The 112,982-nt window shown below is 71.7% G+C and carries 102 protein-coding genes and 2 pseudogenes (2 of these 104 running past the window's edge); 53 read left to right on the forward strand and 51 right to left on the reverse strand.

Annotated features, from left to right (window positions below):
- A protein-coding gene (locus ACTWP9_RS16175; protein ID WP_443246849.1) for a TetR/AcrR family transcriptional regulator crosses the window boundary here: on the forward strand, positions 1-169 show its final stretch. 482 nt of this gene lie to the left of the window's left edge; the window shows 169 of its 651 coding nt (coding positions 483-651); its start codon lies off the left edge, out of view; the stop codon is at positions 167-169.
- 94 nt (positions 170-263) lie between these two features.
- Here ACTWP9_RS16175 and ACTWP9_RS16180 read toward each other — a convergent pair whose 3' ends face one another.
- The 3 genes from ACTWP9_RS16180 to ACTWP9_RS16190 all read right to left on the reverse strand — a co-directional run bounded on the left by ACTWP9_RS16180 (position 264) and on the right by ACTWP9_RS16190 (position 2,995).
- Positions 264-788, reverse strand: a complete 525-nt coding sequence (locus tag ACTWP9_RS16180; protein WP_443246850.1) for a MarR family winged helix-turn-helix transcriptional regulator — start codon at positions 786-788, stop codon at positions 264-266.
- 137 nt (positions 789-925) lie between these two features.
- On the reverse strand, positions 926-1,660 hold the full coding sequence (locus tag ACTWP9_RS16185; protein ID WP_443246851.1) for a GNAT family N-acetyltransferase: 735 nt from the start codon (positions 1,658-1,660) through the stop codon (positions 926-928).
- A 330-nt stretch (positions 1,661-1,990) separates the two neighbouring features.
- Positions 1,991-2,995, reverse strand: a complete 1,005-nt coding sequence (locus ACTWP9_RS16190) for a LacI family DNA-binding transcriptional regulator (protein ID WP_443247011.1) — start codon at positions 2,993-2,995, stop codon at positions 1,991-1,993.
- A gap of 331 nt (positions 2,996-3,326) precedes the next feature.
- Between ACTWP9_RS16190 and ACTWP9_RS16195 the strand changes: the two genes are divergently transcribed.
- Positions 3,327-4,271, forward strand: coding sequence for an ROK family protein (locus ACTWP9_RS16195; protein ID WP_443246852.1), 945 nt, complete (start codon positions 3,327-3,329; stop codon positions 4,269-4,271).
- An 80-nt stretch (positions 4,272-4,351) separates the two neighbouring features.
- On the opposite strand, the gene ACTWP9_RS16200 is transcribed toward ACTWP9_RS16195, so the two are convergent.
- Positions 4,352-4,678: a hypothetical protein gene (locus ACTWP9_RS16200; RefSeq protein WP_443246853.1), complete on the reverse strand. Its 327-nt coding sequence runs from the start codon at positions 4,676-4,678 to the stop codon at positions 4,352-4,354.
- A gap of 164 nt (positions 4,679-4,842) precedes the next feature.
- On the reverse strand, positions 4,843-5,751 hold the full coding sequence (locus ACTWP9_RS16205; RefSeq protein ID WP_443246854.1) for an AraC family transcriptional regulator: 909 nt from the start codon (positions 5,749-5,751) through the stop codon (positions 4,843-4,845).
- Between the two features lie 86 nt (positions 5,752-5,837).
- Between ACTWP9_RS16205 and ACTWP9_RS16210 the strand changes: the two genes are divergently transcribed.
- Together ACTWP9_RS16210 and ACTWP9_RS16215 are read left to right on the forward strand one after the other, a co-directional pair.
- The gene (locus ACTWP9_RS16210) at positions 5,838-6,407 is read left to right on the forward strand and encodes a TIGR03086 family metal-binding protein (RefSeq protein WP_443246855.1); all 570 of its coding nucleotides are present in this window, start codon (positions 5,838-5,840) and stop codon (positions 6,405-6,407) included.
- A 300-nt stretch (positions 6,408-6,707) separates the two neighbouring features.
- Complete coding sequence (locus ACTWP9_RS16215) at positions 6,708-7,754, forward strand: NUDIX domain-containing protein (RefSeq protein WP_443246856.1); 1,047 nt, start codon at positions 6,708-6,710, stop codon at positions 7,752-7,754.
- 48 nt (positions 7,755-7,802) lie between these two features.
- Here the strand turns inward: ACTWP9_RS16215 and ACTWP9_RS16220 are convergent, their stop codons facing one another.
- Positions 7,803-9,257 (reverse strand): dipeptidase, encoded by a 1,455-nt coding sequence (locus ACTWP9_RS16220; protein ID WP_443246857.1) that lies wholly within the window; start codon positions 9,255-9,257, stop codon positions 7,803-7,805.
- A gap of 82 nt (positions 9,258-9,339) precedes the next feature.
- Here ACTWP9_RS16220 and ACTWP9_RS16225 point away from each other — a divergent pair, with 82 nt between their 5' ends.
- Positions 9,340-10,941 carry a geranylgeranyl reductase family protein gene (locus tag ACTWP9_RS16225; RefSeq protein ID WP_443246858.1) on the forward strand — a complete coding sequence of 534 codons (1,602 nt, stop codon included), beginning with the start codon at positions 9,340-9,342 and terminating at the stop codon, positions 10,939-10,941.
- A gap of 51 nt (positions 10,942-10,992) precedes the next feature.
- On the opposite strand, the gene ACTWP9_RS16230 is transcribed toward ACTWP9_RS16225, so the two are convergent.
- The gene (locus ACTWP9_RS16230) at positions 10,993-11,448 is read right to left on the reverse strand and encodes a nitroreductase family deazaflavin-dependent oxidoreductase (RefSeq protein ID WP_443246859.1); all 456 of its coding nucleotides are present in this window, start codon (positions 11,446-11,448) and stop codon (positions 10,993-10,995) included.
- Positions 11,449-11,715: 267 nt separating this feature from the next.
- On the opposite strand from ACTWP9_RS16230, the gene ACTWP9_RS16235 reads away from it, so the two are divergent.
- From ACTWP9_RS16235 to ACTWP9_RS16245, 3 genes are all read left to right on the forward strand, one after another.
- The gene (locus tag ACTWP9_RS16235; protein ID WP_443246860.1) at positions 11,716-12,426 is read left to right on the forward strand and encodes a TetR/AcrR family transcriptional regulator; all 711 of its coding nucleotides are present in this window, start codon (positions 11,716-11,718) and stop codon (positions 12,424-12,426) included.
- A 364-nt stretch (positions 12,427-12,790) separates the two neighbouring features.
- Complete coding sequence (locus tag ACTWP9_RS16240; protein ID WP_443247012.1) at positions 12,791-13,987, forward strand: sensor histidine kinase; 1,197 nt, start codon at positions 12,791-12,793, stop codon at positions 13,985-13,987.
- A 39-nt stretch (positions 13,988-14,026) separates the two neighbouring features.
- Positions 14,027-14,692, forward strand: a complete 666-nt coding sequence (locus ACTWP9_RS16245) for a response regulator (protein ID WP_443246861.1) — start codon at positions 14,027-14,029, stop codon at positions 14,690-14,692.
- A 49-nt stretch (positions 14,693-14,741) separates the two neighbouring features.
- Here ACTWP9_RS16245 and ACTWP9_RS16250 read toward each other — a convergent pair whose 3' ends face one another.
- From ACTWP9_RS16250 to ACTWP9_RS16260, 3 genes are all read right to left on the reverse strand, one after another.
- Entirely contained in the window at positions 14,742-15,206 is a 465-nt protein-coding gene (locus ACTWP9_RS16250; protein ID WP_443246862.1) for a DUF4442 domain-containing protein, read from the reverse strand.
- Positions 15,207-15,243: 37 nt separating this feature from the next.
- A complete protein-coding gene (locus ACTWP9_RS16255) occupies positions 15,244-16,080 on the reverse strand; it encodes an alpha/beta fold hydrolase (RefSeq protein WP_443246863.1) in 837 nt (278 codons plus the stop codon).
- 74 nt (positions 16,081-16,154) lie between these two features.
- A complete protein-coding gene (locus ACTWP9_RS16260) occupies positions 16,155-17,405 on the reverse strand; it encodes an MFS transporter (RefSeq protein WP_443246864.1) in 1,251 nt (416 codons plus the stop codon).
- Positions 17,406-17,422: 17 nt separating this feature from the next.
- On the opposite strand from ACTWP9_RS16260, the gene ACTWP9_RS16265 reads away from it, so the two are divergent.
- The 5 genes from ACTWP9_RS16265 (at position 17,423) to ACTWP9_RS16285 (ending at position 23,081) form a co-directional block, all read left to right on the forward strand.
- Entirely contained in the window at positions 17,423-18,655 is a 1,233-nt protein-coding gene (locus ACTWP9_RS16265) for an ROK family protein (protein WP_443246865.1), read from the forward strand.
- 4 nt (positions 18,656-18,659) lie between these two features.
- Positions 18,660-19,208: a GNAT family N-acetyltransferase gene (locus tag ACTWP9_RS16270; RefSeq protein ID WP_443246866.1), complete on the forward strand. Its 549-nt coding sequence runs from the start codon at positions 18,660-18,662 to the stop codon at positions 19,206-19,208.
- 188 nt (positions 19,209-19,396) lie between these two features.
- Complete coding sequence (locus ACTWP9_RS16275; protein ID WP_443246867.1) at positions 19,397-19,714, forward strand: SHOCT domain-containing protein; 318 nt, start codon at positions 19,397-19,399, stop codon at positions 19,712-19,714.
- Entirely contained in the window at positions 19,711-20,457 is a 747-nt protein-coding gene (locus ACTWP9_RS16280) for an ABC transporter ATP-binding protein (RefSeq protein WP_443246868.1), read from the forward strand. The genes ACTWP9_RS16275 and ACTWP9_RS16280 overlap by 4 nt, the downstream gene beginning before the upstream one ends.
- The gene (locus ACTWP9_RS16285) at positions 20,454-23,081 is read left to right on the forward strand and encodes an ABC transporter permease (protein ID WP_443246869.1); all 2,628 of its coding nucleotides are present in this window, start codon (positions 20,454-20,456) and stop codon (positions 23,079-23,081) included. Before ACTWP9_RS16280 ends, ACTWP9_RS16285 begins: the two co-directional genes overlap by 4 nt.
- Before the next feature lie 33 nt (positions 23,082-23,114).
- On the opposite strand, the gene ACTWP9_RS16290 is transcribed toward ACTWP9_RS16285, so the two are convergent.
- Together ACTWP9_RS16290 and ACTWP9_RS16295 are read right to left on the reverse strand one after the other, a co-directional pair.
- Entirely contained in the window at positions 23,115-23,717 is a 603-nt protein-coding gene (locus ACTWP9_RS16290; RefSeq protein WP_443246870.1) for an ATP-binding protein, read from the reverse strand.
- 142 nt (positions 23,718-23,859) lie between these two features.
- Positions 23,860-24,171 carry a hypothetical protein gene (locus tag ACTWP9_RS16295; protein ID WP_443246871.1) on the reverse strand — a complete coding sequence of 104 codons (312 nt, stop codon included), beginning with the start codon at positions 24,169-24,171 and terminating at the stop codon, positions 23,860-23,862.
- A 137-nt stretch (positions 24,172-24,308) separates the two neighbouring features.
- Here ACTWP9_RS16295 and ACTWP9_RS16300 point away from each other — a divergent pair, with 137 nt between their 5' ends.
- Positions 24,309-25,439 (forward strand): PLP-dependent cysteine synthase family protein, encoded by a 1,131-nt coding sequence (locus ACTWP9_RS16300; RefSeq protein WP_443246872.1) that lies wholly within the window; start codon positions 24,309-24,311, stop codon positions 25,437-25,439.
- A 28-nt stretch (positions 25,440-25,467) separates the two neighbouring features.
- On the opposite strand, the gene ACTWP9_RS16305 is transcribed toward ACTWP9_RS16300, so the two are convergent.
- The gene (locus ACTWP9_RS16305; RefSeq protein ID WP_443246873.1) at positions 25,468-25,956 is read right to left on the reverse strand and encodes an SRPBCC family protein; all 489 of its coding nucleotides are present in this window, start codon (positions 25,954-25,956) and stop codon (positions 25,468-25,470) included.
- 12 nt (positions 25,957-25,968) lie between these two features.
- Complete coding sequence (locus ACTWP9_RS16310; protein WP_443246874.1) at positions 25,969-26,808, reverse strand: DeoR/GlpR family DNA-binding transcription regulator; 840 nt, start codon at positions 26,806-26,808, stop codon at positions 25,969-25,971.
- Positions 26,809-27,038: 230 nt separating this feature from the next.
- Here ACTWP9_RS16310 and ACTWP9_RS16315 point away from each other — a divergent pair, with 230 nt between their 5' ends.
- Entirely contained in the window at positions 27,039-29,501 is a 2,463-nt protein-coding gene (locus tag ACTWP9_RS16315; RefSeq protein ID WP_443246875.1) for a hypothetical protein, read from the forward strand.
- Here ACTWP9_RS16315 and ACTWP9_RS16320 read toward each other — a convergent pair.
- Both ACTWP9_RS16320 and ACTWP9_RS16325 read right to left on the reverse strand, forming a co-directional pair.
- On the reverse strand, positions 29,471-31,975 hold the full coding sequence (locus tag ACTWP9_RS16320; RefSeq protein ID WP_443246876.1) for a right-handed parallel beta-helix repeat-containing protein: 2,505 nt from the start codon (positions 31,973-31,975) through the stop codon (positions 29,471-29,473). The two genes, ACTWP9_RS16315 and ACTWP9_RS16320, sit on opposite strands and share 31 nt — an antisense overlap.
- Positions 31,976-32,225: 250 nt before the next feature.
- Positions 32,226-32,828, reverse strand: a complete 603-nt coding sequence (locus tag ACTWP9_RS16325) for an Rv1733c family protein (protein WP_443246877.1) — start codon at positions 32,826-32,828, stop codon at positions 32,226-32,228.
- Positions 32,829-33,409: 581 nt separating this feature from the next.
- Between ACTWP9_RS16325 and ACTWP9_RS16330 the strand changes: the two genes are divergently transcribed.
- Together ACTWP9_RS16330 and ACTWP9_RS16335 are read left to right on the forward strand one after the other, a co-directional pair.
- Positions 33,410-34,834 (forward strand): family 2B encapsulin nanocompartment shell protein, encoded by a 1,425-nt coding sequence (locus ACTWP9_RS16330; protein WP_443246878.1) that lies wholly within the window; start codon positions 33,410-33,412, stop codon positions 34,832-34,834.
- 59 nt (positions 34,835-34,893) lie between these two features.
- Positions 34,894-36,279 (forward strand): family 2B encapsulin nanocompartment shell protein, encoded by a 1,386-nt coding sequence (locus ACTWP9_RS16335; RefSeq protein ID WP_443246879.1) that lies wholly within the window; start codon positions 34,894-34,896, stop codon positions 36,277-36,279.
- A 55-nt stretch (positions 36,280-36,334) separates the two neighbouring features.
- On the opposite strand, the gene ACTWP9_RS16340 is transcribed toward ACTWP9_RS16335, so the two are convergent.
- Entirely contained in the window at positions 36,335-38,719 is a 2,385-nt protein-coding gene (locus ACTWP9_RS16340; protein WP_443246880.1) for a phosphoketolase family protein, read from the reverse strand.
- A gap of 150 nt (positions 38,720-38,869) precedes the next feature.
- On the opposite strand from ACTWP9_RS16340, the gene ACTWP9_RS16345 reads away from it, so the two are divergent.
- The 3 genes from ACTWP9_RS16345 (at position 38,870) to ACTWP9_RS16355 (ending at position 42,198) form a co-directional block, all read left to right on the forward strand.
- Complete coding sequence (locus ACTWP9_RS16345; protein WP_443246881.1) at positions 38,870-40,216, forward strand: GAF domain-containing protein; 1,347 nt, start codon at positions 38,870-38,872, stop codon at positions 40,214-40,216.
- A 96-nt stretch (positions 40,217-40,312) separates the two neighbouring features.
- Positions 40,313-41,836, forward strand: coding sequence for an acetaldehyde dehydrogenase ExaC (gene exaC / locus ACTWP9_RS16350; protein WP_443246882.1), 1,524 nt, complete (start codon positions 40,313-40,315; stop codon positions 41,834-41,836).
- A complete protein-coding gene (locus ACTWP9_RS16355) occupies positions 41,836-42,198 on the forward strand; it encodes a DUF779 domain-containing protein (RefSeq protein ID WP_443246883.1) in 363 nt (120 codons plus the stop codon). The genes exaC and ACTWP9_RS16355 overlap by 1 nt, the downstream gene beginning before the upstream one ends.
- 97 nt (positions 42,199-42,295) lie before the next feature.
- On the opposite strand, the gene ACTWP9_RS16360 is transcribed toward ACTWP9_RS16355, so the two are convergent.
- Entirely contained in the window at positions 42,296-42,994 is a 699-nt protein-coding gene (locus tag ACTWP9_RS16360; RefSeq protein WP_443246884.1) for a DUF6643 family protein, read from the reverse strand.
- 402 nt (positions 42,995-43,396) lie between these two features.
- Between ACTWP9_RS16360 and ACTWP9_RS16365 the strand changes: the two genes are divergently transcribed.
- On the forward strand, positions 43,397-44,809 hold the full coding sequence (locus ACTWP9_RS16365) for a TerD family protein (RefSeq protein ID WP_443246885.1): 1,413 nt from the start codon (positions 43,397-43,399) through the stop codon (positions 44,807-44,809).
- Between the two features lie 42 nt (positions 44,810-44,851).
- On the opposite strand, the gene ACTWP9_RS16370 is transcribed toward ACTWP9_RS16365, so the two are convergent.
- Positions 44,852-46,003: a glycosyltransferase gene (locus tag ACTWP9_RS16370; RefSeq protein WP_443246886.1), complete on the reverse strand. Its 1,152-nt coding sequence runs from the start codon at positions 46,001-46,003 to the stop codon at positions 44,852-44,854.
- A 164-nt stretch (positions 46,004-46,167) separates the two neighbouring features.
- On the opposite strand from ACTWP9_RS16370, the gene ACTWP9_RS16375 reads away from it, so the two are divergent.
- Both ACTWP9_RS16375 and ACTWP9_RS16380 read left to right on the forward strand, forming a co-directional pair.
- Positions 46,168-46,980, forward strand: coding sequence for a glutamate racemase (locus ACTWP9_RS16375; protein ID WP_443246887.1), 813 nt, complete (start codon positions 46,168-46,170; stop codon positions 46,978-46,980).
- A 162-nt stretch (positions 46,981-47,142) separates the two neighbouring features.
- Positions 47,143-47,760, forward strand: coding sequence for a hypothetical protein (locus ACTWP9_RS16380; RefSeq protein WP_443246888.1), 618 nt, complete (start codon positions 47,143-47,145; stop codon positions 47,758-47,760).
- A 128-nt stretch (positions 47,761-47,888) separates the two neighbouring features.
- Here the strand turns inward: ACTWP9_RS16380 and ACTWP9_RS16385 are convergent, their stop codons facing one another.
- The gene (locus tag ACTWP9_RS16385) at positions 47,889-48,863 is read right to left on the reverse strand and encodes a sensor domain-containing protein (RefSeq protein ID WP_443246889.1); all 975 of its coding nucleotides are present in this window, start codon (positions 48,861-48,863) and stop codon (positions 47,889-47,891) included.
- A 213-nt stretch (positions 48,864-49,076) separates the two neighbouring features.
- On the opposite strand from ACTWP9_RS16385, the gene ACTWP9_RS16390 reads away from it, so the two are divergent.
- Positions 49,077-49,247 (forward strand): hypothetical protein, encoded by a 171-nt coding sequence (locus ACTWP9_RS16390; protein WP_443246890.1) that lies wholly within the window; start codon positions 49,077-49,079, stop codon positions 49,245-49,247.
- A gap of 50 nt (positions 49,248-49,297) precedes the next feature.
- The gene (locus ACTWP9_RS16395) at positions 49,298-49,795 is read left to right on the forward strand and encodes an NUDIX hydrolase (protein WP_443246891.1); all 498 of its coding nucleotides are present in this window, start codon (positions 49,298-49,300) and stop codon (positions 49,793-49,795) included.
- An 83-nt stretch (positions 49,796-49,878) separates the two neighbouring features.
- Here ACTWP9_RS16395 and ACTWP9_RS16400 read toward each other — a convergent pair whose 3' ends face one another.
- A complete protein-coding gene (locus ACTWP9_RS16400; RefSeq protein ID WP_443246892.1) occupies positions 49,879-51,081 on the reverse strand; it encodes a cytochrome P450 in 1,203 nt (400 codons plus the stop codon).
- Between the two features lie 718 nt (positions 51,082-51,799).
- Between ACTWP9_RS16400 and ACTWP9_RS16405 the strand changes: the two genes are divergently transcribed.
- Positions 51,800-52,663 (forward strand): hypothetical protein, encoded by an 864-nt coding sequence (locus ACTWP9_RS16405; RefSeq protein WP_443246893.1) that lies wholly within the window; start codon positions 51,800-51,802, stop codon positions 52,661-52,663.
- Here the strand turns inward: ACTWP9_RS16405 and ACTWP9_RS16410 are convergent.
- The 3 genes from ACTWP9_RS16410 to dhaK all read right to left on the reverse strand — a co-directional run bounded on the left by ACTWP9_RS16410 (position 52,648) and on the right by dhaK (position 55,081).
- Complete coding sequence (locus tag ACTWP9_RS16410; protein WP_443246894.1) at positions 52,648-53,064, reverse strand: PTS-dependent dihydroxyacetone kinase phosphotransferase subunit DhaM; 417 nt, start codon at positions 53,062-53,064, stop codon at positions 52,648-52,650. The genes ACTWP9_RS16405 and ACTWP9_RS16410 overlap by 16 nt on opposite strands.
- A gap of 2 nt (positions 53,065-53,066) precedes the next feature.
- Positions 53,067-53,810: a dihydroxyacetone kinase subunit DhaL gene (gene dhaL / locus ACTWP9_RS16415; protein ID WP_443246895.1), complete on the reverse strand. Its 744-nt coding sequence runs from the start codon at positions 53,808-53,810 to the stop codon at positions 53,067-53,069.
- Between the two features lie 278 nt (positions 53,811-54,088).
- A complete protein-coding gene (gene dhaK, locus ACTWP9_RS16420) occupies positions 54,089-55,081 on the reverse strand; it encodes a dihydroxyacetone kinase subunit DhaK (RefSeq protein ID WP_443246896.1) in 993 nt (330 codons plus the stop codon).
- 377 nt (positions 55,082-55,458) lie between these two features.
- Here dhaK and ACTWP9_RS16425 point away from each other — a divergent pair, with 377 nt between their 5' ends.
- From ACTWP9_RS16425 to ACTWP9_RS16435, 3 genes are all read left to right on the forward strand, one after another.
- Positions 55,459-55,899 carry a hypothetical protein gene (locus tag ACTWP9_RS16425; RefSeq protein ID WP_443246897.1) on the forward strand — a complete coding sequence of 147 codons (441 nt, stop codon included), beginning with the start codon at positions 55,459-55,461 and terminating at the stop codon, positions 55,897-55,899.
- 621 nt (positions 55,900-56,520) lie between these two features.
- Positions 56,521-57,663 carry a PLP-dependent cysteine synthase family protein gene (locus ACTWP9_RS16430; protein WP_443246898.1) on the forward strand — a complete coding sequence of 381 codons (1,143 nt, stop codon included), beginning with the start codon at positions 56,521-56,523 and terminating at the stop codon, positions 57,661-57,663.
- Complete coding sequence (locus ACTWP9_RS16435) at positions 57,663-58,973, forward strand: MFS transporter (RefSeq protein WP_443246899.1); 1,311 nt, start codon at positions 57,663-57,665, stop codon at positions 58,971-58,973. Before ACTWP9_RS16430 ends, ACTWP9_RS16435 begins: the two co-directional genes overlap by 1 nt.
- 89 nt (positions 58,974-59,062) lie before the next feature.
- Here ACTWP9_RS16435 and ACTWP9_RS16440 read toward each other — a convergent pair whose 3' ends face one another.
- Entirely contained in the window at positions 59,063-59,950 is an 888-nt protein-coding gene (locus tag ACTWP9_RS16440) for an iron-sulfur protein (RefSeq protein ID WP_443246900.1), read from the reverse strand.
- 438 nt (positions 59,951-60,388) lie between these two features.
- Between ACTWP9_RS16440 and ACTWP9_RS16445 the strand changes: the two genes are divergently transcribed.
- The 4 genes from ACTWP9_RS16445 (at position 60,389) to ACTWP9_RS16460 (ending at position 66,934) form a co-directional block, all read left to right on the forward strand.
- On the forward strand, positions 60,389-61,603 hold the full coding sequence (locus ACTWP9_RS16445) for an ATP-grasp domain-containing protein (RefSeq protein ID WP_443246901.1): 1,215 nt from the start codon (positions 60,389-60,391) through the stop codon (positions 61,601-61,603).
- Complete coding sequence (locus ACTWP9_RS16450; protein WP_443246902.1) at positions 61,600-63,438, forward strand: IucA/IucC family protein; 1,839 nt, start codon at positions 61,600-61,602, stop codon at positions 63,436-63,438. The genes ACTWP9_RS16445 and ACTWP9_RS16450 overlap by 4 nt, the downstream gene beginning before the upstream one ends.
- 503 nt (positions 63,439-63,941) lie before the next feature.
- Positions 63,942-65,657, forward strand: coding sequence for an IucA/IucC family protein (locus ACTWP9_RS16455; protein ID WP_443247013.1), 1,716 nt, complete (start codon positions 63,942-63,944; stop codon positions 65,655-65,657).
- Positions 65,654-66,934 carry a type III PLP-dependent enzyme gene (locus tag ACTWP9_RS16460; protein ID WP_443246903.1) on the forward strand — a complete coding sequence of 427 codons (1,281 nt, stop codon included), beginning with the start codon at positions 65,654-65,656 and terminating at the stop codon, positions 66,932-66,934. Before ACTWP9_RS16455 ends, ACTWP9_RS16460 begins: the two co-directional genes overlap by 4 nt.
- 150 nt (positions 66,935-67,084) lie before the next feature.
- Here the strand turns inward: ACTWP9_RS16460 and ACTWP9_RS16465 are convergent, their stop codons facing one another.
- The gene (locus tag ACTWP9_RS16465; protein WP_443247014.1) at positions 67,085-67,840 is read right to left on the reverse strand and encodes a YqjF family protein; all 756 of its coding nucleotides are present in this window, start codon (positions 67,838-67,840) and stop codon (positions 67,085-67,087) included.
- Positions 67,841-68,050: 210 nt separating this feature from the next.
- Here ACTWP9_RS16465 and ACTWP9_RS16470 point away from each other — a divergent pair, with 210 nt between their 5' ends.
- Positions 68,051-68,287: a DUF5132 domain-containing protein gene (locus ACTWP9_RS16470; protein ID WP_443246904.1), complete on the forward strand. Its 237-nt coding sequence runs from the start codon at positions 68,051-68,053 to the stop codon at positions 68,285-68,287.
- 231 nt (positions 68,288-68,518) lie between these two features.
- On the opposite strand, the gene ACTWP9_RS16475 is transcribed toward ACTWP9_RS16470, so the two are convergent.
- A complete protein-coding gene (locus ACTWP9_RS16475; RefSeq protein ID WP_443246905.1) occupies positions 68,519-68,728 on the reverse strand; it encodes a hypothetical protein in 210 nt (69 codons plus the stop codon).
- 263 nt (positions 68,729-68,991) lie between these two features.
- Between ACTWP9_RS16475 and ACTWP9_RS16480 the strand changes: the two genes are divergently transcribed.
- Positions 68,992-69,255 carry a DUF5132 domain-containing protein gene (locus ACTWP9_RS16480; protein WP_443247015.1) on the forward strand — a complete coding sequence of 88 codons (264 nt, stop codon included), beginning with the start codon at positions 68,992-68,994 and terminating at the stop codon, positions 69,253-69,255.
- Positions 69,256-69,593: 338 nt separating this feature from the next.
- Here the strand turns inward: ACTWP9_RS16480 and ACTWP9_RS16485 are convergent, their stop codons facing one another.
- A complete protein-coding gene (locus ACTWP9_RS16485) occupies positions 69,594-69,809 on the reverse strand; it encodes an EF-hand domain-containing protein (protein ID WP_443246906.1) in 216 nt (71 codons plus the stop codon).
- Between the two features lie 205 nt (positions 69,810-70,014).
- Between ACTWP9_RS16485 and ACTWP9_RS16490 the strand changes: the two genes are divergently transcribed.
- On the forward strand, positions 70,015-70,461 hold the full coding sequence (locus ACTWP9_RS16490) for a nitroreductase family deazaflavin-dependent oxidoreductase (RefSeq protein WP_443246907.1): 447 nt from the start codon (positions 70,015-70,017) through the stop codon (positions 70,459-70,461).
- Positions 70,461-71,105, forward strand: a pseudogene (locus ACTWP9_RS16495) (HD domain-containing protein). Before ACTWP9_RS16490 ends, ACTWP9_RS16495 begins: the two are co-directional and overlap by 1 nt.
- Positions 71,106-71,117: 12 nt before the next feature.
- Here the strand turns inward: ACTWP9_RS16495 and ACTWP9_RS16500 are convergent.
- From ACTWP9_RS16500 to ACTWP9_RS16530, 7 genes are all read right to left on the reverse strand, one after another.
- The gene (locus ACTWP9_RS16500; RefSeq protein ID WP_443246908.1) at positions 71,118-72,257 is read right to left on the reverse strand and encodes a pyridoxal-phosphate-dependent aminotransferase family protein; all 1,140 of its coding nucleotides are present in this window, start codon (positions 72,255-72,257) and stop codon (positions 71,118-71,120) included.
- A 118-nt stretch (positions 72,258-72,375) separates the two neighbouring features.
- Complete coding sequence (locus tag ACTWP9_RS16505) at positions 72,376-74,460, reverse strand: SpoIIE family protein phosphatase (protein ID WP_443246909.1); 2,085 nt, start codon at positions 74,458-74,460, stop codon at positions 72,376-72,378.
- Between the two features lie 50 nt (positions 74,461-74,510).
- Complete coding sequence (locus tag ACTWP9_RS16510) at positions 74,511-75,578, reverse strand: N-acetylglucosamine kinase (RefSeq protein WP_443247016.1); 1,068 nt, start codon at positions 75,576-75,578, stop codon at positions 74,511-74,513.
- 95 nt (positions 75,579-75,673) lie between these two features.
- Positions 75,674-76,939 carry a 6-phospho-beta-glucosidase gene (locus tag ACTWP9_RS16515; protein ID WP_443246910.1) on the reverse strand — a complete coding sequence of 422 codons (1,266 nt, stop codon included), beginning with the start codon at positions 76,937-76,939 and terminating at the stop codon, positions 75,674-75,676.
- A 106-nt stretch (positions 76,940-77,045) separates the two neighbouring features.
- The gene (locus ACTWP9_RS16520; protein WP_443246911.1) at positions 77,046-78,230 is read right to left on the reverse strand and encodes an ROK family transcriptional regulator; all 1,185 of its coding nucleotides are present in this window, start codon (positions 78,228-78,230) and stop codon (positions 77,046-77,048) included.
- 234 nt (positions 78,231-78,464) lie between these two features.
- The gene (locus ACTWP9_RS16525; protein WP_443246912.1) at positions 78,465-80,567 is read right to left on the reverse strand and encodes a glycosyltransferase family 39 protein; all 2,103 of its coding nucleotides are present in this window, start codon (positions 80,565-80,567) and stop codon (positions 78,465-78,467) included.
- A gap of 101 nt (positions 80,568-80,668) precedes the next feature.
- Positions 80,669-81,853: a PP2C family protein-serine/threonine phosphatase gene (locus ACTWP9_RS16530; protein WP_443246913.1), complete on the reverse strand. Its 1,185-nt coding sequence runs from the start codon at positions 81,851-81,853 to the stop codon at positions 80,669-80,671.
- A gap of 311 nt (positions 81,854-82,164) precedes the next feature.
- On the opposite strand from ACTWP9_RS16530, the gene ACTWP9_RS16535 reads away from it, so the two are divergent.
- The 4 genes from ACTWP9_RS16535 to ACTWP9_RS16550 all read left to right on the forward strand — a co-directional run bounded on the left by ACTWP9_RS16535 (position 82,165) and on the right by ACTWP9_RS16550 (position 87,472).
- Entirely contained in the window at positions 82,165-82,689 is a 525-nt protein-coding gene (locus tag ACTWP9_RS16535; protein WP_443246914.1) for a MarR family winged helix-turn-helix transcriptional regulator, read from the forward strand.
- A gap of 91 nt (positions 82,690-82,780) precedes the next feature.
- Positions 82,781-85,477, forward strand: coding sequence for a SpoIIE family protein phosphatase (locus ACTWP9_RS16540; RefSeq protein WP_443246915.1), 2,697 nt, complete (start codon positions 82,781-82,783; stop codon positions 85,475-85,477).
- A 446-nt stretch (positions 85,478-85,923) separates the two neighbouring features.
- The gene (locus ACTWP9_RS16545) at positions 85,924-87,099 is read left to right on the forward strand and encodes a glycoside hydrolase family 64 protein (protein WP_443246916.1); all 1,176 of its coding nucleotides are present in this window, start codon (positions 85,924-85,926) and stop codon (positions 87,097-87,099) included.
- Between the two features lie 37 nt (positions 87,100-87,136).
- Positions 87,137-87,472, forward strand: coding sequence for a hypothetical protein (locus tag ACTWP9_RS16550; RefSeq protein WP_443246917.1), 336 nt, complete (start codon positions 87,137-87,139; stop codon positions 87,470-87,472).
- Between the two features lie 42 nt (positions 87,473-87,514).
- Here ACTWP9_RS16550 and ACTWP9_RS16555 read toward each other — a convergent pair whose 3' ends face one another.
- Positions 87,515-89,464, reverse strand: coding sequence for a serine hydrolase (locus ACTWP9_RS16555; protein ID WP_443246918.1), 1,950 nt, complete (start codon positions 89,462-89,464; stop codon positions 87,515-87,517).
- A gap of 254 nt (positions 89,465-89,718) precedes the next feature.
- Here ACTWP9_RS16555 and ACTWP9_RS16560 point away from each other — a divergent pair, with 254 nt between their 5' ends.
- A complete protein-coding gene (locus ACTWP9_RS16560) occupies positions 89,719-89,853 on the forward strand; it encodes a hypothetical protein (protein WP_443246919.1) in 135 nt (44 codons plus the stop codon).
- Positions 89,850-90,368 (forward strand): hypothetical protein, encoded by a 519-nt coding sequence (locus ACTWP9_RS16565; protein WP_443246920.1) that lies wholly within the window; start codon positions 89,850-89,852, stop codon positions 90,366-90,368. Before ACTWP9_RS16560 ends, ACTWP9_RS16565 begins: the two co-directional genes overlap by 4 nt.
- A 171-nt stretch (positions 90,369-90,539) precedes the next feature.
- On the opposite strand, the gene ACTWP9_RS16570 is transcribed toward ACTWP9_RS16565, so the two are convergent.
- Entirely contained in the window at positions 90,540-92,117 is a 1,578-nt protein-coding gene (locus ACTWP9_RS16570; RefSeq protein ID WP_443246921.1) for a DHA2 family efflux MFS transporter permease subunit, read from the reverse strand.
- 277 nt (positions 92,118-92,394) lie between these two features.
- On the opposite strand from ACTWP9_RS16570, the gene ACTWP9_RS16575 reads away from it, so the two are divergent.
- Positions 92,395-93,306 carry a phosphatidylinositol-specific phospholipase C gene (locus ACTWP9_RS16575; protein ID WP_443246922.1) on the forward strand — a complete coding sequence of 304 codons (912 nt, stop codon included), beginning with the start codon at positions 92,395-92,397 and terminating at the stop codon, positions 93,304-93,306.
- Between the two features lie 117 nt (positions 93,307-93,423).
- Here the strand turns inward: ACTWP9_RS16575 and ACTWP9_RS16580 are convergent, their stop codons facing one another.
- Positions 93,424-93,957 carry a hypothetical protein gene (locus tag ACTWP9_RS16580; protein ID WP_443246923.1) on the reverse strand — a complete coding sequence of 178 codons (534 nt, stop codon included), beginning with the start codon at positions 93,955-93,957 and terminating at the stop codon, positions 93,424-93,426.
- Between the two features lie 148 nt (positions 93,958-94,105).
- Complete coding sequence (locus ACTWP9_RS16585) at positions 94,106-94,699, reverse strand: helix-turn-helix domain-containing protein (RefSeq protein WP_443246924.1); 594 nt, start codon at positions 94,697-94,699, stop codon at positions 94,106-94,108.
- Between the two features lie 77 nt (positions 94,700-94,776).
- Here ACTWP9_RS16585 and ACTWP9_RS16590 point away from each other — a divergent pair, with 77 nt between their 5' ends.
- On the forward strand, positions 94,777-95,847 hold the full coding sequence (locus ACTWP9_RS16590; protein ID WP_443246925.1) for an NAD(P)/FAD-dependent oxidoreductase: 1,071 nt from the start codon (positions 94,777-94,779) through the stop codon (positions 95,845-95,847).
- A gap of 46 nt (positions 95,848-95,893) precedes the next feature.
- A complete protein-coding gene (locus tag ACTWP9_RS16595; RefSeq protein ID WP_443246926.1) occupies positions 95,894-96,430 on the forward strand; it encodes a DUF488 domain-containing protein in 537 nt (178 codons plus the stop codon).
- A 52-nt stretch (positions 96,431-96,482) separates the two neighbouring features.
- On the opposite strand, the gene ACTWP9_RS16600 is transcribed toward ACTWP9_RS16595, so the two are convergent.
- The 4 genes from ACTWP9_RS16600 to ACTWP9_RS16615 form a co-directional block, all read right to left on the reverse strand.
- Positions 96,483-97,925 carry a GH1 family beta-glucosidase gene (locus tag ACTWP9_RS16600; RefSeq protein WP_443246927.1) on the reverse strand — a complete coding sequence of 481 codons (1,443 nt, stop codon included), beginning with the start codon at positions 97,923-97,925 and terminating at the stop codon, positions 96,483-96,485.
- A gap of 174 nt (positions 97,926-98,099) precedes the next feature.
- On the reverse strand, positions 98,100-99,053 hold the full coding sequence (locus ACTWP9_RS16605) for a carbohydrate ABC transporter permease (RefSeq protein WP_443246928.1): 954 nt from the start codon (positions 99,051-99,053) through the stop codon (positions 98,100-98,102).
- 12 nt (positions 99,054-99,065) lie between these two features.
- Positions 99,066-100,079: a carbohydrate ABC transporter permease gene (locus ACTWP9_RS16610; protein ID WP_443246929.1), complete on the reverse strand. Its 1,014-nt coding sequence runs from the start codon at positions 100,077-100,079 to the stop codon at positions 99,066-99,068.
- On the reverse strand, positions 100,060-101,388 hold the full coding sequence (locus ACTWP9_RS16615) for an ABC transporter substrate-binding protein (RefSeq protein WP_443246930.1): 1,329 nt from the start codon (positions 101,386-101,388) through the stop codon (positions 100,060-100,062). Before ACTWP9_RS16615 ends, ACTWP9_RS16610 begins: the two co-directional genes overlap by 20 nt.
- 263 nt (positions 101,389-101,651) lie before the next feature.
- Here ACTWP9_RS16615 and ACTWP9_RS16620 point away from each other — a divergent pair, with 263 nt between their 5' ends.
- Together ACTWP9_RS16620 and ACTWP9_RS16625 are read left to right on the forward strand one after the other, a co-directional pair.
- Positions 101,652-102,770 carry a LacI family DNA-binding transcriptional regulator gene (locus ACTWP9_RS16620; RefSeq protein WP_443246931.1) on the forward strand — a complete coding sequence of 373 codons (1,119 nt, stop codon included), beginning with the start codon at positions 101,652-101,654 and terminating at the stop codon, positions 102,768-102,770.
- A 190-nt stretch (positions 102,771-102,960) separates the two neighbouring features.
- Complete coding sequence (locus tag ACTWP9_RS16625; protein ID WP_443247017.1) at positions 102,961-103,926, forward strand: DUF5996 family protein; 966 nt, start codon at positions 102,961-102,963, stop codon at positions 103,924-103,926.
- A 17-nt stretch (positions 103,927-103,943) separates the two neighbouring features.
- Here ACTWP9_RS16625 and ACTWP9_RS16630 read toward each other — a convergent pair whose 3' ends face one another.
- Positions 103,944-104,159, reverse strand: coding sequence for a hypothetical protein (locus ACTWP9_RS16630; RefSeq protein WP_443246932.1), 216 nt, complete (start codon positions 104,157-104,159; stop codon positions 103,944-103,946).
- A gap of 314 nt (positions 104,160-104,473) precedes the next feature.
- A pseudogene (locus tag ACTWP9_RS16635) lies at positions 104,474-104,983 on the reverse strand (DinB family protein); the annotation flags it as partial.
- Positions 104,984-105,177: 194 nt separating this feature from the next.
- On the opposite strand from ACTWP9_RS16635, the gene ACTWP9_RS16640 reads away from it, so the two are divergent.
- Positions 105,178-105,513 carry a YnfA family protein gene (locus tag ACTWP9_RS16640; RefSeq protein ID WP_443246933.1) on the forward strand — a complete coding sequence of 112 codons (336 nt, stop codon included), beginning with the start codon at positions 105,178-105,180 and terminating at the stop codon, positions 105,511-105,513.
- 197 nt (positions 105,514-105,710) lie between these two features.
- Here the strand turns inward: ACTWP9_RS16640 and ACTWP9_RS16645 are convergent, their stop codons facing one another.
- The gene (locus ACTWP9_RS16645; RefSeq protein WP_443246934.1) at positions 105,711-106,022 is read right to left on the reverse strand and encodes a hypothetical protein; all 312 of its coding nucleotides are present in this window, start codon (positions 106,020-106,022) and stop codon (positions 105,711-105,713) included.
- Positions 106,023-106,273: 251 nt separating this feature from the next.
- On the opposite strand from ACTWP9_RS16645, the gene ACTWP9_RS16650 reads away from it, so the two are divergent.
- The gene (locus ACTWP9_RS16650) at positions 106,274-107,344 is read left to right on the forward strand and encodes a helix-turn-helix domain-containing protein (RefSeq protein ID WP_443246935.1); all 1,071 of its coding nucleotides are present in this window, start codon (positions 106,274-106,276) and stop codon (positions 107,342-107,344) included.
- Positions 107,345-107,774: 430 nt separating this feature from the next.
- Positions 107,775-108,230 carry a GNAT family N-acetyltransferase gene (locus tag ACTWP9_RS16655; RefSeq protein WP_443247018.1) on the forward strand — a complete coding sequence of 152 codons (456 nt, stop codon included), beginning with the start codon at positions 107,775-107,777 and terminating at the stop codon, positions 108,228-108,230.
- A gap of 60 nt (positions 108,231-108,290) precedes the next feature.
- On the opposite strand, the gene ACTWP9_RS16660 is transcribed toward ACTWP9_RS16655, so the two are convergent.
- Positions 108,291-108,485: a DUF1059 domain-containing protein gene (locus ACTWP9_RS16660; RefSeq protein WP_433103538.1), complete on the reverse strand. Its 195-nt coding sequence runs from the start codon at positions 108,483-108,485 to the stop codon at positions 108,291-108,293.
- Between the two features lie 191 nt (positions 108,486-108,676).
- A complete protein-coding gene (locus ACTWP9_RS16665) occupies positions 108,677-108,949 on the reverse strand; it encodes a hypothetical protein (protein WP_443246936.1) in 273 nt (90 codons plus the stop codon).
- 124 nt (positions 108,950-109,073) lie between these two features.
- On the opposite strand from ACTWP9_RS16665, the gene ACTWP9_RS16670 reads away from it, so the two are divergent.
- On the forward strand, positions 109,074-109,688 hold the full coding sequence (locus tag ACTWP9_RS16670) for a TetR/AcrR family transcriptional regulator (protein ID WP_443246937.1): 615 nt from the start codon (positions 109,074-109,076) through the stop codon (positions 109,686-109,688).
- A gap of 41 nt (positions 109,689-109,729) precedes the next feature.
- On the opposite strand, the gene ACTWP9_RS16675 is transcribed toward ACTWP9_RS16670, so the two are convergent.
- Positions 109,730-110,452: a spermidine synthase gene (locus ACTWP9_RS16675; RefSeq protein WP_443246938.1), complete on the reverse strand. Its 723-nt coding sequence runs from the start codon at positions 110,450-110,452 to the stop codon at positions 109,730-109,732.
- Between the two features lie 112 nt (positions 110,453-110,564).
- Here ACTWP9_RS16675 and ACTWP9_RS16680 point away from each other — a divergent pair, with 112 nt between their 5' ends.
- Positions 110,565-111,374: an SGNH/GDSL hydrolase family protein gene (locus ACTWP9_RS16680; protein ID WP_443246939.1), complete on the forward strand. Its 810-nt coding sequence runs from the start codon at positions 110,565-110,567 to the stop codon at positions 111,372-111,374.
- A gap of 34 nt (positions 111,375-111,408) precedes the next feature.
- Here the strand turns inward: ACTWP9_RS16680 and ACTWP9_RS16685 are convergent, their stop codons facing one another.
- Both ACTWP9_RS16685 and ACTWP9_RS16690 read right to left on the reverse strand, forming a co-directional pair.
- Positions 111,409-112,128, reverse strand: a complete 720-nt coding sequence (locus ACTWP9_RS16685) for an ArsR/SmtB family transcription factor (RefSeq protein WP_443246940.1) — start codon at positions 112,126-112,128, stop codon at positions 111,409-111,411.
- A gap of 119 nt (positions 112,129-112,247) precedes the next feature.
- On the reverse strand, positions 112,248-112,982 hold the 3' portion of the coding sequence (locus ACTWP9_RS16690; RefSeq protein ID WP_443246941.1) for a GMC family oxidoreductase. 738 nt of this gene lie beyond the right edge of the window; 735 of the gene's 1,473 nt are visible here — the last part of the coding sequence; the start codon falls outside the window, past its right edge; it ends in the stop codon at positions 112,248-112,250.

The raw sequence follows: 112,982 nt of genomic DNA on the forward strand, positions 1-112,982 counted from the left end.
CCAGCTCGCCTTCGAGATCATCGCGCTGCTGGAAGCCAGCAACGCCGAGTCCGTACTGCACGGCGACGCCTCGGTCGACGCGAAGCCGTACCAGCGGGCCCGGCGCGGCATCCGCGACCGGCTGGCGGCTGCCGCCACCGATCCCGCGGCCCTGCCCACCGGCGACTGACGCCGGCACACCAGCCTGCCGCCGGCACAGGTGCGGGCCTCCCCGGACCTCGCCCCGCCCCCTCTCGTCTCTCTTCCGCGCCCGCCCTGTCCGGTCAGGAGCCGACGCCCAACTGCTCCCAGTCGTCGGCAAGGGCGGTGAGCTCGCGCAGCAGCCGTTCGCGGTTCCCGGAGTCGTACCGTGCGAGCAGCCGCTCGTTCAACTCCCGTGCCCGGCCGTCGGCCTCACGCAGGGCGCGCTCGCCCTCCGGTGTGGGGTGCAGCAGTTTCCGGCGGCCGTCCGAGGCCGCGGTCCTACGCTCCAGCAGCCCGCGGTTCTCCAGCCGCCGCACCAGGTCCGCCATGGTGGAGGTGTCCAGCGCGACGGCGGAGGCGAGCGAACTCTGGTCGCTGCCCGGATGGGCCCGCACCGTCGTCAGAACGGCGAACTGCGGTCCGGTCAGCGTCTGGCCGACACCGCGCAGCCACACCGCGAGATACGCCTGATACAGGCGTCGCACCTGATATCCGGGTGCGGTGGTGAGCACGTCAGGAGCGGTGGGGGCGGTGGGCGTGCCGGGGGAGGGGCCCGCTGCCGCAGGGTCCGACGTGGGGGTTTTCTCCGGGGTTTTGTCAGCCATGCACCCACTTAAGCACGGGAGTTGGACGCTCCCCCGGCCGCGGTTGACCGGGCGGCTCCCTCCGGGTAGTCGGCCACAACCACCGCAGCGGAGGCCCTTCCGGGTGTCGTCCGGGCAGTACTTCTGGCGAAGACTGCTCAGTAGAGGATCGAGGGCAGGTACGCCCCGGCGGGCTCGTTGTAGAGGCCGATGGTCATCAGGCTCATCAACTGCACCACCCTGAGGCCGTTCGCGAGCCCCCATTGCACCAGCGGACTGTTGCGCGCCGGCACGAGGATGCCGGGGCCGCCGAAGGCGGGAGCCGAGGCGATCAGGGCCTGGAGCCCCGTGGTCGTCTCGGCCACAGCGTGCGCGAAGAACGCGAGGTCCGTGGCGTAACCGGTGATGCGCCCCTCGTGCTCGACGACACGGGCCGTGCCGTGTCCGAGCGCATCGGCGACCTCGCCGCCACGGTCGAAGCCGTGGACTCTTCGGCACAGTTCGTTGCACGGTGCCAGATCCGCTTCCGTGGCCTCCCGGACGGTGTGCCCGGTCACCGCGCGCGAAATCGCAGGCCCTTGCATGCACGCCACCGTCTCCCGGAACGCGAACCCGAGGCTCGCGTACAGCGAGAACGATCTGGTGTGATACCCGCTCTGCAAGAGACGGATTCCGGGCGCTCCCTGCTCGGCGGCCCGGTCCATCACGTCCTGCATCAGCCGACGGCCCGCGCCTCGGTTCTGCACGGCAGGATCGATGGTGAGGGGCCCGACCCCGACGACGGACGAGCGCTCGTCGAGAAAGTTACTGCCCACGATCCGGCCGTCGAGCTCGGCGACGACGCTGTAGAACCCGGGGTGGGTCAGCCCCGCATGGATCAGCTCGACACCCACCTCGGGACTGGGCACGTCGGGCGGAAAGGCATGCTCACGAGCAATCCCGGCAAAGGCTTCGAAACAGATCCTGCCGCACTCCGCGGCATCGTCCCCGGTACCCGGGCGCAACACAAGCTCCACGACCGCCGATCCCTTCCTCGCACCATTCCAGCCGCATGTTCCTTCCCTCGTCCGATCCTCCGCCCCCGGACGACGGCGCCCACGTTCCGACGCGCCACGTCGGATGCGGAAGTGACGCCACGCAGTTCGGTCGGCTCGACCTGACCGAGCGGGTTGCCGTCGCCGAAGTCGAAGGCGCGCGCGGACCGGCAACGGCGGATGAGCTTGTCAGTCGTACGGGGGGAGCTCACCGGAGCCGCGGGCGATCAGCCTCGTCGGGCGCGAGACCGTACGGGGCTCGTCATCGGCGCCGTCCAGCCGCCTGAACAGCAGCTCGGCAGCGCTGCGACCGAGGTCCGCCGGGTCCTGGGCGACGACCGTGACCGGGGGCGAGAGCAGATCGGCCAGCTCGAAGTCGTCGAACCCGACCAGCGCCACGGGCCGGTCCCGCCGCTCCGGCGCGGCCAGCACCCGCACCAGGGTGACCGTCACCCGGTTGTTGCCGGCGAAGAACGCGGTCACGGGCTCAGTGGCGTCGGTGCTGCCAAGCATTCGGGCCGCGTCGGCCCGTACCCGGTCGGAGTCCGTGCTTCCCGGAGCCACCCAGGAGTCGGTCACCGGCAGACCGGCGTCCTCCATCGCGGCGCGGTAGCCGCGGAGCCGTTCCTGGGCGGTGTGGATCTCCGGCCGGTCACCGATGAATCCGATACGCCGGTGCCCGTGCGCGATCAAGTGGGCGACACCGGTGCGCGCCCCCTCGAAGTTGTCGGAGAGCACCAGGTCGGCCGCTATCCGCCCGGGCGGCCGGTCGACGAACACGGTGGCCACGCCCGCGGCGATCTCCGGGGCCAGATAGCGGTGGTCGTCACTGGCCGGGATGATCACCAGTCCGTCGACGCGGCGGGCACACAGCGCCAGCGCCAACTCCTGCTCCCGCTCCGGATCCTCCGCGCTCGACCCGTTGATCAGCAGCGCACCATGTGCCCGCGCGACCTCCTCGACCGCGCGGCTGAGCGGCGAGTAGAACGGGTCGGCCAGGTCCTCCAGCACCAGGCCGATGCTGGCCGTGGTGCCCTTGCGCAGTACGCGGGCGCTGTCGTTGCGCCGGAAGCCGAGCGAGGTGATGGCCTCCTGTACCCGTCGCTCGGTGTCGCTGGAGACCCCGGCCTCGCCGTTGACGACGCGGGAGACGGTCTTGAGGCCGACGCCCGCCCGTGCCGCCACGTCCTTCATCGTCGGGCGGCCGGCATGGCGGCGGTCCCCGCGGCGCGGACCCGCGGCGCGCGGTCCTGCGGCGCGCGGTCCTGCGGAGGCTGAGGGGAGTGCAGTGTCGGAGGCGTCGGCTGCCACGGGTCCTGTTCCTTGTCGGAGGGGTCGGGCGGTTGGGGCGGGGCGGTCGGTGCTGTCGTTGATCGTGGTGCGGAGCAGCAGCATAGCCGCGGGGACGGGTCAGGTCCGCGGTCCGGACAACGTTGTCAAGAAGGGTCGGCTCTTGCAAGACTTGGCCGGTCCACCCCGCGCACCGTGCGGGTCCGTACACCGCACGCGCAGGAGTCGACTGCCCATGCACAACGACCTCGTCGCCGCGCTCGACATCGGCGGCACCAAGATCGCGGGTGCCCTGGTGGACCGCGGCGGCAGACTCCTCGCCCGCACCCAGCGGCCGACCCCCGCGCAGGAGAGCGCCGGCCAGCTGCGCGCGACCGTCGACGAGGTACTCGGCGAACTGACCGCCGCCCGCGAATGGCACCGCGTCGGCGCCGTCGGCATCGGCAGCGCGGGCCCCGTCGACGCCAAGGCCGGCACCGTCAGCCCGGTCAACATCCCCGCCTGGCGCGACCATCCGCTCGTCGCCGACGTACGCGAACGGGCCGGCGGCCTCCCCGTCACGCTGATCGGCGACGGCCCGGCCATCGCCGCGGCCGAGCACTGGCAGGGCGCCGCCAAGGGCCGCGCCGACGCCCTGTGCATGGTCGTCTCCACGGGCGTCGGCGGGGGCCTCATCCTGAACGGCGCTCTCCACTCCGGGCCCACCGGGAACGCGGGGCACATCGGGCACATCAGCGTCGACATGGACGGCGACCTGTGCCCCTGCGGATCGCGCGGCTGCGTCGAGACCCTCGCCAGCGGTACCAACATCGCCCGCCGCGCCCTGGAGTCCGGCTGGCGCCCCGGCCCGGATCAGGACACCACCGCGGCAGGCGTCGCCGCCGCCGCCCGCGCAGGCGACCCACTGGCCCGCGCCGCCTTCGCCCGGGCGGCCCGCGCCCTGGCCGCCGCCATCGCCGCCACCGCCGCCCTCGTGGAGCTCGACATCGCCGTCATCGGCGGCGGGGTCGCCCGCGCGGGCGACGTCCTCTTCGCCCCCCTCCGCACCGAACTGAAGCGCTACGCCACCCTCCCTTACATCCGGGGGCTCGAACTGGCCCCCGCCGCCACCGGTACCGACGCCGGCCTCATCGGCGCCGCCTCAGCGGGCTGGCAGCTGCTGGCCGCCGGGGAGATGTGAGAGGGCGCCCCTCCCTCAGTTTCGGCAAGGGTGGTGCCCCTGCCCGGTGCTTACGGGGTGCGGGGCGAGATCCGTGCGGGTTACCTGTCGTGCTTGCCGTGGCGCAGCGGTTCTTCCGGTTCGGCTGCGCTCGCCGGGGAGACGGGGGAGGAGCCGGGGGTGTCGGGCGGAATGTCGGGGCCTGCGGCGCGGGGATCGCCCTCGGAAGGCTCGGCGCCGGATGCGAGCTGGTCCAAGCGTGCGGTCAGGATCTGCCTCACCTGCGGCCGGTCCGCGTGTGCCTGCTCGTACTCCAGGAGCCGCCGCACCTCGTCGCTCCCCAGCGACCTGATCCGGTGCTCCACACTCCCGGCCGGCAGCTGGTCGTAGTCGGGCAGCGGCAGAGCGTTGGACTGCTGTGCTGACATGGGCTTCCGGCCTCCTCGGTGGCAGGGATTCCGGTTGTCCGGCGCGCGCCGACGCGCGCCGGTTCGCCGTCTGCTCCGGTCGTTCCCGGACGGCGCCGCAGTCCGGCGGGTAACCAGGTCGGGCGGTCCGCACACGTCCCCGCTGCGCCCCCGCCTCCGCCCGGTCAGCTCGGCGGAGGCAGGGGCTCTGCCGCCGCGCGGGCGTACGCGGAGGGGGTGACGCCCACCGCCGCGGTGAAGTCGCGGACCAGGTGGGCCTGGTCGCTGTAGCCGAGCTCGGCGGCGAGGCGGGACCAGTCCGTCTCGGGGTGGGCGGTGGCGCGCGCCATGGCTTCGTGGACGCGGTACCGCAGGATCGCCCATTTTGGGGTGACTCCGACATACGTGGCGAACAGCCGCTGGAGCGTGCGTACGGTCAGGCCCGCGTCTTCCGCGAGCCGTTCGACGCGCAGTACGGAGCGGTCCGTACGCACCCGGTGCGCCAGCGCCATGGCCCGCTCGGCGGCGGGGTCCGGGGTGGGGGAGAGGGAGAGCAGGAAGGAGTCGAGGGCCGCCACGCGCTCGTCCTCCCGGTTCGGGTCCAGGACCCTGGACGTGGCCGCGCCGTCGGTGCCGAATGCCTCTTCGAGTGACAGCTGTCGGCCGGTGAGCGTGGAGATCCGGCGGGGCGGCGTGAGGAAGGGGCGGAAGCCGCCTGGGCGGAACTGCACCCCGCACACGCGTCCGACCCCCTCCAGCTTGGTGGAGAACACACCGGTACCCACCCCCGCGACCAGCCCCGTCCTGGGCGCGAGGTCCGCAGGGCCACGCCGCTCGAAGACGACGTTGACGCACGGGTGCGGTACCACCTGTGAGACGTACGGCTCTGCCAGGTCCCAGTCGATCAGCCAGTAGTGCTCGACCCAGCGGCGCAGCGGCTCGGCCGGAAGTCTGCGGCGGAAGTCGACCCGTGCCAGCAGCCCGGGCGCCTGCACGATGCCCCGGGTGTCCCGGCGAGGGCCTACACGCCCGCCGTTGCCGGGACCGGCTCTCCCGGCTGCCCGCTCCCCGTCGCGATCGCTCTGACCTGCCATGACAGCAATCCTATGCGGCGATCGCGGCGCCGCCCGGTGTCGCGTTTCTTCAAGTCACGGCGTGCGGCCCGGCATAGCGTGACGGCATGGCAAACGCACTCGCTCCCCTCATCGACAGCGCCGCCCGCGCGACCGACCCCGTGGTCCGCAGCATCAAGGATGAGCAGCTGACCTGGCCCACACCCTGCGCCGAGTACGACGTGCGGGCACTGCTCAATCACCTCTTCCATGTCGTCGTCAGCTTCCAGGCGCTGGCCGCCAGGGGAACCGCCGACTTCAGCACCACCCCCGACTACCTCGAAGGGGACTGGCGTTCCCGCTTCGGCGACGAGACGGTCAAGCTGGCCGAGGCATGGTCGGCGCCGGACGCGCTGGAGGGCGTTTCCCAGGGCATGGGCCTGCCGCAGCGCACTGTCGCGCACATGGTGATGGGCGATCTGGTCGTGCACGGCTGGGACCTCGCCCGCGCCACCGGCCAGGACTACCGGCCCGATCCGGCCGCGCTCGGCGAAGCCGGACCGGCCCTGGAGGAGATGGCGCCCATGGCCCGGAAGGCAGGCGCCTTCGGCGAGGAGATCGCCGCGCCGCCCGAGGCCACCCCCTTCGAGCGGGTGCTCATGCGCACCGGTCGTGACCCGGGCTGGTCGCCGTCGTGACCAGGGCTGGTCTCGCCGGTGACCCGGGCCGGCCACCGTCGTGACCCGGGCTGGTGGCCATCCTGTCCCCGGGCTCGTGGCCGTCCTGACCCCGGCCGGTCGCCCAACTGACGGTGGCGGGCCACTCCGTCCGTTCCGTCCGTCGATTCCCCGTCTCTCCTGGGGGTCGCACGCGCCTGCGGTACGCGCCGGGGCGCGGGCGCCGTGCCTCGTTCAGCGCCGGGAGAGCCGACCCGGCGCGTTTCCCGCACCGGGTGATGCGGGCAACTGAACGGGGACGACGGATGAGGGGGGAACACCGTGATCGTCTGGCTGAACGGCGCCTTCGGCGCGGGCAAGACCACTGCGGCGTACGAACTCCTGGACCTGCTCCCAGGCAGCACGCTCTACGATCCCGAAGTCATCGGCGCGGAGCTGCGCTGGATGCTGCCGAAGGAACGACTGGCGCAGATAGCCGACTTCCAGGATCTGCGCTCGTGGCGGCGGCTCGTGGTGGACACGGCCGCCGCTCTGCTTACCGAGGTCCCGGGCCCGCTGATCACCCCGATGACGCTGCTGCGACGCGAGTACCGGGACGAGATGTTCGGCGCCTTCGCCGCCCGCCGGATACCCGTACGCCACCTTCTGCTGCACGTCGAGGAGCCCGTACTGCGCGAGCGTATCGACACCCGCGCCGCCGCGGACGGCGGCGCCACCCGGGCCTGGTGCCTGAGCCAGCTGCGCCCCTATCGGGAGGCGCTGCCGTGGATCACCGCTGAAGCGCACACCGTCGACACCACCTTTCTCGCCCCGCGCCGCACCGCCGAACGCCTCGCCGAGGCGATCAGCGCCGGGGCGGGGGACGTGGACATCGTGCAGACGCCCGAACCCACGGCCGAGACGGTCGCCGCCGGGATCCTGCTCTTCGACGACCGCGACCGGGTGCTGCTCGTCGACCCCACCTACAAGCCCGGCTGGGAGTTCCCGGGCGGTGTGGTGGAACAGGGGGAGGCGCCGAGCGCCGCCGGCGTGCGGGAGGTGTTCGAGGAGCTGGGGCTGCGGCTGGACGGTGAGCTCGCGCTGCTCGTCGTGGACTGGGAGCCGCCGCATCCGCCGGGTTACGGCGGGATGCGGCTGCTCTTCGACGGCGGACGGCTCCCGGCCGAGGCTGCCGCGGCGCTGCTGCTGCCCAGCGCCGAACTCCGCGGCTGGCGGTTCGTCACGGAGGAGGAAGCAGCTGAACTGCTGCCTCCGGTACGGCTGGAGCGGCTGCGCTGTGCCCTCCGGGCCCGCCGGGCGGGACACCCGCTCTATCTGGAGGGCGGCGTTCCGACCGGTGCCGCCGACTCGGGCAACCTGCTGCGCTGATCTCTACGAGTGGCTCCGGCCCTGGTGCGGCTCCCAGCGGGTCCGCGCTCAGGCTCCGCCGGCCTGCTCCGCGTAACCGCGCAGGAACAGCGCCTCGGCCACCGCCATCCGCTGCAGCTCGCGCGGGTCCACGCTCTCGTTCACCGCGTGGATCTGCGCCTCGGGCTCGCTCAGCCCGATGAGCAGGATCTCGGCTTCCGGATAGAGCGCGTCCAGCGCGTTGCACAGCGGGATCGAGCCGCCCATCCCGGCGATCTGCATCTCCTGTCCGTCGTACGCCGCGCTCAGCGCCGCGGCCATCGCGGTGTACGCGGGGCTGGAGGTGTCCGCCCTGAAGGGCTGGCCCTTGCCGATCACTTCGGTCGACACCCGCGCCTGCCACGGCACGTGCGACTCCACATGCGCGATCAGCAGTTCGATGGCCTTCTCCACGTCGGTGCCCGGCGGGATCCGCAGCGAGATCAGCGCGCGTGCCGACGCGTGCACCGAGGGCGTAGCGCCGACCACGGGCGGGCAGTCGATGCCCAGCACGGTCACGGCGGGGCGTGCCCACAACCGGTCGGCGACGGCCCCGTCACCGATCAGGCCGACCCCGTCCAGCACCTTGGCGTCGCGCCGGAAGTTCTCCTCCGGATACGGCATGCCCTCCCACCGCGCGTCCGAGTCCAGCCCGTCGATGACAGTGTTGCCCTCGGCGTCCCGCAGCGAGTCGAGGGTGCGCAGCAGTGCCGCCAGCGCGTCGGGTGCCGTGCCGCCGAACAGGCCCGAATGCAGGTTCCCTTCAAGCGTGTCCACCTGAACGCGGAGCAGCGTCATACCGCGCAGGGTGGCGGTGACGGTCGGCAGCCCGCAGCGGAAGTTGCCCGCGTCCCCGATCACGATGGTGTCCGCGGTCAGCAACTCGGGATGCTGCCGTGCGTACTGTTCGAGACCGCCGGTGCCCTGCTCCTCCGAGCCCTCCACGATCATCTTCACCGAGACGGGCAGCCCGCCGTTCTCCTTGACGGCACGCAGGGCGAGCAGATGCATGATGAACCCGCCCTTGCAGTCGGCCGCGCCACGTCCGTACCAGCGCCCGTCCGCACCGTCGGTCAGCTCGAACGGCGGGGTGCGCCAGGCCGCTTCGTCCAGCGGCGGCTGTACGTCGTAATGCGCGTACAGCAGCACCGTGGGCGCTCCCGCCGGGCCCGGCAGATATCCGTAGACGGACCGGGTGCCGTCCGGGGTGTCGAGCGCCGCCACATCCTGGAAGCCCTCCGCACGCAGCGCCTCCGCGACCCAGGCGGCCGCACCCTCGCACTCGCTCCGCGGGAACTGCTCCGGGTCCGCGACCGACCGGAACGCCACCAGCTCGGCGAGCTCGGTCCTCGCCCGCGGCATCAGCGAGGCGACCGTCGCGGCGACAGCCGACACGTCCGAAGCGGGTGATACGGATGACGCGGAAGAAGTGGACGAAGCGGGCGAGGAAGGCATAGCCGTCGGGTCGGACGAAGGCTGCTGCATGGGGAACGCTCCTTGTGGGCGCGACGTTGGCACACGTGTACGGAGACATGTGTATCGCACATGGGCGGGCCCGTAGGATGCGATGGGCCATTCCGTAAGCCGAGGTCAAGCGGGAGCACAACACATCGTGAGCAGCGAGCACGCAGCCGGGAACGAGGACGTCGAGCCTGCGGAGAACGCCGGTACGGGCCGGGCGGGCGGGCCGGGTGAGCCCGGCGAACCGCCCGTCGAGAGCCCCGCCGAGGAAGCCGCGGCGGACGGGGGAGCGGACCGCCCCGTCTGGGACGTCGTCGTGGTCGGCGCCGGACCCGCCGGAGCCTCGGCCGCGTACGCTGCGGCTGTCGCGGGCCGCAGCGTACTGCTCCTGGAGAAGGCCGAACTCCCCCGCTACAAGACGTGCGGTGGCGGCATCATCGGTCCGTCCCGCGACGCCCTGCCTCCCGGCTTCGATCTGCCACTGCGGGAGCGCGTGCACGCCGTGACCTTCTCCCTCAACGGCAAGCTCACGCGCACCCGCCGCTCCCGCAACATGCTCTTCGGCCTCGTCAACCGGGACGAGTTCGACAACAGCCTGGTCGAGTCAGCGCTCAAGGCCGGTGCCGAGGTGCGCACCGGTGTCACGGTCTCCCGCGTCGAACAGCACGGCCCTGCCGTGCCCGACCGCCGCACGGTGGCCGTCGTGCCGGCAGGCGAGGAACAGCCCGTTCTCGCCCGGGCAGTCGTCGGCGCCGACGGCAGCGCCAGCCGGATAGGGGCACACGTCGGCGTCAAGATGGGCCAGGTCGACCTCGGCCTGGAGGCCGAGATCCCGGTCCCCGAGAGCGTCGCCGAGGACTGGGCCGGGCGGGTGCTCGTGGACTGGGGCCCGCTGCCGGGCAGTTACGGCTGGGTCTTCCCCAAGGGCGACACCCTCACCGTCGGCGTCATCTCGGCCCGCGGCGAAGGCGCGGCCACCAAGCGCTATTTGGACGACTTCATCGGCCGCCTCGGCCTCGCCGGATTCGAACCCGCCGTCTCCTCCGGTCATCTGACCCGCTGCCGTACGGATGACTCGCCGCTCTCCCGCGGCCGGGTGCTGGTCTGCGGTGACGCGGCCGGACTGCTGGAGCCCTGGACCCGCGAGGGCATCTCCTTCGCCCTGCGCTCGGGGCGGCTGGCCGGCGAGTGGGCCGTACGGATCGCCGAGGCGCACGACGCGGTGGACGCGCGGCGGCAGGCCCTCAACTACGCGTTCGCCGTCAAGGCCGGACTCGGCGTCGAGATGGGTGTGGGTCGGCGGCTGCTGCGGATCTTCTCCCGCCGCCCCGGCCTCTTCCATGCGGCGCTCACCGGATTCCGTCCCGCCTGGAACGTCTTCGCCCGCTTCGCCCGCGGCGCCACCTCCCTCGCCGAGGTCGTCCGCGTCCACCCACTCGCCCGCCGGGCCCTGGACACCCTCGACCGCCGGGAGGCCGGACGGGGCGAGGGCGCCGACGGCGCGGTCGGCCCCGGCAGCGACTCCGGGGCCGACGACGGAAGTGCGGGTGACGGCACCGGCGGGACTGGCGGAGCCGGTGGGACCGGTGGGACCGGTGGAGGCCGCGACGGTGGCGGAGGCCGCGACGGCGGTGAGGGCGGCGGCGGTGAGGGCCGTGGCGGTGGTGAGGGCAGCGCTGACGGGACGACGTCCGGGCGGTCCGCGTAGCCGCCTTTCGCGCGGGGCGGGGCACTCGCCCCGCGCAGCCTGCGCGGGCGTTCAGTTGGTGTAGGTGAGCCGGAAGACGGGGTGACGCTCCGCCACCGAGCGGAGCTCCTCGTCGGAGGAGTCCGGGCCCACGCCCTCGAAGAACGCCCCGACCTCCCACTTCCACTTGCGCAGATAGGCTCGCAGAATCTCCGGCTTCTCCGCGTCGGGTACCTCGGCCGCGGTGAAGCGCCGACCGCGCTTGCCGTGGAACATCTCGCCCCCTCCCGCGGCGCGCATGTTGTGCGTCCACTGGACGTGTCCGCGGGCGGCCACCAGATAGACCTCGCCCTCGTGGGTGAGCGGGTTGACCGGGGTGCGGCGCCACTCGCCGCTCTTGCGTCCCTTGACCGCGAGCACGCTCGACCCCGCAAGGCTGATACCCCGCCGGGAGAGCCAGGAGACGGCGCGGTTCAGCACCTTGTTGGTGAACCAGCCGGGGCGCTTGACGAACGGCTTGGACGACATCTGTTCCTCCGACGAGGGGCGGGTGGAGCGGGGCGGCGATGGGGAGCGGCGATGGGAAGCGGTGGGCGAAGCGGCGATCCGAAACGAGAGCACTGCTCTCGATGTAGAGCAGTGTTGCACCGACCGCGCTCCGAAACAAGAGCACTGCTCTCGAATCGCGGCGCCGCCCTCGCTGGCGAGCGCCGCCCTCGTTGACGAGCGGCGTCCTCGAAGAGGAGCAGTGCTCTCGTTATTGAGCGCCGCTCTCCTACCTGGCACACTGCTCTCATGAGCAGCAAGATCCAGGGCGCCCGGCAGCGCGCCCGAGGCGAGATCACCAGCGCGATCAAGGACGAGGCACGTCGCCATCTCGCGAACGAGGGCGCCTCCCGGCTCTCCCTCCGCGCCGTCGCCCGCGAGCTCGGCATGGTCTCGTCCGCCCTCTACCGCTACTTCCCCAGCCGCGACGACCTCCTGACGGCGCTGATCACCGACGCCTACGACGCGGTGGGGGCAGCGGCCGAAGCGGCGCTCGCCGAGGCCGAGTCGGTGGGGGACTCGCATCTCGTCCGCTGGCGGGCCGTCTGCCGGGCCGTGCGGGCGTGGGGGCTGGAGCATCCGCACGAGTACGCGTTGATCTACGGTTCGCCCGTCCCCGGGTACGCGGCTCCGCCCACCACCACGCAGCCCGCGTCCCGGGTCGGTCTCGCCCTGCTGACGGTTCTCCGTGACGCGCACGCCAGTGGCGCACTGCGGGAGCCCGGCCGGTCCGCCGCAGCGCCGGACGTGGTGCTCAAGGACACCGAGCGCCTGGTCGGGGAGCTCGGGGTGCGGCTGCCCGCGGCTGTGGCGGCGGAGGCGGTCGCGGCGTGGTCGCAGCTCTTCGGGCTGGTCAGCTTCGAGCTGTTCGGGCAGTTCACCAATGTCGTCGCAGCGCGGGACGCGTTCTTCGACCACGCCGTCGAGCGCCTCGCCGACCAGGTGGGCCTGCGGCGCTGACGCGAGCGGCACCCCGCCCACGCGGGCACCGCGCCACGTGGGCACCCCGCCCACGCGGGCACGCTGCTCGTCCGCGTACTCCGCAAGGAGTAGCCGTCCCCACCGCGCTCGGCTGACGCCGCGAGCGCGCGCCAGGTCTAGCGTGAGGGGCGTGACCAGCAAGCTCCCGTTCCGCCGCCCGTCCTGTGCCTTCGCGCACCGGTTCTTCGGCGCGCCCCCGCCCGCCGCCGGGGACGCGCCTCCAGACGGCAACTCTTCCACCGGCGGCAACGCGCGCCTTGGCGGCAACGCGCGCCTCGGCGGCCACCTGTCCCTCGGCGGCAACCCGTTCTCCCTCGGCGGCAACCCGCCCGCCGACTGGCCGCTGTTTCCCCCGTGGCTCCGCCGCCCCGGGCACGGGCCGGGGGTGCGGCGTATCCCGTGGCCGTCCTCGCTCGCCGTCCTGGTCGTGCAGCAGGTCGGCACCACCTTCGCCGCGTACAACCAGCGGGCGGACACCGTGGGCCTGGACGGTGCGGCCCGGGCGCTGCTGGTGCTCGGGCCGCTGTTGTTGCTGCTGCGGCATCGGTTTCCCTGTACTGCGGTGTTCGGTGCGTCGGCGGTCACGCTGGTGTATCTGGCGGCCGGTTATCCCTACGGCCCGGTGCTGTTCAGCGTCGTGGTGGCCGGGTTCGCCGCGCTCGTCGCCGGGTACCGGTACGCGGCCTGGGGGGCGCTCGGGACGCTGTGGGTGGGCAATCTGCTGGCGGCCCATACGTTCTACGGCCGGCTGCCGCCGGCGGGGAACGGGCCGGGGCCGTGGGGGACCGACCTGTTCATGGCCGTATGGATGGTCGCGCTGTGCACGGCGGGCGACCTGGCCCGGGTGCGCCGCGCCGAGCGGGTGCGCTGGGTACGCGAGGAAGAGGAGGCCGCGAAGCGGCGGGCCGACGAGGAACGGCTACGGATCGCGCGCGAGCTGCACGACGTACTGGCGCACAGCATCTCCGTCATCAACGTGCAGGCGGGCGTGGGGCTCGCACTGCTGGACTCCGATCCGGCGCAGGCCCGTACGGCACTCACCACCATCAAGTCGGCCAGCAAGGAGGCGCTCGGCGAAGTGCGCCAGGTGCTGGCTACGCTGCGGGCGCCGGGGGACGCGCCCCGCGCGCCGGCGCCGGGTCTGGACCGGCTCGGCGAACTGACCGAGCAGGCCGCGAGCGCCGGGCTCCGGGTCAGCACCGAGACCCAAGGGACGCCGGTACCGCTGCCGCCGGGGGCGGATCTCGCGGCGTTCCGCGTCGTCCAGGAGGCGCTCACCAACACCGTGCGGCACTCCGGCTCCCGCACGGCCGGTATCCGTATCCGCTACGGCACCGACGTGCTGGAGCTGCTCGTCGACGACGAAGGGCCCGCGACCGGCACCGGGCCGACGGGGGGCGGCAACGGGCTGGTGGGGATGCGCGAGCGCGCCGCGGCGTTCGGCGGCACCGTCGAGGCGGGCCGGCGACCGGACGGCGGCTTCCGCGTCCGCGCGACGATCCCGCTGCACTCCGGGGAGAACAGGCCGCCGCTACAGTGAGCGCCCGGCCGCAGAGCCGCCGAGACGAGGAGAGAGACCGTGATCCGTGTGCTGCTGGCCGACGACCAGCTCCTGGTGCGCGCCGGCTTCCGTGCGCTGCTGGACGCGCAGCCCGACATCGAGGTGGCGGGCGAGGCGGCAGACGGCGAGGAGGCGGTCGCGCTGGTACGGGAACTCGGCCCGGACCTGGTCCTGATGGACATCCGGATGCCCCTCGTGGACGGCCTGGCCGCCACTCGTCGTATCACCTCCGACCCGGAGCTGAGCGAGGTGAAGGTGGTCATGCTGACCACCTTCGAGCTGGACGAGTACGTCTTCGAGGCGCTGCGTTCGGGAGCTTCGGGGTTCCTCGTCAAGGACACCGAGCCGGACGAACTGGTGCGGGCGGTGCGCGCCGTGGTCGACGGGGACGCACTGCTGTCGCCGGGCGTCACCCGGCGGCTCATCGAGGAGTTTGCGGCCCGTTCCAAGGAGCCCGCCGGGACCGAGGGGCTGGCCGAACTCACCGAGCGGGAACGGGAGGTGATGGCGCTGGTGGGAATCGGGCTCTCCAACGAGGAGATCGCCCGCCGCCTGGTCGTCTCGCCGCTGACCGCCAAGACCCATGTGAGCCGCACGATGGTCAAGCTGGGTGCCCGTGACCGCGCCCAACTGGTCGTCCTCGCCTACGAGTCGGGCCTGGTGCGCCCGGGCTGGCTCGGCTGACAGCCGCGGAACGGCGGAGCCGCGGAGCCGGCCGGTAGGACGTCTGCTGTCACCCGTCCCGTTTGCGGCGTACGTAGAGCTGTTTGCGCACGCGGGCGACGATGGTGCCGTCCGCCGTGGTGACCGTCGACTCGAACCAGGGCAGCGCCTTGGAGCCGTCGGCGGTGGCGGCGCGGATCTCCTCCAGCCGGTCCTCGGTCAGCTTGAACTCGGTGTAGACATCGCCGCGTCCGGGGGAGACGAACTCGATCTCGGCCGCCTTGTCCCACACCACGTACTCCCGGCCCAGCCGGTTGACCGCCAGCAGGCACCAGAAGGGATCACTCATCGAGTAGAGCGAGCCGCCGAACTGCGTGCCGAAGTAGTTGCGGTTCAGCCGGCCGAGCTTCAGCCGTACCCGGGCGCTGCTCCAGTCGTCGGCGATGTCCAGGACCCGGATGCCTGCAAAGCGGTACGGCGGGTACCAGCTCAGGGCTCGCCGCAGTCCCTTCGGGGTGCGCAGCACGTTAGCCATGAGCGGGACGTTAGCACCGGTCGTTACTGCCCGGTAATCACTTGTTGCCCAGGAACTTCACCAGTGCTGCGGTCAGTTCTGCCGGAGCATCTTCCTGTACGAGGTGGCCCGCGCCCTCGATCAGCTGGAGCCGGGCTCCGGGGATGCGGTCGGCGATCTGGTGTGCGTTGTCGGACCGGATCCAGGCGTCATCGCTGCCCCAGCAGACGAGTACCGGCACCGTTGTCTCGCCGTACCGCTCTTCCGCTTCGTGGGTCCAGCGCTGGTCGTTCTGGGCGATCTGACGGAAGAACGCGGGCTGTCCCGCCTCGTCCAGCCAGGGCCGGGCCAGTTGGTCGAGGACATCGGGGTGCAGGCCCGGCGCGCTGGCTGAGGAGATGTACTCGCGGACCATGGCGCGATGGAGCGCGGGCGGCAGTTGAGCGAAGATCTCGGGGTGCGTGCCCATCAGCTTGTACGTGGGTGAGCCCCAGGAGTCGAAGGCCACCACGACGTTCACCAGCGCGAGCCGCTCGAACGGTACTCCATGCAGCAGGTGCGCGCGCATGGCCACCGTGCCGCCGAAGTCATGCGCCACCACGGCGGGCCGCTCCAGCCCCCAGTGCTCCAGGAGTTCGGTGAACACCCGGGCCTGCGCACCGAGGGAGACGTCCTGCCCCTCGTACTTCGCCGAAGCGCCGTAGCCCGGCATGTCCCACACGTACACCTGGTGGTCGGCCGAGAGCGCGCGGGCGACGCTCCGCCAGGTGTAGGAGGACCAGGGGGTTCCGTGCAGCAGCACCACGGGCGGCAGCGCGGGGTCGCCGAGGGTGGCCCAGCGCACCGTTCCGGTCGTGCTCTCGAAGGTGCGGTCCAGCGTCCATGTGTCGTTCATGGGTACCACTCTGCGGGCTGCTGGGCCGTCGAAAAACTGGCCTGAGTGACGACAAGCGCAAGATTCTGGCCACCTCAGTGGTCCGGCAGCACCGCCCGTCGCGTCGCCGCCGCCGTCACCGAGGCGAGCGCCGCCAGCAGCGCGACCGTCAACAGCGCTGTCCGGAGCGAGAACCAGTCCGCCAGGAAGCCGATGGCCACCGGGCCGAACAGGATTCCGCCGTAGCCGAAGGTGGAGGCGGCGGCGACACCGCCGGGCCCCGCGAGATCGCCGGCCCGCCCGATGGCGATGGGAAAGACGTTGGCCAGCCCGAGACCGGTGAGGACGAAGCCGGCCAGAGCCGGCCACACCGACGGCGCGAGCGAGCCCAGCAGCATGCCGCAGCAGCCGAGCGCGCCACCGCCGACCAGCACCCGGCCGGGGCCGAGCCGTTCGACGAGGGTCGTGCCGGAGAGCCGTCCCAGCGTCATGGCCCCGGCGAACACCGAGTAGCCGGAGGCGGCGAGGCCCGCGCTCGCCCCCAGGTCGTCCGTCAGATGCAGCGCGCTCCAGTCGGCCAACGCGCCCTCGCCGTACGCCGTACAGAGTGCGATCAGCCCCAGTACGGCGACCAGCCGGCGCGCCCGCCCGGTCATCCGCGTGGCCCGAGCGGGACCGGCACCCTGCTCGTGCTCCGCGCGTGGTGCAACCGGCAGTTGGAAGCGCAGCAGGGGCCGGGCGGCCAGTGCGGCGACGATCAGTCCCGCGACCGTGAGGAGCAGCAGATGCCGGGTCGGGCTCAACTCCCCGGCGAGCAGCCCGCCGAGGCCCGCGCCGACCATGCCACCGAGGCTGAAGGCGGCGTGGAAGCCCGGCATCACCGGGCGGCGCAGAGCGGCGATCAGATCGACGGCGGTGCTGTTGAGGGCGACGTTGATCCCTCCGTAGGCGGCGCCGAAGACCAGTAGCACCAGACCCAGGGCGAGTACCGAGCGGGTGAGCGGCGGCAGTGCGACGCTGAGGGGCAGCAGAAAACCGCAGGCGAGCAGAACAGGCTGGTTGCCGAAGCGGGAGCACAATCGTCCGGTCACCATCATGGTGGCCACGGCTCCCGCCGACACGCCGAGCAGCGCGAGGCCGAGAGCGCTGGCAGAGGCGCCCGTCTGGGCCTTGACGGCGGGGATGCGGACAACCCAACCGGCGAAGAGGAAGCCATCGAGAGCGAAGAAGGCGGTCAGTGCGTAACGGAAGCGGCGCAGGTCCGGGCGGTGGGAGGCGGCGGTGGACCGGCCGCCGTGCCCCTTCGCACCGGCGAGCGCCGACCGTATTTTGTTTAGTGTCGGCACAAAGAGAGAATAGAGGCGTGACCCCTACGCGTACAACAAGGTTGGAGAGAGGGCGTTCGGCGCTCGGGCCCGCACTGGAGCTGGTCCACACCGGGCAGGCGCCCACCCGCGCCGTGCTCACCGCCGAACTGGGCGTGACCCGCGCGACCGCCGGGGCCGTGGCCGCCGAGCTGGAAGCCCTCGGGCTGATCACCGTCGACGCCCATCCCACCGCTCCCGTCGGCAGCCAAGGCCGCCCCTCCCACCGGCTCGCCGTCGACCCCGCGGGGCCCGTGGCGCTGGCCGCGCAGATCCACGCGGACGGCTACCGCGCTGCCCTGGTCGGCCTCGGCGGGCGCATCGTCGCCACCGCGCCCGGCTGCGGCACCGTGGACGCCGACCCGGCACAGGTGATCAGCGAAGTAGTCGAGGTGGGCGCCGAGTTGCTGCGCAGCACGGGACGGCGCTGCGTCGGCGCGGGGCTCGCCGTGCCCTCGGCCGTCGCCGAACCGGAAGGCACCGCGCTCAACCCGCTGCACCTCACCTGGGAGGCGGGCGCTCCGGTGCGTGACACCTTCCGCACCTGCCTCGCCGATTCCGATGTCACCGGCTTGGCCGGTGATGCCCCGGTCACCGGGTTCGCCGCCAACGACCTCAACGTCGCGGCACTGGCCGAGCACCGGCACGGCGCCGGACGCGGAGCCCGCCATCTGCTCGTCGTCGGCACCGGACACCACGGCGTCGGCGGGGCGCTCGTGCTCGACGGGCGGCTGCACACCGGGAGTTCGGGCCTCGCCCTGGAGGTCGGCCATCTGACCGTGGACCCCGAGGGCCGCCCCTGCCACTGCGGCAGCCGCGGCTGCCTCGACGTGGAGACCGACCCGGTGGCCCTCTTCGACGCCGCCGAGCGCGAGGCCGACCCCGGCACCTCGCTGCTGACCCAGGCCGCCGAACTCGTCCGTACGGAGTACGACACCGGTCCCGGGGTCCGTGAGGCGGCCGGCCGGCTCATCGACCGGCTCGGGCTCGGCCTCGCCGGGCTCGTCAACATCCTCAACCCCGACCGCATCGTGCTCGCCGGACTGCACCGCGCCCTGGTGGAGGCCGACGGGGACCGGCTGCGCGGCGTCGTCGCGGACCGCAGCCTGTGGGGGCGCAGCGGCAGCGTGCCCGTACTGCCCAGCGAACTGGAGCACAACTCCCTGGTAGGCGCCGCCGAACTGGCCTGGCAGCCCGTGCTCGATGACCCGATCGGAGCGCTGGGAGGATAGGCCCATGCTTATCCGAGCGGGTACCGCCCGCGAACTCGGCAGGCTTCAGGAGATAGAACGGGCTGCGGGCCGGTGGTTCCGCGACCTCGGCATGGACGAGATCGCCGACGACGAGCCGCCCTCGACGGAGTGCCTGCGCGAGTTCGCGGAAGCGGGCGGGCTGTGGGTCGCCACGGACGCCACGGACGGCCCACCCGTCGCCTATGTACTCACCGAACCGGTCGACGGCTGCCTGCACATCGAGCAGCTCTCCGTCCACCCGGACCGGGCCCGGCGCGGCATCGGACGCGCACTCCTCGACCACCTGACGGCCCGCGCAGCCGCCGACCGGATGCCCGCGCTCACCCTCACCACCTTCACCGACGTCCCCTGGAACGCGCCCTACTACGCCCGCCTCGGCTTCCGCACCCTCGCCGCACACGAACTCGGCCCAGAACTACGGGAGATCCGCGTCCGGGAGACCAAGGCAGGGCTGGACCGCTGGCCGCGGGTGTGCATGCGCCGGGAGGTGGACGAGAAACAGGATGCCGCTCGTCGTCGCCGGGGTCCGTAGCCATCGCCGGATGAAGCCCGGTCGCCCACGTCGTTGAGTGACGCGCCTCGCGAGGGAGCAGCCGGAAACCCCCTCCGTACTCCCCGGGAGGTATCCGCACTGCCGCTGGCCGTACGACGACCGGGCCCCTGCTCAACGCGCACTCTCGGTAGCGCGCACCACCGACCGCTACCGAGGAGCTGAGAACCATGCAGACCCTGGCGCAATGGCACAACGGCGGAGGCCCAGGACCCTGGATCCTCTTCTTCCCCCTCGTCTGGGCCGCCGTCATCGCAGGCGGGATCGTCCTGCTGCGCCGCACCGTCCGGCGCGGCGGTCGCGGTCCGCGCGGCCCCTGGCAGCCGCAGCCGCGCATGGCAGAGGGCACCGAGAGCCCGCTCGACATGCTCGACCGGCGCTTCGCGCAGGGCGAGATGGACGAGGACGAGTACTGGCGCCGCGTCTCCGTGCTGAACGAGAGCACCCGTGAGCGCCGCCGCGGCGAGTCCAAGGGCGGCAAGCGATGAGCGGCACCGCCGCAGCCCGTGTCACCGCTGCCGTGAAGGTCTACGGCGGCGGTGACACGGAGGTCCGCGCACTCGACGGCGTGACGCTCGGCTTCGGAACGGGCCGCTTCACCGCCATCATGGGCCCCTCCGGATCGGGCAAGTCCACCCTGATGCACTGCGCCGCCGGGCTGGACACGCTCACCTCGGGGCAGGCGTACATCGGCGGCACCGAACTGGGCTCTCTCGGTGACAAGAAGCTCACCCTGCTGCGCCGGGAGCGGGTCGGCTTCGTCTTCCAGGCGTTCAATCTGCTGCCGACCCTGAACGTCGCCGAGAACATCACCCTCCCGCAGGATCTGGCCGGCTCGCGTCCGGACCCGGAGTGGACCGCAGCTCTCATCGACGTCGTCGGGCTCGGCGACCGGCTGCACCACCGGCCCGGTGAACTCTCCGGCGGTCAGCAGCAGCGCGTCGCCGTCGCCCGGGCGCTCGCCTCCCGGCCCGAGGTGGTCTTCGCCGACGAGCCCACCGGCAATCTCGACTCCCAATCGAGTGAGGAGGTGCTAGGGCTGCTGGGCCGCGCGGTGCACGAGATGGGCCGCACCGTCGTCATGGTCACCCACGACCCGGTGGCCGCCGCACACGCCGACGAGGTCGTCTTCCTCGCCGACGGCCGGCTCGCCGGGCGGATGCAACAGCCCACGGCGGAACGGGTGCTGGACCAGCTCAAGTCGTACGACCGTACGGGGGCGGCCCGATGAGCACCGACAGCAGAGCCCGCGCAGGCGCCGACAACGGCGCCCGAACGGGCACCGACGGCAGCGCCCGTGCCGCGTTGCGGATCAGCTTCGCGTCGCTGCGGACCCACAAACGCCGTTTCGCCGGGACCTTCTCCGCAGTGCTGCTGGGTGTCGCCTTCCTCACCGGCACCCTAGTCATGGGCGACACGCTGCGGGCCAGTTTCGACACGCTGTTCGGCAACGCCACCAGCGGCACCGACGCGGTGGTGCGCAGCGACAGCGTCATCACCACTTCGGACGATGCGATGGGCACCCGCAGCCCGCTGCGCACCGGCGAGAGCCTCAAGGCCGTACGCGGCACGCCTGGCGTCGCCGCGGCCGAACCCGGCATCGAGGGCGCCGGGCAACTCGTCGGCGCCGACGGCAAACCCGTCGGCGGCCAGGGCCCGCCCACCACAGCGGGCAACTGGATCCACGACAAGGAGCTCAACCCCTATGAGCTCTCCCGGGGCCGTGCGCCCCGGTCCTCCGGCGAGGTCGTCGTCAACGAGGGCGCAGCCGAGTCCGGCAAGCTCCGGATCGGCGATGTGACGACCCTGCGTACCCCCGACCCCGTCCGGGTGAGGATCGTCGGCCTGGCCACCTTCGGCGGCGAAAGCGGCATGGGGCAGTCCACCTTCGCCGGGCTGACCCGCGCGGACGCCGAGAAGTACCTGATGCCCGAGCCCGGCATGGCCGCCTCCATCCGGGTACGGGCCGAGGACGGCACCGGCCAGCGGCAGCTCGCCGAGCGGCTGGAGTCCGCGCTGCCCAAGGGCGTCGAGGCCGTCACGGGGGAGGAGGCGGCCGAGGAGAACTCCGAGAACATCTCCGGTCAGTTCCTGACCCTCTTCACCAGCCTGCTGCTCGTCTTCTCCGGCATCGCACTGCTGGTCGCCGTCTTCTCCATCCACAACACCTTCGCGATCGTCGTCGCCCAGCGCACCCGGGAGAACGCCCTGTTGCGCGCCCTGGGCGCCTCCCGCCGCCAAGTGCTGGGCACCACGCTGAGCGAGGCCGCGGTCGTCGGTGCCGTCGCCTCGGCCGTGGGGCTCGCCGCGGGGATCGGGATCGCCGCCGGGCTCCAAGTGCTCTTCCCGGTGGTCGGGTTCCCCTTCCCCGAGGGCTCGTTGGTCATCAGCGCCCTGTCCCTGCTGTTGCCGCTGGGTGTCGGGGTCGCGGTGTGCCTCGCCTCCGCGCTGCTGCCTGCTGTACGGGCGGGTCGCACCGCGCCGCTGGCGGCACTGCGGGAGACCGTCGCGGAAGACACCCGCGTCTCCCGCGCCCGCGCCGCTTTCGGAGTCGTGCTCGGCGCTGCCGGGATCGCGCTCGCCGCGCTGGGGGCCGCCTCCGGCAGCAGGTCGGTGACGATGACCGCGTCCGGCGCCGTCGCCGTCCTTGCCGCGTTCATCGTCCTCGGGCCACTGGCGGCAGCACTCGCCGTACGGGCATTGGGCGGGCCGGTGGCCAGGCTGCGCGGTACGACAGGGGCGCTTGCCCAGCGCAACGCACTGCGCAGCCCCAAGCGCACCGCCGCGACCGCCGGAGCGCTGATGATCGGCGTAGCCGTCGTCACCCTCTTCACCGTCTTCGCCTCCTCGCTGAAGGCGATGATGGACGAGACGGTCAGCCGCAACTTCGCCGGGGACGTCGCCGTCGGCACTCCCGGCTTCGGCGCCGGCGGCAGCGATCTGAGCCCCGAACTGGCCCCAGCCCTGCAGCGGCTGCCCGAGGTGGACACCGCGCTCGGCCTGGGCCGTGGTGTCGCCCGCGTCGACGGCGCTGGCCAGGAACTGACCGTGACCGATCCGGCCGCGCTGCCGCGTGTCATGAACCTGGGCGAGGTGGACGGCTCCCTCACCGATCTGGGCACCCGCGGCATCGCCGTCTCGCGGAGCGAGGCCGCCGACCATGGCTGGCGGCCCGGCTCGGCCGCGAAGCTCACCTTCACCGACGGCACCGAGCAGCGCTTCACCGTCCGCGCCGTCTACGAGACGAGCGGGCTGACCGGCGACTACGTCATCACCGACCAGGCGTGGGCACCGCACCGCACCCAGGACGCCGACAGTTTGCTGGCCGTCGGCTTCAAGGACGGCGTCTCCCAGGAAGCGGGCCAGGCCGCCGTCGAGCGGGTCGCGGACCGCTACGGCAAACCGGATGTGCAGACCCGCGAGGAGTACGCGCAGTCCGCGGCCGGCGGCATCGACATGATGCTGACCCTCGTCTACGCGCTGCTGGGCCTCGCCGTGCTCATCGCCCTGCTGGGCATCGCCAACACCCTCACCCTCACCGTGCACGAGCGTACGAGGGAGCTGGGGCTGCTGCGTTCGGTCGGCCAGACCCGCGGCCAACTGCGGGCCATGGTGCGGTGGGAGTCGGTGCTGGTCGCCACCTTCGGCACGCTCGGCGGACTCGGCCTCGGCGGGTTCCTGGGCTGGGCGCTGGTGCGGGCCACCGACAGCCGGGGGCTGAGCGTCTTCAGCCTGCCGCCGCCGCAGTTGACTGTGATCGCCCTGGTCGGCGTTGCCGCCGGACTGTTGGCGGGCTGGCGCCCCGCGCGCAGAGCAGCCCGCCTGGATGTGCTCCGCGCCATCGCCACCGAGTAGCCCGGGCGGGGCAGCCGGACTGCCGCGGGGCCCTCAGCCCGCTGCTGCGGGTTCCACCTCGGCGGGGGGCGGCACGGGCGCCGGGGCGGGGGCCGAGCGGTCCGGCGGGGCGGCGTCGCGTGCGGCGCCGCCCGTACGGCCCCGGGGCTGGGCGGCCGGATCGGGTGAGGGGGCGGGGAGGGAGAACCATACGGTCTTCCCGGAGCCGTCGGACCGCGTGCGCATCCCCCAGCTCTCACTGATGGACGCCACCAGCGCCAGCCCCCGCCCGCTGGTGGACAGCGGCTCCCGCTCGCCCGAGCCGCGAACCCGGGGCAGCCGGGGGTCGTGGTCGTGTACCGAGACCGTGAGCCGGTTCCACACGAAGGAGAGCTCCACGGTGCAGTGCTTGTCGGCGAGCGCTGCGCCGTCGCCGGCGCTGCGCCCCTCGGGGTCCGCGTGCCGGTGGACGTTGGCCAGCAGCTCGGTCAGGCCGAGCGCGGTGGCGTCTATGAGAGCGTCCAGACGCCAGTACCGCAGCTGGGCGGAGACGATCCTGCGCACCTGGCCTATGCGCGAGGGCAACGCCTGGAACTCCACGGCACAGTGTCGCGCTGGGCTGATCTGTTTGCTCGTGCTGCTCGGTGGACTGATCACGACTGTGACTCCCTCACGAGGGGCCGCCCGGAGGGCGGGGACGGATCACATGTGACGTGCGCTACAGAGCCAGGATGAGAGCGGACGAGCGGAGGTGCAAACGCTCAGCGACGATTCGGTCACACAGGGAGCTGGCGTCTGCTCATCTGCCGAGCACACCGCGCTCGGCGGCGGCCTTCGCCCGCGCCATACGCACGGCCGACAGCAGCCCCTCCCGATGCCTCAGCCCCAGCCGCAGCAGATAGCTTCTGCCCCGCAACGTCGCCAGTGCCTGATCGCGCAGCCCATAGCCGCTGATCCGCACCTCGTCGACCGGCGCGCTGTCGATCTCACTGCCGTAGCTGGTCATCAGTACCAGCTCGCCGTCCCGCACCAGCACATGGCCGGCCCGGGTGAGTGAGCGAAGCATCCTGCTTATCCCGACCCCAGTCGCGTCGAACTCCGGCTCCGCCACTACACACCGCCTCCCACCGGATCCTGCCGAGCAGGGGTACCCCCGAGCGGTGCCCGTACACCCCGGAGAAACTCCACCCCTCGCCGGGAGCATGCCCATGTCCGGGCCTGTCTACCTGCCCCCTCTATGATCGGCCCGTGAGCGCCACGGAACCCGCCCCTCCTGTCCCGGATCTCCCCACCCAGGACGTGGACCGCAGCGACCCGGACCACCGCGGCTGGCTGAAGGAGGCGGTACGCAAGGTGCGGGCCGAGAGCGGCCGCAGCGCCGACACCCATCTGCTGGCCTTCCCGCTCCCCGAGGAGTGGGGCATCGACCTGTACCTCAAGGACGAGTCGACCCACCCCACCGGCAGCCTCAAACACCGCCTGGCGCGCTCGCTGTTCCTCTATGCGCTGTGCAACGGCTGGATCCGCCCCGGCCGCCCCGTCATCGAGGCGTCCAGCGGTTCCACGGCGCTGAGCGAGGCGTACTTCGCCAAGCTGATCGGGGTGCCGTTCATCGCGGTGATGCCGCGCACGACGAGCCACGAGAAGACCCGTCTGATCGAGTTCCAGGGCGGTACCTGCCATCTGGTGGACGACCCCCGGACCGTCTACGAGGTCTCCGCACGGCTCGCCGCAGAGAGCGGCGGACACTTCATGGACCAGTTCACCTACGCCGAACGGGCCACCGACTGGCGCGGCAACAACAACATCGCCGAGTCCGTCTACCAGCAGCTCTGCCGGGAGCGGTACCCGGAACCCGCCTGGATCGTCGCCACCGCGGGCACCGGCGGCACCTCGGCGACCTTCGCGCGCTACATCCGCTACATGCAGTACGACACCCGGGTCTGCGTCCCCGACCCGGAGAACTCCTGCTTCTTCGAAGGCTGGACACGCGGCGACCCGGACGCCACCAGCGAGACCGGCTCCCGCATCGAGGGCATCGGACGGCCCCGGATGGAACCCAGCTTCGTGCCGCGCGCCATCGACCGCATGATGAAGGTCCCGGACGCCGCCAGCGTGGCCGCCGTACGCACTCTCGACCGGGTACTGGGGCGCAAGGCGGGCGGTTCCACAGGCACCGGACTGTGGAGCAGTCTGCGGATCGTCGCCGAGATGCTGGCCGCCGGCGAGCAGGGCAGCGTCGTCACCCTGCTCTGCGACCCGGGCGAGAGATATCTGGACAAGTACTACTCGGACGCCTGGCTCGCCGGACAGGGCCTGGACATCGGCCCGTACACCCGCACGCTGGAGCGCTTCCTCGCCACCGGCGAGTGGTCGTAGCCACCCCGCCCCGCGCAGGCCCCGGATTTCAGGGGCGCAGTCTGCGCTCCAGCTTCCGCATCGCATCCCGGAACGAGGCGCCGATCCCCGGTTTGCCCAGCCGCAGAACGGCACGCAGCGCCGGCGTGCCGTCCACGGCCATCGTCCAGCCCACCCGGGTCCCGCCGGCTGTGGAGTGCGCCAGATTCCAGTCCTCCAGCATGGCGCGTACGCCAGGCGCGTTGGTGCGGTCGATCCGGTAGGCGTACCGCTCGGCGGGGTGCGCCGCCAGGACCGTCTCCTGGAAGAAGCCCCCGCCCTTCAGCCTGACGTCCCGGCCCTGGCCGCCACCGGTGGGCCGCAGCTCGGTGACCGCCGTGAACCAGCACGGCCACGTCTCCAACTCTTCGGCCAGCGCCGCGTAGACCCGCTCGACCGGCACCCCGAGATCCGCCGCGAAGACGAGCCGCAGCGGCGCGGTGTCGGCAAAGTCCAGTCCGACAGGGTGCAGTTGACGTGCCGAAAGGTGACGTGCCATACGAACGACCCCCTAGCTCCCGTCCGGCTCCTGCTCCCCGGCAATCACCAGCTCCGGCAGCCGGTCCCGGATCTCCTCCCGCGCCTCGGGCGGCATCCCGCTGTCCGTCACCAGCGCGTCCACCTGATCCAGCGAGGCGAACGAACTCAGCCCCACCGTCCCCCACTTGGTGTGGTCCGCGACCACGATCACCCGGCGCGCCGAACCCACGAAGTGCCGGTTCGTCTCGGCCTCCGCCAGGTTGGGCGTGGACAGCCCGGCCTCCACCGATATGCCGTGCACACCCAGGAACAGCGCGTCGAAGTGCAGCGACCGGATCGCCGCGTCCGCGACCGAACCCACCAGCGAGTCCGAGGGCGTACGCACCCCGCCCGTCAGCACCACCGTCGCCGCACCCGGACGGCTCCCCGTGGCCCCGGCGCCCGCCCGCTGCGCGGCGTGGAAGACGTCGGCGACCCGCACCGAGTTGGTGACCACCGTCAGGTTCGGCACGTCCAGCAGATGCTGCGCCAGCGCGAACGTCGTCGTACCGCCCGACAGCGCGATCGCGGTGCCCGGCTGCGCCATGGTGGCCGCCGCACGCGCGATGTCCTCCTTCGCGCTCAGCTCCAGGGAGGACTTCGCCTCGAACCCGGGCTCGTGCGTGCTCGCCTCGGCGACCGGTACGGCACCGCCGTGCACCTTCTCCAAGGCACCTTGCCGGGCCAGTGCGTCCAGGTCGCGCCGCACCGTCATGTCCGAGACCGACAGTTTCCGGGTCAGCTCGTTGACCCGCGCCCCGCCCCTGCGCCGCACCTCCTCCAGGATCAGCGCGCGCCGCTGCTCGGCGAGGAGGTTCTGGTTGTCGCTCACTTCCGCTGTCTCCGTTCCTTTCGTGACCGACTTCTCGAGGGCTGTGGGGGAGGCCGCCGGTGGGCCCATCCTCGCACGCGCACAACGGGTGCGCTGCTGAGACGATCGAGCACTCCGCACCCCACCTTCACCCTTGAAGGGCTGGCACAGCGGCGGGCCCGGCAGTGATGCTGTCTCTACGTAGCTGACACCTAGCTGACAGACCGTTCGGGGGACTCGGGGGAAGCACAGTGCAGTCAGACCACGCACCTGATGGCGCGCCCGGAAAAGGGCCGGGACTCGCGCTCGAACTGCTCGTCCACGGAGTGGGGGGAACCACTCCCGCCGAGATGCTCGGCGACGCGCGTACCGTGCGCGTCACGGGGGACAGCACGGCGGCGGTCCACCGCCGCGCCGACGACAAGGACGCCGAGCGGCACCCCGCGGACCATGCGGGCAGGCCGGTCCCGGAGGCGTACTGCTGGTCGAACCTCACCTCGGGCAACGGGGCCCGCGCCCTGTGGCTGATCCTGCTGCCGTTCATGGTGGCCAACCTCGCGCACTGGACCCGGCCCGCCTCCCACGGCCGTTGCCGCACCGTGCGGCTGCACGGCCTCCTGGTCCGGCTGATCGCGCTCTCCTTGACGGTGCTGCTGGTGGCCGCCGTCTGCGAGGTCGCGCTGGACCTGATCGCCTGGCAGTGCGCCGGAGCCGCGCGCTGTGGACAGGACCGGTCCTGGCTCGCCTTCATGACAGCACCGCAGGACCCCGGCGACCCCGGCGGCTGGTGGAGCCAGCCGGGCCGGAGGCTGGCACTGGCCGCCGTACTGCCCACTGCTGTGACGGCGCTGCTGTGGTTGCTCTCGCACCGCACCTGGAGCGCGTACGAGTCCCAGCCGCCGCTGGAGCGCGCCGTCCCGGAGGACGCCCCGGCAGCCGACGGGCGACCGCCACTGTCGCTGCCCGGCTTCTGGTACGGCAAGCGCCTCGTCGCCCGGCTGCGGGCCGCGCACACCGCCGTCGGGTTCCTGACCGTCGCCGCCGCACTCACCGCCGCCACCACCCGCCACGACCGCGGCTCCGGCGGCAACGCCGTGCTCGACGTCTGCGGCCGGCTGCTGGAGGGGCTGGTGCTCGCCGGTGCCGCCTGGGTGCTGTTCGTCGTCTGCCGCAGGGGCCGCAAGGAGAGCGAGCCGGACCAGGGCGCCGACACCCTCGCCGTACGCGCGCTGCCCGGCGCCTCCCTCGCCCTGTTGCTGCTCGCTGTCGTGCACAGCGGCTGGAGCCGTCCCGGCTGGACCTCCAGCGGCACGCTCCCGGGCGACGAGACGTTCAGCGTCATCGCGGTGCTCCAGGGCACGCTCGTGGTCGTGCTCGGCGTTCTCGGACTGCGGCTGCACCGCATCACGCGCCTGTCCCGTACCGCGCTGGGCGGGCTGGCCTCCGCCGCCGTCGGCATGCTCGCCTGCGCACTGGGCGGCCTGCTCTCCGGCGGCGTCTCGCAGCGGGTCGGCGACTGGCTGGACGGGCCCGGCACACCGGGCCGGGGCGGCGGCGACATCGACGGTCCGCCCACCGTGCTCACCTGGCAGGCGTCCATCATTCCCGTACTTCTCGCCCTGGTGCTGCTCCTGGCCTGCTGGTTCGCCTTCCGCGTCTGGCGTGACGCACGGCGGCTCACCGACGACGTGGAGGCCGGCTATCCCGGCGTCGTGCCCGACGAGTCCCGGTCCCGCCGGATCGCCTCCGCGATCGCCCGGGCCGGACTCACCGACCGGGCGCCCTGGCTGGTCGCGACCGTGGCCGCCGCCACGCTCGTCCTGGGCGGCGTGGCCGTGGTCGGCACCATGGGAACCGGAAAGGTGCCCGGGGAGGCGACCGAGGGCGCCCCCGACATCGTCGCCGGGTTCGCCGACACCGTGCAGGCCCTCGGCTCCTGGCTGGTCGGCTTCGCCTTCGTCCTGCTGCTCGCCTGGAGCCGCCGCGCCTACGAGGACGCTTCGGCCCGCCGCACCATCGGCATCCTGTGGGACGTGGGCACCTTCTGGCCGCGCTGCGCCCACCCGTTCGCGCCGCCCTGCTACGCCGAGCGCGCCGTGCCCGACCTGGCCTGGCGGATGGCGATGTGGACCGACGGGCAGCCGGAGCGGCGACTGGTGATCTCCGGCCACTCGCAGGGCAGCGTCCTGGCCGCGGCGGCCGTCTGGCAGCTGGACCCCGACACCCGCCGCCAGATCGCGCTGCTCACCTACGGCTCACCGCTGGAGCGGCTCTACGGGCGCTGGTTCCCCGCCTACTTCGGGCCGCACCGGCTCGCGGCGCTCCACGACGGCCTGGAGTGCTGGCGCAACCTGTGGCGGCTGACCGATCCGATCGGCGGCCCTGTCCGGCCCGAGACCGCCGACACCCCCGAGCCCGGCCCGCCAGAGGAGTGCCGTGGCGTGGACCGTGGACCGCTCCACGACCCCCTCGTCTACGGCCGCACCTGCGAACTGCCCCTTCCGGAGCCGATCCTGGCGCACGGCGACTACCAGGCCGACCCGGCCTTCGCCGAGGAACGCACCGGACTGCTTGCCCGCCTCAAGGCCCGCTCCCGGCGGCCCCACAAGCACCCGGGGGGTGTACCGCGGCAGCCCGAGCCCCGGCCGACCCGGTCGGACAACAGGGCGCGGGTCCGGGCCGCTCAGTCGGAGCCGGGCAGATCCGACGGGTAGAGCAGGGTGAGGTCCTCGGTGCTCGGGTCGGGCAGCTGCGCGACCCGGCCCGCGTGCCGCTCGACCATCGACTCGAACGTCTGCCGTGCCGTACGGCCGTTGCCGAACGAGGGGCCCTTCGGCAGCCGCGTGAAGTAGCCGAGCAGTGCCTGCCGTGCTCCTTCGCCCAGCTGGTACTCATGCTCGTCGGCCTGCTGCTCGACGATGCGCAGCAGCTCCTCCGGCGCGTAGTCGCCGAAGGTGATGGTGCGGGAGAAGCGGGAGGCCACGCCCGGGTTGGCGGCCAGGAAGTGCTCCATCTCGGTCGTGTAGCCCGCCACGATGACCACCACGTCGTCGCGGTGGTCCTCCATCAGCTTCACCAGCGTGTCGATGGCCTCCCGGCCGAAGTCGCGGCCCGAGTCGTGCGGGGCGAGCGCGTACGCCTCGTCGATGAACAGCACCCCGCCCTTGGCCCGCTCGAACGCCTCCTGGGTGCGGATCGCCGTCGAACCGATGTGTTCGCCCACCAGATCGACGCGGGAGACCTCGACCAGATGGCCGCGCCGCAGCACACCGAGGGAGTGCAGGATCTCGCCGTAGAGGCGGGCCACGGTGGTCTTGCCGGTGCCCGGCGAGCCGGTGAAGACCAGGTGCCGCCGCGCGGACGCCGCCTTGAGCCCCGCGCGCTGCCGCCTGCGGCCGACCTCGATCATGTCGGTGAGCGCCCTGACCTCGCGCTTGACGCCCTCCAGCCCGACCAGCGCGTCGAGTTCGCCCAGCACCTCCTTGGCCGGGCGCGGTGCCTCCTCGCCGGCCTCCGCGCCGGAGGTGCCGTCGCCCGGCGCAGTGGTGCCGCCCGTCGGTGCGGCGAGTGCAGGCGCCGTCGATGAGCTGCCCGAACGCTGCCGGGGGAGTGCGGCCTGCGCGGTCAGCAGCCCGGTCGAGCCGTCTCCGGACCCGCCGGCCGCGGACCCGGGTGAGGGGGTCGCGGTACCGGCGGCGGACAGCGCGGTCACGGCCGTCGCGCTCTCGTCGCTGGTGCAGTCCTCGACTGTGGGACCCTCTTCGGCGAACTCGTAGCCGCCGCGGGTGCACCGCTCGGTACGGCAGCGGCGCAGCGTGGTGCGGCAGCCGTCGATGACGTGGAACCCGTAGCCGCGCGAGCCGGTCACCCGGCAGTTGTGGAACGTCCCGCGCCCCTCGGCGGACACATAGAACCCCGCCTCGGCGGCGCCGCTCACCGTGCAGCGCTCGATGGTGGGGTCCGCGCCCTTGGTGACGATGACACCGGTCGACGCCTGGTCGATGGTGCAGCCGTTGAGCACCCCGCCGCTGCCGTGGTCGCGGAACCAGGCACCGGTGGCCGCCTTGCTGATCCGGCAGTCGTCCAGCTGAACGACGGCTCCGTCGCTCACCGAGACGGCCGTACCGCGCACCTGGGAGAGATCGCTGTCGAGCACGTCGGCGCGCGAACCCCGGTCGAGGACGAACAGCGCGTCCGGCACCGAGTGCACCCGGCAGCTGTCCAGCACGGCGGTGGCACCGTCGCTGACCCACACCGCCGGATAGTCGCCCGTACTCTCGTGTATCTCGCAGCCGTTGGCGTCCGCACGGGTGCCCGGGTCCCATACCGACAGACCGTTGCGGCCGAAGCGGCGCACTTTGGAGCGGGTCAGCGTCAGCACGGAACGGGACCGCAGATCGACCGCGTTCTCCGGGATGTCATGGATGTCGCAGTCGGCGAGGGTGAGCACGGCGTCGGCCTCCAGGGTGACGCCGTCGGCCGAGGTGCGGTGCACCCGGCAGTCGGTGAAGTGACCGCTGGCGCGCGCCGCGACGCGCAGCCCGCTGCCCTTGATCTCGTACACCTCGCAGTCGAGCGCCTCCAGCGTGCTGCCCTCGCCCTGCAGCGCGATACCTGCCCCCGAGGCGAGGTGCACCCGGCAGTGCGCGAGGCGCGGACGTGCGCCGTCCCGCACCAGGACTCCGGACTGACCGGCGGCCACCACCTCGCACTCCTCGTAGACACCGCTCGCCCCACCGGTGATGCTCAGCCCGATTCCGGCCGGGTTGTCCACGGTGCAGCGCCGCACCGTGGGCCGGGCGCCGCCGCGTACCTCGATCCCCGAAGCCGAGCGGGTCATCACGCGCAGCCCGGCCAGCTCCGGAGCCGCGTCCTCCACCAGTACGGCGGGCACGGCCGAGTCCTGGCCCTCGACCTGGAGGTCCTGGACGAGGGCGGCGGCCCGTACGGTCAGCGCCACCCCGTCGGCGGGCGCGATACGCACAGGTCCGGAGTTGCCCCGCTCCGGGCCGCGCACGGTGACCATGCGTTCGATGACGAGGTTCTCCCGGTAGGTGCCCGGAGCCACGGTGAGGACGTCACCGTCGCCTGCCGCCTCCAGCGCGGCGGACAACGACGCGTATTCGCCCGTGCGTCGCCGCCACCGCGACGTGCCGCTGTGCGTCACCTGGACCGAGCCCTGTGCCATGGAGTGCTGTGCCCCAACCTCGTGCGTGCCAAGATGCGTTACGCCTGTCGCACGGAACGCCGAAGTGCGCCGTTCGTGCCGGCCGCACCACCGTAGCGTGCGCTGGTGGTCGGCGTTGACGGGTCCAACCGAGTGACCGGCACGGACACCGCTGCGGCACCCCTTCGGCATCCGTTCGGGAACCCCCTCGGAGTCGCTTCGGAATCCTTCCGGGAGACCGGTTCGGAACCTGCCGAACCGCGAGCGCCCGTCAGCTGCTGGTGCCGGTGCGGCCCCAGTCGGGACCGATACGCCCCCACTCCTCGTCCCAGCGCGCATAACGGCGCCGCAGCAGCAGCCGTACGGCCGTCCGGCGCCCGGCCTCCAGCACTCCCGCAGTGCAGGCGGCGCCGGCCAGCCCTGCCAGCAGCGAGTACGAGTCGGCGCTGCGCACACTCATCGGACGGGACGTCAGACGGCCGTGCATATCGGCCCACACAGGGAAGCGGCTGCCGGCCTCCACGGGATGGCGCAGCACGAGGACACCCGTGTGCCTGCTGCCGTCGGGCCCCGTCCAGTGCGCCGTGACCCGGTTGCGGTTCGGGGCGCCGGCGGCGGCCTCCCTCTCGGAGTCCAGCGGCGGGAGAACAGTCACGTGCTCGACCGTCGCCCAGATCCGCTGTCTTTGGTCCCGCTGCTCCTGGGCCGTGTGAAGCAGCGCCTCATGGGCGGCCTCCGCCGCGCCCCAGCCCACCAGCGGGGTGCCCAGGACGATCAGCAGCGCAGCCCAGAAGGTCAGCCATGCCTCACGGCGGTCGGTACGGCGGCACAGCGGATTTCCGCGCCAGCGCCACAGGCCGACAACAGAGCGCACCGCTGCTCACCCCCTTCTCGCCGTCCCTTACGTACCTCATCGGGCTCGGTGCATGCACGAGAAGGGCCGAAGGGCCCAAAAGTCACCGATTTGTGATCGGTGTGCCGGACATCGGGCCTGCTCCGGATGGCCTGCCCGCACCTGGTCGAGGGGCGGGGCATGGTGGTTCGGGCGCACTCTTTCGTGGTCCGTGGGCTCGTCCGTGGGTCCCTTTCCGCTCCGCAGGCTCGCTTCGTTCCACCTCGTGATCCGCCGAGTTTACCGAGTGGGCTTCCGGTGTCGGACAGCGGGCGCAGACCTGGAGCCTGTGCGCCCCCGGCGCGCCCACGCAGGGCGGTGGTGGTTCCGGAGGGGGCGGTGGCGCGCACCGCACGGAAACGTCGCACACGGTGAGGGCGGCCGGAATTTCGTCACCGTCGGTAAATCGAACGGGAGTCGGCGGCGGGCTTTACCCCGGGAATCGCGCGGGCATTCGGACAGCGGCGTCATCTTTTGAGCGATTGCCGCCGGTCACGGACCTCACCTAGCTTCGAGCCGCGGCATGTGAATTGACGGATGATCACGAGGATAGGCGGTGTCGGATGACGACTGCGGCGGAGCGGAATTCCGGTAACGAGAGCGCGGAGCAGGCATCCGAGCAGACGCAGCAGAGCCTCGCCACAGCAGCGGCACGGAATCTCGCGACCACCACGAAGACGCCCCCGCAGATGCAGGGGATCACCTCGCGGTGGCTGCTGCGGGTCCTGCCGTGGGTGCAGGTGACCGGTGGCACCTTCCGGGTGAACCGGCGGCTGAGCCACACCCTCGGTGACGGCCGCGTCGAGTTCGTCTCCACCGGTTCCGAGGTCCGGGTGATCCCGCTGGAGCTGACGGAACTGCCGACGCTGCGTGGTTACGAGGACCGCGAGGCCCTGGAGGCGCTCGCTGCGCGGTGCGAGCAGCGCGACTTCCGCCCCGGTGAAGTGATCGTCGAGGAGGGGCAGCCCGCGGACCGGCTGGTGCTGATCGCGCACGGCAAGCTGCGCCGGTCCATCCGCGGCAGGTACGACGAGGACATCACCCAGGGCGTGCTCGCGGACGGCGACTTCGTCGGCGACGACCGGCTGACGGGGCAGTCCGGCACCTGGGACCACACCCTCACCTCGCTCACCAGCGGCACCGTCCTCACCCTGGAGCGGCGCGCCTTCGATGCCGTCCTGGCCGACTCGGACTCGCTGCGCACCCATGTTGCCGCCACCCGCTCCCTGATCCCGTCCCAGCGCACGGAGAACGGCGAGTCCGCGATCGAGCTGGCCTCCGGGCATGTGGGCGAGCCGGCGCTGCCCGGCACGTTCGTCGACTACGAACTGAGCCCGCGCGAGTACGAACTGGAAGTCGCCCAGACCGTGCTGCGGGTCCACACCAGGGTCGCCGACCTCTACAACCACCCGATGAACCAGCTCGAGGAGCAGCTGCGGCTCACCATCGAGGCGCTGCGCGAGCGCCAGGAGAACGAGCTGGTCAACAACCGGCAGATCGGACTGCTGCACAACGCCGATATGAAGCAGCGCATCCACACCCGTTCCGGCCCGCCCACCCCGGACGACCTGGACGAGCTGCTGGCCACCGTATGGAAGGACCCCAGCGTCATCCTGGCCCACCCCAAGGCGATCGCCGCGATCGGCCGTGAGTTCAGCAGGCGCGGCCTCTACCCGCAGTCCGTCGACTACGAGGGCCACTCCGTGCCCGCCTGGCGCGGCGTCCCCATCCTGCCCTGCAACAAGATTCCGGTCAGCCCGCAGGGCAGCACCTCCGTCCTGGCGATGCGTACCGGAGAAAAGGCGCAGGGGGTCGTCGGACTGCACCAGACGGGAATTCCCGACGAGTACAGCCCGAGCCTTTCGGTTCGCTTCATGGGCATCAACGAAAAGGCAGTCATGTCCTATCTGGTGAGCGCTTACTACTCCGCTGCCGTACTCGTGCCCGACGCACTCGGAATTCTCGAGGACGTCGAGATCGGGCACTGACGCAGAGCCGTCGCACACTACGAAATCAGGCAGTCGGAACCACCACGAACTGGCGACAGATGACGACGCACCCCGAAGAAGTCCAGCAGGACCGCTCCAGCCTCTCCACAGCGGCCGCGCGCAAGCTCACCACCACGACCAAGACGCCGCCGCAGATGCAGGGGATCTCCCCGCGCTGGCTGCTGCGAGTGCTGCCCTGGACCGAGACCACCGGCGGTACCTACCGCGTCAACCGGCGGCTCACCCACACCCTGGGCGACGGCAGGATCGAGTTCGTCTCCACCGGCGCCGACGTCAGCGTCATCCCGGCCGAGCTGCGGGAGATCCCCCTGCTGCGCGATCTGGACGACGAAGCGGCACTGCGCGCCCTGGCCGACGGGTTCACCCAGCGCGAGTACGCGCCCGGCGAGGCCCTGGCCACCTGCGGCGAACCGGCCGACGAACTGCTGCTGATCGCGCACGGCCGGGTCGTCAAGCAGGCGGCGGGACAGTACGACGAGGAGATCGAACTCGGCGTCATCGCGGACGGCGACCACGCCGGTGACCAGATCCTCACCCCGGAGCCCGGCGGCTGGGAGTACACCCTGCGCGCCACCACGCGCTGCACCGTTCTCGCGCTGCCGCGCAGCAAGTTCCGGCAGACCGCGGACGCCTCCCCGCCGCTGCGGGACCACCTCGACGCGGTGCTCTCCCGTTCCGTCCCCGCGCAGAACCGGCGCGGCGAGGCCGATATCGCGCTGGCCTCCGGCCACATCGGCGAGCAGCAGCTGCCGGGCACCTTCGTCGACTATGAACTGAGCCCGCGCGAGTACGAGCTGGCCGTCGCGCAGACCGTGCTCAGGGTGCACAGCCGGGTCGCGGACATCTACAACGCCCCGATGAACCAGCTCGAGGAGCAGCTGCGGCTCACCATCGAGGCGCTGCGTGAGCGCCAGGAGAACGAGCTGGTCAACAACCGCGAGTTCGGGCTGCTGTACAACGCCGACCTCAGCCAGCGCATCCGCGCCCGCTCGGGCCCGCCCACCCCCGAGGACCTGGACGAGCTGATCGCACGCCGCCGCAAGACCCGCTATCTGCTGGCGCATCCGCGTGCCATCGCCGCCATCGGCCGCGAGTGCAGCAAGTGCGGCATCTACCCCGAACAGACCCAGGTCGAGGGCAGCAGGGCCGTCGCCTGGCGCGGCATCCCGCTGCTGCCCTGCGACAAGATCCCGGTACGCGCGGACGGCACCACCTCGGTGCTGGCCATGCGCACCGGGGTGGAGGACCAGGGCGTCATCGGGCTGCACCAGACGGGAATCCCCGACGAGATCCAGCCCGGTCTCAACGTCCGCTTCATGGGCATCGACGATCGGGCCCTGATCTCGTACCTCGTCAGCGTCTACTTCTCGGCCGCCGTGCTGGTGCCCGACGCGCTCGGCATCCTGGAGGACGTCGAGGTCTGACCCAGGACGGTCCGGCCCCTGGACGCAGGGGCCGGACTCCTGGAGTCACCGGAGGTCACCGGCCGGGCCAGCGCCAGTCGGTGACCTCCGGCATGTCGGTGCCGTGCTCGACCACGTACGGCCGGTGCCGCCCACGCAGGTCGGCCGCACGCTGCCGGACGCCCGCCGCTCGGGCGCCGAGCCCCTTCGTCCGGTCGATCACGTCCATCACCAGGTGATAGCGGTCCAGGCCGTTGCGCACCACCATGTCGAACGGCGTCGTCGTCGAGCCGGACTCGCGGTAGCCGCGTACCGCCAGCTGTCCGTGCACCGCCCGGGAGTAGGTCAGCCGGTGCACCAGCCACGGATAGCCGTGGTACGCGAAGATCACCGGCCGGTCCTTGGTGAAGACGGTGTCGAACTCCGCGTCGCTCAGCCCGTGCGGGTGCTCGGTGGGGCTCATCAGCCGTGCCATGTCCACCACGTTGACCACCCGAACCGCCAGCTGGGGCAGCCACTCGCGCAGCAGCGAGGCGGCGGCCAGCGTCTCGTGGGTGGGCACGTCCCCCGCGCAGGCGAGCACCACGTCGGGCCCGGTGTCGCCGCGCTCGGTACCGGCCCACTCCCACACCCCCAGGCCGCGTGCACAGTGCGCCCGTGCCTGGTCGAGATCCAGCCAGTCGAAGCAGGGGTGCTTGCCCGCCACCACCACGTTCACCGTGTCCCGGGTCCGCAGCGCGTGATCGGCCACGCACAGCAGCGTGTTGGTGTCCGGCGGCAGATAGACCCGCACCACGTCCGGGCTCTTGCTCAGGACATGGTCGATGAAGCCGGGGTCCTGGTGCGAGAAGCCGTTGTGGTCCTGGCGCCAGGCGTGCGAGGTGAGCAGATAGTTGAGCGACGCGACCGGCCGCCGCCACGACACCTCCCGGGCGCTGTGCACCCACTTCACATGCTGCGCCGCCATGCTCGCGACCAGGTTGGCGAACGCCTCGTAGGAAGCGAACAGCCCGCTCCTGCCGGTCAGTACGTACCCCTCCAGCCACCCCTGGCACAGGTGCTCGGAGAGCACCTCGAGCACCCGTCCGTGCCGGCCCAGGTGCGTGTCCGTACGCAGCAGTTCGGCCTGCCAGGCACGGTCCGAGGCGCCGTAGACGGCGGCAAGGTGGTTGGAGTCCGTCTCGTCCGGGCCGAACAGCCGGAAGTCGCGGCACTCTTCGGTGGCCGCCAGCAGCCCCTTCAGCAGCTCACCGAGCACTCGTGTCGGCTCGTGCGCCCCGGCACCGGGCCGCTCCACCGGCACCGCGTACGACTCCAGCGGGGGCAGCGGCAGCTCACGCAGCAGCCGACCGCCGTTCGCCTCCGGGACGGAACCCAGCCGCCGGTCGCCCTCCGGTACAACTTCCAGCACCTTGGGCCGTGGCCTGCCGTCCTGGTCGAACAGCTCGTCGGGACGGTAAGAGCGCAGCCACCGCTCCAGTTGCCGCAGCCGGTCCGGATCGTCCCGTACCCCCGGGAGTGGTACCTGGTGGGAGCGCCAGGTGCCCTCCACCGGCTCTCCGTCCAGCTCCCGGGGGCCCGACCAGCCCTTGGGCGTACGCAGCACCACCATCGGCCAGCGCGGGCGCCCACTGTCGGCATCGCCCGCGCGTGCCGCGCGCTGGATGGCGCCGATCCGGTCCGCTGCCGCGTCGAAGGCTCCGGCCAGCGCGCGGTGCGCCTGTAGCGGCGGGGTGTCCCGCTCCGCCGTGACGAAGAGCGGGTCGTGGCCGTAGCCGCGCATCAGCGAATACAGCTCCTCCTCCGGCAGCCGGGACAGCACCGTCGGGTTCGCGATCTTGTAGCCGTTCAGATGCAGCACCGGCAGCACGGCACCGTCATGCAACGGGTCCAGGAACTTGTTCGCGTGCCAGGAGGTGGCCAGCGGCCCCGTCTCCGCCTCGCCGTCCCCGACGACCGCGCACACCAGCAGGTCCGGATTGTCGAACGCGGCACCGTAGGCGTGCGCCAGCGCGTAGCCCAGCTCGCCGCCCTCCTGGATCGACCCCGGCACGCTCGGTGCCGTATGGCTGGGAATACCGCCCGGCTGGGAGAACTCCGCGAAGAGCCGCTCCATACCCGTCCCGTTGCGCGGCACGTCCGGCCGCAGCTCCTGGTAGCTGCCCTCCAGCCACGCGCCCGCCAGCACGGCAGCCGCCCCGTGGCCCGGCCCCCAGACGCTCATCGCGCGCTGCCCGCGCTCGCTGATCAGCCGGTTCAGATGGGTGTACACGAGAGTGAGACCGGGACAGGTGCCCCAGTGGCCCAGCAGCCGCGGCTTGATGTGCTCGGGCCGCAGCGGCTCGCGCAGCAGGGGGTTGGCACGCAGATACAACTGACAGGCCGAGAGGTAGTTGAGGGCACGCCAGTGTGCGTCCAGCGCCTCGGCCTCGCGGTCGGTGAGGGACTCGTGTTCCGGCATGCCGCATGGGTACCAGGACGGGCCGGTTCCGACACCCGTGATCCCCGGCAAGGTGGCCGGTATCGGGTCAGGTGGCCGAACCGTGGTCAGTGGGGGCGATACCGTGCCGGAGCCGTTGTCTGCCGCCCACGCGAGCTGCACGATGACGGGGTGCGCAATCCATGGCTGGCGCTCGAAGCGGGCGCCGACGCGGCCGAGCGGGCGGGGCAGCTGCGCCGCGCCCACGAACGGTTCCTGACCGGCGGACCCATCGCCGCGCCCGTCCGCGAGGTGGTGGCCGACTCCTGGCGCCGCTGTGCCGGGGCACGGCTCGGCCCCGAGAGCATGGCCGGGGTCGAGATGGACGACGCCGGGCTCGCCCTGCGCCGCGAGACCCACCCCCTCGCCCGCGCGATGCCGCTCTTCCGCGAGCTGCTGGGCACCATCGCCGACGACGGCGCCCATCTGCTGTCCGTCTGCGACGAGCGCGGCACCATGCTGTGGGTGGAGGGCCATCCGCAGGTGCTGCGCCACGCCGAGCGGATGAACTTCGTCCCCGGCGCCCAGTGGGCCGAGCGCGCCAGCGGCACCAACGCACCCGGTACCGCGCTCGCCCTCGATCACGCCGTCCAGATCTTCGCCGCCGAGCACTACTGCCGCCCCGTACAGTCCTGGACCTGCGCCGCGGCGCCCGTGCACGACCCGCGCACCGGGCGCCTCATCGGCGCCGTCGACCTCACCGGCGGCGACCATCTCGCCTCGCCGCACAGCCTCGCCCTCGTCCAGGCCACAGCGCGCGCTGCCGAGGCGCGGCTGGCCGCGCTGGAGCCGACGCCCACCGCGGGCGGCGCACCGGTACCGCCGCACGGCTGCACGCTCGCCGTGCTCGGGCGGGACGAGGCGCTGCTGCACACCCCGGAAACCCGCGCCGCCGGGGGCCCGCTGCGGCTCGGGCGGCGGCACAGCGAGATCCTGCTGCTGCTCGCGGCCCACCCCGACGGGCTGACCGGCGAAGCGCTCGCCCGCGAACTGTACGGCGAGCGCGACGTCCACCCCGTCACCCTGCGCGCCGAACTCTCCCGGCTGCGGCACCTGCTGGGCCCGCTGCTGGACTCCCGCCCCTACCGGCTGCGGGACCGCCCGCACACCGACTACGACACGGTCGCCGACGCGCTCGCCGCGAACGAACCCGCCGCGGCCCTCGACGCGTACAGCGGCCCGCTGTTTCCCGGCTCCGAGGCACCGGGTGTGGTACGGCTGCGCAGGCTGCTGGAACAGCGCCTGCGCCGCCGCCTGCTCACCCGGCCCGACGCGCGACTGCTGGAGAGCTGGCTGTGCACGGCAGCGGGGGAGGAGGACCTGGAGGTGTGGGAGACGCTGCACGCCGTACGTCCCACCCCGGAGACGGCGGCACGCGTACGCGAACTGCGGGACGTCTACGGCCTGTTACCGCCCGACGTTCCGCCCGGCCGGACCGGAGGCCGACGCGCAACGTATCCGCAACGTTCCCGGAACTAGCCTCCCCGGCAACTCGCCTGCCGACCGACAGCGGCGGCCGAGTACGCCGAGTACAGGCGGGGACGCCTGGTACGCCGAGCACAGGGAGGCACAGCAATGAGCCGCTACGCCGCACCGGGAACCGACGGCGCGCTGATGAGCTACCAGCCGCGCTACGACCACTGGATCGGCGGCAGCTATGTCGCCCCGAAACAGGGCGGATACTTCGAGAACCCCACCCCGGTGACGGGACAGCCCTTCACGGAGATCGCCCGCGGCACCGCCGAGGACGTCGAGCGTGCCATCGACGCGGCCCACGACGCAGCACCCGGCTGGGGCCGTACGCCACCCGCCGAGCGCGCCCAGCTCCTCAACCAGATCGCGCAGCGCATGGAGGCGCACCTGGAGGAGCTTGCCGTCGCCGAGAGCTGGGAGAACGGCAAGCCGATCCGCGAGACGCTGGCCGCCGACATCCCGCTGGCCATCGACCACTTCCGTTACTTCGCCGCCGCGATCCGCTCCCAGGAGGGCTCGCTCTCCCAGCTCGACGAGGACACCGTCGCCTACCACTTCCACGAACCGCTGGGCGTGGTCGCGCAGATCATCCCCTGGAACTTCCCCATCCTGATGGCGGTCTGGAAGCTGGCCCCCGCGCTCGCCGCCGGAAACGCCGTCGTCCTCAAGCCCGCCGAACAGACCCCCGCCTCCGTCCACTACTGGATGAGCCTGGTGGCCGATCTGCTGCCGCCCGGTGTCGTCAACATCGTCAACGGCTTCGGCGCCGAGGCGGGCAAGCCGCTGGCCGGCAGCGCCCGGGTCGCCAAGGTCGCCTTCACCGGGGAGACCACCACGGGGCGGCTGATCATGCAGTACGCCTCGGAGAACCTCAAGCCCGTCACCCTGGAACTGGGCGGCAAGAGCCCCAACATCTTCTTCGAGGACGTCTCCGCCGACCGCGACGACTTCTACGACAAGGCCCTCGAAGGCTTCACCATGTTCGCCCTCAACCAGGGGGAGGTGTGCACCTGTCCCTCACGTGCCCTCATCCAGCGCGGCCACTACCGCGGCTTCCTGGACGCGGGCATCGAGCGCACCGAGGCCATCGTGCAGGGCCACCCGCTGGACACCGACACCATGGTGGGCGCACAGGCGTCCAACGACCAGCTCGAGAAGATCCTCTCCTACCTCGACATCGGCAGGCAGGAGGGCGCCCGGGTACTCACCGGCGGCACCCGTGCCGAACTGGGCGGCGAACTGGAGGGCGGCTACTACGTCCGGCCCACCATCCTGGAGGGCAGCAACCGGATGCGGGTCTTCCAGGAGGAGATCTTCGGCCCGGTCGTCTCCGTCACCGAGTTCGAGGACTTCGACGACGCCGTCCAGCTCGCCAACGACACCCTCTACGGGCTCGGCGCCGGAGTGTGGACCAGGGACGGCTCCCGCGCCTACCGCGCAGGCCGCGCCATCCAGGCCGGACGGGTGTGGACGAACTGCTATCACGCCTACCCGGCCCACGCGGCCTTCGGCGGCTACAAGCAGTCGGGCATCGGCCGCGAGAACCATCGGATGATGCTCGACCACTATCAGCAGACCAAGAACCTGCTCGTCAGCTACGCCCCGCAGAAAATGGGACTGTTCTGATGGATCCGGGCGGGACCGAGCGGGTCGCCGTCACCGAGGCGGCCGCTGAGCTGCTGCGCGAGCTGACCGGCAAACACGGACCGCTGATGTTCCACCAGTCCGGCGGCTGCTGCGACGGGAGCAGCCCCATGTGCTACGGACGCGGCGAGTTCCGCACCGGGAGCTCCGACATCCTGCTCGGTGAGCTGGAGATCGACGGGGTGCCGGAGCCGGTGCCGTTCTGGATGTCAGCGAGCCAGTTCAAGTACTGGAGCCACACCCATCTGACCGTCGACGTCGTCCCGGGCAGGGGCAGCGGTTTCTCCCTGGAGGCCCCCGAGGGGGTGCGCTTCCTGATCAGGTCCCGGCTGCTGGAGAGTTGAGAACCCGACACCGGTCCGGTGACGCCCCGGGCACCGCCGTCTCCCCAACGGCGGTGCCCGCCGGCATCGTTCGCGGTTCTTTCAGTGCCTGGACTGCTCAGTACCCGCGGCCCGGGTACTGGTGACCGTCGTAGGGATCCTCGTACTGCGTCGGCATCGGACGGGGCGCCGCCGGGCGGGGCGCCACCGGACGCATGTACTGCGTCGCCTGGTTCTGCACCGGCTGCTGCTGGTACTGCTGCACCTGGACCTGCGGCTGCTGCGGCTGCATGGGCGGCTGCTGCTGTGCCGGGCCCCCCGGCCCCGGGTAGCCGTAGCCGCGCGGCGGTGCCTGCTGCGGGATGTGCGGTGCGGGTGTGTGCTGAAGCGGTACGGGTCCACCCTGTCCGGCTCCGCCACCGCCGGGCGGCAGTGCCGCGGGTGCCTGGCGCATCGGCTGCTGCCGCATCGGCGCGGGCGCGGCCTGCTGCTGTGCGGGGTGGGGCATCTGGGGCTGGGGCACGGCCGGTCCCGGATAGCCGCCGTAGGACGGCGCGGGGGCGTGCTGCATGGGGGCGTGCTGCATGGGGGCAGGCTGCGGCATCTGGTGCTGTGGCGCGGCAGGCCCCGAAGGCAGCGCGGGGGGCAGCGCCGCGAGCGCGCTGCCCGTGCCTCCCGTGTCATAGGCCGACGGCACCCGGATGGGAGCGATCTGCGGCGTGCCCCGCTCGGCGACGAGACTGTCGTAGATCGGCGTCTCGGGGTAGGACGGTGCAGCGTAGTAGCCGCCGCTATAAGAGCTGCGGGGGGAGGTCATGCTCATAAGTTAAGCCCAAAATCAGCATCGGCACTAGAGAGGTACAGAAGGAACGCACGTCCCACCCGCATCAGCGCAGGCAGGCGCCGGTGTTCACCCCATCGGGGACAGCCGCGCCAAGGGCGCGCGCAGGGGAGCCCGAACAGGGCGAATACCACCCATGCCGATCACAGTGACGGCTGATCAGGCATAGGGACATGGCTTGTTCCCGCCTGTCCCATTTGTGGGCGCGCGGGAGAAGAAGCTGCCAGAAGCATAAGCCCCCCGGCCAGGACATAGAACGCCCATGCCCCCACCAGCCGTTCGAGTCCTACCGGTCGTGGTGCAGGGGCTTCGGCAGCGGCGGCGCCGTGCAATAGGTTGGGGACGGCGCACAGGGAACCGAGCCCAGGGGGAGTGGCCATGACGATGCGCAAGGGGACGAACGTCCCCGTACCCGCCACAGCGGTGCGGGTCGAGCTCGGCTGGTCGTCCGGTCCGCACGTGCCGGACGTCGACGCCTCGGCGCTGCTGCTCACCGAAGAGGGCAAGGTCCGCTCCGACGGCGACTTCGTCTTCTACAACCAGGCACGGCATGCGTCCTCCGCCGTACGGTACGAGGGGAAGAACCCGAGGGGCGCCTCCTGCACCGACGAACTGACCGTCGATCTCGACAGCGTCGAACCGGACATCGCACGCATCGTCATCGCCGCCTCCGCGGACGGCGGCAGCTTCGGCCAGGTGCCCGGCCTGTATGTACGGCTGCTCGACGCGAGCGTCGGCGGCGGTCCGGGAGCGGGCCAGGAGATTGCCCGCTTCGACCCGGTCGACGCGGCCGGCGAGACCGCGTATCTCCTCGGCGAGCTCTACCGCCGCCAGGGCACCTGGAAGTTCCGCGCGGTCGGCCAGGGCTACAACAGCGGACTGGCGGGCCTGGCGACCGACTTCGGCATCAGCGTGGACGACCCCTCGCCAGGCCCTTCGCCCTCCGGTAAAACCCCTTCGGCACCCGGCACCGCCGTACCGCCGCAGCCGCACACCGTCGGTACCCCGCATGTGCCGGCCCCGCCCGGAGTGCAGGCCCCCCGCGTGCCGCAGGCCCCCACCCCTCCCGCCGCGCCGACGCCGCCTGCCGCGCCCACCGCTCCCGCGGCGCCCGCCCCTGCTGCCGCGCCGGCGCCGCCTGCTGCGCCCGTGCGGTTGAGCAAGGTGACGCTCACCAAGGAGGCGCCCTCGGTCTCCCTCACCAAGCAGGGCGGCACCTCCGGCGGGATGCGGGTCAACCTCAACTGGACCACCCAGGCGCAGCCGCCGAAGGGTCTGGCGGGCCGGCTCACCCGCGCCATGGGCGCGCTCACGGGGCCCGACCTGGACCTGTGCGCCCTCTACGAACTCGCCGACGGCCGCAAGGGCGTCGTCCAGGCACTCGGCAACTCCTTCGGGGCGCTGGACCGTCCGCCCTACATCCACCTCGACGGTGACGACCGCACCGGCGCCGTCGAGACGGGCGAGAACCTCACCATCAACCTCGACCACGTCGCCGAACTGCGCCGCATCCTCATCTTCGTCACCATCTACGAGGGGGCCCGCAGCTTCGCCGGGCTGCACGCCACCGTCACCCTCCAGCCGCAGCACGGCGCCCCTGTCGACTTCTCCCTCGACGAGTGCACCATGCCCTCCACGGTGTGTGCCCTCGCTCTGATCACCAACGAGAACGGCGAGTTGATGGTCCGCCGCGAAGCGCGCTATCTCGTGCCCCGGCGCGGCATCAGTCCGCAGCGCACCGTGGACGAGGAGTACGGCTGGGGCATGCAGTGGACGCCGGGCCGCAAGTGACGCACGGCCGCACTGTGGAGAAGTGATCCGCGGTCCGCACGTTCAGGAGTAGGTACGGCCCTTCCATGCCGCACCCCGGCCCCGATAGTGCTGCACCGCCGAGTCGACGGTCATCGCCAGATACAGGACGGCAGTCACCGGCAGTAGGGGCGCCAGCCACAGCGGCTGCCGGTAGTAGCGCAGCATCGGCACGTACGACAGCGTCATCACCAGCCACGCCGCCCCGCCCACCGGCGAGCCCGCGCACGCCGACACCGGCGGCACCACATACACCAGAACGAGTCCCACGACGGTGCACACCAGCAGGAGCGGGTTGTTGAGCAGCTGCGCGTAGGCGCTGCGCGAGACCATCCGCCACAGCGGCCCCAGCCCCACATACGGGCGCACACTGCTCACCCGCTCCGCGAGCCCCAACCAGATCCGGCCGCCCGACCGCTTGACCGCACGGCCCAGCGTCACATCGTCGATGACGGCGTCCCGGATGCTGTCCGGAACCCCGGCACGTACCGCGGCCTCCGTCCGCAGCAGCGCACACCCGCCCGCCGCCGCGGCTGTGCGTGCCCCTGGGTTGTTGACCCGGCGGAACGGATACAGCTGCGCGAAGAAGTACACGAAAGCGGGCACGATCAGCCGCTCCCAACCCGTCCGCACCCGCAGTCGCGCCATCTGCGAGACCAGATCGAGCCGCTGGGAGACCGCCCCGCGCACCAGACGGCGCAGCGAGTCGGACTCGTGCGCGATGTCCGCGTCGGTCAGCAGCACGAACTCCGGCTTCTCCGGGCCGGAGCGGGCGTGCGCGAGGCCGTGCCGTACGGCCCACAACTTGCCCGTCCAGCCCGGCTCGGGCTCGCCGGGGTTCAGCACGGTCAACGGCGGCCCGTCCGGGGCGTGCCGGGCCAGCTCCCGGGCGAGCGCGCCGGTGCCGTCCATGGAACCGTCGTCCACCAGCAGGATCCGGGCATGCCCGGGATAGTCCTGAGTGAGCAGTGTGGGCAGGGTCAGCGGCAGCACCTCGGCCTCGTCCCGGGCGGGCACGACGACCGCGACGGACGGCCAGCTCACCGGTTCCCCGTCCCCGGGCGAGGGCGGCATGCGCACATCGGTCCGCCAGAAGAAGCCCTGCCCCAGCAGCAGCCACACCCACGCGGCCAGCGAGGCGAGCGGAACGGCAGAGGTCCAGGTGAGCGCGCTCATCGTGCGGCAGTCTGCCGTACGCCGGAAGCCACCGGCACCCCGCCGCGCCCCGGACGGGCCCGCCCCTTTCCGCAGCGGGAGGGCGCGCCGGGCGCAGCGAGGTGCGGACCCACCACGTTGCGGCAACCGGAGCCCTCGCAGCATGTGAAGTACAGTTGCTTCACGTGAAGATCGCGCTGATGGACTCCGGTATCGGCCTGCTGGCCGCAGCCGCGGCAGTACGCCGCGCACGGCCCGACGCCGACGTTGTGCTCTCCTCCGACCCGGACGGTCTGCCCTGGGGGCCGCGCGACAGTGACGACATCACCCAGCGAGCGCTCCAGGTCGCCCGTGCCGCCGCCGCACACCGGCCGGACGCGCTGATCGTCGCCTGCAACACCGCCTCCGTGCACGCGCTGCCCGCCCTCCGCGCCGAGCTGGAGCCCGCCCTGCCGGTCATCGGTACCGTCCCCGCGGTCAAGCCGGCGGCGGCCGCCGCCGTCCGCACCGGCGGCCGCGTCGCCATCTGGGCCACCCCTGCCACCACCGGCAGCCCCTATCAGCGCCGACTGATCGAGGAGTTCGGGAACGGCGCCGACATCACCGGAGTGCCCTGCCACGGGCTCGCCGATGCCATCGAAAGCGGCGACGAGGACCTGATCACGGCCGCCGTTCAGGCCGCCGCGGAACTCACCCCCCACGACGTGGAGACCGTCGTCCTGGGCTGCACCCACTACGAGCTGGTCGGCAACCGCATCCGGGAAGCACTGCGCGGCGACCGCCCGGCCGGTCCCGCGCTCCAGGGCTCGGCCGCCGCCGTCTGCGCCCAGGCACTGCGCCGCGCGCGTGCCCAGCCGGACCCCGGCGCGGCGCCCACCGGGAGCCTCACCGTCCTGCACAGCGGCCGGGTGGCCACCCTCCCGGAAGCCGCACTCACCTACGCGGAAGGCCGCCTGCTCGCCACCGCGGAGGCCGAGGCGACCGCCGTACAAGGCTGAGCGCCCGCCTCCGTTTCTCGACGCAGCGCGGCTCCTCCTCACGGAGCGTGGCTCCCACTTACAGACCGTGGCTCGTCCTTACGGAGCGTGCCGGGTCGGCATCCGGGAGGCCACGGCCTGCGCGAGCTGCCGGTGCGGGGCGCCGGGAGTAATCTGCCGAACATGAGTGACCATCCCTGCGACGGCGCCCCACTCGCCGAGGGTGGCGCCGGATCCCGCGACGAGACCGACCGCACCACCACCCGTCCCAGGCCCCTGGAAGACATCGTGCTGCCGCCGAGCGCCGATGTGTGGACCGGGCGGGCGACCAGCCGGCTGCAATGGGCGCTCGCCGCCTTCGGCGCCGGCTGCGTGGCGCTCGGCATCGACCTCGCGGTTGACGTGACATGGTCCGGCGGGCTCGTGCCGCTGGTCATGTCCGTCGTCGGCTGCGTCGCGGTCGGCCTGCTCATCCTCTTCGGCACGCTCGCCTTCGTCCACGTCGAGGTGAAGGTCGAGGGGGACACGCTGGAGGTGCGGTGCGGCCATGCCGGTGTGCCGCGACGCCGTATCCACCTGCGGGACGTGATCGAGGCCGACCACGCGCCCAGCGTCACCCCACGGCACTGGGGCGGCTGGGGCTACCGCTGGCGGCCCGAGAAGGGCACGGCCGTGGTCATCCGCCGCGGCGAGGGGTTCGTCCTCCGGCTGGGTGACGGGCGGCTGTTCACCGTCACGGTGGACGACGCCGAGGCGGCCGTCCGCCACATCCGCGCCCGCCTGCAAGCGCTGCGGACCTGATCCGGGGCCTCTTACCCCGGTGTCCCGGGGTGGAGTGGGCTCCACCCCGGGACACCAGCACGCTCTCTCCTCCCGTCTCCGCGCGCTGCATAGCGTCCACGTGGCACTCCCGCACAGGGAAAGGACGCTCATGCTCGGGCGCCCCAGCGCACACGCCCCGCTCGACCCACGGCCGTACGCTGCGGCCTCCACGGCGGCCGGAGCCCGCGCTGCGTCCTCGGGCCCGTCCGCCGGCCCCTGGTGACGACCGAGACCTTCAGTCCGCTCCCTGCTGCCGGCGCCCGGACCGCGCCCACCAGTCCGCGGTCCGTGAGCACCGGCGGATGGATGCCACGCACCACGTGCCGCAGCTCGGCCAGCGCCTCCTCGGCCTGGTCCTGCGCATTGTCCAGCAGCGTGCGGGCGGCGGTCGGGCCCTGGTCGCAGGCGCGGCGCGCCAGACCCAGCCGCATCGACAGCGCCACCAGATGCGCCTGTGCGCCGTCATGCAGGTCCCGCTCGATGCGCCGCAGCTCCGCGCCGTGCGCCGCCACGGCACCCGCGCGGGTCGCTGCGAGCTGGTCGACCCGTTCGAACAGCCGGGCGCTGGGGGAGGGCAGAAGCAGCAGGCGGGATATTCGGGCCTGAAGCGTGGCGAGCTCCGTCAGCCGGGGCAGCAGCACGGCCGGACGGCGGGCGCGCCCGCACCACGCACCATCGACCAGCAGCCCGAGGGGCCACAGCACCATCGCCACGTAACAGAGGACGAGCCCGTACAGCAGCTGCACGGCCAGCCGGCGCAGGTCCCGGTAGGTGCCCGGGTCGGTCACCGCGGCCTGGACGCGCTCCAGCAACGAGCCCTGATCCAGCGGGAGATACTTCTCGGGGACAGAGGAGCCGAGCCAGGCGGCGGCCCTCCGCCGCTCGAAGCCCGCCAGCCCGCGCAGCACCCGGACGGTCTCGGGCAGCATGCCGGCGCCGATGATGCACGCGGTCGCCGCGGCGGCGAGCAGCATCAAGCCGTTCATCAGGTAGCAGACGAGGCTGAGCCCGGCCCCCGCCACCAGGTGGAACGAGGCCCGGACCGCGCTCCGCAACACCTGTTGCACCGTGACCCGCCGCATGACGATCAGCGTATGCGTGTCTGGGTCCCTCGCGCGGTAGTGCTGGCTACACCTTCGATTCGGGAGCCAGCGCTATGGGTTGGTGGCCGGGGGACGGGGAGAGTGGGAGACAGCTTCGGACGCGTCCGGGCTCGCCCACCCGCTGAGCTCGTACGCATCCACGCTCGTTTGTCCTCTCGTTCCTCGTTTGTTCTCTCGTCATGGAGGAGTCCTGTGAAGCCCCTGCTCTGGCTCGTGCTCGCCGCCTGCGTCGTCGCCAACGTCTTCCTCAGCCTCGCAGGGCCCGGCGGCGCCACCGGGATAGTCCTCAGTGTGCTGACCGGGCTGGGCGTGCTGGCCTGCGGCGCGGGGCTCTGGATGCTGCGGGACCGGCGCGCGGCCTGACCTGGCGGTACGTCGTGCGGGGCGTGCCGCCGGGGACGTAGGCTCGGGACATGGCGACTCCCGACTTCATCCGCGAACTGCGGCGTTCCGCAGGGCATCAGCTGCTCTACCTGCCCGGCGTCAGCATGGTCGTCTTCGACGACCAAGGGCGGGTGCTCCTGGGACGGCGCGCCGATACCGGCCAGTGGTCCCTGATCGGCGGCATCCCGGAGCCGGGCGAGCAGCCTGCGGACTGCGCGGTGCGCGAGGTGTTCGAGGAGACCAATGTGCGCTGCGTTCCGGAGCGCGTCGTCCTCGTGTACGGCCCGGACAAGCCCGTCACCTACCCCAACGGCGATATTTGCCAGTTCATGGACATCACCTTTCGTTGCCGTGCCACCGCCGAAGCGGCGAGCGTGGCGCGGGTCAACGACGAGGAGTCCCTCGAGGTCGGCTGGTTCGGCCTGGACGAGCTGCCGACGATGAAGGAGTACGCATACTTCCGCATCAAGCAGGCCGCCCAGGAGGGTCCCGCCTGGTTTGCAACGTCGCCGCACGCGGGCGACTGACGCAGCGAGCCAGGATTCCGGCGGGACTCCCGCAGCTCACAGCCGGCCGGTAGGAGCGCCGGAATGCGTGGTTCCGCCCCCGGTCAGCGGGCGGAGGCGGTGCCGCGGACAGTGACGGGGAGCGTGCGCAACCCGCGCAGCGTCGCGGTGCGTTCGTACTCGGCGGGGCCCGCGGGCTCGAAGCCGATCCCGGCCGCGTGCAGTGCGGCGAGCACCGCGCGCAGCTGCAAGCTTGCGAGTCCCGCGCCCAGACAGGCGTGGGCACCGCGGCCGAAGGCCAGGTGAATCCCCTTGCGCCGGGTCAGGTCGACGGCGTCCGGGGCGGCGAAGACCTCGGGATCGCGGTCGGCGGCGCCCAGCATCAGGACGACCTCTTCGCCGCGCCGTATCCGCTCGCTCCCGACCTCGCTGTCCGCGACGCACACCCGGGCAGCGGCCTGCACCGGCCCGTCGAGTCGCAGCAACTCGTTGACCAGCGCGTCCAGTCGGTCCTCGGCCACCGCGCGGGCGAGCAGCGTCGGCTCGGCCACCAGCCGGGCGAGCGCGTTGCCCACCAGCCGGCTGACCGACTCGTATCCGGCATGCAACACGCCCCGCAGTGAGTTGGCCAGCACCGCCTCCGATACGTCCGGAGCCTGGGCGTGGGCGACGCGCGCGGCGCCGATGAACCCGCCCTCGTCGGCGTTTTCCAGCCACTCGCTCACCAACCGGCTCAGCTCGGCCTTCGCCTTGGTCCCCGGCTCGGCCCGCGAGGGCTCAAGTCCCGCGTCCATGCTGCGGACGATCGCGTTGGACAGCTCCTCCAGCCAGGGCCCGTCGGGCGCGGTGACACCGAGGAAGTCGCACATCGTGTGCAGGGCCAGCGGGCGGGCGAACGCACTGACGAGATCGACGGAACGGCCGACGCCGAGCAGACCTGCCGTACGGTCCGCCGCGAGCCGGGCCGCTGTGTCCTGTACAGCCGTGTGGGAGCGGGCGTGCAGCGCGGAGACGAGCAGATGACGGATGGCTCCGTGGTCGGGCGGGTCGAGGGTTTGCACACTCAGCTGTGCGTCCGGGATGTCCTCGCCCATCCTGCGGAAGTCGGAGCCGAACGCGGCGGTGCCACCCAGGACCTGACGGCACTCGGCGTACCCGGTGAGCACCCACGCGCGGAGCTGCGTATGCCGGTAGACCCTGCGGTGCTCGCGCAGTCGTCGGTAGACGGCGTACGGGTCGGCGATGACGTCGGGAGCCAGGGGGTCGTAGAGGGGGTCCCGCTGTGTGGGTGCCGCCGTTCCCGTCATGGCCAGCCTTTCTCGGGTCCGGGTGGAGTGGGGGGTGATGTGAAGGGCCGGACCGTCCGCGGCCACGCAAGGTTGTGCGCGGCCGCGACGACGGCGAACTCATCAGTAGAAGTAACGCATTGCGCTGTCTCCCTTCCGCATGGGTTATCAAGGCCCGCCGTCACTGGATCAAGACGGCTGGATTTTTCTTCGGGTCCGGTACGAAATCCGGCTCCCGAAAGGGGAAACAGGCCACCGCCCCGACGTCGGATCGGGCATGGGCGTCCCTGGCAATCGATGCCGAGAGCACTACCGAGGGCGTGGATGTGAAAGGAGCCCCCTACTTTCCGCCTTCCCTGTTGGTCGTCGTGGCCGAATGGTGGCCGTGGTCACCCTCCGACAGCCGGTGCGCTCCGCGCAAGGGGATGGCGGATTGCGGGCGCCTACTTTTCCATGGGAGGAAAAGTGAGCGTCACATTCCAAGCTGAGTCCCGGATTCCGCAACTGCTGGTGAATGCGGGTGACCGGTGCGGGGCATCCGAAACGACGGTGAGGGGATTGCTTCGGTGATCAAACTGTGAAGATCCCCGAAGTCTGAACGACTTCAAAGGTGTATATCTATGGCGAAGAGCTTGGCGTGCCGTCCGGCGCAACACCGCCCGGGCATCGGGCAGAAGAAGCTTTCCGGAACCGGATGTGCCTGGTGAGCGCGGCGAGAGGGTTCGCATTACTGGCGGCCATGACGGCGCTGGAGCGGGAGGATCCGGGCACTCCCCATCGGCTGAGCGTGATAGCCCGGCGGGCCGGACTGAGCGCCTCCAATGCGAACAAGCTCCTGGCGCAGGCTGCGGAGCACGGGCTGGTGCTCCGCACCGGATACGGGCGGTACGCGCTGGCCGGAACGCTGACCCGGATGGCGGCCGAGGCAGCCCACCGCGCCCGGACCCGGATGACAGCCCCGGCCCCGCAGTCCCCTGGCGGCCGCACGCCATGGCGCCCGCCGCCCACCACGACGGTGGCCGTCACGGGCCGCGAACGGCGCTTGGAACGCCGCGCGGACCGGAGCTCCGACCGACGCCCGGACCGGCGCACTGATCGACGCTCCGGACTGAGCATCGAACACGGCGTCGAAGGTGGCCTGGAAGGTGGGCGGGAAGGTGCGCTGGAGGGAGGGCTCGAAGGCGGCCTGGAACGCGGCCTTGAACGCGGCCTTGAACGCGGCGTTCAAGGTGGCGTTCAAGGTGGCCTTGGCAGCGTCGAAGGCGGCGTTGAACAGGGCCATGGAAGTTGCATGGACGGCGCCCCCGAACGGGGGTGCGTGGACGGCGCCCCCGAACGGGGGCTTGAGTACGGCCTTGAGCGCGGCCTCGGGCAGGGCTTCGAGCCGGGGTCCGGCCGGGGGCCAGACCTGCGCAACGACCGTGGCTTCGACGGGTATGACAGCCGGGACTTCGACCGGCATGACAGCCGGGACTTCGACCAAGGTGCCGAGCAGAGCGGGCCGGGGGGCGCAGCGGGCGGCGGGCCGCGGGGCACAGCGGGGGAAGGCGCCGACACCCAGCTCGGGCGCCGACGCCTCACCACAGCTCAGAGCTTGCGGTAGGTGTACGCCTCCTCCGCTGCCGAGGCCACCGCTGCCAGGTCGCCGCCGCCCGCAGCCGTCACGACGGCGGCGACTGCGCCCTCGACCAGCGGAGCGTCCACCAACCGGGCGGGCTCGGGCAGTTCGTCACCCTCTGCCAGCAGTGTCTTGACCGTCAGCACCGCACTGCCCAGATCGACCAGCAGCGCGACGCCCGCTCCCTCGTCCATCCGGTGCGCGGCCTCGACGATCAGCTCCTCGCTGGTGCCCAGGCTTCCGTCGGTCAGCCCGCCCGCGCCGGTGACCAGCGCGTTCGGCACCCCGGCGAGCCCGGCGGCCAGCCGCGCGACCGAGTCGGCGACCTCCTTGCTGTGCGAGACCAGAACGATCCCGACCCGCTTGCCGTCGTTCGTGTCCGCCACGCTCACTCACTCCCGCCGCTGTCGCTCTCCCCGGAACCGGCCCCTTCCGCATCCCCCTCCGCATCCTGTGCGGCGTCCGCTTCCGCCAGCGCGGCCACCAGCAGCGCCGCCGAGGTCGCGCCCGGGTCCTGGTGGCCGATGCTCCGCTCGCCCAGATAGCTGGCCCGGCCCTTGCGGGCCTGCAGCGGCACCGTCTCCTCGGCGCCCTGCTCGGCCGCCGTACGTGCTGCCTCGAAGTCCTTGCCGCCGCTGTCCGCCAGCGCCTCGACGGCCGGGAACAGCGCGTCGAGCATCGTCTTGTCGCCCGCGACGGCGCCACCCAGCTGCGCCACCGCCTCGATCCCCGTACGCAGCGCGGTTGCCAGCTCCTCCCGGCTCACCTGTTCCGCGCTGCCGAATACCTTGCCGGCACGGCGCAGCAGCGTTCCGTACAGCGGTCCGGAGGCTCCGCCGACCGTCGAGACCAGCTTCCTTCCCGCCGTCATCAGCACAGCGCCCGGTGTCGGGGGGACCTCCTCGCCCAGCTCCTCGCGTACCGCTTCGAAGCCGCGGCGCATGTTGCCGCCGTGGTCCGCGTCGCCGATCGCCGAGTCCAGCTCGGTCAGCCTGTCGGCCTCGCGGGCGACCGCGTCCGCCGCGGCCGTCATCCAGCGTGCGAAGAAGGCGGCGTCCAGCTCTTGTACGCCTTCGCTGCCGCCGCCACCGTCACCGGACCCGCCGGCGTCGTTCGTCACCTTGCCGCTCACTCTTGCTCCTTCGCCGCTGTCCCGATCCTGGTGCTGTGCTGCTCGCTGCAGCAGTACTGCCGCGCTGCCGTACCGCACGGCTTTGGTTGCTGTGTTGCCGTACGGCGGTACTGCTGCGCCGCGCTCCTGCGTACTGCTGCCGTCTTGCCGTCCACTGCTGTTCCACGGTTACTGCAGCACTGCTGTTACCGCGCCACTGCTGTAACGCCGAACTGCCCTCTGTCGTGCCGTGCTCTCGCCCGCCGTACCGTGCCGTGTCGGTGCCAGGTGCTGCGCGGTCAGACGCCCCAACGCAGCCCCGGGGTGCGCACGGGTGCGTCCCACAGCCGCAGCAGTTCCTCGTCGCCCCGGCACAGCGTCACGGAGGCACCCGCCATGTCCAGCGAGGTCACATAGTTGCCGACGAGAGTACGGGCGACCGGAATCCGGCGTTCGGCCAGGACCCGGTGCACCTCTCCGCAGAACCCGTACAGCTCCAGCAGCGGCGTCGACCCCATGCCGTTGACCAGCGCCAGCACGGGTTCCTCGGGCCGCAGGTCCTCCAGTACGGCGTCGACGGCGAAGTCAGCGATCTCGCCTGCCGTCATCATCGCCCGTCGTTCGCGGCCCGGCTCCCCATGGATACCGACGCCCAACTCCAGCTCGCCCGGCGGCAGTTCGAACATCGGGCCGCCCTTGGCAGGCGTACTGCACGGGCTCAGCGCCACCCCGAAGCTGCGTGACGAGTCGGCCACCTGACGTGCGACAGCCTCCACCCGCTCCAGCGGCGCTCCCTCGGCGGCGAGCGCGCCCGCGATCTTCTCCACGAACAGGGTCGCGCCCGTACCCCGGCGCCCGGCCGTGTGTGTGCTGTCGGTGACGGCCACGTCGTCCTCCACCAGCACCTTGCCGACGCGCACACCCTCGTCCTCGGCCAGTTCGGCGGCCATGTCGAAGTTGAGCACGTCCCCGGTGTAGTTCTTGACGATGAACAGCACGCCCTCCCCGCTGTCCACGGCTGCGGCGGCGGCGACCATCTGGTCGGGGACGGGAGAGGTGAAGATCTCGCCCGGACACGCGGCGTCCAGCATCCCCGGTCCCACGAATCCGCCGTGCAGCGGTTCGTGCCCCGAACCGCCGCCCGAGATCAGCGCCACCTTTCCGGCGACGGGCGCGTCCCGCCGGACCACCACCCGCCGCTCCACGTCCACCGTCAGGTCCGGATGCGCCGCCGCCATCCCGCGCAGCGCGTCGGGCACCACGGATTCCGGAACATTGATCAACATTCTCATGCGTACCTCCTGGTGAGGGGAGCAGCCACATCTGTGAGCTGCGTCTTTACAGGTCGTAGCAGGTATGGGCGGACAGGCGGGAGGTCGGCCCCGGCGGGGTGTGAGTGGAGTCGAGGGGACGGGTGGCTCGGGAAGGCTTCGTCTCAGGCGTCACGTACAGGCAGGCGTAGGGTGCGATGGCTTTGCTGGCGCAACAGGGTATGGCCTTCACCGGGGGAGCGCGATACTCGACGCACACGTGAGGTGGAATGGCAGCCGGGCGGTCCGCCGTCAGGCCATCTCAGGGTTGACGACCACGTCGCCGGTGACGCGGTGGCCGCCTCGGCTTTGTCCGCAATGCTGCCCTCGTCTTCCGAGGGACCGGCTAGGATCACGGCGTGATCACAGCAGGTTTGCAGCCGGGTGCCGGGCGGCTCCGCTCAACAGCGGGTTCGCTGTGGACGCTTGCCCTGGCTGCGCTCCTGCTGGGACTGCTGTATACGCATGGTGCGGGCGCCGGGGGTGCCACCGGTCACCTCGGCGGGGCCGTGGCGGTCCAGCCGGGCTCCGCACAGGCCGGGGGAGCGGCGGCAGTGCACCACGAGCACGGGGAGCACGAGGGTCACGAGGGTCACCCCGACGCCGCACACCATGCGCTGGAGTGTCTCGCGGGGCCGCCGCAGGACGGCTTCGTCCTCGATGATCCAGGTCCCGCTCCCGCGCCGTGGACGTCGTCCGCGCGGGACGAGTCCGCGTCGAGGCCGACTGCTCATGCGGCCGGAGGCGGTACGGCAGCCGATGCGGCCGGGTCCGGAACGGCGACGATTCTGCGGATCTAGACGGGCGGGGGCGGACATCCGCCGTTCGCGATCCCGTCATTTTCCGTGCCGACCTGTGTGCGCTGCCCAGCCCTCGTACATCCGGGGTGCCGAGGGCCGCGCGGAGGACCCGTGTCGTCATACCGCACCCGAACCATGTTCGTATGGGGCCTGCTGAGTCTGCTGCTGGCCGTTGCGGCGGCTGTCTGTGCCCCGGCCGGTTTCAGCCACGCCGGCGATGTGCCCGCGCGGAACTCGCGCGCCTTCTCTGTCGATCGCGCTGTCTCTGTCGATCGGGGCGCGGCCCCGGCCCCGGCGTCGTCTCCGGCCCCGTCTCCGCACCCTCACCCGCCCGCTTCCTGCTCCGCCGACGATCACCTGGCCCAGGTCCTGCAACAGCCCCGCGGCTCGAAGGAGTCGGCCTCCGGCGCGTCGTCTGCTCGCGCCGACTCAGGAGGCGAGGAAGCCGGGCGGCATCGGGCAGGGTTCGCCACCCCGTCCCGGAGACCGGGTCTGATCCGGCCCGGCCGCACCACTCTGCTGTTCGTCTGCCGGTGGCGTGTGTAGAAGCGGCACGCACGGCCGCCGCACAACGCGGACCGTGCCGGAGCCCGTGCACGCCACCATTCGAACGAGAGCGGAATGATGCACTCTTCCTTCATCGATACGAGCTTCATCGATACGAGCGACACCGCGAACATCGCCCACCTGTCCCCCGACCGCGCGGCACTGGCGGGCCTGGTCGGCCGGACGCCTCTGATCCGGGTGAGCCGGCCCTTAGCGTCCGCCGGGCGCGGCTTCTGGGCGAAGCTGGAGGGTTTCAACCCCGGCGGCATCAAGGACCGACCGGGGCTGCATATGGTCGAGCGTGCCCGCTCGCGGGGCGAACTCCGTCCCGGCGCCCCCGTCATCGAGTCCACCAGCGGCACCCTCGGCCTGGGGCTGGCACTGGCCGGGTTGGTGCACGGCCACCCCGTCACGCTGGTCACCGACCCCGGCCTCGAACCCTCCATGGCGCGGCTGCTGGGTGTCTACGGCGCCCGGCTCGAGGTCGTCGACGAGCCCCACCTGACGGGCGGTTGGCAACAGGCCCGCCGTGACCGTGTGACACGGCTGCTCGCCGATACGCCGGGCTCCTGGTGCCCGGATCAGTACAACAACCCGGACAACGTCGCCGCCTACACCCCGCTCGCCCTCGAACTCGCCGCCCAGATGGGCCACATCGATGTCCTGGTGTGCAGCGTGGGCACCGGCGGCCATTCGGCCGGCATCTCCCGCGTGCTGCGCCAGCTCCACCCCGGGCTGCGGCTCGTCGGCGTCGACACTGTCGGCTCCACCATTTTCGGGCAGCCCGCCCGGAATCGGCTGATGCGGGGGCTGGGCTCCAGCATCCATCCCCGCAACGTCGCCTATGACCACTTCAGCGAGGTCCACTGGGTCGCGCCCGGCGAAGCGGTCTGGGCCTCGCGTCGGCTCGCCACCTCGCACTACGCCACCGGCGGCTGGAGCGTGGGCGCCGTGGCGCTCGTCGCCGGATGGCTGGCCCGGACGCTGCCGCCCACCGCGCGGATCGCGGCGGTCTTCCCCGACGGCCCGCAGCGTTACCTCAACACCGTGTTCGACGACGACTACTGCGCCGCCCACAACCTGCTGAACGCTCCTCCGGCTCCGGACCCCGAGGTGATCGGCAGCCTGGGGGAGAAGGAGGTCACCCGCTGGACGCGGTGTACCGAGGTCGTCGACCCGCTGACGCTTCCCGAGCGCCAGGTGCAGGGGGAAGGCTGATGGCGACGTCCGTACGCAAACCCGTCGGGTCGCTCATCGCGCGGACGCGCGGGTACGAGCGCAGCGTCCAGTTGTTGATGGCCAATCAGTTCACCATCAACCTCGGCTTCTACATGCTGATGCCCTACCTGGCCCAGCATCTGTCCGGCACCCTCGGGCTGGCCGGGTGGCTGGTCGGACTGATCCTGGGCGTACGGAACTTCAGCCAGCAGGGCATGTTCCTGGTCGGAGGCACGCTGGCCGACCGGCTGGGCTACAAGCCCTTGATCATCGCGGGCTGTGTGCTGCGTACCGTCGGCTTCGCGGTGCTCGGTCTGGTCGACTCGCTGCCCGCGCTGTTGGCCGCCTCGGCAGCGACGGGACTGGCCGGTGCGCTGTTCAACCCCGCCGTACGGGCATACCTGGCCGCCGGCGCGGGCGAGCGGCGGGTGGAGGCGTTCGCGCTCTTCAACGTCTACTACCAGGCCGGGATCCTGCTCGGCCCGGTGGTGGGCATGGCGCTGACCGGGCTGAGCTTCCGCGTCACCTGCCTGGTCTCTGCGGGGATCTTCGCGGTGCTGAGCGCCGTGCAGATCCGTGCCCTTCCCGCCCGTCGGGCGGACGAGGGCCGAGCGGACGAGCAGCGGGAAAGCGTCCTCGCGCAATGGCGCGTGGTGGTCACCAACCGCCCGTTCCTGCTCTTCTCCCTGGCCATGGTCGGCTCGTACGTGCTGTCCTTCCAGATCTATCTGGCCCTGCCGTTGGAGGTCCGGCGGCTGGGTGGGCAGGGGCTGACCGGGACCTCGGCGGTGGCGCTGCTGTTCGCCGTCTCCGGGCTGAGTACGATTCTCGCCCAGACCCGGGTGACCGACTGGTGCAAGGCCCGCCTCGCACCGGGCCAGGCGCTCAGCCGCGGGCTGCTGCTGATGGGGGCGGCGTTTCTGCCGCTGCTCGCAGTTACCGCCGTCCCGGTGCCGGAAGGGGGAGTGGGACGCTGGCTGCTGGTGGCCGTGCCCCCGACACTCACAGCGTTCCTGCTGGCGATGGGCACGATGATGGCCTATCCCTTCGAGATGGACACCATCGTCCGGCTCTCCGGCGACCGGCTCGTGGCCACGCACTACGGCCTCTACAACACCGTCAGCGGCCTTGGCATCGCAGTGGGAAACCTGCTCACCGGCACGGCACTGGACGCCGCCCGCGCCGCAGGGCTGTCCGCGCTGCCGTGGCTCGTACTGTGCGCTGTCGGTCTGGTCTGCGCGACCGCGCTCCACGGGCTGCACCGCACCGGTCAACTCGCCCCTCTTCGCTCCGAGACGGCGACCGCGTGACGTCGTGACGTCGTGACGTCGTGACGTCGTGACGTCGTGACGTCGTGACGTGCTGATGTGAGGAGATCGGCTCGATGGCCGCGCCGATCCTAGTGCTCCAGCCTGCGCAGCCGCTCCGCGTCGCTGGTGCGCGGGCAGGTGAGGCAGGGTTGTGCGGTGCCGATCGTGTAGTAGAGGCAGCAGCCCAGCCGGGTGCGGGTGAGGTGGGAGCGGCCGGAACTGTCGGTGAGGCGCCGGAAGCCGGCGCCGCCGGGGAAAGGCGGGACGGGCCCTGGCAACAGTTCGGTCGCTGCGCGGGCGGCGTCCTCCTCCTGGCCGAGCATGCGGCCGAGGTACCAGAGGCCGGAGACCAGGTCGTCCTCCACCATCCCCCACAACGCCCGTGGCCCGCGTCGGACTTCGGGCTCGATTGCGCCCAGCAGCGGGCGCAGATGATCGGCGACGGCGGACCGTAGCTCGGCGCGGAGCGCTTCCTCGTCGACCAGCGCCCGTGCCCCGGGGCTGTCGCGCGTCGCCTCGTCGTCCGCGAGGCAGGAGAACGTCTGGCCCGGGGTGACTTCCACGGCTCCCGTCTCCAGGTCGACCCGGACGTCGCCCGGCCGGATGCGTGGCACGCGGCGTTCCAGATACCAGGCGCCGCTCATCAGGAGGGCGACGGACCACGCGTAACCGTGCAGCGCGCGTGAGGCGGCCACGTGCCTGCGGGCCGTGTGCGCGTCGCGCCGCTGGATGCGGGCCGACTCCGCGCAGACGAAGCGGTCCAGGGCCGCGGGGTCATGGCTCAACGCCGCGCCAGTGACCTGCTGTTGGGAGAGGGTGCGCGGGAGGCCGGTGCCGTCCGCCGTCGCGACCCGTGCGTTCAGCGCTTCGCAGGTGGCGATGACCCGCTCGTACAGCGCGGTGAGGACGTCGGGACCGGACGTCGTGGCGGGGCGGGGGAGGTGCGGTGTGCGCCGGGAAGCCCGGGGCGTGCTCATCGAAGATTTCCTTCTTGGGGTGCATGGGTCGACGGAGAGGAGCGGAAAGGTAAGGCTCACCTTAGTGGCGCTGGCTCTGGTTTGATCAACTGGTATGGATCAGACGGTTGTTCTGCGGGGCGCAGTTTGCCCCTTAGGCTTGCCTAACTTATGTTCCTCGTCGTGTTCATGGTCCGACCGGCCGCGCCTCCGGATGCGTCGCCTTTCCCCTGCGTACGGCGCTGGGCCCCGCTCTTCCTGACGGCGGTGCTCCTCGCCGCCGATGTGGCCAGGACCACCGAGGTCATGCTCCCCGTAACAAACCGACCGGCAGGTATCCATCGGGACGTCCGTCACCGCCGCGTACGCCCGTCCCCGCGTCCGCCTTCCCTCCGCACGAACGCACGAATGCACCAACGCCCCCTCCGTCACCCGGCAGAATCGGATCGGCTCACTGCCATGCGGCTCTATCTGCTCGCCCTGAACCCCACCGCTTCGGTCACCGACGGCTTCCTGCCCGCTGCCCGACGGCTCGGCCTCCAGGTCACTCTGCTCACCGACCAGCCCGAAGCACACACGCGCTCCGGGACCGGCACCGGTGACGACGGGGTCGAGGTCCTGGAATGCGATGTCCGCGACTTCCACGCGCTCATCAGCCGTATCTCCGCCCACCACGTACCGGACGCGGTCTTCACCAACAGCGACCACCTCCAGGCCCAGGCCGCCCTCACCGCGGACTACTTCGGCCTGCCCGCCAAGGATTGGCGTGCCGCACTGCGCACCAAGGACAAGGCGCAGCTGCGCCGTCACCTCGCAGCCACCGGCACCGACACCGTCCGAGCGGTCGAACTCCCCGCCGGCCGGGACCCGGAAGAGCTCCGCGCGCTCCCCGTGCCGTACCCGTGCGTACTCAAGCCGCGGGAGGGCGTGGCCAGCGAGGACGTGGTACTGGCCGAGGGGCCGGACGAACTGGTGCGGTACGCACAGGACATCAGGGCCCGGCGCTCGGGTGTTCCGCTGGTGGTGGAGGAGTATCTGACCGGCGAGCTCCACACCCTGGAGACCCTGGGCGACGGCCGCGTCCGGCACCTGTTGGGCGGCTTCCACAGCGAACTGTCCCCGCCGCCCGTCTTCGTCGAGAAGGGGCACCGCTATGTCGCCGCCCACCCCGAGCACATCGCCTGGCAGGTTCTGGCGCAGCTCGACGCGCTCGGCGTCGGCTTCGGCGCCTGCCACACGGAGTTCGTCGTCTCCGACGGCCGGGCCCGCATCATCGAGGTCAACTACCGTGCCATCGGCGACCAGTGCGACCTGCTGCTGGCACAGCTGCTGGACATCCCCCTCTTCGAACACATCCTGCGCACCCACCTCGGCGAGCCGCTCCCCGCCGACCTGGCCGTCCGTACCGGAGCCCACGCCCGGGTCGTCTTCCCCCTGGCCGACCGCGGCGGAACGCTCACCTCCGCACCCGGTGCCTGTGATCGGGAGACGGGCGGGATACAGCTCGCCTACCGGCCCACGCGCGCCGTGGGCGAGCGGCACGAGCTGTACGGCACCAACCGCGACTTCCTCGGCGTCGTGCGTGCCTTCGGAGCGGACGGTACGGATCAACAGTCCGTCGACCGGGCCGTGGAGGACTTCCTCGCGGAGCAGCGCTGGGAGATCACCCCATGACCACGACGGACATCCCCGCGACCTGCACGGCACACTGCGAGGAGCAGTTGGCGCTGCGCGTCCTCGACGCCCTGCTGCGCGAGGACGTGGCGGGCCTGCGCACCCGTAGCCGCGCCGAGCAGCGCGAGGACGGCACATGGCTGCGTCTGGACGGTGGACGTCTGCACGGCGGACGCTTCGACGGCGCGGAAGTCGGCACGCTGTTCCTGCCCGTCACCGAGGACGGCTTCCAGTGCGTATGGCGGGCCCGGCTGCCGCTGCTGCTGCACCAGCCGTACGGCGGAACCGCCGCCCGCGAACTCACCGCACCCGACGAGATCGTCGGTGCCCTCCGCACGCGGGCCGACCCGCAGGACCGCGCCGGATTCGACGACTTCGCCGAGGAGTGCCGGCAGACCCTGTCCACCATGCGGCTGCACGCGGACACCCGTGCGGAGACGGCGGACCGCCTCGTCGCCCGCTACGGCGCCGACCCGGCCGGCTGGACCGGACTGGCCGGGGGCCTCGGGCACGACACCCTCGCCGCCCGCCACGACCATCCCGTCTACCCCACCGCACGCGGCCGCTCCGGTCTCGGTGAGGAGCAACTACGGGCCTACGCACCCGAGTTCCACCCCCGCTTCGCGCTGCGCTGGCTCGTCCTGCCCCGGGAGACCCTCACCCTGCCGGCAGGCGAGCAGGCGCTGCCCGAGTGCTGGCCGACCCCGGCGGCGCTGGGCCTGCCCGGTCCGGACGGCGACCACCTCGCGCTCCCCGTGCACCCGCTCAGCATCGGCACGCCGCTGCGTGCTGCGCTGCGTGCGGCGGGTCTGGAGGGCCGGGCACGCCTGGCCGAAGCCCGGCATCTGGAGGCCGTACCGACGCTGTCGATGCGTACGGTCGCCCTCGTCGACGAGCCCGCCCTGCACCTCAAACTGCCGCTCGCCACGGCCACCTTGGGCCTGCGCAACCGGCGCACCATCAAGCCCGGCACTCTCGCCGACGGCGCCGCAGGTCAACGCCTGCTGGAGAAGGTCATCGCCCGCGAGCCCCGCTTCCGGGACACGGTGCTGCTGGCCGACGAACGGACGTACGCGCACGCGGGGCACGAACTTCTCGCAGTGCTGTGCCGCCGCTACCCGTCCGGTCTGGAGGGCTCCGTCGTCGTGCCGATGGCCGCGCTGCTCGGCGAAGCGCCGGGGGGCGGGCTCGTCATCGACCGGCTCGCCGACCGCTTCCACGGCGGTGACCCGGCAGCCCTGCTCGATGCGGCGCTCCGCCTGCTCCTCGACTGGCAGACCACACTGTTCGGCTACGGCATCGCCCTGGAGTCCCACCAGCAGAACGTCTCCCTCGTCCTCGACCGGGACGGGGGCGGCGGCACCCGGCTGCGGCTGCTGCTGAAGGACAACGACGGTCCGCGCATCAACGCCGCCCGCATGCACGCCACCCTGGGCACCGACGCGCCCGGCACCGCCGGCTTCGAGGACCCGCGGATCTTCGCCGAGGACGACGGGCCGGTCACCGATCTGTTCACCACCATCACCCTCCATCTGTGCGTCGGCGCCTACGCCTTCGGCCTCGCCCGACAGGGCCGCGCCCCGCTGGAGCGGCTGCTGGGCCCGGTACGGGACCGGCTCGCCGAGTGCGTCGAAGCGCTCGGTACACGTCTGGGCGAAGCGGGTGCGGTGCTGCGGGAGCGCGTGCTGGAGGCGCCCAGGCTGCCGGTCAAGGCGATGATCACGGCGGGTACTCTCCTCACCAAGGAGCGCTCCGGTGCCGCAGACATCAACAAGCACTACACCTCGGGCCCCAACTACCTGCTCCGCGTGGCCTCGACGGAAGGCGCGCGATGAGCGCTCCCGCACCACCCCGCATCCGCCCGGCCCCGACCGGCACGCCACCCGTGCAACCTGCCGTCGGACGCCGCCAGGTGCAGGCCGTCGCCGACTGCTGCTTCGTGGCATTCTTCGCCGCCCTCGGTCTGCCGCCGTACCTCACCGAGATCTCTGCGCCCTCCCGGAGCCGCCGCGTCCGTACCGGAGTCCGGCCGCGTGCCCGTACCGGAGTCCGCGAGCGAGCCGGTACCGCACTCGCACTTGCCACCGCCTTCGCGGCAGTCGGCCCCTTCCCCCGTACCCGCACACTCCGCACCGGCAGGAGACCGTTGATGCAGCCGCCGACCACGTCACTCGGCACCGACAGCGACAGCGACAGCGACAGCGACACCGCGACAGATCTCGACCCCGAGTCCCGCCTCGATCCCGAGTCCGGCCTCGGCCCCGAGTCCGGCCTCGGCCCCGAGTCCCGCCTCGCCACCGGCCCAGGCACCCCCGCCCCGTCAGCCACCCCCACCCGGCTGCCCACGCCGGACGAGGCCGTCACCCACACGCTCCTCAACTGCCTGCTGCGCGAGGTCTCAGGGCCCGAGCATCAGACCGCGGTCGACGACGGACGGCTGCTGCTGAGGCTGCCCCGCCGTGGCGTGCTGCTCCGCGTCGCGCTGCGCCGCACCTCGCTGCTGGGTGCCCACCGCTTCACCGGGTCCGTCACCGAGCAGGCCGGCGACGGCAGCTGGACGGCGGTGGACTGGCGCCGCCTGGCCGAGTACGCGCACGACGAGCTGTTCCTCCGCACCGGCGTACGCAACGAGGAGTTCGCGGAGCAGATCACCTCCAGCCACGAGGGCGTCGCGGCGGCGCTCGCCGGTCGTAACCGAGGAGCCGCGGTACAGGCCGCCCCCGACGACGCACCGGCCCGCTATATCGCCTCCGAACAGTCCCTCCTCCTCGGACACCGCTTCCACCCCACGCCCAAGGCCCGCACCGGCGCCCCGGCGTCCTGGGCCTCCTATGCGCCGGAGGCGGGCGCCACCTTCCCGCTGCGCCACCTCGCCGTACGCGAGCACCTGCTGGCCGAGGAGACCGCCGGCCGCGGTGCGGCGGCGCCGCTGGACCGGACAGCCGCATCCGTACCCGACGGCTACAAGCTGCTGCCCGCACACCCCTGGCAGTACGAACTGCTGCGCGACCACCCCGGGCTGCGCACGGCCATGGAACGCGGCGACATCCTCGACCTGGGCGAGGGCGGGCGGCCGTTCGCCGCCACCGCCTCCGTGCGCACGCTGTACGACGGCGAGACGTTCCTGAAGTTCAGCCTGAACGTCCGCATCACCAACTGTCTGCGCAAGAACAGCCGTTACGAGCTGTCCGGCGCCGTCGCCCTCACCCGCCACCTGGAGCCCGTACTGCGCGAGCTGGCCGGCCGCTTCCCCGGCGCCGCCGTGCTGCGCGAGCCCGCCTACCGCAGTCTCGCTCTCCCCGGGCCCGACGGAACGCCCGACCGCGGTCTACTCGAAGGTTTCGGCGTGATCGTCCGCGAGGGCCTGGCCCAGCACCTGCTGCCGGGCACCACACCCCTGCTCGCCGCCGCGGTCGCCGACGAGTACCCGTCCGGCCCCGCCCATGTCTCACGGCTGCTGGACGGCGCGGGCCCGCAGGCCGTACGGGAGTGGTGGGCGGCCTACCTCCGGCTGCTCGTCCCGCCCGTGCTCGCCGCCTACTTCGACCACGGACTCGTCCTCGAACCCCACCTGCAGAACGTTCTGATCTGCGTCGACGCCGACGACATGCCGGCGCAGGTGTTCTTCCGCGACCTGGAGGGCACCAAGCTCCTCCCCGAGCACCACGCGCAGATACTGGCCGCGCTGCCCGCGGAGGTGGCCCGTCCGATGACGTACGAAGCGCAGCGTGGCTGGGACCGCATCGTCTACTGCCTGCTGGTCAACCACATCGCCGAACTGCTCGCCGCACTCGCCGACCTGCACCCCGAGCAGGAGGCGGCGCTGTGGGCGCAGGTCCGCGAGACGTTGCGCCACCACGCCGAGCAGCACGGCTGCCCCCCACGGCTCAACGCCCTCCTCGCGGGGGTGCCGCTGCCCGCCAAGGCCAATCTCCTCACCCGCTGGGAGCGAAAGGCCGACCGCGAGGCCGGCTACGTCCGCCTGCCCTCACCGCTCGCCGAGGACGTACTCGCCGACGCCGCCGACCGCACCACCCCCTGGAGCCCACGATGACTCCCCGAAGTTCCCAGCCCGCCGTCCCACCCCCCATACGCCGCCACATCACCGGCTTGACTGGTGACGAACTCCCCGCCTACCTCTACGACCTGGCAGCCCTGCGCCGGCACACCGCCGCCGTACGCGCCGCACTGCCCGAACGTGTCGAGCTGTACTACGCGGCCAAGGCCAACCCCGAGCCCGAGATCCTCGCCGCCCTCGCCCCCTTCGTGGACGGCTTCGAGGTCTCCTCGGGCCGCGAACTCACCCACGTCCACCAGGCGGTTCCCAACGCTCCGCTCGCTTTCGGCGGCCCCGGTAAGACCCCGGCCGAGCTGGAGACGGCGCTGGAGACCGCCCCGGTCGAGCGCATTCATGTGGAGAGCGAACACGAGCTGCACATGCTCGGGGAACTGGCAGCGCGTGCCGGTGCGGAGCGGGGACTGCCGGTGCTGCTGCGCGCCAACCTGCCGGTGTCCGGACGGGAGCTGGAGGGCAGCGCGCTGGCGATGGGCGGGCGGCCCACGCCGTTCGGACTCGACCCCGCCCAGTTGGAGCGCTGCCTTCGGCTGCTGGCCGAGTGCCGCTACCCGCGGCTGCGGCTGCGCGGCATCCACGCCCACCTCGCCAGCGGACTGGACGCCGCAGCGCAGGTGGCCGTCGCCGAGCAGATCGTCGACTTCACGGTCGAGCTGGCCCGCCGCCACCGCACCGTACTTCCCGAGGTGAACGTCGGCGGCGGCATGGCCGTCGACTACGCCGACCCTGCCGCCCGCTTCGACTGGGCGGCCTACGGTGCCGGGCTGGCCCGCATTCTCGACGCCCACCCTGGCCTGACGCTGCGTGTGGAGCCGGGCCGGGCCATGACCGCGTACAGCGGCTGGTACGTCACCGAGGTGCTGGACGTGAAACCCAGCCACGGCGAGCGGTTCGCGGTGGTGCGCGGCGGCACCCACCATCTGCGGACACCCGCGGCCAAGCAGCACGACCAGCCCCTGGCCGTACTGCCGGTCGAGGACTGGCCGCACCCCTGGCCACGCGCCGTGGCGGAGAGCGAGCCCGTCACCTTCGCCGGGCAGCTGTGCACGCCCAAGGACGTCCTCGCCCGGCAGGTGCCGGTGGACCGGCTGCGGCCCGGTGACCGGGTGGCGTTCGCGCTGGCCGGCGCGTACGCCTGGAACATCTCGCACCACGATTTCCTGATGCACCCCCGGCCCGCCTTCCACTTCCTCGACAGCACCGGTGGCGAGGCCGAGGTGAAGCCTGTTCCCCCGGTTATGGGGTCCGGCCGGTGAGAGCGAGTGCCCGCACGTGCTCGACGACCGGATCCCGCCAGGCGCCGCCGGGGCACGTAAGGAAGGAACTGCCCGAGGTACGACCACCGCCGCGGCCCGAACTCATCGCCATGGCACCGAGCTTCGGCTGACCGGACCTCGGCACCCGGCTCACGGCGTCGGGATGCCGGCCGGCCGGGACGGGCGGCCGAAGCGCACCGGCACGCCCGGCGAGTACAGCACGCTGACCGGCTGCCCGACCGGCGCGGTCACCCCGGCCGCCGCGAGCAGATCCTCCTCGCAGGTGATCAACTCCGCGCGGTGCAGCCGCCAGCGAGGGTGGACGTTGGGCAGATACGCCGCCGTCCCGAAGAAGGTGTGGTGCAGCCCCCACCGAGCGGTCAGAAAATGCTCCAGTTCGGTGGGCTCCTCGATCCGGTCGCCCGGGCGTACGGTGATCCGGCTGTGCGCGCCCCGCGGTCCCGGCCAGCGCCGCGTACTGGTGTAGGTGATCGTGTCGCCCTCGGCGCGGACAGCCATACGGGACCAGACGTAGGGCAGCCCGAAACCGGCCCTCCCCATCAGCACCGGCACCAGCCGGGCGGCGTCCAGCGAGCGGAAGACCACGCCGCGTCGCCCCTGCGTATCCACCGAGTACAGGCGCACGTTCGTCTCGGGGAACGTGCCCAGATAGGGAACGCCCGGCAGACGGAGCCAGCCGACGCGGTGCATCCGGAAGGCGACCAGACCCACGTACGTGGTCCCGTCAAGCGTGTCGGGCACGGTCCCGGCAGGCAGCAACTCCGCCACAGCGGCCGGGTCCACGGCCCAGTGGACGAAAGCGAGGTCGAGCCACCGCTGGGTGAGCAGCGGCCGCGGTATCGCCTCGGGAGCGTCCGGCGTGACGGGCTCCGGCGTCGACGGCATGAACGGCATGACGCCAGAATGGCAGAGGCCCCGTGGCGCCGGGTTGCATGTCCGGTGGGCAGTTGACTGGGGAGGGGTAAGTTTGAAGCACTGAATACTCGTACGGGTGAATACGGGAGGCTGGGCCTGATCCGTGGCCTACGCTCTTGCTTGCGTATCTCACTTCCCCCGGAGAGGAAACGAATCACAATGCCCGTACTCCCTGCCTTCATGGCGGGTATTCTTGTATCCGCGCTCGCGAAGAAGGTGGCCAAGCCCGCTGTTCGTGGCTTGGTGAAAACGTCGCTGAAGCTGGCAGCGGATACCAGGCGGGCCGCTCACGAACTCAACGACGAACTGCGTGATATCGCCGCCGAGGCGGGTTCCGAGGTTTTCCTGGAGGACATTGCCGAGCCCGAGCGGAAGACGGTGCCGAAGAGCCGCTCGGCCACTTCCAAGGCACGCTGATCCGTCAGGCGCCGATCGCCCGGTCCAGTCGGCGGTGCGCCCGCCGGCCGACAGGAGGGAAGGCGCTTCTGCCGGCCTCGACCATGAGTGAGCGCATGACAGGCGCCGCTGCCGGACCGCCCGGCAGCGGCGCCTTGGCGGCTGTCGGCGACTCGGCGCCCGGTCACCAACCGCCGGGCCCGGTCACCCACTTCAGGTGTCCCCAACTGCCGGTCGCATGCGGACGGTCGTTCATTTGAGCTTGCTCTTGAGCATGTCGAGGTAGAAGGGGAGCCGGTCCACCGCCTTCTTCGCCACCGGAAACACTTGAACGGTGTCGCGCACGGCATCGGTCACTGTCAGGGTGTACCGGCCGCCCTCGCATCGCACCTGGGCGGCGTAGAGCACGTCGTCCGTCTCGGTCTCTGTCTTCTCGTGCTTCTGGTTCGCAGGCCCGTTCATGTCGGGGTCCTTCCATATCGGAATCTTCGCAGCGCGCGTTCCTTAGAAAATAACAGCCTCAATTGCCTCAGCGGTCTCGTCTTTCACTCTGGAACGGAAAAGCTCGATTTCGAATGCTGAATACTCGAATGAGTGAATGACGTGGACCGGCCTGGCTGGAGGCTCGTTGCGACCCCTACCCTCAACAAGGTAGAGGGCCCGCACAAACGCTCTGAGAGGAACGCGTCGTCATGCCTCCCGTATTTCCTGTCTTCTTGGTCGGAGTGATCTCTGCTCCGATCGTCAAAAAGGTACTCAAGCCGGTCGTCCGAGGTGCGGTAAAGACCTCGGTAAAACTGGCAGCCGACGCCCGGCGCGCAGCTCACGAGGTGAACGAGGAGCTGTACGACATCGCTGCCGAGGCGAGTGCGGAAGTTCTCGGCCCGAAAGAACCGCAGGCGCCGAAGGAAGAGCCTGCCGGGGGGCAGGCCCAGCTGAGCAACAAGAAGCCCCGCCCAGGCGCTGCGAAGGCGAAGACGAACGCCTGAGAGACAAACAACCTCTGATCGACACTCTACGGCCGCGCCCCTGGGCCCCAGCGGTGAGTTCGGCCAACAGCGTGCCGCTCCCACGGGCCCTCAACCGTCGTACGTGAGCGGTCCTTTGACGTGAAGCGCTCCCTGCCCGGAGCGGATGCGCGGCGGCGCGCCCGACGAGTGCGCCAGCGCCGCCCCGGAGCGCCGACGTGGCGCCACATCCGGGAAGTGTCCGCCGCGGTGCGGCCGTCGCCGGACCGGCGCGGGCCGCTGCCGAGACAAGAGGCGGCCGCCCGGACGGGCGGCCGCCTGCTGCACGCGAGGACGAGGCGTCGGTGGGACGCCTGCCGTCAGAGGTCCTTGGCCTTCTCGAAGAACTCCTCGAAGGACAGGACGCCGTCGCCGTTCCCGTCCCTCGTGTTCACGATGGCCTCCGCGAGGCCCACGGTGTAGTGCCGGTCGCCCAGCTCCACCATGGCCTGCTGGAACTCGGCCGGGGTGACGTAGCCGTCGCCGTTCCGGTCGAATTTGTCAAAGGTCTTGCGTGCGTCCTCTATACCGGCCACGAGAGCCTCTACCTCCGGGTGAATGTACCGATCACGTGCCCACCGGCACGTTCCCCGTCACGCTATCCCCGCCCCCTGCACGCGCCTCAGCCGCCCCTGGTCCACCCTCGCGTACGTGTACGCCCCCGCCGCCCGTGGTAAGCCGAGAAGGCCACGGCCGAGATCCGGAAGACCTGAGACGATCCGAGGAAGGGACGTACGCAGCATGCCGATCGAGGGTGAGTACGAGCCGAGCCCCGAGCAGTGGGTGCGGGACCAGGTGGAGCTGTACGAGCGCTCCGGTGGCACCGAAGGCACGACGATGCGGGGCATGCCCGTCGTCATCCTCACCACCAGGGGTGCCAGGACCGGCAAGGTCCGCAAGACGCCGCTGATGCGGGTGGAGCACAGCGGGACGTATGCGGTGGTGGCGTCACTGGGCGGGGCGCCCTCCCACCCGGTCTGGTACCACAACGTCGTCGCCGACCCCCGCGTCGAGCTCCAGGACGGGCCGGTGCGGCAGGACATGACGGCCCGCGAGGTCACCGGCGAGGAGAAGGCCACCTGGTGGAAGCGCGCGGTGGAGGCGTATTCGGACTACGCCGACTACCAGCGCAAGACCGACCGGGAAATCCCGGTCTTCGTCCTGGAGCCCACCCCGGGCGGACACTGATGAGGGAACAGCACGGCCCGGCAGGCGTGAGTGTGCCGGACTCCCGGCTGGCCGCGGAGGCCACCGAACTGGTGCGCGACACCACCAGTGACCTGATCTACGACCATTCGCGCCGGGTGTTCTGCTTCGGCAGCCTGCTTGGGGCGCGCCCGCCGGACCGGCTTCGACCCCGAACTGCTCTACGTCGCGGCCCTCTTCCACGACGTGGGCCTGGGGGAGCGCTTCCATGACAGCGGGCGACGCTTCGAGGTGGACAGCGCGGAGGAGGCCCGCCGCTTCCTGAAGGACCGCGAGGTCCCCGAGGACAGCGTCCGGCGGGTATGGACGGCGATCGCCTTGCACAGCACCCCGGGTATCCCGGAGTTCATGGGCCCGAGGTGGCGCTGGTGGCGGCCGGGGTGGAGTACGACGTGCTCGGTTTCGCGTACGAGGAGATCGACGCCGCGGACCGGGACGCCGTCGTCGCCGCGTATCCGCGTCCCGCGTTCAAGCAGCGCATCCTGCGGGCGTTCGCGGACGGTGTGGAGTCGAAGCCGGAGACCACGTTCGGCAATGTGAAGGCCGACGTTCTCGCCCACTACGACCCGCACTTCCGGCGCGGCGACTTCGTCCGCACCGTCCTGGAGTCGCCCTGGCCGGAGTGAAACCCCGGTGGGTCAGGCTGCCACGGTGCCGTCCCAGGCAGCGCCCGCCGCATCGAGGGCCTGGTTCCCGGCGCCGTGTGCGCCGGCCACGCCCAGCGTTTCCAGGCCGGTGGCCAGCGCCCGCAGCGAGTCCAGCACCACAGCCCGGTCGGCCGCCTGCCCGTAGTGGTTGACGCGCAGCATCTCCGCGGCGAGCGGGCCCGCCGCGGCCTGCAGCGGCACCCGGGCCTCGGCCTTGAGCGCGGCGGCCACCACCTCGCGCGCGTCCACACCCTCCGCCGGTACGCGCAGCGTCGTCGCCGCCGGGGCCGCGTCCTGGTCCCGCACCACGTACGGGGCGAGTCCCGGCAGCTCCCGGGCGCCCGCCCGCAGCGCGGCCGAAGCTGCCCGGTGCCGGGCGATCGACGCTTCCAGACCCTCGGCCATGACCCGGTCGATCGCCTGTTCCAGCGCCAGCATCTCCAACTGGGCCGGGGCGTGCGGCAGTGCGGTCCGGCCGCCGTCCAGCCACCGCTCCTTCCAGTCGAGCAACGACAGATACGAGCGGCGCGGCGCCTGCTCGTTCGCGGCGATCCGCTCCCAGGCCCGTTCACTGACCGAAACGGCCGACACCCCGGCGGGGCCGGCGAGCGCCTTCTGGCCGCCGATGATGCACAGGTCCACGCCCCAGGCGTCGGTCAGCAGCGGCTCGGCTCCCACCGACGCGACCGCGTCCAGCATCAGCAGCGCCCCGTGCTCCCGCACCACCGCGCCGATCTCGGCGACCGGGTTGGTGTTGCCGGTCGCCGCCTCGGCATGGACGAGGCTCACCAGGCCGATCTCCGGGTGCTCCCGCAGCGCCCGGGCCACCTCTTCGACGCCGACCGCGCCGGTGAACGGAGCCGTCACGGTGACGACCTCGGCGCCGCAGTCGCGCAGCCAGCCGCCGAACGTCTCCCCGTAGGGCCCGGTGACGACGTTCAGTGCCGTGCTGCCGCGCGGTGCCGCCGAACGAATGCACGCCTCCAGCGGCAGCAGCGCCTCGCCCTGCATCGCCACGACATCGCAGCGCGTCCGCAACAACGAGGCGATCTTGTCCTCGACGGTGGCGAAGTGCTCCGCACTCAGCGGCGGCAGATCCAGCAGGGACGGGTGCTCGGTGTTCGCAGTCACGGTCGCCTTCCAGCCACGGCGGGCCGCATCCTGCCACGGCCCCGTTACCGCCCGACCTTACGTCCGGGTTCCGTCGGCGCTGCTTTCGCCCCCGGTGTGGCCCGCGCCCGGCCCCCGGTCACTCGGTGGGGCTCACGAGCAGCAGCGCCACGTCGTCGTGGTTCTCGGGGCTGCGCAGCGCACCGAGGAGACGGTCGCAGGTCTCCTCCAGGGAATCGGCGGAGCCGGCGACGGGGCGGAGCAGGTCCAGCAGCACACCCAGCCGGTCCTCGATGTCGTCGCGCCGGGTCTCGACCAGCCCGTCGGTGTACAGCACGAGCAGATCGCCCGGGTTCAGGTCGACGGGGACGGTGCCGTGCACGCCGCTGCCGAGGCCCAGCGGCGTGCCGGTGGGCACCTCGATCAGTCGGGGCTCCCCCCGCGCGGGGACGAGGACAGGCGGCAGATGCCCGGCGGACGCGATCCGGCACTGGTTGCGGCGCGGGTCGTAGACGGCGTACAGACAGGTGGCGAAGAACGGGTCGAGACCGGTGGTGATCTGGTCGAGGTGGCGGAGCACGTCGGTGGGCGGCAGCGCCAGCCGGGCGAGGGTCTGGGTCGCGGTGCGCAACCGTCCCATGGTGGCGGCCGCGTTGACGCCGCTGCCCATCACATCGCCGACGACCAGCGCGGTGCGGTCCTCCTCCAATTCGAGTACGTCGAACCAGTCGCCGCCGATCTCGCTGTGCGCTCCGGCCGGCTGATAGCGGGAGGCGATACGCAGCCGCGCCGAGGTGGTGGCAGGCGTCGGCAGCATGCTGCGTTGCAGGGTGAGCGCGATGTTGTGCTGCTGCCGGTAGAGCCGGGCGTTGTCGATGCAGACGGCGGCGCGGCCGGCGAGTTCGCAGGCGAGGATGGTGTCGTCGTGATCGAAGGGCTTGGGGTTGCGGGTGCGCTTGAGATCCAGCGCGCCCAGCACCTCGCCGCGGGCGATCAGGGGGACGGCCAGGTAGGAGTGGACGCCCGCGCGGGCGAGCAGGGTGGCGGCCTGCTCGTCGCGGCCGATCCTGCGCAGATCCTCCTCCTGGACGGCGGGCACGGTGACCGGCTGTCCGGTGGCGACACAGCGGGTGACGAGGCGCTCGGCATCGTAGCGGGCCACCTGTCCCGGGGGATCGGCCGCTTCGGCGGCGACGCTGGGATAGGCGGAGACCAGCGCCAGGGCGCGGAAGGAGGCCGTCTCCTCCTCGGGGATGCGGACGGGCTGGTCCCGTACGGCGGCATCCAGCACATCGACAGCGGCGATGTCGGCCAGCTCCGGCACGGCGATCTCGGCGAGCTCGCGGGCCGTCTGCTCCAGATCGAGCGTGGTACCGATGCGTACGGACGCCTCGGCCAGATGCGAGAGGCGCTGCCGGGCCTGCTCGGCGTGGATGGCGGCCTGGTGGCGTTCGGTGACGTCGGTGACGGCGACGGACAGCCCCAGCGGCCGTCCGCCCGAGTCGTCGAGCCGGTAGGTGGAAACGGACCAGGCGTGGCACTTGCCTCCTGGCCGCTCACCGCCCAGCACCTCGTGGTCGATGACCGCCTCGCCCGTCTCGAGCACTCGTTGCAGTACCCTCTCGGCCTCGGCGACATGGCCCGGGGGCAGGATGTCACGCACGGTTCTGCCCAGGTGCTCCTCTTCGCCCACCCCGTCGAGCCGGCCGAGGGCCGGGTTGACGGAGACGTAGCGCAGGTCGGTGTCCATGACCGCGATGCCCATGGGGGACTGCTGGATCAGCAGCGTCGAGAAGGCCAGGTCGCGCTCGATCTCGCGGAGCGCGGCCCGGTCCGTGATCAGGCCCAGCGCGTACATGGCGTTCTGGTCGTCGTGGAGCCGCATGTTGCGGAACTCGAAGGACCGGACCTGGCCGTCCTTGCACTTGACCGGGAACACCCCTGCCCAGCTCTTCCCCTCCCGCATCACCTGGTCGAACAGGCGGAGCACCAGCTCGATGTGTGCGTCCGGCACCAGCAGCGGGGCCGCGTACCGGCCGAGCGCCTCCGCCGCCGAGTAGCCGAACAGCCGCTCGGCCTGGGGACTCCACAGGACGATCCTGCCGCGCTCGTCCAGCACCACGGCAGCGACAGCCAGCACATCCAGGAGCCCGCCGGGCGGAGAGAGAGATACGTCCGGCACCCCGTCGGCGTCACCCTCAGGGGGCTCCTCGCGGTTCCTCACGGACGGCTACCTTCCTGACCGGGGCCGTACCCCTCCATCCTCCCTCCTGGTCAGCCGGAGTGCCCCTCGACCGTGCGCCGAGAAGCCCGCAGCCCCCGTCCGGCGGACCCCGCCGGGTGCCGGACCTCGAAATAGTGACGCGCCCGCTCGTGTGCCGCCACCGGGGTGCCGAGCGCGTCGAGCCCCAGCAGCGCTGCGCCCAGCACCGGGCGGGCGCGTACGACGCGCGGGACGGCATGCGGGGCGCGCTGTTCGAGGAGCCTGGTGATGCGGTCGTCGAGGAGGGAGTGCCCCGCGGCGAGGATGCCGCCGCCCAGCAGCACCGGAACCTCCTCCTCCAGCAGCTCCAGCCTGCGCAGCGCCACCACCGCCATGGTGACGACCTCCTCGGCCATCCGGGCCGCCAGGGCATCCGCGACGGCATCGCCCCGGGCGGCCACGGCGAACAGCACCGGGGCCAGCTCAAGGCGCCGCGCGTACGGGATGCGGCCCAGGTGCATGGCCTCGATCAGCGCGTACATCGAGTCCAGCCCGAAGTGTGCGGGCAGCGCCGTACGCAGCAGAGTGGGCTCTCCGCGGCCGTCCTCGGCGCGGGCCGCGTGCCACAGCGCCTCCTCACCCAGCCCCCCGCCGCCGCCCCAGTCACCGGAGAGCCGACCGATGGCGGGGAAGCGCGCGGTGCGCCCGTCGGGCCGGATGCCGACGCAGTTGATCCCGGCCCCGCACACGACGGCGACCCCGCGCGGCGCGGCGTCGCCGTCGTGCGCGGTGAGCCCGGCGCGCAGTACGGCGAAGGTGTCGTTGTGCACGGTGACCCGCTCGCCCCAGCCGCGCTCGGTGAGTGCCGCGGCCAGCTGCTCCTCCTCCACGGGCAGGTCGGCGTTGGCGAGGCAGGCCATCACCTGGCGTACGGGGGCCGGGGTGCGCGGGGCTGAGCCGTCACCGTCCGGCGTGGTTGCCGCAGCCGCGTGGGCCCGGCCGACGGTCTCGGCCAGGGCATCCACGGCAGCGCGGACCCCCACCACGGGCGGGCGGAAGCCGCCGCCCCGCGCGGTGCCCAGCACGCTGCCGTCCGCACCGAGCAGCGCCACATCCGTTTTGCTGTTGCCCGCGTCGATGGCGAGGACGGCAGGGGCGGGGCCGGCCGGGCCGTTCCGGTCGGCCGGAGGTGTGTCCGTACGGGCGGCGGGGGCTGTGCGGGCAGGGGGTCGGCTCAGGCCCACGCGAGGTGCTCCTTGTTGTGCGCGAGGAGCTGGTCGGTCAGCTGTTCGGCGTGGTCGAGCTGGCCGACGAGTGGGTGGGCGAGCAGCGCCTTGAAGACACGGTCGCGGCCGCCGTGCAGCGCGGCGCGCAGGGCCAGCTCCTCGTACGCGGTCACATGGGCGATCAGCCCGGTGAACTGCGGGTCGAGCGCGGGCACCGGCAGCGGGTGGGCTCCGTCCCGGTCGATCCGGGCCTGGGTCTCGATCACCGCATCGTCGGGCAGGAAGGGCAGCGTTCCCCGGTTGAGGGTGTTGACCGCCTGGTGGGTGCTGCCGCCCTCGCGCAGCAGTGAGGCGGCCAGGTCGACGGCGGCCTCCGAGTAGTAGGCGCCGCCACGCCGGGCCAGCAGCTCGGGCTTCGTATCGAGGGCCGGGTCGGCGTACATGTCCAGCAACTGCCGCTCCAGCGCGGCCACTTCCGCGGCCCGGGTGGGCTTGCCGCGCTGGGCGCGGACCACTTCGTCGTGGGCGTAGTAGTAGCGCAGGTAGTAGGACGGAACGACGCCGAGGCGGTCGACCAGTGTGCGGGGCAGATGCAGGTCGTCGGCGACGGCCTCGCCGTGTTCGGCCAGCAGCTTCGGCAGTACGTCGGTGCCCTCGGGGCCGCCGAGGCGGACGCCCAGCTCCCAGGTGAGGTGGTTGAGCCCGACGTGGTCCAGGTGCAACTCGCCGGGCGCGACGTCCAGCAGCCTCGCGAATTTCCGCTGGAAGCCGATTGCCACATTGCACAGACCGACAGCCTTGTGCCCGGCGGACAGCAGCGCGCGGGTGACGATGCCGACGGGGTTGGTGAAGTCGATGATCCAGGCGTCCGGGTTGCCGCGCCGGACCCGCTCGGCGATGTCCAGCACGACCGGTACGGTGCGCAGCGCCTTGGCCAGCCCACCGGCGCCGGTGGTCTCCTGGCCGACGCAGCCGCACTCCAGCGGCCAGGTCTCGTCCCGCTCGCGGGCCGCCTGTCCGCCCACGCGCAGCTGGAGGAGGACGGCGTCCGCGCCGTCGACGCCCGCATCCAGGTCGGAGGTGCTGGTGACGGTGCCGGGGTGGCCCTGCTTGGCGAAGATGCGCCGGGCCAGGCCGCCGACGAGCTCCAGCCGCTCGGCTGCCGGGTCGATCAGCGCCAGCTCGTCGATCGGCAGCACCTCGCGCAGCCGCGCGAAGCCGTCGATGAGTTCGGGGGTGTAGGTCGAGCCTCCGCCGACCACTGCGAGCTTCATGGGATTCAGCCCTTTACTCCGGTGAGGGTGACGCCTTCGACGAAGGCTTTCTGCAGACCGGTGCCGAGCAGCCCCGCCGACCGTGAGGGCGGCGGACAGCCGCTGCTCAGGCGGTGTCGAACACCTCGTCGCGCGCCTGCGCCAGCGCGGACAGCAGGGCACCGCTCAGGATCGGGTCGTCCTGCAGCTCGCTCAGCCGCAGCAGCGGCCGGGTCAGCGCGAGCCCGGTCAACTCCCGCTCCACCAGCGCGCGCAGCTCCTCGCCGCCGGTCCGCGGCACGGCACCGGACAGCACGACGAGCTGCGGGTCGACGACCGCGACCACAGCGGCGATCCCGTTCGCCAGCCGGCGCGCGGTCTCCTCGCGTACGACCGGGTCGGCCAGCGCGTCGGGCAGTGGCCTGCCGTTCGCGAGACGGCGTACGGCCGGCACCGAGACCAGGCTCTGGAAGCCGCCGCCGGCGTGCGGAGCGGCGTACTCGCCGGGCCCGCCGCGGGCGAGCGGCGCGCCGGGCAGCGGCATGTAGCCGATCTCCCCGGCCCCGCCGGTGGCCCCGCGCAGCAGGGTGCCGCCCACGACGACGGCGGCGCCCGTGCCGTTGTCCACCCAGACGAGGGCGAAGTCGTCGTGGTCCTGGGCCGCGCCGGCGTGCTGCTCCGCCATGGCCGCGAGGTTCACATCGTTCTCGATCGTCACGGGGGTGCCCAGCACCTCGGCCAGCTCGGCGCGCAGCGTACGGGAGTGCCAGCCGGGCAGGTGCGGGGCGTAGCGCAGCTCGCCCGAGTGCGGATCGAGCGCGCCGGGCGTACCGATGACCGTGGTGTGCGGTTCCGTCGGCACCGGCCCGGCCTCCCGCAGGGCCCCGTCGACGGCCTCCTTGACCAACTGCGCGGTGCGATGCTGTACGTCCTCGGCCACGGAGTCCGCCTCCACCCGGGCGCGGCCGACGACGGTGCCGGTGATGTCGGCGACCACCGCCGAGATGCCGTGCGGATCGGCCGACAGCGCGGCCACATTGGCGGCCGTCGGCTCGATCTCGTACAGCAGCGCGTTGGGGCCGGGCCTGCCGCGCTCCTTGCTGCGGGTACGCACGAGGCCCATCTCCGCGAGCCTGCCCAGGAGTTGGGAGGCGGTGGGCTTGGACAGGCCGGTCAGCTCGCTGATCCGGGTGCGGGTGAGCGGGCCGTGGGCGACGAGCAGATCGAGCGCGGCGCGGTCGTTCATCGCGCGCAGCACGCGAGGGGTGCCCGGGGTCCCTGCTGTGCCGCTCGGGCCGGAGTGTGTGGCCATGGTGGTGCCCTCTGTCCGGGATTGTCCGGGCCGTCCGGGCGTCGGGTGCGCGGGCCGGCAATCGTTAGGAAAGTTTCCAGTTGATGGCGGGAACCTAGAACTCCCCCTGTAGATCCGTCAATGGTCCGGGCAAGGACAGCCGTCCGGCGAGGTCAGCCGACCGTCGGCGGAGTGGCACGCACCGGTTCGGACGCGCCACCCCGCCGACGGGGTGGGGCCGCAGTCCGCTGCTGCCTACTTCGGCTGCGTCAGGTCGTAGAACGTGGTGTTGCCCGCCTTCACCTTGGCGTAGTTCTGCGTCACCCAGGAGCTGATCTTGGACGAGGTGCCCTCGCCTTTCCCGGGGCCACCTTGCGAACCGGCGAGGAAGTAGTGGATCTTGCCCTGCGCCACGTACTTCTTGAACTGGGCGAGGCTCGGGTAGGGGTCGGTGCCGTTGAAGCCGCCGATCGCCATCACCGGGAGCCCGGTGGAGAGTTGGTAGCTTGCCGCGTTCTGCGAGCCGATGGCCGCCGCGGCCCAGGTGTACGAGGCGGCGTTCTTGCGCAGCAGCGATTCCGCCTTCGCCGAGACCTTGCTGCCGTTGAGCAGCCCTCCCATTCCTCCGCCGGGGCCTCCGGCGCCGCCCGCCCGGCCCGCACCGTCCCGCGTGCCCTGGCCCTGCGCGCCGCCCTGCTGGGCTCCTGGCCCCTGGCCCGGACCCGCCATCCCCTGGCCCGGACCCGGCATCCTCTTGCCGCCGCCCGGCATCCCTTTGGCGCCCCGCATCCCGGGCGGGCCGCTCCGGCCGGCGGCGGGACCCGCGGTGACGATCGAGCCAGTGTGCGGCGTACCGACGGTGCTCAGCGTGTACGCCGCCGGCCCGGCGACCGCGGCGAGCAACCCCAGCGCCGCGACCGCCGCACCCAGCCTGCGCGGCAGCACGGTGGCCGCCAGCAGCCCGCAGGCCGCCATCAGACCGGCCACCAGCACGGTCCAGCGCAGCCACGGCAGCCAGTCCGCCGCCCGGCCCAGCAGTACGAACCCCCACACTGCCGTGCCCGCGACCGCTGCCGCCAGGACGGCGTTCCACAGGAAGCCGCTCCGCTCCCGCCACAGGGCCGTGCCCCCCATGGCCGCCACGGCCGCGAGATGGGGCGCGAGCGCGACGGTGTAGTACTCGTGGAAGATCCCGGACATGAAGCTGAAGGTCACAGCGGTGATCAGCAGCGAGCCGCCCCACAGCAGGAACGCGGCCCGGAGTGCGTCCGTACGCGCTGCCCGGCGGGTCAGCACCAGGCCCGCTACGAGGAACAGCAGCGCGGCCGGGAACAGCCAGGCGATCTGCCCGCCGATAGTGTCGCCGAACAGCCGCCCCAGGCCCGTCTGACCCCAGGCGCCTCCGCCGCCACCGGGACCCCGGCCGCCTCCGCCACCGCCGACGCTGCCGGTCTCGTCACCGGTGAGCCGGCCGAAGCCGTTGTAGCCGAAGGTCAGCTCCAGAAAGCTGTTCTCCTGCGAGCCGCCGATGTACGGCCGCGAGGACGCGGGCCACAGTTCCACGAGGGCGACCCACCAGCCCGCCGTGACCAGCGTCGCCAGCCCGCCGCACAGCAGTTGCCCGATCCTGCGGCGCAGCCGGGTCGGGCCGCACACCAGATACACCAGCGCCGCCACCGGCAGGATCAGCCACGCCTGCAATGCCTTGGCCAGGAAGCCGAAGCCGAAGCAGGCGCCCGCCAGCACCAGCCACCTGGTGCGGGCGTCCTCCATGGCCCGCCCCATGCACCACAGCGCCGCCACCATGAGCAGGCACAGCAGGGCGTCCGGGTTGTTGAAGCGGAACATCAGCGCCGCCACCGGGGTGAGCGCCAGCAGCGCCCCGGCGAGCAGCCCGGCGGCCGGTCCGGAGCGGCGGCGTACGGCGGAGTACAGCACGCCCACGGAGGCGACGCCCAGCAGCGCCTGCGGTACCAGGATCTGCCAGGAGCCCAGTCCGAAGAGCCGGACGGACAGGGCCATCGGCCACAGCGCGGCCGGTGGTTTGTCGACGGTGATGGCGTTGCCCGCGTCCAGCGAGCCGAACAGGAACGCCTTCCAGCTCACCCCGCCGGCCTGCGCAGCGGCGGAGTAGAAGGAGTTGGCGTAACCCGAGGCGCCGAGCCCGTACAGGTACAGCACCGCGGTGGCCGCCAGCAGCGTCCGGAACGCGGGGCCCTCCCAGCGCGGCCGTCCGGCCCGTCGGAGCCGTGACCTGGCCCGGAGCCGGTCGCTGAGGGGGGCCCGGCGTCCAGCGGCGGGATCTGCGCCCACGCGGGGCGCGTCCGCCGCGCTGCCGGAAGAGGTGAGGGTGCTCATGCTGAAGTCCGCTCTCTTTCAGATCCGTTGTGGACCGAACATCGCGGACCGCCCTGTCATCCAGCTGTGCTGAACCTGTGCGGCGGCTGTGGGCTCCCGCCTCACCCGGTGCCGTAGCGTCCTTCGGGTCCGTACCAGTCGACGCATACGACGAGGGCGTCGTCCTCGAGCGGGCCCTCGCCCCGGTGGCCGGCGAGATCGCGGAAGACCGCCCGTGCGACCTGGGCCGGTGGCAGCAGCCGGTTGGCGGTGAGGGAGCGGGCCAGGGCGTGGTCGCCGAAGGGCTCACCGGCGCGGGAGAGCGGCTCGTAGACACCGTCGGTCGCCAGCAGCAGCCGGTCGCCGGGCTGTACGCGGAAGTGCTCCGTCACGTAGGGGGTTTCCTCGAACATGCCCAGTGGCAGCTGTGCGTCGAAGACGAGACTGTCGACCTTGGCGTCCCGGCACAGCCATGCGCGGGGCGAGCCCGCCTCGACGATCTCCACCTCCCCGGTGGCGAGTTCGAACCGGAACAGCACCATCGAGACGTACGCCGAGCCCCGGTAGTGGGCGTACACGGCCTGATCGGTGAGGGCCGCCTGGTCGGCGAGGCCGAGTCCGGCGCGGCGTGCGTTGCGCAGCGCGCTGACTGCGAGGGTGGTCAGCAGCGCCGCCTCGACCCCCTCGCCCATGCCGTTGGTGACGGTGACGGTCAGGTGCTCGGCGGAGACCGACCAGTCGACGTTGTCGCCGGAGGCGGAGTAGGCGGGCTCCAAGTGGGCGCCCAGGGCGAACTCTTTGCGCCGGAAGGAGTGGCCGGGCAGCAGTTGCCACTGCATCTCGGCGGCGACGGTCAGCCGGGTGGCCCGGCGCGCCCGCTGATAGAGGTCCGTGTCCCGCTCGGCGACCGTGATCTCGTGGCCGAGAGCGACGCACAGGTCTCCCAGCTCCGGCAGCAGGCCGACGGCATGGGTGTCGCGGGGCAGGGTCACGGACAGCACCCCCAGCCGGTCGCCCCGTACGCTCACCGGCAGGTGCACCGCCACGGTGTTCGTCGCCCGGTCGGTCAGTACGACGGGTTCGGGGGCCCGCAGAGCCCGGCCCTGCGGGCTGTTGTGGACGAGGAGCGGCTCTGCGGTGAGCGGCACGGGCTCCACCACGTGCAGGGTGCGCATACCGTAGTCGGCCAGGCGCAACTCGGCGTCCACGGCGCCGTAGTGCTCTCGCAGTGCCTCTTTGACCACGTCCACCAGTGTGTGCGGGGCGGCGGTGCGCAGGGCCCGCTCGACCACGGCGAATCTGTTCACGTCTCCTGCTTCTCCGTCTGCCATGTGTGCAGCGGCCGGGCAGGGGGCACTGCTTCCCCCGCGGGCCGGATCCGTACATTATCGTCGCACGGAAACGTTTGCCGAATGACAACTGAGGCTCGTCAGGGCCTGGCCGACGGGGCGCCGATGCGGGCCTGTCGCGCGGAGTACGCGGAGGGATAAGCTCTTCCCGGCCCTTGACAGCGGCGAGGGAGCCTCGCAGAGCCGGGCGGCAAGAGTGCCGAACTTGTGGAGTGAAACGTGACGTCGACCCCCGCCATCGACCGGTTGCGCCGGTGCGGAGCGGCGCTGTGACGGGCGAGAACCCCCTTGGCCGGGGACAGCCGAGGCGCCGGGGCTCGCCGGCGGCGGCCGGGACGGCCGGTGAGGTCATCGAGCTGCTGGAGGTCCTGTGGGAGCACGGCCGCGACGCGGTCTCCTCCTCGCCCGTCTCCGCCTCACAACTCCGGGTCCTCTACTGCCTCGACCGTGACGAGGGCATGAACCTGCGCACCCTGGGGGAGATGCTGGGCTCGGCCCCCTCCTCCGTCAGCCGGTTGTGCGACCGCCTGCAGGCGCTCGGTTTCCTGGAGCGGCTGCCCAGTCAGGTCAGCCGCAGGGAGCTGGAACTGCACCTGACGCGCCAGGGGAGGAAGTACCTCAGCGATCTGCGCCTCCGTCGCGAGGAAGCCCTGACGGCGACCCTCGCGGCAATGCCGCCGAGAGCGCGCAGCGTGCTGCACGAGGGCCTCAGGGCCTTCCGTGACGCCGCCGAGGGCACCGCCCCGGCGCACCGGCTCAGCGCGCTGGAAGACCTGGACGACCGCTCCGCCTGACCCGGTCGCGGGTGGTTCGCGCGTGTTGTCGCAGACATGGACGGGCTGTGTGTCCGCGTAATTCAGGACAAATGACGGTAAACCATGCTGCATGACTCTTAAGCGTCCAGGGACGGGGGAGCGCGGTTCGCGGTTCGCGTTCCGGAGCGTTGCCGCGCAGGTTTTCGTACTCCAGTTGGCGATCGTGCTGCTACTGGTGATCACGGCAGCCGTGATTCTGGCCTGGCAGGCGCGCTCCGCAGACGTCCGCAGCGCGCGGGACCGCTCCCGGACATGTGCGGGCACGCTGGCCGTCTCGCCCTCGACGGCAGCCGCTCTGCAGTCACCCCGGCCCACCGAGAAGCTGCAGCCGTTGAGCGTGCAGGCCGGCCACGAGTGCGGGATCGATTTCGTCGCGGTGCTGAACCGGAAGGGGGTGCGGCTCAGCGACCCGATCCGGAAGCTGATCGGCAATCGGGCCTCCGGAGACTTCGGCCGGGCGCTGGCCGGTGAGTCGTACACCGAGCAGTTCGAGGGCGAACCCAAGGACTCCGTACGCGCCGTTGCGCCCGTACGGGACTCGAACGGCAAGGTGATCGGGATGGTCACTGCGGGGGTCGACTTCACCACCGTCTCGGCGCGGCTGAACCGGGAGCTGCCGTGGGTGGCGGTCGGTGCCGCCGGTGCGCTCCTTCTCGCGACGGCGGGTGCGGGACTGGTGAGCCGACGGCTGAACCGGCAGACACGCGGCCTGGGCCCGGCGGAGGTGACCCGGATGTACGAGCACCACGACGCGGTCCTGCACGCGGTACGCGAAGGCGTGCTGGTGCTCGACGGCGAACGGCGGCTGGTGCTCGCCAACGACGAGGCGCACCGGCTGCTGGGACTGCCCGACCAGGCCCAGGGGGAGCATGTCGAGGGCCTGCGGCTGGAGTCGAGTGTGGGGGAGTTGTTGTCCTCGGGCCGTACCGCCACCGACGAGGTTCATGTGGTCGGCGACCGGATGCTCGCCGTCAACCAGCGCCCGACCGGGCGGAACGGCGGACCCGCCGGCAGCGTGGCCACCCTGCGGGACACCACCGAACTGCGGGAGGTGGCCGGGCAGGCGGAGATCGCGACGCAGCGACTGGAACTGCTGTACGCGGCGGGGCTGCGGATCGGGACGACGCTCGACGTGGTGCGTACCGCCGAGGAGCTCGCCGAGGTCGCGGTTCCCCAGTTCGCCGATGTGGTCACCATCGACCTGCTCGATCACGTGATCAGCGGTAAGGAACCGCTGCCCGACCCCGCATCCGCCCGGGTGCGGCGTGTGGCGCTGCGCTCCGCCGTGGGGGAGACACACCCGCTCCAGCCGGTGGGCAGCAGGCCGGCCGTCTCGCCCGTCGTCTCTCCCACGGGCGGCGGTGAAGCGGTCGAGCCCGTCTTCGAACCGGATCTGTCCGCCGCAGCCGGCTGGCGCACCGTCGACCCGGAGCGGGCCGAAGAAGTTCTTCAGGCAGGCTTCCACTCGCTGATCAGCGTGCCGATGCAGGCGAGAGGAACCGTGTTCGGACTGACCAGTTTCTGGCGCCGGAACCAGCGGCCGTTCCAGCCCGAGGACCTCGCCTCGGCCGAGGAACTCGTCACCCGCACCGCGGTGTGCGTCGACAACGCCCGCCGCTACGCGCGGGAGCACGGCCTCGCCGTGACGCTGCAGCGCAGCCTGCTGCCGGGCGGGCTGCCGGAACAGAACGCCGTCAGCGCTGCCTACCGCTATCTGCCCGCACAGGCCGGGGTGGGGGGCGACTGGTTCGACGTCATCCCGCTGCCCGGGGCCCGGGTGGCGCTGGTCGTCGGTGACGTGGTCGGGCACGGGCTGCACGCGGCGGCCACCATGGGGCGGCTGCGGACCGCGGTGCACAACTTCTCCTCGCTGGACCTGCCGCCGGACGAACTGCTCGCCCATCTGGACGAACTGGTGGCCCGTATCGACCAGGACCCGACCCTCGGCCCGGAAACCGAGCCGGTCACCGGCGCGACCGTGCTGTACGCCATCTACGACCCGGCGTCCGGCCAGTGCCATCTGGCCAGGGCCGGTCACCCGCCGCCCGCGCTGGCGTGTCCCGACGTCACCACCGCCGTCCTGGACATCCCCGAGAACCTGCCGCTCGGACTGGGCACCTCTCCGTTCGAGACCCACACCCTGACTCTTCCGGAAGGCAGCCGTCTGGTGCTCTACACCAACGGGCTGGTCCAGGTCCGCAGCCGCGACCTCGACGACCGCATGGACATGCTGCGCGCCGCTCTCACCCGCGTCGACCACGGTCCTGAACAGACCTGCGCCGCCTTGCTGGAGGCCCTGCTGCCCGACCGGACCAACGAGGACCGGGACGACATCGCGCTGCTCGTCGCCGAGACCCGGCTGCTGCCGCCCTCCCGGATCGCCCGGTGGGAGGTCCCCAGCGACCCGGAGGCCGTCGCCCCCGTCCGCGCGGCGTGCATGTCCCAGCTCACCGAGTGGGGCCTGGAGGAGACCGCCTTCACCGCGGAGCTCATCCTGAGCGAGCTCATCACCAACGCCATCCGCTACGGCGCGCCGCCGGTCACCGTACGGCTGCTCTGCGACCGCTACTTGACCTGCGAGGTCTCCGACAGCAGCAGCATCGCGCCGCATCTTCGCCGGGCGACGACCGTGGACGAGGGGGGCCGCGGCCTGTTCCTGATCGCCCAACTCGCCCAGCACTGGGGCACCCGCTACACACCCGAGGGCAAGACCATCTGGGCCGAGCTTCCGCTGACGGCTACTCAGGTCCAACCGCCACTGGTGTGAGGCGGCCTGGGACGGTGCTCGCCCGTTGCGAGCTGCCGCCCCCCCGGCCTCGGCGGGCAAAAATTTTGCCTCACAGGCAAAAGGCGGAAAGACCCCCTGGCGTGCCTGCGTGCGCCCCGCGCTGACCTGGACCGGCGTCAATTCCTGCCGTTGCTGGAGGCGTTGTCACCACCGCCCGCGGAACTCGGGTTCCAGCCGAGCCCTTGACGAAGGTCCAGACCTTCGGCACCGTGCATTGCCGTGACGTGAGAGCGCTCACCCACCCCCCACTTCAGAGGAGCGCATGTCATGACTGCGTTGACCACGCCTGCGCGAAATCTTCCCGCATTGAACCGATTCGCGGCCACAGCCGTTGAGGCCCTTGCCACCCGTTCAGGCAGCCACTGTCTGCTGGTCGACAACGATGTCGCATTGACCGCCCCCGCCGTCTCCGGAGGTCCCGTCCGATGAGTTCCGTCAGCCGCCGCGCCCTGATCCGCGGAGCCGCAGCCGCCGCCGTCGCTGTCCCCGCTGCCGGGCTTGTCGCCCAACAGGCCAGTGCGGGCAAGCTCTTCAAGGAGCAGGCAGCCGCCGGCCTGTCACTGAAGATCGTCAACAACAGCGGCGCCTACGACAACGGGTCGATCCACCTCTACATCGTGGGCAACGACGGCAAGAACCAGTGCCGCGTCACTCCCGAGGGCGAACTGAAGCCGGTACAGCTGTCCGACAACGGTCCGGACGGCTACACCGACTACGCCATCCCCCTGACGGGCACCGAGACCACTCTCTCGCTGCCGGAGATGTCCGGCCGGATCTATGTCGCCTGCGGGGAGAAACTGAAGTTCAAGGCCGTCGGAGCCGACACCGGTGCGGCCCTGGCCTACCCGGCCGCCTGGGTCGAGTCGGACCCGAACTACCCGATCGTGCACGACTGTGCGGAGTTCACGTACAAGGGCGGCGCGATGTACTGCAACACCACCATGGTCGACATGTTCAGCGTGCCGCTGGGCATCGGGCTCAAGGGCGCCAAGGACCAGACCACCGGCACCCTCAAGCCGGGCGCCCGCGGCAAGATCTTCGAATCGGTGCGCTCCGTCGAGGCGTTCTCGAAGCTCGTCATCGACGACAAGCGCGTCATAGCCCCGGGTCACGGCATGGGCGCCGGCCTGTTCGCCGAGGACTACTTCGCCTCGTACATCGACGAGGTATGGGCCGCCTACCAGAGCAAGGACCTGAAGGTCACCACCAACGCGGGCACCTTCACAGGCCGCGTCAGCGGCGACAAGCTTTCCTTCACCGGCCCGGGGCAGGTGTCCTTCAGCAAGCCGTCCACCAAGGACGTCCTCTTCTGCGACGGCGCCCTCGCGGCGCCCAACGACGGAACGACCGGACCGGTGGCCGCGATCCTGGGTGCCGCCTTCAACCGCACCACGCTGCTCTCGACCCCCGAGCAGCCCACCACCGACCCCGCCGCCTTCTACCAGGGCGACGTCACGCACCACTACGCCAAGGCCATGCACGCCGCCACCGAGGACGGCAAGGCGTACGGCTTCGCCTTCGACGACGTGGCCGGTTTCGCCTCGTATATCGAGGACAGCGCAGCGACGGAGCTGAAGCTCACCCTGACGCCCTTCGAGTGACTGCTCCGGGAACGGCCGGCGCAGCGACCGTACGCACGTGCCCGTACCGGGCGTCGCCGAGGCGCGGGGGAACCGCGCCTCGGCGACGGGCGCGCTGCTCGGCATCGTCACCGGCGTCGGCGTCGGCGCGCTGTACGGAGCGTCCCGTGCCCTCCCGTGGCGCCCGGCGCTGCCGCCGGCCGCGCTGGTCACGGGCGTGAAGGCGATGGCCGGCTCCGATGTGCCGATGGCTCTGCTGAAGGTCTCGGACCCGCGTACCTGGCGGCCGGCCGACCGGGTGTCCGACCTGGTGCCGCAGCCTGCCTACGGCGCGGTCAAGGCGGTCGCCTACGACAAGGCGGTCGGCTACGAACTGACGGCTCCGCAGCGGTGACCCGCCGACCGATACGACCGATCCTGTGTCGGTGAACGTGTTTCAGTGAACGCCCTCGTCGGGCGGGCAGCCGACGGCCAGACCACCCGAGGGGAGGTCGGCGGCGTGTGCCAGTGGCCAGGGCGGGGGCAGCGCACTCCAGCCGTCCGCCGTCAGTGCAACGTCGGGGCAGTCGCTGTTGAGCAGCACCTGCGCTCCGTCCGTCACCAGCACCCCGGCGAGATTCACGCCGCGCCCGCCGCCCGGCGCGGTGGTGGTGTAGCGCCAGCGCAGCCGCAGGCCCGCCGGATACGGACCGGGCGGCAGCTGTGCGCGCACCCGCTGCCAGGTGCGCCCGTGATACCCCGACAGCTCGGTGCCCGGTACGGTGTGCCAGCTTCGGCCACCGTCCGTGCTGTGTTCCAGGACGAACAGGTCGGTGTCGTCGATGTCCACGAAAGCGTCGTAGCCGATGCGCAGCCGGCCGCGTCCGGGAGGCGGCCCGGCCGGATCGCGCGGCGGCCGGGCGGCGTGGCGTGGCGGAGCCGCCAGGAGCGGTCCGGTCGTCAGCGTGCTGTCGCTCCGTCCGTCGGCGTCCTGGCCGTCGGTCTCCTCACCCTCGGTTTCGTGGTCGCCGTTGATCTGGCCGTCCGGTGGGCCGGTGAACCATGAGCGCCCGCCCCCGGGTGCCCGTACCGGGATCGACCGGGCCAGTGCCTGGGCGAATGCGCGCCGTGCGGAGTTGGTCGAGGGAGTCACATCGAGGGGGTGCACCCGGTTGGTCAGCAGGATCGCGAACGACCGCGACTGAGGGTCGATCACCAGTGAGGTGCCGGTGAACCCGGTGTGCCCCAGCGTCCGTGGCGAGGACAGCGCGCCCATGTACCACGCCTGGTCGAGTTCGAAGCCGAGGCCGTGATCGTCCCCGGGGAAGCGGCTCGTGTAGTTCTTCTCCAGCAGGCTGACGGCGTGCGGGCCGAGGATCCGCCGACCCCGGTACGTACCGCCGTTGAGCAGGGCCTGGGCGAGCACCGCGAGGTCGTCCACGGTGGAGAAGACCCCGGCGTGCCCGGCCACGCCGCCCATGGCCCAGGCATTGTCGTCGTCCACCGAACCGCGCAGCATCCCGCGCTCGGGAGTGACCTTGTACGAGGTGGCGGCGATCCTGGGCCGCCAGGCGGCGGGCGGGTTGTACGCGGTGTCGCGCATCCGCAGCGGCTCGGTGATGCCCTCCCGTACGAGACGGTCCAGCCGTTGCCCCGTCACCTGCTCCAGGAGCAGCTGCAAGCTGAGCATGTTGAGGTCGGAGTAGCGGTACACGGTGCCGGGCCGGGCGAACGGCCGGGCCTGAAGGATCGCCTCCTTCCGCGCCCCCGGCCCGCCGCTGACCTCCCACAGCGGTGGACGGGGGTCGGCGGGCAGACCGGAGGTGTGGGTGAGCAGTTGCTCGACGGTGATGCCGCCCTTCCCGCCGGCGGCGAACGCGGGCAGATAGCGCGCTACGGGTGCGTTCAGCCGCAGCCGCCCGGCCTCGACCTGCTGTACGGCCACCAGCGTGGTGAACAGCTTCGAGAGCGACGCCAGATCGTAGATGGTGTCCGTACGGGCCGGTACCCGCCGCCCCGGCGGCAGCTCCCCTTGTTCCGTGTAGCGCACGGCGTAACCGCTCGCGTGCCGGGCGACGACGGCGCCGTCGTGTGCCAGCAGCGCGGTGGCGCCCGGGAACAGGTGATCGATACCGCGCTCCGGGTCGGTCCAGCTCGCGAGCCGGCGCTGAAAGGCGTCGATGGGTGCGGGGTCGAGCCCCACCTGCGTGGGTGCCGCGCGCCGCAGCACCGTACCGGCGGGCGCGAAGCCCCGCGCGGGCCGGTCGAATCCCCGGCTGACCCCCGGCCCGGTCGTCGCACCCGTGCCGCGGTCGTCGCTCGCGGTCGACGGCGGTACCGGCGCGAGCAGACCGGCCAGCGCGACGAGCACGCTCGCCGGCAGGATGACGTACGCAGCAACCCGCATGCAGCCCCCATCGCCTCTCACAGCTGTCGGAGACGGTCCCGCGACGACGAACTTACGCGCGCCGCACCGCGAGGCCCGGTACCGATGGGCATCCCGGGTGTGGCCCGTGCGCTGTCAGGGGCACGAGCGCACCGGCGCGGCTTGCGTGGCGACGAGCCCGGGCCGGACCCCGGCTGTACGATCGCGCTCGTCGCGATCACCCTCGCACCCGTGACCGGGGTGCGGAAATCACCGGGGCCCAGGGAGAGCAAGGGATGTTGATGCGCAAGTACCTCACGGTGGCCGCAGCCCTCGCGGCCGGTGCCGGTCTTGTCGGGGGCCCGGCAGATCCGGCCGGGGCACGGCAGGGAACCGAAGACGGCGCCGGGCACGAGAACTCGACGCGATGAACCGACGTCAGATGACCGGCGAACTGGTCCGGACGTGGGCCGAGTCGATCCTCCAGCAGGTGGCGGCACCGCCCGACGCCACCCTTACGGTCACCGCGCGTCCTGGCACCGGCGACATCAGTCCGCCGGAGCCCGGGACCGGGAGCCCCGAATCCGCTCTCGAATCCTCTCTCGAACAGATCTGGAACGAGGAGGGCGGTGCCCTCCGGCCCAATGACGCCGACGATGTCACTGCTGCCGCCGGGCCGACGGACATCGTGGCCACGCTGACCTTCGCCGACGGCTCGGCCGTCTCGGTGGAGCTGGCGGCGGGAACGCGGGAGACCGACGCCGTGGTGCTGCTGGCCGACCGGTTCCAGGACGCGGTCCTGGAGGAGACGGGCGGCACCCCCCGGCCCCCGTGCCCCGGACACGGCCACCCCGCCGTCGCCGCCGAGGTGGCCGGCGTCCCCAGATGGACCTGCCCGCACGGCATGGGCCGCACGACGCGACGGATCCTCCCGGACGTCGGTTAGGGCTCGCCCGGCCGATGTTGCCTCGCCTCACCTGTGCTGGGTAAGGGGTGCCCCTTCCTGACGCCAAGGCTGCGGGTGTTCCCCCAAGCTCTTCGAGCAGGGGGTACCCCCAGGGCGCAGGGTGGGCAAGCGCAGCCACCATGCCGGGTACGCAAGGTTCGCCGGACACACCTAGGGCGAATTCGAGTCCGGCGGCCGGGTCGAGGACGGGGCGGGGCGCAGGGGGGCGCCTGCAACGGGGCACTCGTACGGGCACGGTTCTGCTGCGGGGGCGGGCGGGCGCTCCTCGGTGGGCCGTTCCGCGGTGGGGGCCGGCGCCAGCACATCGCTGCGGATCGTTGCGAAGGCGAGGAGCGCACCGGCCACCGCGAGCCCCGCGGTGATCAGCATGGCGGTCCGGAAGCCGTCCGCGAAGGCTTGCGGGTCCTGGAAGTCCCCGCCGCCGATCCCGGCGAGTACGGGAAGTGCGGCGACGGCCGCGAGTTGGGCGACGCGGGAAACGGCGTTGTTGACGCCTGACGCGACGCCGGAGTGCTCGGAGGGCGCCGCCGCCAGCGCTGTCGCCGTGACCGGTGCGACCGTGATGGCCAGGCCCAGCCCGAAGACGAGGACGGCGGGCAGCACCGATGCGGCATAGCCGCCGACGCTGCCCTCACCCACCTCGATGCGGAGCATCAGGAGCATCCCGGCCGCCAGCAGCAGCGGACCGACCGTCAGCGGGATGCGCGGCCCGATGCGCTGGGCCAGCGCCCCGGCCCGCGAGGAGAGGGCCAGCATCAGCAGCGTCACCGGCAGGGACGCCGCGCCGGCGTACAGCGGGGTGTAGCCGAGTGAGGTCTGCAGGAAGACGACGAGCAGGAAGAAGACACCGCCCAGCGCGGCGTACACCACGAAAGTGACGGCGTTCGCGCTGAGGAACTGACGCGCCGTGAAGACGCCCGGAGGCAGCATCGGGCTGGGCGCACGCCGCTCCGTTCGTGCGAGGCCGATGAGCCCGGCGAGGCCGAGAACGAGAGAGGCGGCCGTCAGCCAGCCGGGCGACTCGCCGCGCGGCCCCTCGATCAGCGCGTAGGTGATCCCGGCCAGCCCGACGGTCGCCAGCGCCGCACCGCGTACGTCCAGCCGCCCCGTCGCTGCCGGGTCGCGGCTCTCCGGGACCCGGCGGGCGGTGACCGCGATGACGAACAGGCCGATCGGGACGTTCAGGAGGAAGATCCACCGCCAGGAGAACGCGTCGATGAGGTAGCCGCCGACGATCGGACCGAGCGCCGAGGCCACTCCGGTGAGCGCGGACCAGGCGCCGATGGCCGCGGGCCGGTCAGCGGAGCGGTAGGTCGCCTGGATGATGGCCAGGCTCCCCGGTGTGAGCAGCGCGGCGCCCACTCCCTGCAACGCCCTGGCGATGATGAGGATCCCGGCGGTCGGAGCCACCGCGCACAGCACGGACGGGATCATGAAGCAGACGACCCCGAGGGTGAAGACCCGCCTGCGCCCGTAGCGGTCCGCGAGGGAGCCGCCGAGCAGGATGAGCGCGGCGAGGGTGAGCAGATAGCCGTCGAGCACCCACTGGAGCTCCGACACATCCGCACCGACGTCCCGCCCGATCGCGGGCAGCGCCACGTTGACGACGGTCGCGTCGAGGAAGCCCATGGCCGAGCCGAGTACGGTCGCCAGGAGGACCCAGCGCCCGGTGGTGGAACGGAAACCGACGGTACCGGCGCCGGGCATCGTGTGCTGTCGCGCTGCCATGGTCGCTCTCCGCCTCCAGCCCTCTGCCGCCTCCCCGCAGCCACCTGCCGTTCCGCCGATCGTACGGGCGGAACCGGCGACGCCGGGTCAGGCGCCCCGGCCCGCTTGCCGCTTGCCGCTTGCCGCGTGGCCAGCGCACTGCAAGGCTGCTGGATGTCGTGACCCCGTCACAACGAAGCCGTCGTACGGTCACCACCCCTCTCGCACACTTCCCCCGCGTCACACCGTGAACGATGATGTCCGCCGACATCGGCGCAGGAATGCGGGGGAGTTCGGGATGGACAGGCGGGCGTTCTTGAGGGGTGCGGCTGTGCTGCCGGCGGCGGGGGTGCTGGCGTATGCGGGCGGCAGTGGCGTGGCCGCGGCGCAGGACGGAGCGCGCGCACGCGCCCGTACGCGGGTCGCGCCGCAGGACTGGATGGCGGCGCTGGGGGCTTCGACCCAGCTGCGCTCACTGACGATTCCCGGCAGTCACGACTCGGGGGCGCGGCACGGAGGGGCCTGGGTGGAGTGCCAGGACACCTCGATCGCCGAGCAACTGGCAGCCGGAATCCGGTTCCTGGACGTACGCTGCCGGGCCATCGACGGGGTGTTCGCCATCCACCACGGCGCGTTCTTCCAGCATCTGATGTTCGGCGACGTGCTGATCGCCTGCCGTGACTTCCTCGCTGCGCATCCGGGCGAGACGGTCCTGATGCGGGTGAAGGAGGAGTACTCGACCGTCGGCGACGAGGAGTTCCGGCGAATCTTCGATGTGTACCTGGACCAGAAGGGCTGGCGTTCCCTCTTCCGGCTCGACGGCACGCTGCCGACGCTGGGTGAGGCGCGCGGCAAGGTGGTGTTGCTCGCCGACAACGGCGGGCTGCCGGGCGTCCGTTGGGGAGACTCCGAGATCTTCGACATCCAGGACGACTACCAGGCGGAGCCGTTCGCCAAGTACCCGAAGATCACGGAGCAGTTCCGCGAGGCGGCGGAGCGCCCCGGCCCCTGCTACATCAACTTCGTGAGCACGGCCGCGGGGCTGCCGCCCGGCTGGAACGCGGACCGGCTCAACCCGCAGGTGCGGGAGTTCCTCAGCGGGCCCGAGATGGCCGGGCGGACCGGGCTCGGTATCGTTCCGATGGACTTCCCGCAGGCGGAGCCCGGCCTCATCGAAGCCGTCCTCGAGCACCAGCCCGGCGCGGTGTGATCTCCGCGATTCGGCGGCGTCCTGTCTCCGGATGGCGGCGAGGGGCACCAGCCGGTTCGGAGAGCGACGGCTAGCACCCCGGCCCGCTTCGGAGGGCAGCAGTAGGCCGTTGCCGGGTCAGTCCGGTACTGCCAGCGGGTCGGCGGTGAGCCGGACGGGCCTGGTGAGCGCCGTCTTGTAGGCGGCACGGTCGAAAACGTACGGCCCGATGGCAAGCTCACCCCACTGCTTGCGGAACGGCTGCCGGAAGGCCGACCAGGTGACGGTCCCGGCAGCGGTGGTGATGCGTGCCATCAGGGGCCAGCAGCCCCAGATGCCGCAGGAACAGCCGAGCACCACGGTGGAGCCGCTCGCGGAGTTCGCGAACTCCGGGTCCGGGTCACCGAGGAAGTGCCGTACGGGATCGTCGATCTCGGAGAGGGAGAGCCCGTCGTGCTGGGTCAGCAGGAATTCGTCCCGCTCGGCCGGGGTCTGCTCGTGGCCTTCCTGGGTCCACAGTGCCCGGGTCGCCTCGGCGACGCTCACCCGCAGGTCCGTCCCGTCGATACGGAAGCCCCACACGGACTCCTCGGGGCCTTGGGAAACGGACTCCTCCGGGCCTTGGTAAGCGGGGGCGGAGCTGGGGTAATTCAGGAACTCGATCTGCTGCATATCCGCCATCCTGATCCGCCGTCGGCATCCGCGCGACACCTTTTGGCTCCGGGCTGTACGGGGAAGGAGCTGCCTTTGGCCGGGTGCGCCGTTGTCCGCGCCGCTTCGGGCGCAGTCCCCGCCCGGGTGCTCAGGACGCGGACCAGCCCTACCCGGAGGGTGCCGTGCTCGGGCGGGCGCGGAGGTGGGTGCGTTCGCCCTGGCGGCCGAACAGGCTGAGGATCTCGACCGGTTCGGCAGCCGCGGCGCCGAACCAGTGCGGTACGCGGGTGTCGAACTCGGCCGCCTCACCCGGCGCGAGCTCCAGGTCGTGTTCGCCGAGGACGAGCCGCAGCCGTCCGTTGAGTACGTAGACCCAGTCGTAGCCGTCGTGGGTCTGCAGCTCGGGCTCCTGCGGGGAGCTGCTGGGCGGGATGACGAGTTTGTACGCCTGGATGCCGCCGGCCCGGCGGGTCAGGGGCAGCATGGTCATGCCGTGCACGGAGACCGGACGCAGATGGATGCGGGGGTCGCCGGTGGGTGGGGCGTCGACGAGTTCGTCGAGCGTGACGCCGTGCGCTTTGGCCAGTGGGAGCAGCAGTTCCAGGGTCGGGCGGCGGCTGCCGGACTCCAGCCGGGAGAGTGTGCTCACCGAGATGCCGGTCCTGGTCGACAGCTCGGCCAGCGTGGTGCCGCGCTGTCTGCGCAGCGCGCGGAGTCGGGGGCCGACCGCTTCCAGTGCGTGGTCCAGGTTGTCGTCCATGCTGCAACCTTGCCAGAGCGGCAACAACATTTGCCGCTCTCCGGGGTCGGCCCGCACGGTTGCCGTCGGAGGTGGTCATGGTGACCGAGGAGCTGAGAGACGGCTACGACGTGGTGGTGATCGGCGGTGGTGCCGCCGGACTGAACGGTGCGCTGATGCTGGCCCGGGCGCGGCGTTCGGTGGTGGTGATCGACGGCGGCGCTCCTCGCAACGCCCCGGCCGCGGGCGTGCACGGGCTGCTGGGCCACGACGGCGTCCCACCGGCCGAGCTGCTGGAGCGGGGCCGGGCCGAAGTCCGTCACTACGGCGGCCACGTCGTGCCCGGCGAGGTCGAGGCGGTCACCCGCGCGGAAGCCGGACCTGCGGGGCCCCACCGGGACGCCTCTCCCGCCCGAGGGGAAGCCGGGTTCGCCGTGGCACTGGCCGACGGCAGGACCGTACGGGCCCGGCGGCTGCTGGTGGCCACCGGGCTCCTGGACGAGCCGCCGGAGGTGCCGGGGCTGCGGGAACGCTGGGGCCGCGACGTGGTGCACTGTCCGTACTGCCATGGCTGGGAGGTCCGGGACCGGGCGATCGGGGTGCTGGCCGGCGGTCCGATGACCGTGCACCAGGCGCTGCTGTTCCGCCAGTTGAGCGCCGATGTCGTGGTCTTCTCCCACACCCTGCCGCCGCCGGCCGGCGAGGAGGCGGAGCAGATGGCAGCGCGGGGGATCCGTGTGGTCGACGGCGAGGTGGCGGCACTGGAGATCGTGCAGGACCGCCTGGCGGGGGTACGGCTCGCCGACGGCACTCTCGTCGACCGCGAGGCACTCGCCGTCGCCCCGCGGATGTCGGCACGCGCCGCCTTCCTGGCGCCGCTCGGACTGCGGCCGGTGCCGCACCCGGCGGGGATCGGCGAGTACCTTCCCGCCGACCCGACCGGCCGCACCGATGTGCCCGGCGTGTGGGTCGCCGGTAACGTCACCGAGCTCTCGGCGCAGGTCGGCACCGCGGCGGCGGCCGGTGCCGGTGCGGGGGCCCAGATCAACGCAGACCTCGTCGCCGAGGAGACCCGCCAGGCGGTCGCAGCGCACCGTGACCCGACCTCGCCCGCGGCAGAGGCACGCCTCGGCGAACCGGTGGCGGGGGAGCGCCGCCACGGCGTGTGATGTGCTCGGCCCGGCCGAGCCTTCGGGCCGGTGTCATCCTGGGCGGGTGGAGAGCGTGCAACCGCTGCTGACCGTCGGCCACGGCACGGCCGGGCGGGAGGAGCTGGCCCGGCTGCTGGACGACGCCGGGGTGCGGTCCGTGGTGGACGTACGGACCGCACCCGGCAGCCGGCGCAATCCCGACGCGCACCGCGAAGCGCTCCGCGAGTGGCTGCCCGAGCGGGGCATCGACTACCGCTGGGAGCAGCGGCTCGGTGGCTTCCGGCGGGCCGCGCCGGATGCGCCCGACACCTTCTGGCACAACGCTTCCTTCCGCGGATACGCCGGGCACACCCGCAGCCCCGAGTTCCTCGCCGCCATGGACGACCTGCTGCGCGACGCCGCGGAGATCCGTACGGCCGTGATGTGCGGCGAGTCGGTGTGGTGGCGCTGCCACCGGCGGCTGATCGCCGATTTCGCCGTACTGGCCCGCGGCCGGACCGTGCTGCACCTCGCCCACGACGGCCGCCTCACCGAGCACCCGCCCACCTCGGGAGCCCGGCTGCGGGAGGACGGGCTGCTGGTCTACGACGGGGAGCTGTAGCCCTCCCGCAGCCCACCTGCGGAGGTGCCCACGAGACGCCGTGCTCCCTTGCTCACTCCGGCGGCAGTTCCCCGGTGCGGGCGATGCCGGCGTACCAGGAAGCGCTGGATTTCGGGGTGCGCTGCTGGGTGTCGTAGTCGACGTGCACCAGGCCGAAGCGCTTGTCGTAGCCCCACGCCCACTCGAAATTGTCCAGCAGCGACCACACGAAGTAGCCGCGCACATCGGCGCCTTCCTGGATCGCCTGGTGTACGGCCTGCAGGTGGCGGTGGACGTAGGCGATGCGTTCGGGGTCGTGGAACCGGCCTTCGGCGTCCGGTACGTCGGGATAGGAGGCGCCGTTCTCCGTCACGTAGAGCGGCGTTCCCGGGGCCTCGCGGTGGAAGCGGAGGAGCAGTTCGGTCAGGCCGCCCGGATCGATGCTCCACCCCATGGCCGTCCGGTTGCCGGGCGGCTGGTGGAAGGCGACCCGGTCCGCACCCGGCCAGGGCGAGTGCTCGCCGCCCCCGTGTCCGTCGTTGCGCTCCGGTGCGGCTCCGGCCGGTGCCGTGGAGACCACGGTCGGGGTGTAGTAGTTCACACAGATGCCGTCCAGCGGCTGGTGGGCGAGGGCCGGGTCGCTGTCCCGTACGAAGGACCAGTCGGTGAGGTGGGCGGTGTCGGTCAGCAGGTCCTCGTCGTATCTGCCGTGCAGCATGGGGCCGGTGAAGACGCGGTTGGCCAGCGCGTCGATCCGGCGGGCCGCTTCCTGGTCGGCCGGGCTCCCGGTACGGGGGCGTACGGCGGCCGGGTTGAGGCTGACGCTGATCCGGGCGCTGTCCGGGAGGGCCGCCCGCAGCGCCTGGACAGCCAGGCCGTGGCCGAGGTTGAGGTGGTGCGCCGCACGCAGCGCCGCGACGGGGTCGGTACGCCCCGGCGCGTGCACCCCGGAGCCGTAGCCGAGAAAGGCGCTGCACCAAGGCTCGTTGAGGGTGGTCCACATCGCGGCGCGGTCGCCGAGCGCCTCGGCGACGATCGCCGCGTACTCCGCGAAGCGGTACGCCGTCTCGCGCTCCGGCCAGCCCCCGGCATCCTCCAGCTCCTGGGGCAGGTCCCAGTGGTAGAGGGTGAGGACCGGGGTGATGCCCGCGCCGAGGAGTTCGTCGGTGAGTGCGCGGTAGAAGTCGAGCCCGCGCTGTGCGGCGGGGCCGCGACCGGTCGGCTGGATGCGGGGCCAGGAGACCGAGAAGCGGTAGGCACCCAGGCCCAGTTCGGCCATCAGCGCCGCATCGTCCCGGTAGCGGTGATAGTGGTCGCAGGCCACGTCCCCGGTGTCGCCGCCGGCCACCTTGCCCGGGGTGTGGGAGAAGGTGTCCCAGATGGACGGGGTGCGGCCGTCCTCCCGTACCGCGCCCTCGATCTGGTACGCGGCGGTGGCAGCGCCCCACAGGAAGCCGGCGGGGAAGCGGAGAGGTGCGGCGGTGCCCACCGCGGTGTCAGCCTGCACGGATGTCATAGGAGCGCTCCCATAGTTTGTGCGTGGTTTGTGCGGGCACAGCTGTGCCCTGGTTCGTCGTGGTGCCGGGGGTGGGGGAGAGGGGAGCCGTGAGGAAAGCCGCCCCACACGACCTCCCTCACGGCTCCGGCCGTGCGGCGCCGGGTTCCACGCCCCGGACCGCACGGGATCGGGTCAGCCCTTGACGGCTCCCTGCATGACGCCGCCGACGATCTGCTTGCCGAACAGGGTGAAGGCGACCAGCAGCGGCAAGGTGCCCAGCAGGGCGCCGGCCATGATGACGGACTCGTCGGGGATGTACCCGCGGCCGAGACCGGTCAGAGCGACCTGGACGGTGGGGTTGTCCTGGGTGAGCGCGATGATCGGCCAGAAGAACTCGTTCCAGGCCAGTACGAACGTCAGCATGCCCAGCACGGCCATCGCGGGCCGGGCCACGGGGAAGACGACGTGCCACACGATCCGCAGACTGTGCGCGCCGTCCACGCGCGCGGCCTCGATCAGCTCGGTCGGCAGCGCGTTGACCAGATACTGCCGCATGAAGAAGACGCCGAACGCGTTGACCATCATCGGCAGGATCACCGCCTGGAGCTGGTTGGTCCACTCCAGTTCGGCAATCGCCATGAACAGCGGTACGACGCTCAGCTGCGGCGGCACCATCATCGTGCCGATCACCATCATCAGCAGCGCGTTCTTCGCGCGGAAGCGGAGCTTGGCGAACGCGTATCCGGCGAGCGTCGCGAACAGCACGGTGCTCAGCGCGATGCTGCCCGCCACGAACGTGGTGTTGAGCAGCGCCTTGCCCATGTTCGCGTCCTGCCACGCAGTCGTCATGTTGGTGAACAGATTGCCGCCGAACCAGAACGGCGGCGGCGTCTCGGCCAGCCGCTGGTTGTTCCGGGAAGCGGCGATGGCCGTCCAGATCAGCGGGAAGAGCGAACCCGCCGTGAAGAGCAGCAGGATGCCGTAGGTGATCCGCCCCGCGTGCAGCTGGCGGCTGGCACTGCCGGCCCTCCGGGTGGCCCTGCCGGGAGCGGGACCGGCGGCCCTCCCGGTGGCCGCTTCGGTGGTGGTCCCGGCGGCCGTCGTGGTAGCCGTACGGGTGCGGCGCCGGGCCGTGGTCGGCAGCATGTCCCGCCCCCTTCAGTGGGTCTTGGTGAGACGTCGGGCGATCAGCCAGTTGACCAGGCCGATCACGATGAGGATCAGAAACATCGTCCAGGCGATGGCGGAGGCCCGGCCGAGCTGGAAGTCGAACCAGCCCTGTTCGTACAGATAGAGCCCCAGCGTCTGGTACTGGTGCGAGCCGCCACCGGTCTGCGAACCGCCGAACAGCAGCGGTTCACCGAAGAGCTGGGTGGCCCCGATGGTGGAGACGACCACCGTGAACAGGATCGTCGGCCGCAGCGAGGGGATGGTGACGTGCAGGAACTGCTGCCAGCGGTTGGCTCCGTCCAGCGCCGCGGATTCGTACAGGTCGTCCGGGACGGCCTGCATCGCGGCGAGGTAGATCAGCGCGTTGTAGCCGGTCCACCGCCAGATGACGATGGACGAGACGGCCAGCTGCGAGGTCCAGGTGCCGTTCTCCCAGTCGATGTGATCGACGCCGATCAGCCCGAGCCCCCAGTTGATCATCCCGTAGTCGCGGCCGAACAGCATCGTGAACACCAGCGTCGCGGCGGCGACCGAAGTGGCGTACGGAGTGAGCATGGCGACGCGGAAGAACGTCGACCCGCGCAGCTTGTAGTTGAGCAGATGGGCCAGGCCCAGGGCCATCAGCAGCTGCGGCACCGTCGACAGCACGCCGATGGTGAAGGTGTTCTGCAGCGCGTTCCAGAAGAAATCGTCCTCCAACAGCCGGGAGAAGTTGCGCATCCCGACCCACTCCATACGCGTGGGGTCGTGCAGCGAGACCCGGTGCAGCGACGCCCAGCCCGTGTACAGCAGCGGGAAGAGGCCGAAGGCGGCGAAGAAGAGGAAGAACGGTGCGATGAAGGCGTAGGGGCTCCACCGGGCGTCCCACCGGTGGCGGCGGCGCCCGCGGGGCACCTCGGAGCGCCTGCGGGGCCCCTTGGAGCGCCCGCGGCCGCTGTCCGCCGGAACGGGACGCCCGGCTGCCCGGACGCGGGGGAGCGGCTCAGTCCTCGACGACGTCATCGATCTTCTTCACCGCGGCGTTCCAGCCCTCCTCGGGCTTCTTGCCCTGCTGTTCCACCTGGAGGATGCCGATGTCGGAGATGGTCGTCTTGATCACTTGGTCTTTCGGGCCGAGCGGGATGGTGGGAATGCCCTCGGCGGCCTTGGAGAAGATCTCTCCGATGGGTGCCTGGTCGAAGTACGGGTGCTTGGCGCCCTCGACCTTGGGGAGCGCGTAGGCCGTCTTCGAGCTGGGGAAGCTGGCCTGCTTCTCGAACAGCTTGGCCTGCTGCTCGGGCGCGGTGAGCCACTTGGCGAGCTTGACGGCTTCCTTCTCGTTCTTGCCGCCCTTGGGGACGGTCAGGAAGGAGCCGCCCCAGTTCGCGGGCTTCGGCGCCGCTGCCACATCCCACTTTCCGGCGCCCTTGTCGCCGGCCTTCTCCTTGATGTAGCCGAGCATCCAGGGTGGGCAGATGACGCTGGCGAAGTCGCCGTTGGCGTACGCCTGGTCCCACGCCTTGTCGAACTGCTTGAGCTTGCCGGTCATCTTGCCCTTGACGGCCCGCATGGCCAGGTCCCAGGACTCGCGGACGGCCTTGCTCTTCTTGTAGATCAGCTTGCCGTCGGCGTTGTAGTACTTGACCGGGTAGCTGGAGACGGCCCCGTTGTACAGACCGGCGGCACCGTCGGTGAACGTAGTGCCCTTGGGTGCCGACTTCATGTACTTCTCGCCGGCCTCGACGTACTTCTCCCAGTCGCCCGACCACAGCTTGCCGACCTCGTCCCGTTCGCCGGGCAGCCCGGCCTTCTCGAACAGGTCCTTGCGGTAGCAGATGCCCATCGGGCCGATGTCCGTGCCCAGGCCGACGACCTGGCCACCCTCGGCCTTCGCCTGGTTCCACTTCCAGTCCAGCCAGTCGGACTTGCGTACTCCGTCGACCTTGGCCATGTCGACGAGCTTGTCCGAGTGCAGACCTGCGACCTCGCTGATGTTGTCGACCTCGACGGCCTGGATGTCGCTCAGCCCGCTGTTGGCGGAGAGGTGGTTGAGCAGGGCCGGGTAGTAGTCCTCGTTGCGTTCCGTCGAGTTCTCTTTGATCCGGATGTTCGGGTGGAGCTTCTCGTACTCGTCGTAGAGGCCGGCCTGTTTGTAGCCGAAGACGCCGAACACCCCCACCGAGACGGTGGTCTTGCCGTTGCCGCTGTCGGAGCCGCCGCTGTCCTCGGCGCACCCGGCGAGTAACCCAGCCCCCAGCACGGCCGCGAGGCCGTAGGTGACGGGCCGGCTGCGGAGTGGGCTCCGCGTGGTTCTCTTCCTGGTCGTACGCATGGCTGTGCCGTCCCTCCCGGACCCGCGTGAAGCAGGAAGCCGCTCCCGGCGCAGTTGTGTATGGGAGCGCTCCCATCGATGCGTTGCAGCATGCGCGAGAGGAGGCCGTACGTCAAGAGTTGGGCCGAGGGAGCGCTCCCGGAGCCGAATCGGCCCCGATGTAGTTCAATGGGCCCGACACTCAAGAGCGACCCACGGACGACGGCGCCCACCAGGGCGGGAACTGCGCCCACCAGGGCAGGGGAGAAAAGGAGGACGCGTCCATGCCAGCAGCCCGCGCGGAAGGCGCCGGGAGGCCCGGGTCGGCGAAGTCCGGGCCGGCGAAGTCCGGCCCCACCCTGGAACAGGTCGCCGCGCGTGCGGGCGTCGGCCGGGGGACGGCCTCCCGCGTGATCAACGGCTCCCCGCGGGTCAGCGAGCGCACCCGTGCCGCGGTCCAGGCCGCCGTGGCCGAGCTGGGCTACGTCCCCAACCGTGCCGCCCGGGCGCTGGCCGCCGGAAGCATGGACGCCATCGCCCTCGTCGTACCCGAAGGGGAGAACCGGCTCTTCGCCGAGCCCTACTTCTCCGAGATCCTGCGCGGAGTGAGCACCGAGCTCGGCGACACCGACATGCAGCTCCTGCTGACCCTCATCCGCGACCAGCGGGGGCGCGAACGCTTCGCGCAGTACGCCGCAGCACACCGCGTGGACGGCGTACTGCTGGTGTCGGTGCACGGCGACGATCCGCTGCCCGACCTGCTGCGGGACGTCGGTATGCCCGCGGTGCTCAACGGCCGCCGCTCACACGACGAGCAACTGTCCTACGTCGACTCGGACAACCTCCTCGGCGCCCAGATTGCCGTCGAGCATCTGCTCGGGCGGGGGCGCCGGAAGGTCGCCACCATCACCGGACCGCTGGACATGTACGCGGCCCGCTGCCGGCTCGACGGCTACCACGAAGCGCTCCGCGCGGCAGGAGGGACGAGCGACCCGTCGGCCGAACGTCTCGTCGTACAGGGCGACTTCACCGAGGAAGGCGGGCACCGCGGCATGCTGGAACTGCTGAGGCGGGACCCGGAGGTGGACGCGGTCTTCTGCGCCTCGGACGTGATGGCCGCCGGTGCCCGGCTGGCGCTGCGGGAAGCCGGGCGGGACGTGCCGGGGGACGTGGCGCTCGTCGGCTTCGACGACTCGGCCGTCGCCCGGCACATGGATCCGCCGCTGACGACCGTACGGCAGCCGATCGAGGAGATGGGGCGCGCCATGGTCCGGATGCTGCTGGACCTGATGGCCCGCGCCCAGGACACCGGGGAGCAGCACCGCCCCGGAGGCCGCGACGGTACGCCCGACCGGTCCCGCCTGGTGCTTCCCACGGAACTGATCCGGCGCGGCTCGTCCTGACGGACGGCGCAGGTCCCTGGGCGATCGCGGCCACCGGACCCGAAGGCTCCCTCGAGCCCAAGCCCGCGAGGGAATGCGGAACGTCGTCGGTCCACCCGGCTCACGGTCCGCAGCTCTCGAGTTGTCGGCCCGCCGGACCGGGCCCACCATCGGGGGAGGGGCGGCGAAGGAGGTGGCGGTGGCAGAGCAGATGACGGTGCGCTCACGCAGCGCGTGGCCGAAGCTGCGGGTGGCGGACTGGACCGGGACCCGCGACACCCTCCATATGTGGGCGCAGGTCATCGGCAAGATCCGCCTCGCCCACGCTCCCCTGGTCAACCACTGGTGGCAGGTAACGCTGTACGTCACCCCACGAGGGCTCACGACATCGACGATCCCGTACGGCACCGGCGCCTTCGACATCGAGTTCGACTTCATCGACCACCAGCTCCACATCCGCACCAGTGAGGGAACCGCACGCCGGCTGGAACTGGAGCCCAAACCCGTCGCGCAGTTCTACGACGAGACCCTGCGGGCCCTGCACGAGCTGGGCGTCGAGGCACCGATGCAGCCGTGGCCCAACGAGGTGGAGCAGGCGATCCCGTTTCCCGAGGACACTGTCCACGCCTCCTACGATCCGCAGGCAGCCCACCTGTTCTGGCGTCAGCTCCTCCAGGCCCACCGGGTGCTGGGACAGTTCCGCGCCCGCTTCGTCGGCAAGGTCAGTCCGGTGCACTTCTTCTGGGGCGCCATGGATCTGGCCTGCACCAGATTCTCGGGCCGCCCGGCGCCGACCCACCCGGGCGGGGCGCCGCACTGCGGGGACTGGGTGATGGTGGAGGGCTACTCCCGGGAGTTGAGCAGCTGCGGCTTCTGGCCCGGCGGCGGTGAGGAGGGCGCCTTCTACGCCTACGCCTATCCCGAGCCGGACGGCTTCCGGGACCACCCCGTCCTTCCGGCCGACGCCTTCTACAGCGAGCAGAACGGCCAGTTCCTGCTGCCGTACGAAGCAGTACGCACCGCCGGCGACCCGGATCGCGTACTGACCGAGTTCCTCCAGACCACCTATGAGGCAGCAGCCGAGCACGGCGGCTGGAACCGCGCCGAGTTGGAGGACGACCCGCACCGGTGGGACCGGCAAGGCCGGTCAGGACCCGCCGGCCGACAGCACGGCTAGCCCTCGGGCCCGGGGGCTCAGGACTGCCGGACCTGCCCGCGTCCACCCCGCGCAGCCTGCTGGTCGTACGCCGCGGCGGGCTCCGGCATGGTGAGGACCTTCGCCAGTGGCAGCCCCGCACGCGCGGACACCTCGACGCACTCGCGTACCTCGCGCATGGTGCGCGGCCGGTGGCCCGGACCGTCGCCGCAGCACAGGCAGGTGGGGTGGAAGCGCAGCCCGGCGTCGAGCACGGCGGCGAGCGCCCGCCAGCCGTCCCGGTCCCGCCGCGGCGGTACCGCCAGCTGCGTACCGGCATCCGTCAGGGGCCGCCCGCACTCCGGACACGGTGCGGGTGACCCGTTGCGCTTGTAGGACGCCCGGCAGTCCACGCACACATGATGGGACTGCCGCGTCCCTGGATTTCCGTACGCCATCCCCCGAAGGTACGCCGCACGCCCGCGCCCCCGACACCCGATTTCCCTCGCTGAACCGCACGCCGCCCGGCCCTCTCCGGAGCTCGGCGACCTCCGGAACACCGAGCCGGAAAGGGGCCTCGAGGCCAGGCGCCGGTGGCCCCGTCGATGCGCTCGCGGAGGAAGTCGGCGTGACCGTTGTGGCGGGCGTATTCGGCGATCATGTGGGTGTGGATCCACCGGAGGCTCACCTGGCCGCCCATGAAGGGGGCGGTGTCGTCCAGTTGCCGGGTGGCACAGTTGGCGCGGGCCTGAGCGATCTCGCTCTGCCAGGTGGCGTGGGCGGTTGCGAACGAGATCTCGTCGGAGAGGCCGAACCCGTCGTCGCGACCGCCGGAGTCGGCGGACCGGGGCGGGTAGATGGGCGGAACGTCCTCTTTCATCAGCACGCGGCGGAACCAGTTGCGTTCGACCTCGGCCATGTGCTGGACCAGGCCGAGCAGGGTCAGCGGAGAGGGCGGGACGGAGGTGCTGCGCAGCTGCTCCTCGGTGAGGCCCTCGCACTTGATGGCCAGCGTCACCCGGTAGAAGTCCAGCCAGCCTTCCAGAGTCGTGCGCTCGTCGGCGTCGAGGGGCGGCATCGGCCGTTCAGCAGTCGTCATGGACGCGATCCTGCCCGCACGGTGTGACAACGCCCCTGGCGGGCGCCCGCAGAATGCCCCCGAAGTGCCGGCCGTCGGCAGTGCCGGCCGTCGGCGTCCGGTCCGGATCGCGTGCGTCTCAGCAGCCGGACACTGGCCCGGCACGGCATGCTGGAGTCGATTCCCCGCCCCCCGTCTGCCGGAAAGACCTCGCTGTGCTTGTTGCCCGCTCCATCGCCCTGTTCGCCGTCGCCGCGCTCTTCGAGATCGGAGGGGCCTGGCTGGTCTGGCAGGGCCTCCGGGAGCACAAGGGGTGGCTCTGGATCGGTGCGGGCGTCATCGCGCTCGGCCTGTACGGAGTGGTGGCGACATGGCAGAGCGACGACAACTTCGGGCGCATTCTCGCGGCGTACGGAGGGGTCTTCGTCGCCGGGTCGATCGCCTGGGGCATGGTCGCCGACGGCTACCGGCCCGACCGGTTCGACGTCATCGGCGCGCTGATCTGCCTCGCCGGGATGGCAGTCATCATGTACGCACCACGCGGACACTGAACCGCTGACCGGGTCGTCGGCGGACTCCGGACCTCGCCGGGCCGGTGGGAGCGCGCCACAGCGAAACCCCTGCCGTAGCGAGACGACAGGGGCGATACGTCAGGGGCGATACGTCAGGGACGGGGTGCCGTGCGCCGACGGAGGCGAGGCGGAGACGGGGACGGAAGACCGGGCGGGAAGCGGGGCGGTCGGACGGTTCAGCTGGCGAGCGACGTGTCGTCGCCGGCGTCCTTGTCCGTGTCGGACAGCTGCGTCGGGTCGCCGCCGTGGAACTCCGGGTCGATCGCGTTCGCCGCTCCCAGAGCTGTGAGGATCCAGGCGTCTTCCCGAGTCCGGAGTCGCGCGGCCTCGCGATGGGCCAGCGCCGCTTCCAGTTCGTCCAGCGCGGTGTCGAGCCGGGCGCTGTCCTTTCCGGCCGCGGCGTCGCGGACGCGCTGCCGTGCTTCGTTCACGCCCGCGTTCGCGTCCTCGTACAGGGCGTCGAGCTCGGATTGTTTCGGGTCAGCCATGTGTCCAGCGTACGCGCCGCGAATCTTCGCAGTCGCGCGGCCACGGTTGCGGACGTTCCAGCTGTTGTACTTCGCCCAGTTGCACGGACGACGCCTGGCCCGGCGGCGGTTCGGCCGGTCGCTGCGTACCGGTCTCTTGTACCGAAGAGTGCAAGGATCTGACCCGCTGCGGACCGCGGACCAGCCGTACCCTGCGGCGGCAGCGTCGCGTGACAGTAGTCAGGCGGGCAGCGGTCTGATAGGGGTACCGCATGGATTTCCAGGAGAAGACCGGGTTACCGCGTGCTCAGGACGTCTCCGAGTTCCTGGAGGGCCTGCGGCAGCTCAAGGAGGCGTCGGGCCTTACGCTGCGGCAGCTGGAGGAGCGGGCTGCCGCGGCCGGTGACTACCTTCCGCGCAGCACTCTCTCATCCATGCTCAGCGGCAGGAGGCTCCCCAGGCCCGAGCTCCTTGCCGCGTTCCTCCGCGCCTGCGGCCACGAGCAGCACCTGACGGCCTGGCTCCGGACACGTGACGCCCTCGCCCGGGGCGAGGCCGACGACGCCGACGGCTCCCCGGGCGGAGCCGGTGCGTCCGGTGCCGCCGCCTCCAGCAGGGACGACGGCGCTCCTGCTGACCCCAGCACTCCCGCGGGCGGCGCCGACGCACCCGCATCGGCCACCGGTGCCCCCCGGATCCGACGGCTACCGCGGCACTTGCTGCGGCCCCGCCTGCTGGTCCCGCTCGCGGTCGCGGTACTGCTCGCCGCCACGGCCGGAGTGCTCGGCACCCGCGGTGACGACTCCGGCGGTGACAAGCCCCGGCCCCGCTCCGCGGCTCTCACGGACGCCGCGGAGGACTCCTCCGCCGGCGAGACCGGAGCGGCGACCGACGTGCCGCGCGGTGCGGTGCGGCTGCGTCCCCTCTCGGCCCCACGCCTGTGTGTGACCGACGGACACGTCCCGGACAGGCGATACGACTCGCAGGTCGCCGTGCAGCGCCCCTGCGACCGGACGCAGCCGCAGACGACCGAGCTGACCCCGGAGCCGGGCAGCAAACGGCACCGCATCCAGTGGCACCACCCCGAGTTCGGCACCGGCTGCCTCAAGGTCCTCGGTACCGGGCCGGGCAAGGATCTCCTGGAGCCCTGGGACGCGTGCGACCGCGCCGACCTCTTCCGCCTCGTACCCGCACGGGGCAAGGGCGCGTACGTCCTGCGGACGGAGGACGGCCGCTGTGTCGGTATCGCGCGCCCCCTGACCGCCGAGGGCACGGAGGCCGTCGCCCAGCGCTGCACCTCGGGCCGACACCAGATGTTCCGTATCGAGTCCGCGAGCGAATGACCGACTGTCGGCCGCGCGGTGGGCGCTCGCCCGACCGCGCGACGCCGTTGGTGACCGATGACCGACGACCGGCCGTCCCTCACCCCCCGTGGTTGAGGGACGACCAGTTGCCCGGCAGCAGCCGCACCGGAGGAAGTACCGCATGGCCCGAATCCTTCGCCGTGGCTGCGGCCGACGGAAGAGCAATGTGCTGTCCCGGACGGCGGTCCCCTGTCTGTGCAGCTCAGCGGTGTCAGTACGCCTTGTCCCGGACAGGCGGACAGCGGCCGACTTCCTTCCCGTAGTACGGCCGTCCCGAAACAAGTGGCTTCGCCCGGTGCGATCAACTTAGCCTCGGCGGCGAGCAGCCCAGCTCGCAGAGGACAGGGCCGGTGCCGCGGCTCCCCGAGGCACGGTCCACGCGACCCGGAGGTAAGCGAAGTTGAGCAGGTTGATCATCGCCGTGGACGATCTCTCCGGCCCGGAGATAGCCGAGTTCCTCGAAGAGCACGTCCAGCAGATGCGGTCCCTCACACCGCTGGAGAGCAAGCACGCGCTGGATCTCGACGGCCTTCGGAAGCCGGAAGTGACGTTCTGGTCGGCCTTGGAGGAGGACACCCTGGTCGGATGCGGCGCCCTCAAGATGCTGGATCCGTCCCACGCGGAACTGAAATCGATGCGCACCAGACCGATCCGGCAGCGAAGCGGGATCGCATCGATGTTGCTGCGGCACATCATCGCCGAGGCCGAGGCCATGGGTTTCACCCGGCTGAGCCTGGAGACCGGATCGGCCGAGTTCTTCCTGCCGGCGCGCAGGCTGTACGAGAAGTTCGGATTCCAGTACTGCGAGCCGTTCGCCGACTACCGGCCGGATCCGAACAGCGCCTTCATGACCAGGACGATGTGAAGCGGGGCCTGAGTGGGCGAGGGCCCGGACAGCCGGGCCGCCTCCCAGAAGAGCGGACGATCAGGCAGTCTGCGGTGTCTTCTCGTCCTTGAGCATCTTGCGCAGTTCCTCGCGCAGCTCGGGCGAGTCGGTGTGACCGTGGACGGAAGCCGCGTGCTCGGCGGCGGCCCGGACCACCTCGTCCTCCTCACCGGCAATGGTGAGCGTGCAGTTCGACTCGCTCGGGTAATCCCGGCAGTCCGCTACCTTGCGCATCAAGGGCACCTTCTTCCCCTCTGGCGTGGTACCTCTCTCTTCAGGGTCGCGCGGCGGTCCCGACCAGGCAAACGTCGAACCGGCCCGCCCCTGGACCAGGTCGGCAGCCGTCCCCGTGATCCGTACGGCGAGCCCCTGGGCTGTCCGGTGCGGGTGCGCGCGCTGCCTGTCCAGCGGTTGGCCTGCGGCCCTCAGGGGCGGCGGGCCGCGCGCTTCCTCGTGGAGTGGCGACGCCCCACCACTGCCAGCAGGGCGGTGCCCGCGAAGCCGACCAGGAGGGTTGCCCACTCGGGCAGATGGGCTGCGCGTAGCAGGCCCGCGACGCCGAAGCTGGTGTCCCACCCGGCCTCCGTGACGGCGGAGCCGAATCCCTGGACGACGAGGATGGTGCCGAACAGCAACAGCAGTCCCTGCCCCGATGTGGTGTCCGGCTTCTTGGATCGGTTCTTCAGCTGGTTCGCCATGGCGGGCTGTTCCTCCGGTGTCGGTGCAGCAGTGGTGGGCGCATCGGTTCCGATGCGGTCGCATCACATCGTGCCGGGAGAGTCGATACGATGCAAGTGCATCAGAACGCGAGAGGAGTGGACCGTGCCCAGGCAGGTCGACCATGAGGACCGGCGCAGAAGGATCGCGGAGGCGGTCTGCACCCTGATCGCGCGCTCCGGCATGGAGGCGGTCAGCCTTCGCGATGTCGCCGCGCAGGCCGATGTGTCCATGGGGGCAGTCCAGCGCAGCTTCCGCACCAAGGAGGAGATGCTTCTCTTCGCGCTGGAACACCTCACCCAGTACGTCAGCGAACGGGCCGAACAGCGCATTGCCGCGACCTCCACACCGCAGGCCGCGGCCACCCTGCTGTCCCACACGCTGGCCGAACTCGCCCTCCTGGACGAGGAGTCCAGGCGGGAAGCACACGTCTGGCTCGCCTTTGTCGCCCATGCTCCGGCCAGCGAGAAACTGGCCGCCGTCCTGCACGACACCTACGGCAAGCTCCACGAGTTGATCGCCTGGCTTCTCCGGTACGGCCAGGACACCGGAGAGGTCGCCGAACACCTCGACCCCGCTCGTGAAGCACACGCGCTCCTCGCCCTGGCCGACGGCCTGACCGCCCACGTCGTCGCAGGCCACCACTCATCCGCCACGGCGCTGGCCATCCTCCGGCACCAGGTCGACCAGCTGCTGGAAACTCCACCCGGCCACGGCTGACGCCCGGCCGGATGTTGGCCTCCGGCTCCCCGCGCTCGCGGCTATGACGCCGGGGTGCGGGCCACGTAGACGGTGTTGGCCGACTTACCACCGAGCAAGGGATTGTCGAAGGTGACGGTGTGGGCCCGGGCGCCCGGGAACACTTCGGCGAGGTCGGTGGTGAAACGCTGCTCCGGCGGATCGTCCGACCACAGGGCGAAGACGCCACCGGGGTGCAGATGCCGGGCGAGGCGGCGCAGACCGGCGGGCTCGTAGAGGGCCGCGTTGCTCGGCCGCAGCACGTGCTGCGGCGAGTGGTCGATGTCCAGCAGGATCGCGTGGAAGCGCCGCTGCGGCGCTTCCGGGTCGAAGCCCTCGGGGTCGGCGGCGAGGGCGAAGAAGTCCCCGTGCACCGGACGGAACCGGGCGTCCCCGAACAAGCGGGCGCCCACCGGCACCAGCTGCCGCTCATGCCACTCGATCACTTCGCCGAGTGCCTCGACCACCAGGAGCGAGCGCACCCGAGGGTCTCGCAGCGCCGCCTCTGCGGTGTAGCCCAGGCCGAGTCCGCCTACGACGACGTCCAACTCGCCCTGAGGTGCCTCGGCCAGCCCCAGCCGGGCCAGCGCGACTTCGCCCTCCGTGAAGAGGCTGGTCATCAGGAAGTCGTCGTCGAGCTTGACCTCGTACACGTCCGCGCCGGAGGCAGGGTCCCGACGGCGCCGCAGGCTGATGGCTCCCAGTCGGGTCGGTCGCCAGTCGAGCTCCTCGAATCGTGCGCTCACTCGGCAAACCTACCTTGATCAGGGCCGGTGCCGGAGCACCCTGCAAAACCCACCGGGCGTCCGGTGCACCCCGCTTTCGTATGTGTCGGTCCGCTTTGATGAAATGCGTATCGTGACAGGTGCGACAGGTAAGTGGTCATCGGATACGGCAACCCCTATCGCCTCGTACGCAGCGATCGGGGACAGCTTCACCGAAGGTGTCGGAGATCCGGGACCCGACGGAGTCTTCGTCGGCTGGGCCGACCGGCTCGCCCTGCTTCTGGCGGGACAGGCCCCCGGCGGCTTCCGCTACGCCAACCTGGCCGTACGCGGGCGGCTGTTGGGCCAGATCATCGCGGAGCAGGTGCCCCGCGCCAAGGAACTCGCCCCCGATCTGGTGACGTTCTGCGCCGGCGGCAACGACATTCTGCGGCCCGGCTCGGACCCGGACGCCCTCGCCGACCGCTACGAAGCCGCGCTGACCGAACTGCTCACCAGCGTCGGCACCGTGGTGGTGTGCACGGGCTTCGACACCCGCAACTTTCCGCTGCTGCGCCACCTTCGGGGCAGGATCGCCACGTACAACGGCCATCTGCGCGCGGTCGCCGACCGGCACGGCTGCCCTGTGCTCGATCTGTGGTCGCTGCGGGGCGTCCAGGACCGCAGGGCATGGGACGAGGACCGCCTCCATCTGTCTCCCGAGGGACACCGGCGCGTCGCGATGCGGTGTGCCGAAGTGCTGGGCATGGAACCGCCCGCGAGTCCGGACGAGCCCTGGCCGGCCGTACCGGGCCTCGCCGCCACCTCACGCCGGGACGATCTGTACTGGGCCCGCCAGTATCTGCTGCCCTGGATCGGCCGTCGGCTGCGCGGCGAGTCCTCCGGCGACAACATCCGGGCCAAGCGCCCCGATCTCCTCCCGCTGCACACCCCGGAGCCGTGACGCGCGGCCCGGAGGGCTCGCTGCTGCGGAGGACTCACTTCGGCGAGAGGAGCTCGTCCGGCAGGCCGAGGTGGTCGTAGAGGGCGCGCCGGCCTGCGGGCGTGACGGTCACCGCGCGGGTGGTGCCGATACGGGTGATCCATCCCGCGGTGAACGCGTGGCGGCACAGGGCGGCACCGACGGCGCCTGCCAGGTGGGGGCGGCGTTCGGTCCAGTCCAGGCACGACCGCACCGACGGCCTGCGCGTGCCGGCCGGAACGGCGATGCCCAGTGCGTCGAGCCAGGCGTCCCCCTCGCCGGTGAGCCGGAGACCGTTGTCCCAGTCCAGCAGGCCCCGCTCGGCCAGCGCGTCGGTGAGCGCGACCCCGACGGTTCCGGCGAGATGGTCGTAGCAGGTGCGGGCGTGCGCGAGGGCCTGCCGACGGCCGGCCGCCGACAGCGTGCGGGGCGGCGTGCGGCGCTGGGGCGCCAGCACGGCGAGGTTCTCGACCAGCTCGGCGACGTGCGGGTCGGCGAGCCGCACATAGCGGTGCCGCCCCTGCCGCTCCTCGATGAGCAGGTTTCCGCCGACGAGCGCGTTCAAGTGCTCGGTCGCCGTGGATGCGGCCACCCCCGCATGACGGGCCAGCTCGGTCGCCGTCCACGCCCGGCCGTCGAGCAGGGCCAGACAGAATCCCGCCCGCGTGCCGTCGGCCAGGAGCTTGGCGACGGAGGCCAGGTCGGGGCCTGCTGCGTGGCTGTGCGGGACTCTCATGCCCCCGATTATCGCTTGCGTACCCGGCAATGGGGCTGCGCCCCGTAAGGAGCGCGGGGAACTGCTCCCCCAGCCGCAGTCCGCGACGCTTCGGACAGGGGCGCCCCCTCCCTGCGGTGTCAGGGAGCGCACAGCTCCGCGAGGGCCATGGTGGTCAGATTGGTGTTGGCGCCGGGGAGCGTCGGCATGACCGAGGCGTCGATCACGTACAGGCCCTCGGTGCCGTGGACGGCTCCCGAGGCGGAGACCACGGCCTCGGGGTCGTCCGCCCGGCCCGCCCGGCAGGTTCCCGCCGCGTGCTGGTAACCGGCGACGAGCCGGCGACAGGCGTCCGCCACCGCGTCGTCGTCCTCGGCGTCCCGGCCGGGAACGCGTTCGCCGCCCAGCAGACCGGCGAGCGGCGGGGCGTCCAGCAGCCGCCGGGCCAGCCGTACGCCTGCCGTCATCTCCCGCAGGTCCGCCTCCTCCCGCAGCAGAGCCGGGTCGATCCGGGGTGGATCGTCCGGACGGGACGAGCGCAGCCACAGCCGCCCGCGTGAGCGCGGACGGAGCACGGCGACGAACACGTTGAGCGTTGCGCCGCCGTCCTCGGTCGCATGTGGCCCCTCGGGAAAGATGTGGTGGCCGGGGAGGACGAGGAACGCCTGGAGCACCGGGTCGGCGGCCCGCACGGACACGCCCGTGACTGCGTACTCCAGCGTCACCGTCGGATGGTCCTGGAGGTTTCCGCCGACGCCGGGCAGGCCCACCAGCGGATCGATGCCTGTCTGCCGCAGATGCGCGGCCGGACCGATGCCCGAGCGCATCAGCAGCAGCGGACTGCCGTACGCACCGGCGGCGAGGACCACCTGGTC

This window comes from Streptomyces sp. 3N207, from assembly GCF_052246355.1.
Lineage (GTDB): Bacteria > Actinomycetota > Actinomycetes > Streptomycetales > Streptomycetaceae > Streptomyces.

Coding starts and splice junctions, on each gene's coding strand:
- ACTWP9_RS16180 (WP_443246850.1), bottom strand. CDS start 788: ATGGCTGACAAAACCCCGGAGAAAACCCCCACGTCGGACCCTGCGGCA.
- ACTWP9_RS16190 (WP_443247011.1), bottom strand. CDS start 2,995: ATGAAGGACGTGGCGGCACGGGCGGGCGTCGGCCTCAAGACCGTCTCC.
- ACTWP9_RS16195 (WP_443246852.1), top strand. CDS start 3,327: ATGCACAACGACCTCGTCGCCGCGCTCGACATCGGCGGCACCAAGATC.
- ACTWP9_RS16200 (WP_443246853.1), bottom strand. CDS start 4,678: ATGTCAGCACAGCAGTCCAACGCTCTGCCGCTGCCCGACTACGACCAG.
- ACTWP9_RS16205 (WP_443246854.1), bottom strand. CDS start 5,751: ATGGCAGGTCAGAGCGATCGCGACGGGGAGCGGGCAGCCGGGAGAGCC.
- ACTWP9_RS16210 (WP_443246855.1), top strand. CDS start 5,838: ATGGCAAACGCACTCGCTCCCCTCATCGACAGCGCCGCCCGCGCGACC.
- ACTWP9_RS16220 (WP_443246857.1), bottom strand. CDS start 9,257: ATGCAGCAGCCTTCGTCCGACCCGACGGCTATGCCTTCCTCGCCCGCT.
- ACTWP9_RS16225 (WP_443246858.1), top strand. CDS start 9,340: ATGGGCCATTCCGTAAGCCGAGGTCAAGCGGGAGCACAACACATCGTG.
- ACTWP9_RS16230 (WP_443246859.1), bottom strand. CDS start 11,448: ATGTCGTCCAAGCCGTTCGTCAAGCGCCCCGGCTGGTTCACCAACAAG.
- ACTWP9_RS16235 (WP_443246860.1), top strand. CDS start 11,716: ATGAGCAGCAAGATCCAGGGCGCCCGGCAGCGCGCCCGAGGCGAGATC.
- ACTWP9_RS16250 (WP_443246862.1), bottom strand. CDS start 15,206: ATGGCTAACGTGCTGCGCACCCCGAAGGGACTGCGGCGAGCCCTGAGC.
- ACTWP9_RS16255 (WP_443246863.1), bottom strand. CDS start 16,080: ATGAACGACACATGGACGCTGGACCGCACCTTCGAGAGCACGACCGGA.
- ACTWP9_RS16270 (WP_443246866.1), top strand. CDS start 18,660: ATGCTTATCCGAGCGGGTACCGCCCGCGAACTCGGCAGGCTTCAGGAG.
- ACTWP9_RS16275 (WP_443246867.1), top strand. CDS start 19,397: ATGCAGACCCTGGCGCAATGGCACAACGGCGGAGGCCCAGGACCCTGG.
- ACTWP9_RS16280 (WP_443246868.1), top strand. CDS start 19,711: ATGAGCGGCACCGCCGCAGCCCGTGTCACCGCTGCCGTGAAGGTCTAC.
- ACTWP9_RS16285 (WP_443246869.1), top strand. CDS start 20,454: ATGAGCACCGACAGCAGAGCCCGCGCAGGCGCCGACAACGGCGCCCGA.
- ACTWP9_RS16305 (WP_443246873.1), bottom strand. CDS start 25,956: ATGGCACGTCACCTTTCGGCACGTCAACTGCACCCTGTCGGACTGGAC.
- ACTWP9_RS16320 (WP_443246876.1), bottom strand. CDS start 31,975: ATGGCACAGGGCTCGGTCCAGGTGACGCACAGCGGCACGTCGCGGTGG.
- ACTWP9_RS16330 (WP_443246878.1), top strand. CDS start 33,410: ATGACGACTGCGGCGGAGCGGAATTCCGGTAACGAGAGCGCGGAGCAG.
- ACTWP9_RS16335 (WP_443246879.1), top strand. CDS start 34,894: ATGACGACGCACCCCGAAGAAGTCCAGCAGGACCGCTCCAGCCTCTCC.
- ACTWP9_RS16340 (WP_443246880.1), bottom strand. CDS start 38,719: ATGCCGGAACACGAGTCCCTCACCGACCGCGAGGCCGAGGCGCTGGAC.
- exaC (WP_443246882.1), top strand. CDS start 40,313: ATGAGCCGCTACGCCGCACCGGGAACCGACGGCGCGCTGATGAGCTAC.
- ACTWP9_RS16355 (WP_443246883.1), top strand. CDS start 41,836: ATGGATCCGGGCGGGACCGAGCGGGTCGCCGTCACCGAGGCGGCCGCT.
- ACTWP9_RS16360 (WP_443246884.1), bottom strand. CDS start 42,994: ATGACCTCCCCCCGCAGCTCTTATAGCGGCGGCTACTACGCTGCACCG.
- ACTWP9_RS16365 (WP_443246885.1), top strand. CDS start 43,397: ATGACGATGCGCAAGGGGACGAACGTCCCCGTACCCGCCACAGCGGTG.
- ACTWP9_RS16370 (WP_443246886.1), bottom strand. CDS start 46,003: ATGAGCGCGCTCACCTGGACCTCTGCCGTTCCGCTCGCCTCGCTGGCC.
- ACTWP9_RS16380 (WP_443246888.1), top strand. CDS start 47,143: ATGAGTGACCATCCCTGCGACGGCGCCCCACTCGCCGAGGGTGGCGCC.
- ACTWP9_RS16385 (WP_443246889.1), bottom strand. CDS start 48,863: ATGCGGCGGGTCACGGTGCAACAGGTGTTGCGGAGCGCGGTCCGGGCC.
- ACTWP9_RS16395 (WP_443246891.1), top strand. CDS start 49,298: ATGGCGACTCCCGACTTCATCCGCGAACTGCGGCGTTCCGCAGGGCAT.
- ACTWP9_RS16400 (WP_443246892.1), bottom strand. CDS start 51,081: ATGACGGGAACGGCGGCACCCACACAGCGGGACCCCCTCTACGACCCC.
- ACTWP9_RS16405 (WP_443246893.1), top strand. CDS start 51,800: ATGACGGCGCTGGAGCGGGAGGATCCGGGCACTCCCCATCGGCTGAGC.
- dhaK (WP_443246896.1), bottom strand. CDS start 55,081: ATGAGAATGTTGATCAATGTTCCGGAATCCGTGGTGCCCGACGCGCTG.
- ACTWP9_RS16430 (WP_443246898.1), top strand. CDS start 56,521: ATGATGCACTCTTCCTTCATCGATACGAGCTTCATCGATACGAGCGAC.
- ACTWP9_RS16435 (WP_443246899.1), top strand. CDS start 57,663: ATGGCGACGTCCGTACGCAAACCCGTCGGGTCGCTCATCGCGCGGACG.
- ACTWP9_RS16440 (WP_443246900.1), bottom strand. CDS start 59,950: ATGAGCACGCCCCGGGCTTCCCGGCGCACACCGCACCTCCCCCGCCCC.
- ACTWP9_RS16445 (WP_443246901.1), top strand. CDS start 60,389: ATGCGGCTCTATCTGCTCGCCCTGAACCCCACCGCTTCGGTCACCGAC.
- ACTWP9_RS16450 (WP_443246902.1), top strand. CDS start 61,600: ATGACCACGACGGACATCCCCGCGACCTGCACGGCACACTGCGAGGAG.
- ACTWP9_RS16460 (WP_443246903.1), top strand. CDS start 65,654: ATGACTCCCCGAAGTTCCCAGCCCGCCGTCCCACCCCCCATACGCCGC.
- ACTWP9_RS16465 (WP_443247014.1), bottom strand. CDS start 67,840: ATGCCGTCGACGCCGGAGCCCGTCACGCCGGACGCTCCCGAGGCGATA.
- ACTWP9_RS16470 (WP_443246904.1), top strand. CDS start 68,051: ATGGCGGGTATTCTTGTATCCGCGCTCGCGAAGAAGGTGGCCAAGCCC.
- ACTWP9_RS16475 (WP_443246905.1), bottom strand. CDS start 68,728: ATGAACGGGCCTGCGAACCAGAAGCACGAGAAGACAGAGACCGAGACG.
- ACTWP9_RS16490 (WP_443246907.1), top strand. CDS start 70,015: ATGCCGATCGAGGGTGAGTACGAGCCGAGCCCCGAGCAGTGGGTGCGG.
- ACTWP9_RS16515 (WP_443246910.1), bottom strand. CDS start 76,939: ATGAAGCTCGCAGTGGTCGGCGGAGGCTCGACCTACACCCCCGAACTC.
- ACTWP9_RS16520 (WP_443246911.1), bottom strand. CDS start 78,230: ATGGCCACACACTCCGGCCCGAGCGGCACAGCAGGGACCCCGGGCACC.
- ACTWP9_RS16525 (WP_443246912.1), bottom strand. CDS start 80,567: ATGAGCACCCTCACCTCTTCCGGCAGCGCGGCGGACGCGCCCCGCGTG.
- ACTWP9_RS16540 (WP_443246915.1), top strand. CDS start 82,781: ATGACTCTTAAGCGTCCAGGGACGGGGGAGCGCGGTTCGCGGTTCGCG.
- ACTWP9_RS16545 (WP_443246916.1), top strand. CDS start 85,924: ATGAGTTCCGTCAGCCGCCGCGCCCTGATCCGCGGAGCCGCAGCCGCC.
- ACTWP9_RS16555 (WP_443246918.1), bottom strand. CDS start 89,464: ATGCGGGTTGCTGCGTACGTCATCCTGCCGGCGAGCGTGCTCGTCGCG.
- ACTWP9_RS16560 (WP_443246919.1), top strand. CDS start 89,719: ATGTTGATGCGCAAGTACCTCACGGTGGCCGCAGCCCTCGCGGCCGGT.
- ACTWP9_RS16565 (WP_443246920.1), top strand. CDS start 89,850: ATGAACCGACGTCAGATGACCGGCGAACTGGTCCGGACGTGGGCCGAG.
- ACTWP9_RS16570 (WP_443246921.1), bottom strand. CDS start 92,117: ATGGCAGCGCGACAGCACACGATGCCCGGCGCCGGTACCGTCGGTTTC.
- ACTWP9_RS16575 (WP_443246922.1), top strand. CDS start 92,395: ATGGACAGGCGGGCGTTCTTGAGGGGTGCGGCTGTGCTGCCGGCGGCG.
- ACTWP9_RS16580 (WP_443246923.1), bottom strand. CDS start 93,957: ATGCAGCAGATCGAGTTCCTGAATTACCCCAGCTCCGCCCCCGCTTAC.
- ACTWP9_RS16585 (WP_443246924.1), bottom strand. CDS start 94,699: ATGGACGACAACCTGGACCACGCACTGGAAGCGGTCGGCCCCCGACTC.
- ACTWP9_RS16590 (WP_443246925.1), top strand. CDS start 94,777: ATGGTGACCGAGGAGCTGAGAGACGGCTACGACGTGGTGGTGATCGGC.
- ACTWP9_RS16600 (WP_443246927.1), bottom strand. CDS start 97,925: ATGACATCCGTGCAGGCTGACACCGCGGTGGGCACCGCCGCACCTCTC.
- ACTWP9_RS16605 (WP_443246928.1), bottom strand. CDS start 99,053: ATGCTGCCGACCACGGCCCGGCGCCGCACCCGTACGGCTACCACGACG.
- ACTWP9_RS16610 (WP_443246929.1), bottom strand. CDS start 100,079: ATGACGTCGTCGAGGACTGAGCCGCTCCCCCGCGTCCGGGCAGCCGGG.
- ACTWP9_RS16615 (WP_443246930.1), bottom strand. CDS start 101,388: ATGCGTACGACCAGGAAGAGAACCACGCGGAGCCCACTCCGCAGCCGG.
- ACTWP9_RS16620 (WP_443246931.1), top strand. CDS start 101,652: ATGCCAGCAGCCCGCGCGGAAGGCGCCGGGAGGCCCGGGTCGGCGAAG.
- ACTWP9_RS16625 (WP_443247017.1), top strand. CDS start 102,961: ATGACGGTGCGCTCACGCAGCGCGTGGCCGAAGCTGCGGGTGGCGGAC.
- ACTWP9_RS16645 (WP_443246934.1), bottom strand. CDS start 106,022: ATGGCTGACCCGAAACAATCCGAGCTCGACGCCCTGTACGAGGACGCG.
- ACTWP9_RS16650 (WP_443246935.1), top strand. CDS start 106,274: ATGGATTTCCAGGAGAAGACCGGGTTACCGCGTGCTCAGGACGTCTCC.
- ACTWP9_RS16660 (WP_433103538.1), bottom strand. CDS start 108,485: ATGCGCAAGGTAGCGGACTGCCGGGATTACCCGAGCGAGTCGAACTGC.
- ACTWP9_RS16665 (WP_443246936.1), bottom strand. CDS start 108,949: ATGGCGAACCAGCTGAAGAACCGATCCAAGAAGCCGGACACCACATCG.
- ACTWP9_RS16685 (WP_443246940.1), bottom strand. CDS start 112,128: ATGAGAGTCCCGCACAGCCACGCAGCAGGCCCCGACCTGGCCTCCGTC.